Below are 111,360 nucleotides of genomic sequence, written 5' to 3'. Positions count from 1 at the left end.
AGGGATCACGGATGATCGGCGGATGTCCATCGCCCTCGCCCAGATCGCGGAGCAGGTGCGCGAGCGGGTGCGACGTGACGGCGTCGATCTCGGTACCGATGCGGATCTCGCGTCCCGCTACGTTCACGACGAGGTGCGGCGCTACAGCGAGCGGGCCCTCGGCGGTTCGGTTCCGCTGCTGGGCGACGAAGCGCAGGCTGCGAGGCTCCTCGTCGCCACGCTCACCGGCTTCGGCGCGCTGCAGCCCTTCTTCGATGACGCCGAGGTCGAGGAGATCTGGATCAATGCGCCTGACGCTATTTTCGTCGCGCGAAACGGAGTGCCGGAGCGCACGAGCATCGCCCTGACCGACAGCGAGGTGCGCGACCTCGTGGAGCGGATGCTGCAGAGCTCAGGTCGCCGAGTCGACCTGAGCTCGCCGTTCGTAGACGCCTCCCTTCCCGACGGATCGCGGCTGCACGTGGTGATCCCGGACATCACCCGCAAACACTGGGCAGTCAACGTGCGAAAGTTCAGCCAGCGCATCCGGGACCTGCACCGACTGGTGGCGCTCGGCAGCCTCACGACGCAGGCGGCCGAGTTCCTGCGGATGTGCGTGCTTTCGGGGCAGAACATCCTCGTCTCCGGTGCGACCCAGAGTGGCAAGACGACGATGCTCAACGCGCTGCTGTCGGCCACCCGCCCGGCCGAACGCATCATCACCGTCGAGGAGACCTTCGAACTGTCGATCATCGGGCGTGACTCGATCGCGATGCAGTGTCGCCAGCCCAGCCTCGAGGGCACGGGCGAGATCAGCCTGCGCCGGCTGATCAAGGAGTCGCTCAGGATGCGCCCGGACCGGCTCGTGGTCGGCGAGGTGCGCGAGGCGGAGTCGCTCGACCTCCTCATCGCGCTCAACAGTGGCTTGCCGGGCATGTCGAGCATCCACGCCAACAATGCGAGGGATGCCCTCATCAAGCTGTCGACGCTGCCGTTGCTGGCGGGGCGCAACATCGACTCATCGTTCGTCGTTCCGACCGTGGCATCCTGCATCGACGTCGTGGTGCACTGCGAGTTGGATCGTACAGGCCGACGACGGGTGGTGGAGATCGTTGCACCGAGCGGCCAGGTGACCTCTGGGGTCATCGAGGCGAGCCCGATCTTCGCGATGGGCTCCGGTGGGCTCGAAGCCACGGGCGGATACCCGGGTCGATCGGTCAAATTCTCGGCTGCGGGGTTCGATCCGGCGTCGGTACTCGCAGGGTCGAGATGAGTGCCGCGCTGGGACTCCTGCTCGGGGCTGGGATCCTCCTCACTCTCTCCCCGGTGCTGTGGCCGAAGGGTGCGACGGAAGCGACTCCGTCTGCCCTCATGCGGCGGCAGCGGGAGAGGCTCGTGCAGGCAGGGCTTTCTCGCATCAGCCCTGCCACGGTGATCGCGGTGGCCGCGTTGCTGGCCGTGGTGTCCGCATCCATCGTGTTCGCGTTGCTCTCGGTGGTGGTCCTGGCTGTTGCGACCGGGGTGGTCGCCTTTCTGGTCCCGTTCCTGCTGATCGGCTGGCGAGCTCGAGCCCAGCGAAAGCTCAACAGGGTCGTCTGGCCGGATGTCGTTGATCAACTCGTGTCTGCCGTGCGTTCGGGACTCGCGCTTCCCGACAGCGTCATGACGCTCGCGGCCACGGGTCCGGCTGCGACGCGCGCGCAGTTCGCGGTCTTTGCGGCCGAATACAGGGCCACCGGCAACTTCGCCTCCTGTCTCGACGGGTTGAAGGCGCGCTTGGCCGATCCTGTCGCGGATCGCATTCTCGAAACGCTGCGGATGTCACGTGAGGTGGGAGGCAGCGAGCTCACGACCGTTCTTCGGAATCTCAGCGCCTACCTGCGTCAGGAGAGCGCGATCCGCTCCGAGGTCGAGGCGAGGCAATCCTGGGTCATGAATGCCGCGAAGCTCGGCGTCGCATCGCCCTGGGTCGTCCTGCTTCTGCTGGCCACCAGGCCCGAGGCGGCGGCGGCTTACAACTCGCCGGGTGGCGCGACTCTCATCGTGGTGGGTCTCGTCGTCTCGTTCTTCGCCTATCGGCTCATGATCGGCATCGGCAGGATTCCGGATGAACGGCGGTGGTTCGCGTGACACAACTCGTCGCGTGGGCGGTCGTGGCCGGCATCGGGCTGGGGTTCGGGCTGTGGTGCCTGGCCAGCATGATGCCCAGGATGAGTCGCCCGAGGCTCGCGCGCCGGGTCGCCCCGTACCTCGTCGACATCTCACCTCAGGCTCGCGAGATGCTGGCTCCCGCAGCGCCGGGCCCGCTTCCCGTACTCGGCATGCTCCTGGAACCTGTCGCATCGCGGGCCAGGGCGGCACTGGAAAGCACGCTCGGAGGTTCGGAGATTATCGCGAGGCGACTCCGGCAGTCTGGATCTCCCACGACGGTGGAGGCCTTCCGTTCCCAACAACTGCTGTGGGGGCTTGGTGGGGCGGTGGTCGGCGTGACCGTGGCGGTTGCTGCGGCGCAGACCCAGCCCGTGGCTGTGCCCATCCAGGTGGTGCTTGTCGCCCTGTTTTCTGCTGCAGGAGTATTCGGTCGTGACCAGCTGCTCCAGAGGGCGGCGAAGAAGCGCCTCGAACGACTGTCGAGCGAGTTGCCGGTCGTGTTGGAGTTCCTCACGCTCAGCCTCTCCGCGGGTGAGGGGATCCTCGATGCCATGCGCCGCATCTCGAAGGTCAGTGCGGGGGAGTTGTCTCGCGAACTGGCGGGGGTCGTGGCATCCGTCAATACCGGTCTGCCGCTGGCCGACACTCTGACTTCGCTGGCTGTGGACCTCGAACTGCCGGCCTTCTCGCGTTGTGTCGAGCAGCTTGTGGGCGGCCTCGAGCGGGGAACGCCGCTCGCCGAGGTGCTGAGGGCGCAGGCCCAGGATTCGCGGGACGATGCCAAGCGCAACCTCCTCGAGTCGGCCGGCAGGAAGGAAATAGCGATGCTGTTTCCGCTGGTGTTCCTGATTCTCCCGGTGACGATCCTGTTCGCCGTCTACCCAGGGATCTTCGTGCTGCAGGTCGGGTTCTGATCTACGCTGTGGCCCTGAAGTTATCCAGATACAACGTCCATGACATTGGGCACGAGGAAAACCACTCCGATAGCGGCGATCGCGAAGCTCCAGTGACGCAGCCGCAAAAAGAACAGTGTTGAAGACTCGACCTTGGGAAACGCATCTGGGCGATCCAACTTTGGTTCCACGATCTTCACCGCGAAAAGCCAATTGGCGATGGCTCCCAGACCGAATCCGAACACGAGTGCGATCACATTCCACCATCCGTTAGTGGCCGTGATGTCGAGCAGGTTCCGAAGGAGCGCGCTCACCCCAACCCAAACAAGGAATCCGAGTACGAGGAAGACGAGTCCCAATGGTCCCCATCGGCGCCACAGGACGATGATCATGGCTCAAGTTATATGCCACGGTCTATAGGCGTCAACCTGTTCAGATCCCGCACGGGGAGCGGGGATCACGTCACCGATGCCCGGTTGTGCGATTGACGAAAACGGGGAGAGCCCTCAGGATCACGCGGGGCACTCAGAGCCATTCGCATCACGACCGAATTGTGCGCCGAAGGCATCACAATGCCTGTGGAAAACCTCAGCGAGCCCCCGCCGATCGGCGCATGATGTGCGGGTGATCATCACCAACCGGAGGCCGACATGACCCGACAGCGACGCCTTGCACGTGTGATTTACGGGGAACGCGGCGACGTCCCCGGCTGGGTGCTCATCACACTCATGACAGCCGGCCTGGTGATCATCATCTGGGGGCTCGCCGGCCCCGCCCTCAGCTCGGTCTTCCAGCAGGCGATCGACCGCGTCAGCGGATTCTGATCCGCGCCGATGAACCGCGGCAGGGGGTGGGCCGCCGATGACGGCTCGGCCGTGGCCGAGTTCGTCATGGTGAGCGGCCTGCTGGTCATCCTGACCCTGAGCGTCATCCAGCTCGGTCTCGTGCTCTTTATCCGCAATACGGTGGTGGATGCCGCGGCCGAGGGCGCTCGCTTCGGGGCGCTCGCCGACAACTCGGCCACGGACGGCATCGCGCGATCCGTCGACCTCATCGCCACCGCCCTCGGGCCGGGTTACGCGACCGATGTGACAGCGTCCACGGGAAGCTACCTCGGCCACCCGGCGCTGACCGTCACGGTGCGTGCGCCGCTTCCCCTCATCGGGCTTATCGGGCTCGAGCGCGGGCTGGAGGTGTCCGGTCATGCTGCCATCGAGTCGCTCGACTGACCGGTCCGTGCTGTGGGCCGATGACAGCGGCTCCGCCTCCCTCGAGTTCATCACCGCCGGACTCGTGCTTCTCGTTCCCCTCGTCTATCTCGTTCTCGCAATGTCATCGATCCAGGCGGGCTCGCTCGCGGTCGAGGGTGCCGCGCGCCAGGCGTCGAGGGTCTTCGTGCAGTCCGGCGATATCGCAACAGCGCAGTCGAGCGCCATCCGGGCTGTGGAGTTCGCACTCACCGATCACGGCATCGACCCGGATTCGGCCTCCATCGTGGTCGCGTGCGCGCCGGACCCGTCGAACTGCCTCACCCGTCGCGGTTTCGTCACGGTGACTGTCGAGTTGTCTGCACCGCTTCCGCTGGTGCCGCCCGTGCTCGTCGGGGACTTCCCGGTCGCGGTTCCGCTGTCAGCAAGTTCGACCCAGCAGGTCTCAAGGTTTTGGGGCGGCGGATGATCCGGCTCCGCTCGAAGCTGTCCGATGAGTCGGGCTCCACCCTGCCGCTGATCATCTTCTTCGGCTTTCTCTGCCTCGTCCTGATTCTGCTCGTGGTGTCAGCGACCTCGCTCTACCTGGAACGGAAGCGACTCTTCACTCTCGCCGACGGCGCAGCACTGGTCGGAGCGGAGGCGTTCAGCCTCGAGGATGTCGAACTCACCGGTGCCGGGGTGCGTCCACGACTGTCTGACGCCGAGGTCGCTGCCGCAGTGGAGTCCTATGTCGCGTCCACGCCGGCCGCCGGATTCGAGGGGCTGACGATCGAGCGCTCCGGGACCCTCGACGGCCGCAGCGCGACTGTCACACTGTCGTGCTGGTGGCATCCACCGGTCGTCTCGATTCTGGTGCCCGACGGACTGCGCCTCGAGGTGACCTCAGTGGGTAGATCCGTCTTCGACTGAACCTCGGTGCTTGAACGCGCGCTCGACTAGCTGTTGGCGTTCAGCTCGGTTTCGTACGCGGATGCCGCGGCCATGATCTCGTCCTCGGTGACGAAGTCGTCACCCTCAAGGAGGTAGGGCCGCTGAACATCGAGACCGTCCGCGCAGAGCACGTCATCGTGCCAGTCATCGTTATACGTCGGATCGTAATAGCAGGACCAGGCTGAGTCGACGAGCGTGTCCGAGAAGTCGCTGTCATCGGCCGGGAGGATCGGTGGCTCGACAGGATTCACCACCGGCGACTCCACGAGCTCATTCGGGATGTTTCCGAGCCCCAGGCTGCTGCACCCCGCCAAGGCGCAGGCGGCGGTCAAGGCAGCGGCAGTTATCAGAGTGATCCTCACCACTGAAACGATACCGGCCGGCCGAACAACCCGACAATTCCCCGAAAAAGGGGTGAATTGTGCGGCGCATGTGGATCAGATGCCGCAGGACCCCTTGGTGGTCTTCGATCGACCACTCTCACGGACAACCGCCCCGCGCCTCCGCGCAATTGTCAGATTGTCGTCCTCATGCCCGACGGACTGCGCCTCGAAGTGACCTCGGTGGGCGCATCCGTCTTCGACTGAGAGCCCCACGGCGACCGTGCGGATCAGCGCGCGGCGTCCGGCGACGATCCAGCCCAAGAACGCGCCGACCGGAACCGCCGGGTTGGGGTCGGTTTCCAGAGGCGGCAGCAGTTCGATAGTGCCGGCAAGACTAGGCTCCCGTACCCGCCGATCCGCGCTCGGGTCGGGGGGAGAAACGCGGCAGGTATCGGGCGATGACCCCGGCGCCCAGCAGCCCGAGCACACCCAGGGTCGCGACGGCGACCGAGAGGGAGGCCACAGCGGTGACCCCTGCGACGATGAGCGGTGCTCCGGCCCCGCCGAGGTTGCCGGTGAAGCGCCACGCTCCGAGGAACGGCGCAGGGTTCGACTTATCCGCGAGGTCTGCGCCGAGCGTCATCAGGATGCCGCTGCCGATGCCGTTCGCCAGGGAGAGGAACATCGCGACCCCAATGAACCACGTCACGTTCGAATTCAGGTCGTGCGTGAACGACAGCACGAGGTGCCCCACACCGAGCCCGATCATCGACGGGAGTGCGCTCCACAGCCGACCGAACCTGTCCATGATCTGCCCGCTCGCATAGAAGAGCGCGAAATCGACGGCTCCGGCGATGCCGATGATGACCGCGGTGTTCGGTTCGCTGATCCCGATACTCACCGCCCAGAGGGGCAACACAACCTGCCTGCTCGCCCGGAGTGCGCCGATCAGGGCGGCGCCGACGCCGAGCCTCGTGAGCACGTTGCGGCTGTTGTAGATCGTGCGGAAGAGCCCGGCGGACTCCTGCTCGACGAGTGCTTCGCCCTCACGCATGGTGCGACCGGCGAGCCTGACGGTCCGCACGGAGCCGAAGGTCGCGGTCGGGTCGGGGAGCGTGATCAGCATGATCGCGGCGGAGAGACACATGACGATGTGGATCCAGAACGCCGAACTCGCCGTTCCGGTCAGGTTGATGATGACGGCCGTAAGGAACGGGCCGATGAAGTACCCGAGCCTGAATGTCCCGCCCAGCGTGGAGAGCGCCCGAGCCCGGTAGGCGATGGGCACGAAACTCGTCATGAAGGCGTGCCGCGCGAGAGCGAAGACGGCGGTGGCCAGCCCGACCAACAGCACACCGAATCCGAGCGCCACCGGGTTCGGGGCGATGACGCAGATCACGAGTCCCACGATGGACAGGGCACTCGCGCCGATCATCGCCGGTCTCTCGCCGACCCTCGCGATGAGCCATCCACTGGGAATATTGCCGAACAGCTCGCCGATGGTCAGGATGCCGGCCACGAGCCCCGCGATGGCGAGTGTCGCCCCGAGGTTATTCGCGGCGATCGGGATGATCGGGATGATCGCGCCTTCACCGATCGAGAACAGGAGAGTCGGCGCGAGTGCGGGCAACGCGATGGAGCGCCAGCGGAACGGCGGCTCAGAGGTTGACATCGCTTCAACGTTATCGCGGGCAGGCAGACAGGAGTGCGCCGGTAGGCTTGAGTCGACATGGATGAACTGGATATCTCGGAAAACATCGCGGCGTTGCGCTCAACATTCGCCGACATCCGTTCGGTGGTCGGCGTCGACCGCCTCGAGGCGGAGATAGCCGACCTGAGCGGGCAGGCCGGCGTTCCCGACCTCTGGGACGACCCCGACAAGGCGCAGAAGGTCACCAGCGCACTGAGCCATCGCCAGGCCGAGCTCGCGAGGATCACCTCCATCGCCGGTCGACTCGACGACCTCGAGATCATGGTGGAGCTGGCGAACGAGGAGCAGGATGCCTCGGCAGCGGCCGACGCTCGCACCGAGCTCGCGGGCATCCAGAAGCTGCTCGGCGAGCTGGAAGTGCAAACGCTGCTCAACGGCGAATGGGATGCCCACCCCGCAGTGATCACGATCCGCGCCGGTGCCGGGGGAGTGGACGCCGCAGACTTCGCGGAGATGTTGCAGCGCATGTACCTCCGCTGGGCCGAGCAGCACAACTACCCGGTCACCATCATGGAGACGAGCTACGCGGAAGAGGCCGGGATCAAATCCACCTCCTTCGAGATCGATGCACCCTACGCTTTCGGCACCCTGAGCGTCGAGGCCGGTACGCACCGGCTCGTGCGCATGAGCCCCTTCAACTCCGCGGGAAAACGCCAGACCAGCTTCGCCGCGGTCGAGGTCATCCCGCTGATCGAGGAGGCCGGCGCAATCGAGGTTCCCGAGAGCGACATCCGGGTCGATGTGTTCCGGTCGAGCGGTCCCGGTGGCCAGTCGGTCAACACCACGGACTCTGCGGTGCGCCTCACCCATCTTCCGACCGGACTCGTCGTCTCGATGCAGAACGAGAAGAGCCAGATCCAGAACCGAGCGGCAGCGATGCGCGTGCTGCAGTCCAGGCTGCTCATCATGCAGCGGGAGCAGGAAGCCGCGGCCAAGAAGGAGCTCGCCGGCAACATCACGGCGAGCTGGGGTGACCAGATGCGGTCCTACGTGCTCGCGCCGTACCAGATGGTCAAAGACCTCCGCACCGACTTCGAGGTCAACAACCCCTCCAACGTCTTCGACGGCGACCTCGACGGCTTCATCAACGCCGGAATCAAGTGGCGCAAGCGGGACATCGAAGACTAGGCAGACGCGCGAGCACAGCTCGGGGGTGGGTAGCTGTGAAAACCGCCTCCGTGAGTGTCGCTGCGGTCGCAACGGTGGAGCCTACCTAGGCTGTCACCGAAATGATTCGATTCGACACAGTCTCCAAGGCCTATCCGGGCACCACCAGGCCTGCCCTCAACACGGTGAGTCTCGAAATCCTCAAGGGAGAGTTCGTCTTCCTCGTGGGGGCATCAGGGTCGGGTAAATCCAGTTTCCTTCGCCTCATCCTCAAAGAGGAGACCCCGACGAAGGGCGAGATCCACGTGCTCGGCCAGCACCTGAACTCGCTGACCAACCGCAAAGTGCCGTATTTCCGCCGCAACCTCGGTGTCGTCTTCCAGGATTTCCGACTGCTCCCCAATAAGACCGTCTTCGACAACGTCGCGTTCACCCTGCAGGTCATCGGCAAGAGCCGTGGCTTCATCCAGGAGGCTGTTCCGGATGCCCTGAAGATGGTGGGGCTCGCCGGAAAGTCCAACCGCTTCCCTCACGAACTCTCGGGTGGTGAGCAGCAGCGCGTCGCCATTGCACGTGCCGTCGTGAACAAGCCGGCGATCCTGCTGGCCGATGAGCCGACCGGAAACCTCGACCCCGCGACATCCGCTGGCATCATGACGTTGCTCGAGCGCATCAATCTCGGAGGCACCACTGTGCTGATGGCCACCCACGATGCCGGCATCGTCGACCAGATGCAGCGCCGGGTGATCGAGTTGATCAGCGGCCAGATCGTGCGTGACGAGCGGCAGGGCGGGTACCAGACGCAGGCCATCCCGGTGCAGAGCTTCGGCACATTCGCGTCGACGACCGATTCCCAGGGGATCTCGAAATGAGGCTCGGCCTGATCCTCGGCGAAGCGGGCAGTGGGCTCCGCCGGAACGTCTCGATGGTGATTTCCGTCATCCTGGTCACGTTCATCTCACTGACCTTTGTTGGAGCTGCGATCCTGCTGCAGATGCAGATCGGGCAGATGAAGGGCTACTGGTACGACCGCGCCCAGGTCGCCGTCTACATGTGTACCGATGTCGACAACACGGGCAACTGCACGCAGGCCGCGGCGACGCAGGCGCAGATCGACAACGTCGAGGCGCAGCTGGATTCGCCGACTCTCGGACCGTTCATCGAGAAGTACGAGTTCGAGACCCATGATCAGGCGTACGCCAACTTCCAGGACCAGTTCGCGGACAACCCCATCGCGGCCTTCGTCACGCCGGGTGACCTCAACGAGAGTTTCCGCGTCAATCTGGTGGACCCGACGAACGCCGACGTTCTGATCGAGAGCCTGTCTGGCTCGGCAGGAGTGCAGGCGGTCGAGGACCAACGAGGGCTGCTCGATCAGATCTTCTCCATCCTGAACGCTGCGTCCTACACGGCGATCGGTGTCGCGGCGCTCATGCTGGTGGCGGCAGTTCTGCTGATCGCGACGACCATCAGGCTGAGTGCGTTCTCGCGACGGCGAGAGCTGGGAATTATGCGCCTTGTCGGGGCATCGAACCGCTTCATCCAGACCCCGTTCATTCTCGAGGGAGTCTTCGCATCGTTGATCGGGTCGGTGATGGCGGGAGCCGCGATCCTGGCGATCGTGAAGTTCTTCGTGCAGGGTTACCTGTCGACGAGTCTCGGCGCGACGACGACGCTGGTGGGTGTGAGCGATGCGATCGTGGTGGTGCCGATCCTGATCGTCGTGGGTGCGGCTCTCGCCGCGGCATCCGCCGGTGTGGCCATCAGCCGTTACCTCAAGGTCTGATCGCGTCTCCAGCTGGCTTGGGCTAAGCTGATGGGCTGCCGAGCGACGACCCTGTTGACGATGTCACTCGGCGAAACTCAGACGACAACGGAGAAATCATGCCCAGGGATCGCGGCCAGAAGGTGGTTGCCACCAACCGCAAGGCGCGCCACGACTACACCATCGAAGACACCTATGAGGCTGGACTCGTGCTCACGGGCACCGAGGTGAAGTCGCTGCGGGCCGGTCGGGCGAGCCTTGTCGACGGCTATGGCTTCATCGATGGTGGCGAAGCCTGGCTCGATGCTGTGCACATTCCCGAGTTCAACCATGGCTCGTGGAACAACCACCCCGTGCGTCGCAAGCGCAAGATGCTGCTGCATAAGGAGCAGATCCTCAAGATCCACAACAAGGTCAAAGAGGGCGGATACACTCTCGTTCCACTGTCGATCTATTTCTCCGACGGCAACGCGAAGGTGGAGCTCGCTGTGGCCAAGGGGAAGCGCGAATACGATAAGCGCCAAACCCTTCGGGAGCGCACAGATAAGCGTGAAGCCGATCGTGCGATGTCGGCGCGCAAGAACCTCAACGAATAGCTGGCGGGTAACTAGCGGGCGATAAAGCGGGCATCGACAGCGGATGCGACCTCGATCTCCTCTGGTTTCAACTGGAGCTCACTGCCTCCGTGGCCGCCGACCATCATCGAATCCATCGATCCGCGGGCGAATTCTGAGTGCATACCGCCCCCACCACCGCCGGAAGGATCTCCGAGCATGCCGGGATCGGCGAGAGCTGTTGCTGTCACCGAACCGAGCCCGATGCTCTGGGCGAAGACTGTGGCTTTCGCAACGGCGTCTTTCACAGCGCGTGATCGCACCTCCACTGTCGCGGTGGTGCGCGTTGACTCCGTCAGGCTCCAGCCGATCGACGATATGGTCACCCCGTCGATTTCCACCGCCGATTCGACCCACCGGGTGAGGGCATCGAACTCGCTGAACTTCGCGCTGAGGTCGAGAGCCGCATGGTAGACCGGTCTCAACTGCGTTCCTTCGTTGTTCCAGGGCCTCTCGCTCCACACCCTGACGCTGTCAGACGACCACCAGGTGATCGGGCCGGCGGCCTTGTCGTGGATGCTCTCGATCAGGTTGCGCACCGCATCAGACGATTCGACTGCGCGTGTGAAAACCCTGTCCCGGTCGGCGCCGTCGATGTGGACCGACGCCCTCACGGTGGCTCGCTCTGCGGGGTACCACGCCGAATACTCACCCTGCACGGTAATGGTCGTCCCTGCCGCTGACTCAGCCACGATCGCTCCTTCGGTTAGTCACAGCGTAGACGGAGTTCTCTGCTTTCGACTGCGCCGGGACCGCGCCATCCCACGCCCTCTTTCGGTGCCGATTCTTCGCGTCCGGGCAGGGTCATCCGGTGTGTTGGAGTGGGCTTTTCGAGTGCAGTTCGATGGGTTCGCCGCACAGCCCGGGCAGCCCGGGCAGCCCGGGTGGTGGTGTGAGCCAGTAGCTGTTGTCGTCTCGCTTCTTGATCACCCACCCGTTGGCGTGCAGTTGCATGTGGTGGAACCGGCACAGGCTGATCCCGTTGGCAAGTGTGGTGTTGCTGCCGTTGTAGGCGTCGAGGTGGTGCACTTCGGCGAACTGGGGTGGCCGGTGGCAGTCGGTCCAGGCGCAGCCGTTCCACTGGGCGGCGATCGCCGCTCGTTGTCGGGGGCTGTGGAGTCTCTGGGTGCGTCCCGCGTCGATGGGGGTGTTTCCGTCGAACAGGATCGGCAGCATCCCGCTCACGCAGATGTGTCGTTCGGCGGTCTGGATACTGACCACCGCGGACTGCCCTTCGACGTGGGCAAACCCCCGGCCGCTCTCCAGCGCTTCGGCCTGCACGTGCACGCGCACGGCCGGGGACTTCTGGCCGAACACTGCGGTGGAGCCGGCCGCGCGGGTCGCGAGGTGCACGATCTCCACGAGGGTGTCGACGGCGAGTTGCTCGTTGCTGCGGGGGTCGTCGAGCATGTCCTGGGCGCGCTGCACCTCGGCCGGATCCACAAACCGCGGCCCACCACGACGGGGCGACAGGGCCGTCGTCAACGCGCCGACGATGATCGCGGCGGATTCCGGATCCAGCAGCGCCTGCAGCCGGGTCATCCCGTCCCCGGTCTCGAACCAGGCCAGCGTGCGGCGCGAGCGGCGGTGCTCCTCGAGGTCTGCCACCGAGTCGGTATCCAGGCGTGCGCGGGCGAGACGAGCAGCTTTGGCGATATCTTCCGGAGTCGCGCTGCCAGCGCGGGAGACCAGAACCGTCGCAACCTCGAGCAGGTCGCCGCTGGAAACCGCAGGAGATGGTTCCCCGAGACCGGTAGCGATCGCGGCCGCGCTGGCCACCGACAGCTCCCCGGAGGTCACCGCACCTGCGACAGTCGACAACCACGCCGACCCACCACCCGCAACAGAGTCGAGAGCTCGACCGGCGCCCGTCAGCGCACGCGCTTCAGAGGCGGTCGCGCCGGTGAGTTTCTGGATAAGTTTCTCTGCCGACGCTTCACCTGCACGCGCCGCGAGCCCCTGCTGGCCCAGGGCACGATCGGAGCGCCGGGCGATCTCAGCGGCCACGACGGCGGCTCTGGCATCCACCCGCCGACGCGCCACCCCGAGCTCGCCCTGCAACGCGAACAACTCTTCATCGCCACACGAACCCACCCCGACCACCGACGGCAACACGATCACCGCGTCGTCTAAAGCACGGTTCTGGGCCATGTCTGATGTTAGCGCCAATGGAACACAGATACGATGAAATGGTCAAACGGTGGATAACTTCCTAGAACACATCTTCTATCGGCGCGGGGTGGTGGCCCTGAGTGTGGCATTTTCCCGAGCGAGTGAATGCGTCGGCGGGGAACCAATCTAGCGCCGCACAGCTTTTCGACGTACACTTGAGGGCTATCCTCAGGGACGGTTTGGTAATTCAACAGCGCGATAGTGACTGCCTCGATTGTGCAAGCAATCGAGTAGAGCATGGGGATGATCGGTTTCGACATTGCCTGCAAAACCGCGAGAAGCGGGCCGAGGACGCACGGTTATCTCGTAAACGATCCGCGCAAAACACAAGTGCCAATTCCAATAGCACTGTTTCTGCCAAGGCAGACCTCGCCCTCGCGGCGTAGTCTCCTCCGCAACTAATGAAACCGTCAGGCCGGGAATGCTCTCTACCCGGATTCTGGCGTCATCTAGAGAGATTGCTGCGTTCCTGAGTCTCAGGGGCACGCGGGACTTAAACTGAGGCTGGGCCTGTTGACCTGGATGCTCGTAGCAAGGGTCAGGGCCGAGTAGAACGCTTATCGAGCTACACCCGTAGAAGGCGTGGAATTACAGCAGTGGACCGGGGTTCAATTCCCCGCATCTCCACCATGGGGTCGCTATCGCGCTGACGAAAAGGAAGGGCGCATCCGTGAGGATGCGCCCTTTCTTTTTCTCAGTGGACTATTTAGCGGCGCCTTCGAGCGAGCCGGTCGTCGTGCCGTTGGGGTCGTATGCGATACACAGGATCTCGCGGTCACCCGAAGACCAGCTGTCTTCCGTGGGGTAGTAGTAGGAGAAATCCAGAGTCGAGCTCTCATAATCGAGCCCGATGAAGTCGGAGAACGCGCTGGTGCAGTCGCTGACGGCCTGGTCGCTGACCACAGTTTCGCCGGGGAAGTCCCCGTCGGCCATCATGACGCTCTTGAACGCTTCACTGTCGTGCGCGGATGCGCAGTCGATGACCGCGACCTCAGAGACCTCCCCTTCGACGCCTCCGTCGTTCAGGCAATCTCCCACCGCGATCGTGAATACGTCAGTGGTGGTGCTGCCGTCCTCACTGGGAGCCGTCTCACCGGTGATGTTGCCGAGCAGGCTGCACCCGGTGAGGGCCACACTGGCGAACGCGATGGTGAGAACGGCGATGGTGCGGTTGGTGAGAACGCGAGGCATTTCGGATTCCTAGCTGTGGTGTGTCGACGTCAAGGGGTGTTCCTGAAGCCTAGCGAAACTACGGAGCCTTGCTCACCTGTGCCAGCACCAGCTCGTGCAATGGGCCGTTGGTGGCCAGGGCGCTGCCGTTCCAGGGACCGGCTGCGCCATCGACCGAGGTGAATCGGCCGCCGGCCTCGGTGATGATGGGAATGAGCGCGGCCATGTCATATGGCTTGAGATCGAACTCGGTCACGATGTCGATGGCACCCTCGGCGAGCAGCATGTACGACCACATCTCGCCGATCGCTCGCGATCGCCATACGGCCCTGGTGAGGTCGAGGATGAGATCCAGCCGGCCTTCGTCATCCCAGCCCGTGATGCTGTTGTAGCTGAGGGATGCGTCGGCCAGTTCTGCCACGGCGCTCACCCTGATCTGGCGGGCGTCGTCGCCGACGGCCTGGGTCCAGGCTCCGTGACCCGTGGCAGCCCACCACCTCTTGCCGAGCGCGGGGGAGCTGACGACTCCGACCACCGGTACGCCGTCAATGGCCAGGGAGATGAGCGTGCCCCAGATCGGTATTCCGCGCATGAAGTTAGCGGTACCGTCGATCGGGTCGATGATCCACTGGCGGCGGGAGTCGCCTTCTGTCCCATATTCCTCTCCCAGAATCGAGTCTGTGGGCCTCGCCGCTTCGATTCCGCTCCGGATGCTCCGCTCGACGGCCTGGTCGGCATCGGTCACCGGGGTTCTGTCCGGTTTCGTCGTCACGACGAGATCCACGGCGCTATAGCGGTCGAGCGAGATCAGGTCGGCATCTCCCGCGAGGGCGAGGGCGAGGGCGAGGTCGTCGCTCAGGGAGTATTCCGCGTCTGTAGTCACGGTCCCAGCGTATCTGCGGCCGATAGACGCGGCTGCCTAGTGTGCGGTGCTTCCGAGGGTGGTGATCAACCGCTGGAACGAGTCGAGTCTGAGTGTGCCGATCTCGCCGAGGTCGCCCGCTCTCACGCGCGCGACGATGGTGCAGTCCGGCGCATCCGGCAGATGCGTGCACCCACGGGGGCACTCCTCGGCGAGAAGGGCGAGGTCCGTGAACGACTTCAGGATGTTGGCGGGGTCGACGTGTCCGAGCCCGAACGATCGCACGCCGGGGGTGTCGACAATCCAGCCAGAGCCGATGCGATACGAGATGGTCGACGATGAGGTGTGTCGACCGCGACCCGTCACGTCGTTGACCCTGCCGACGGCGCGGTTGGCATCGGGAACCAGCGCGTTGACGAGGGTGGATTTCCCCACCCCTGAGTGCCCGACGGCGACTGTCGTGTGGCCCTCGAGAGCCGCACGGATGTCGTCGAGCGGAAAGTCGTCCGAGCGGCTCTCGAAGATCGTCAGGTCGAGCCCGGCGAAGTTGGCGAGGAACTCAGCAGGGTCGGCGAGGTCGGTCTTGGTGATGCAGAGGATCGGGGTGATGCCGGCATCGAAGGCGGCGACGAGGTAGCGGTCGACGAGTCGCGGTCTCGGCTCGGGATTGGCGGCGGCCACGACGATGAGCATCTGGTCGGCGTTGGCAACGATGATGCGTTCGACGGCATCGGTGTCGTCGGCACTGCGCCTGAGCAGGGTGCTGCGGGGCTGGATGCGGACGATGCGCGCGAGGCTCCCCTCATCGCCCGTGACATCACCGACGAGGTCGACCCAGTCTCCCGTGACGACGGAGACCTTGCCGTCCTGGTTCTTGCCGAGCTCTCTCGCTTTTGCAGCGACCAGCTGGCGCTCCTCCGGTGTGCCTTCGGCGACCCACACGCCATAGCGCCCACGATCGACGCTGAACACCCGGCCGCTGACGGCGTCGGCATGGTCAGGGCGGTTTTTACTCCGGGGCTTATTGGCCTTGGGGTTGGGCCTGACCTTCGCCGACGACTCGTCGTATTCGGAGTAGTCGCCGTCGTCGCCGTCATCGGTGAGCCAGCTCATGAGGCAACCCTCACAGGATCTCGATCGATTCGACGCGCTGGTGCGGTGTGCGCAGCACAGCCATCCACAACTCCGGAAACTGGGGGAGGGTCTTCGCGGTGGTGCCGATGTCATCGACCTCCACCCCGTCGATGGCGAGGCCGATGATCGCGCCGGCGGTGGCCATCCGGTGATCCTCGTAGCTGTGCCACGTGCCGCCGTGCAGGGAGGCAGGACGGATCACGAGCCCATCCTCGGTCTCGGTGACATCACCGCCGAGCGCGTTGATCTCCGTCGCGAGGGCCGCGAGCCGGTCGGTCTCGTGGCCGCGCAAGTGCGCGATCCCGGTCAGCACGGTCTCCGAATCGGCGAGGGCGGCCACGGCCGCAACGGTCGGCGCGAGTTCGCTCGACTCGTCCAGGGTGATGCCGTGGATGGCGCCGGTGCCGGTGACCGTCAGGGTGCCGAGGCCGGCTGCCGTGGGGGAGAAGGTAACATCGCCGCCCATCGACTCGAGGATGTCCGCCATCCTGGCCCCGACCTGCGTCGTCTGCTCCGGCCAACCGGTCACCGTCACGGAACCCCCGGCGACGAGCGCGGCAGCCAGGAACGGGCCGGCGTTGGAGAGGTCTGGCTCGATGTCGACATCGAGCGCCGAGATGGGAGACGGCTCCACAATCCACAGGCCGGGTGCGGGATTCTCGACTGTCACACCGCGGGCGGCAAGGGTGGCGATCGTCATATCGATGTGGGCAAGGCTCGGCAGGGTCTCGCCTCTGTGGCGCAGCGTCAGTCCGCGGGTGAACCGGGGGGCGGCGAGCAGCAGGCCGGAGACGAACTGGCTCGATGCCGAGGCGTCGATCTCGAGCTCTCCACCCTCCACCGATCCCGTTCCGAAAATCGTGAACGGCAGGCTTCCCCGGCCATCATCGCTGACCTCCACGCCGAGCGCGCGAAGAGCATCGATCGTGGTGCGCATGGGTCGGCGGTACGAGGCCGGATCGCCATCGAATGCCACCGGTCCGAGGGCAAGCGCTGCAACCGTGGGAATGAATCTCATGACCGTTCCGGCGAGGCCGCAGTCGACGAAACCACCACCCAGTTCGGTTGGGGTGACCAGAAGGTCCGGCCCGTAGTCGCTGTCTCCCGCGACCTCGACGATGCGGGTTCCGAGGGATTGCAGTGCGCCGATCATCAGGGCGCTGTCGCGGGAATGGAGCGGTGCGCGTAACAGAGAGGGTCCATCGGCGAGAGCAGCCAGCACCAGCTCGCGGTTGGTCAGGCTCTTCGACCCGGGCAGACGGAGCGTCCCCGACAGCGGCCCGGATGCCCGCGGTGCCCGCCACGCACCGCCGAGGTCTTCCGGCACGGGTGCGTCGTCGCCGTACGGGTTGAACTGGGGCTGGGAGAACTTCGAAATCGCCATCGACACCAGAGTATCGCCAACGGCTTTAGGCATTCCCGGAATAGCGGGACTCGAAGAGAGGTTGTGTCTCACAGTAAATGACGTCACATCCGGGAAGCAGGTGGTCATTCGTGAGAACCGCACTCGCCGAGAGGCCGGTCACGTCGGTGCTTGGCGATCTAGAATTAGCCCTGATGCCAAACGACGACGCAACAACCGACGAAGCGAAAGCCACAGAAGCGGCCGCCAAGCGCGACCTCTTCGAGGAGCAGGCGCTGCCCTTCATGAACCAGCTGTATGCGGCAGCGATGCGGATGACCCGCAATCCCTCCGACGCGGCCGACCTCGTTCAGGAAACCTTCGTGAAGGCGTTCCAGGCGTTCGGGCAGTTCCAGCAGGGAACGAACCTGAAGGCCTGGCTGTACCGCATCCAGACCAACACGTTCATCAACAGTTACCGCAAGAACCAGCGAAACCCGTACCAGGGCACCATCGATGACCTCGAGGACTGGCAGATGGGCGGCGCTGAATCCGTCACGCAGTCGACCTCGACGAGATCAGCCGAAGCCGAAGCCATCGACCACCTGCCGGACAGCGCGGTCAAAAACGCCCTTCAGGCGATTCCTGAGGATTTCAGGCTCGCCGTCTACTTCGCCGATGTCGAAGGGTTCTCTTATCAGGAGATCGCCGACATCATGAAGACCCCCGTCGGAACCGTGATGAGTCGCCTTCATCGCGGTCGACGGATGCTGCGCGAATCACTCGCAGATTACGCCCGCGACCGGGGCATCACCGCCGCTGAACCCGTCGCTACGACCACCAGGAGCACATCATGACCGATTGCGGTTGCGACAAAGCCAAAGCCGAACTCGAGGAATACCTTCACCGTGAGCTGAGCATCCAGGATGCCGCTGACGTCGCCGAGCACATCGAGAACTGTGACGACTGCTCGAGCGAGCACCTCGTCGGCCTCGCGCTCACCCTCAAGGTGCGCCAGGCCTGCCAGGAGACGGCCCCAGAGGAGCTGCTCGCGGCAGTGCGCTCGCGCCTGTCGAACGCCTGATCTTCATGAGCAGCCCGGGTGAGCGAGCCGCTCACATAGATAGGGCTGACCGTGGACGTGACACCGTTGCGCTGAGTGTTCCGCTTCTGCCACTCCGGCGTGAAGCCGAGCAGCAGAAGCGGAACACTCGAGGGCTGAGCCCTGGTACTTAGATCGCGAGGGCACGCTCGATGAGGTCGGCCTGTTCCTGGGCGCTGCGCTTCGACGATCCCGTCGCTGGCGACGCTGACGCCTTGCGGGAGGCGACCTTGATGGTGCGACCCTTCAGGTAGCGCGCGAGCTCGAGGCAGATGAACGGCCAGGCGCCCTGGTTCTCCGGTTCATCCTGGGTCCACACGATGTCGGCATTCGGGTACTGGCTGAGCGCCGCATTGATCTCCTGGATGGGCAGCGGGTAGAACTGCTCCATGCGCACGACGGCGATCGACGAGTCTTCGCGCTTGTCGAGTTCGGCGATGATGTCGTAGTAGATTTTGCCTGCGGTCAGCACGACCCGCTTCACGGCCGACTTGTCGGCGATCCTGTTGTCATCGAGCACCGGCTCGAAGCGGCCCTGTGTGAAGTCGCTGATCTCGCTGGTGGCGCCACGCAGTCGCAGCATGGCCTTCGGCGTGAAGACCACGAGCGGCCGGCGTGGGCGCATGTAGGCCTGGCGACGCAGAAGGTGGAAGTACGACGCCGGAGTCGACGGACGCGCCACTGTCATGTTGTTCTCGGCACACAGCTGGAGGTAGCGCTCGATGCGAGCCGACGAGTGGTCGGGTCCCTGGCCCTCATAGCCGTGCGGCAGCAGCATGACCACGCTCGAACGCTGGCCCCACTTCTGCTCGGCGCTCGCGATGAACTCGTCGATGACGGTTTGGGCTCCGTTGGCGAAGTCGCCGAACTGTGCTTCCCAGAGAACGAGTGCATCGGGGCGTTCGACCGAGTAGCCGTATTCGAAGCCGAGAGCCGCGTACTCGCTCAGCAGGGAGTCGTAGATCCACAGTCGCGCCTGCGAGTCGGCGAGGTTGCCGAGGGGTAGCCATTCCTGGCCGTTCTCGCGATCGTGCAGCACAGCGTGGCGCTGCACGAAGGTGCCGCGGCGGGTGTCCTGGCCGACCATGCGCACGGGCGTGCCCTCGAGCAGCACGGAGCCGAGAGCGAACAGCTCACCCATGGACCAGTCGACCGAGCCGTTGCGGCTCATGTCGAACCGCTTTTTCAGCAGGGCCTGCAGCTTGTTGTGGACCGTGTATCCGGCTGGCGGGTTCGCGTGGGCGTCACCGATCAGGCGGATGACCGACTCGTCAACACCGGTGGTCGCGGGCTCGCCTGCGGCCTCCTCGCGCTGCGACTCCGGCTTTTCGAGGTCGGCGACAGCCGTGCCATCAGCGCGGATGATCGGCATGGATCCGGTCTGGGCAGCGTGGGTCTCGGCGAATGCCCGCTCGAGCCGATCCTGGAAGTCGAGGTGGCTCGCTTCGTACTCTTCTTGCGTGATGTCGCCACGACCGACGAGTCCCTCGGTGTAGAGAGTTCGAACCGAACGCTTGGCTTCGATCAGGTTGTACATCAGCGGCTGGGTCATCGACGGGTCGTCGCCCTCGTTGTGCCCGCGCCTGCGGTAGCAGACCAGGTCGATCACGACATCGCGGTGGAACTGCTGGCGGTAGGCGAAAGCGAGCTCCGCCACGCGGACGACGGCTTCAGGGTCATCGCCGTTGACGTGGAAGATCGGAGTCTGGATGGTCTTCGCGACATCCGTGGAGTAGGTCGACGTGTGACCCTCGGCCGGCGGGGTGGTGAACCCGACCTGGTTGTTGATGTTCACGTGGATGGTGCCGCCGGTGCGGTACGCGCGAAGCTGCGACATCTGCAGGATCTCGACCACGATGCCCTGCCCTGACATGGCCGCGTCGCCGTGGACCATGATCGGGAGCACCGTGTACGAGGCGACGGGGCGGCGATCCTGCTTGGCCCTGACGATTCCCTCGAGCACGCCGTCCACGGCCTCGAGGTGGGAGGGATTGGCGGCGAGGTAGACAGGGATCTGCTTGCCTGATGCGCTCGTGAATGTCCCCTCGGTGCCGAGGTGGTACTTCACATCGCCGGATCCCTGAACGGTGCGGGGATCCTGGGTTCCCTCGAACTCGCGGAAGATCTGGCCGTAGGTCTTGCCGGCGATGTTCGTCAGCACGCTCAGTCGACCGCGGTGGGCCATGCCGATGGCGACCTCTTCGAGGTTCTCTTCCGCGGCCTTCTGGATGACGGCATCCAGCAGCGCGATGGTCGATTCGCCACCTTCGAGACTGAATCGCTTCTGGCCGACGTACTTGGTCTGCAGGAAGGTCTCGAAAGCCTCAGCCTCGTTGAGCTTGCCCAGGATGCGCATCTGGTCATCGTGGCTCGGCTTGGAGTACGGCTTCTCGATGTGCTCCTGGATCCAGCGGCGCTGCTCAGGATCCTGGATGTGCATGTATTCCACGCCGACGGTGCGGCAGTATGCGTCCCGCATCATGCCGAGGATGTCGCGCAGCAGGGCTGAACGCTTGCCGCCGAGACCGCCGGTCACGAACTCGCGGTCCAGGTCCCAGAAGGTGAGACCGTGGCTCGAGATGTCGAGGTCGGGGTGTGAACGCTGGCGATATTCGAGCGGATCCGTGTCTGCCATCAGGTGGCCGCGAACGCGGAACGAGTTGATGAGCTCCTGCACCCTGGCGACCTTGCCGACGCTGTCAGCGGTGTCGACGTTGATGTCGGCGGCCCAGTGGATCGGGTCGTACGGAATGCGCAGTGCCGCGAAGATGTCCTCATAGAAGGAGTGCTGGCCGATGAGGCGCTCGTGGATCTTCTTCAGGAACTCGCCCGATCCGGCACCCTGGATGACGCGGTGGTCATAGGTGCTGGTCAGGGTGATGGTCTTGCCGATGGCGAGCTCAGCGAGGGTCTTCGGGCTCGCACCCTGGAACTCTGCCGGGTATTCGAGCGCTCCGGCACCGACGATGGTTCCTGCGCCGCGCATGAGGCGGGGAACCGAGTGCTCGGTGCCGATTCCACCGGGGTTCGTGAGAGAGATCGTGTTTCCGGCGTAGTCGGCGCCGGTGAGCTTGTTCGCGCGACCGCGGGCGACGACATCCTCGTAGGCCACGAGGAAGTCACCGAAGCCCATGGTGTCGGCGCGCTTGATGCCGGGGACCACGAGGGAGCGGGTGCCATCCGGCTTCGGGATATCGATCGCGATGCCGAGGTTGATGTGGGCGGGCGTGACGACCGAGGGCTTGCCGTCGGGCTCGTCGTAGTAGACGTTCTGGCTCGGGAATTCCTTGATCGTCTGCACGATCGCCCAGGCGATCAGGTGTGTGAACGAGACCTTGCCGCCGCGGGTGCGCTTGAGATGGTTGTTGATGACGATGCGGTTGTCGATCATCAGCTTCGCGGGGATGGTGCGCACGCTCGTCGCCGTGGGAACGGTGAGGCTCGAATCCATGTTGGATGCGAGTGCTTTCGAGGCGCCCTTCAGCGTCGCGACGGTGTTTTCCGGCTCTGCTGCAGCCGCGGTTGCGGCGTCCGGAGCTGCTGGTGCCTGCGCGGGAATCGGTTGCGGCTTCGCCTGCACCGACGTGGTTTTGGCGACGGGCTGGCTGCCGGTAGGGGGAGTGGCGCCAGCGGGCGCGATGGGAGCCGTCGGTGCGGTGTCAGACGCTGGTCCAGCGGTGTCTGCCGGAGCTTCCTCGGCTACCTCCACGGGAATCTGGGGTTCGCCTCCCACCGCCGACGAATCCAGGGCGTCAGCCGTGGCTGGCGAGGTGACGGTGCTGTGGTAGTTCTCGAGCACGGGCCACCAGGTCTTGTCGACCAGGTTCTTGTCCTTCAGGTAAAGCTCGTACATCTCGTCAACGAGCCATTCGTTGGCTCCGAATTCGCTCGAGGAGTCACCCTCTGCTGCGATTCCGGTCACTTGGCTTGACACGGCTGACCGCCCACTTTCACTTCTACTTGAGGTCTTAATCCTGTGGTTGCCCGGCATGGAGCACACCGCTGCAAGCGTAATCGCTTTTGCCCCTCGCCCGCAGACCCGACTGAGTGGGGTCTAGCGTTAAGTTCATGCGATTTTATGAAACGACGCCGACCCATGACCTCACGTATTCCGACGTGTTCCTCGTGCCGTCGCGATCTGCGGTGGGTAGCCGGCTCGACGTCTCTCTCGCACCCCAGGACGGCACAGCCGCGAGCATTCCGATCGTCTCCGCGAACATGAATTCCGTGACAGGCCCGCGGCTGGCGGCCACTCTCGCGAGGCGTGGCGGGCTCGGTGTGCTGCCGCAGGACATGCATCACCAGGACAGGGATGCCGCCATCCGATGGGTGAAGAAGCAACCGATCGGCTTCGACGCCGCCGTCATCCTCGCGCCCAGCGACACCGTCGCCACGGCGCTCACGCTTCTGCCACCCGCCGCCGGTCACGGGATCGTCATCCACGATCAGCACGGCGAGTTTCTCGGCGTGATTCCGGCGGAGCGGCTCGCCCACGCGCTTCCGGATGCCCCGCTCGGTGATCTTCTGGGACAGCGGATGGCGTCGCTCGACCTCGACGAGCTCGACGGACCCCGCGCCGCCTTCGACCTGATGGTCAACGCCGACATCGAGTTCGCGCCGGTCATGCACGAGGGGAAGGTCGTCGGAACCCTCAGCCGCACGAATGCGCTGCGCTCGACGCTGTATTCGCCAGCGCTCGATTCGCAGGGCAGGCTGTCCGTCGCTGCCGCTGTCGGCATCAACGGGGATCCCGCGGGAACAGCGCGAGCGCTCGCCGAAGCCGGTGCCGATGTCATAGTCATCGATACCGCCCACGGGCACCAGGACGGCATGGTGCGTGCCATCGCCGCCGTTGCCGCGCTCGATCTCGGCCTGCCCATCGTCGCCGGCAACGTCGTCTCCGCGAGCGCGGTGCGCGACCTGGTGGGCGCGGGCGCGACGATCGTGAAGGTCGGAGTGGGACCGGGAGCGATGTGCACGACGCGGATGATGACGGCGGTGGGCCGACCACAGTTCTCCGCGGTGCTCGAGACCGCCACCGAGGCCACGCGCCTCGGCGCTCACGTCTGGGCCGATGGCGGCGTGCGGTATCCGCGGGACGTCGCCCTCGCGCTCGCTGCGGGGGCTGCATCCGTGATGATCGGCTCGTGGTTCGCGGGAACCATCGAAGCGCCGGGCACCCTCGCGCGGGATGAGCAGGGCCGCGCCTACAAGGAGAGCTGGGGTATGGCATCCACCAAGGCCGTCAGGGAGCGGTTCGACCGGCTCGACGCGTACGAACTCGCCCGCAAGACCCTCTTCGCCGAGGGCATCTCGAGTTCGAAGATCTACCTCGACCCGCTTCGCCCGTCCCTCGAAGACCTGCTGGACATGATCACGTCCGGAGTGCGGAGTTCGCTGAGCTACGCGGGAGCGACCGACCTCTCCGAGTTTCACGAACGAGCGCTGGTCGGGGTGCAGTCGGCCGCGGGGTACGAAGAAGGTAAGGCGCTGCCGGTCAGCTGGTAGCGCGCCGACAGGGCAAGCCATTCGGCCCGTCCACCGGTACACTTGATCAGATAATGGACGACCCTCCCAGTAGCCGCCCTCCCGTTGGTGCCCTCGCAGACCGCTCGCCCTGTTCGCATTCGATCGTCGAACTTTCATGAGTGATCTGCTTCTGCTCGGCATCGGCATCCTGCTGACCATCGGCACGGGCTTCTTCGTCGCCTCCGAGTTCGCCCTGGTCAATCTCGACAGGTCGGACCTCGAGCTGCGTGAGTCCCGTGGCGAACGGGGACTCGGCATAGTGATCTCGGCGCTCAAGAAGACGTCGACCCATCTCTCGAGCGCGCAACTCGGCATCACGCTGACGACGCTGCTCGCGGGCTACACGCTCGAGCCGGCGTTCAGTTCCTTCCTGACGCCGCCGCTGCTGACCTTCCTGCCCGAGGCGGTGGTGCCCGTCGTCTCGACCATCGTCGCGATCACCGTGGCCACCCTGTTGTCGATGATCATCGGCGAGCTCGTGCCCAAGAACTTCGCCCTCGCCCTGCCCCGGGCCACCGGCAAGATCGTGGTGCCATTCCAGGTCGTGTTCACAGCCGTGTTCAAGCCTGCCGTGAGCCTGCTGAACAACTCGGCCAACGGCATCCTGCGCGCCGTCGGTATCGAGCCGAAGGAAGAACTGTCCGGCGCACGCACGGCCGAGGAACTCACCTCCCTCGTACGCCGCTCAGCGAGCGAGGGAAGCCTCGATCGTGACACCGCGACCCTGCTCGCGCGAACCCTCGCGTTCGCCGATCACACGGCGCAGGATGTCATGACACCGCGACCGAGGCTCGCCAGCATCGATCGCACGGAGTCAGCTCAGGATGTCATCGACCTCGCGCGCCGCACCGGATTCTCCCGGTTTCCCGTGCTCGACGACAGCATCGATGACGTCGTCGGATTCGTGCACGTGAAGCAGGCCGTCGCGGTTCCCCGAAAGAAGCGGTCGAAGGTGCCGGTGTCTGCGCTGCAGTCCGATGCCCTGCGGGTTCCCGAGACGATGAAGCTGGATACCCTGCTCGCCGAGCTCAGGGGTCGCGGCTACCAGATGGCCGTCGTGCTGGACGAGTACGGCGGAACCGCGGGCGTTGCCACCCTCGAAGACCTCGTCGAGGAACTCGTGGGTGAGGTATCCGACGAGCACGACCGCACCAAGGCCGACGTCGTGCGATCGCGTGACTGGTTCACCTTCCCGGGAATTCTCCGCCCAGACGAACTGCTCGAACGGACCTCGGTACAGGTGCCGGAGGACGGACCGTACGAGACGGTCGCCGGCTGGTTGATGAGCGAACTCGGGCGATTGCCCACCGTGGGAGACACGATCGAAGTCGAGGCAGGCATTTTCAGGATCGAGAGGCTCGATGGCCGCAGGATCGACAGGGTTCGGTATACGCCGGCCCCGGTCCTCGATGCCGCAACGACCGATCGGGGTGACGCCTGATGGACGTCTGGGGAATCGTCTGGCTTTTCGTGCTGCTCGCCGTGAACGCCTTCTTCGTTGGCGCAGAATTCGCCGTCATCTCCGCCCGGCGCTCGCAGATCGAGCCCCTCGCGGACGCGGGATCCCGGCCGGCAAAGACCGCGCTCTGGGCGATGGAACATGCCACCCTCATGCTCGCGGCATGCCAGCTGGGAATCACTGTCTGTTCGCTGCTCATCCTGAACGTGTCCGAGCCCGCGATCCACCACCTGCTGGAGATCCCTCTCGCACTCACAGGACTTCCCGAAGAGGTGATCAGCACCATCGCGTTCATCGTCGCGCTGCTGATCGTGTCGTTCCTTCACGTGGTGCTCGGCGAGATGGTGCCGAAGAACCTGTCGTTCTCCATTCCGGATCGCGCCGTCCTGGTGCTGGCGACGCCGCTCGTCTTTGTCGCCACCGTCTTCCGCCCGATCATCGTCGCTCTCAACGCGACGGCGAACGGCATCCTGCGCCTGTTCGGGGTGGAACCCAAGAACGAGGCGAACAGCGTCTTCACTCTCGACGAGGTGGCCAACATCGCCGCCCAGTCGACGCGGGAGGGCGTGCTGAGCGACTCGGGCGGCACGCTCAACGCGGCGTTCGAGTTCACCTCGAAGAAGGTGCAGGATGTCGCGATCCCGATGGATTCCATCGTCACGCTCTCCGAGGCGGCCACCCCGGCCGACGTCGAGAAGTCGGTGTCGAAGCACGGATTCTCGCGCTACATCCTCGTCGACGACGATGGCGAGCCGACCGGCTACCTGCACCTCAAGGACGTCATCGACATCGACAGCGACGAGTTCGCCGAGCCCGTTCCGCCGAAACGGATCCGCCAGCTGATCTCTGTCTACCGCGGAACGGACCTCGAAGACGCCCTCGCCACGATGCGACGCTCCGGCGTGCACGTGGCTCGGGCATTCGACGAGAGTGGCGCGACCCAGGGGGTGCTGTTCCTCGAGGACATCATCGAAGAGCTGGTCGGCGAGGTCCAGGACGCGACGAGGCGCCGCTAGAGGGAGTAGCGCGCCCTTTCGTACTGCGGCGGGTAGTAGTCCAGCTCGACCCCGAGTTCGGCGGCCGCTCGCCACGCGAAGTGCGGATCGCGCATCATCCCGCGCCCCATCATCACCGCATCGGCCTTGCCCGACTCGATGATGTCGTTGGCCTGCCGGGCTTCGGTGATGAGTCCGACGGCGCTCACCGGTGCATCCACGTTGGTGTGAACGAACTCGGCGAACGGCACCTGGTAGCCGGGGCTCAGGGGAATCCGCACCCCACTGACGAGGCCGCCGGTCGAGATGTCGAAGAAGTCGGCTCCGGCATCCTGAGCCCAACCGGCGACGACCGATGTCTGTTCTTCATCCCAGCCGCCCTCGGCCCAGTCGGTAGCCGAAAATCTGACGAGGATCGGAACGTCGTCGCCCACGGCAGCACGGACCGCTGTCACGATCTCCACGAGGAGTCTGGCGCGGTTCTCGAGGCTTCCGCCGTACTCGTCGGTGCGCAGGTTCGACAGCGGCGACAGGAACTGGTGCACGAGGTAGCCGTGCGCGGCGTGGATCTCGAGCAACTGGAATCCGGCATCGATGGCGTTGACAGCAGCAGCTGCGAAGTCGGCGACGATTCCCGGGAGCTCAGCGGCGTCGAGCGCGCGCGGGGTGTCGTAGCCCTCGAAGGCGACAGCGGAGGGGGCGACGGTCGGCCATCCGCCGTCGTCGACCGACCAGGTGCCTCGGTGGTGGTCCCACTGGCGAGCGGTCGACGCCTTGCGGCCGGCGTGGGCGAGCTGCATACCGGCTACGGCACCCTGTGACCTGATGAAGCTCGTGACCGGCTTCCAGCCCTCACGCTGCTCGGCATTCCAGATGCCCGTGTCCTGCGGGGAGATGCGCCCCTCGGCGTTCACCGCCGTGGCTTCGGTCATCACAAGCCCGGCGCCGCCCAGTGCGAACGATCCGAGATGGACGAGATGCCAGTCGGTCGGCACGCCATCCCGCTTCTCGACCGAGTATTGGCACAGGGGCGCGACCCACAGCCGGTTGCGGAAGGTGGTGCCCCGAAGGGAGAGGGGGGAGAAGAGGGTGCTCATGCCTGGAGTGAACGCAGGAAGGCATCCAGGTGTTCCACACCGGTGAAATGATGTGTCGTCACCCCGAGTTCGGCCGCGGCATCGGTGTTGACGGACTTGTTGTCGATGAAGATCATCTCGCCGAGCTCGATTCCGAGCTCGCGCGCGACCTCGGAATAGATTGCGGGGTCTGGCTTGATCGCGTCCATCTCTGCGCTGACGAAGACGCGCTCGAAGAAGCTGCCCATCGGGGAGCGCCTGAATCCGCTGGAGAAGTCGAAGCCGGCGTTGGAGAGGATCGCGAGCCTCGTGCCGCCGTCGTGCAGCTCCTCGATCAGGTCGACGGTGCCCGGCTCTGCGCTCCACCAGCTGCGGAAGTCGGCGACCCAGAGTTCGTGCACGCGGGATGCGCGCCACGAGACACCGAGTTCCGCCGCGACCAGCGCCCAGTATTCGGGGATGCTGATGGTGCCCTGGTCGAGCCCGTCGCGGTTCGCCCAGTACGCGGCCCAAAACGGTTCGGCTTCGCACCCCGAGATCGCGAGCACGGCATCCGTGTCGTCCTTGCTGGGCGACCGGGAAATCACCTCGCCGTAATCGAAAACGACTGTGCGGTTCGGGATGCTGATGGCCATTGGTCCAAACTATCGCCATTCATTCGAACTAACGTGGGCCCATGAGCACCTACACCGTATGGACCGCCCGCGACTGCGCCGGACGGATCGCGGTGCCCCTGCAGCGCGACGACAAGTATTCGCGAGGCGTGCTGGGAATGATCACCGGCTCGAGCATGTACCCGGGAGCTGCCGTGATCGGGGTGGAATCCGCGCTCCGCACCGGCGTGGGGATGGTGCGCTATCTCGGACCGGAACGGGCGGCAGGGCTCGTATTGCAGCGCAGGCCTGAGGCCGTGACCAGCGATGGTCGCGTGCAGGCCTGGCTGATGGGCTCCGGCATGGACCACATCGAACGTGAGAGCCTCGCGCAGATGGTGGACGCACTCGCGCAACCGGTCCCGGTCGTGCTCGATGGGGGAGCCCTCGACCTCCACGACCGCGCCGCCGGTCCCGTCATCGTGACGCCGCACTTCCGCGAGCTGGCGAGGCTACTGGACGCCGACCGTGCTGACATCGCGGCCGACCCCGCCGGATGGGCGCGGCGCGCCGCCGACGACCTCGGGGTGACCGTGTTGCTCAAAGGCCACACCACCTACATCGCGGGGCCGGGCATCTCCCTGAGCGCTGCCTCAGCTCCGAGCTGGCTAGCGACGGCGGGTGCTGGGGATGCACTCGCGGGAATCCTCGGTGCGCTGGTCGCGACCCATTCCCGCCAGATTCAGGATGACCCCGCCGAACTCGCGCGGCTGGCAGCCAGCGCGGCGGTGGTGCACGGTCTCGCGGCGGAACGGGCATCCGGTGGCGGCCCGCTCACGATCCTGGATCTCGCCGCCGCCGTTCCCGCGACGATCGCCGCGCTGCTGCGGGACTGACCCTCTCAGTCGAGGAAGCGGGCGAGGAACTCGCGCGTGCGGGCCTCGCGGGGGCTGCCGAACACCTCGGCGGGGCTGCCACTCTCGGCGATCACCCCGTGGTCGAGGAAAACGATGGTGTCCGCGACATCCCGCGCGAAGGCCATCTCGTGGGTGGCCATGACGATCGTGGTGCCGTCGGCCGCCAACGATCGCACGAGATCGAGCACTTCGGTCACGAGTTCGGGGTCGAGCGCGCTCGTGATCTCGTCCAGCAGCAGCAGTTCGGGGTTGGTGGCGATGGCGCGCACGATCGCCACGCGCTGCTGCTGGCCGCCGGAGAGCCGGTCGGGGAAGGACGTCGCCTGCGCGGCCAGGCCGACGCGCTCGAGCAACTCCATTCCGCGCGCGTCGGCCTCGGCGGGGGGCATCCTGTGCACATGGCGGGACGAGAGCGTGACGTTGTCGAGCACGCTGAGGTGCGGGAACAGGTTGTAGCTCTGGAAGACGGCACCGATCCTCGCGCGAACGGCATCCGGTTTGACGGCGGGGTCGCTGATGTCGACGCCCCGCAGCCAGATCTGGCCGTCATCGACCTGTTCGAGCAGGTTGATGGTGCGAAGCAGGGTGGATTTGCCGGAGCCGCTGGCGCCGATGAGGGCGAGCACCTCGTGCGAGTCGATCGTGAGGTCGATTCCGCGGAGCACGTCGGTGTCTCCGAACGACTTGTGGATGTTCTCGAGCCGCAGCACGGTGTCGCTCATACGATGCCCCCGATCTGCTCGCGGCGTCGAAGCCGGGCCGAGACCCAGTCCGTGAGGCGGATAAGCGGCAGCGCGAGCAGCACGAAGAGCAGGCCGGCGACGACGTACGGGGTGAAGTTGAAGAACTGCGCGGTCTGGATCTGGGCGGCACGCACGGCGTCGATCGCTCCGAGCACCGAGATGAGCCCGACGTCTTTTTGCATGGCGACGAAGTCGTTCATCAGCGCCGGCGTCACTTTGCGCACGGCCTGGGGGAGCACGACGAGCCTCATCGTCTTGCCATGGCTGAGGCCGAGAGCGCGGGCGGCGAGCCGCTGGGATGGATGCACGGCCTCGATCCCCGCGCGGAACACTTCAGAAACGTAGGCCGAGTACGTGAGCACGAGCGCGACGGTCCCCAGCACCTCGGACGGGATGCGCGGACCGGTCGAGCCGAGCAGGCCCGGGATCCCGAAGCCGACGAGGTACAGGGTGATGATGAGCGGCATGCCGCGGAACAGGTCGGTGTATCCCGCCGCGATCGCGCGAAGCGGGAAGAACACGGGGCCTCGCAGGGTGCGGATCGCGGCGATGGCCATGCTCAGCACGAGCACCCCGACCGAGGCGAACAACAGCACCCTCAGGTTGAGCAGGAATCCATCCCACACGCGCGGTAACGACTCGAGCGCTACCACCGGATCGAAGAACGTCTGCTGCACGCGCGCCCAGCCGGGCGTGTTGACGATGGTGAGCCATGCGACCGTTGCCAGCACGATGGTGCTGAGGATGCTGATGCCGACCGATCGCAGCCCCTGGCGACGACGGAAGGCCCGGCGACCGAGTTCGATGGAACTCGGCTGCCGGGCCGGAGCGTTCGTGGTTGTCACGATCCCACGGTAGCCGAGCCGCGAGGGCTAGGAGAGCGGCGGGGCGTCAGCAGCGTCGGAGAGCCAGGTGTCGGCGAGCTCCTGCAGCTTTCCGCTCTCGCGCAGGGCGTCCACCGCAGCGGTGACCGATGCCGTGAGCGGGCTGTCCTTGGAAAGCACGAGGCCGAAAGCATCGCCATCACCCTCGGTCTGCGGCAGCTGGCCGACGATGAGTCCGTCGGTCAGCTCGACGCCCGTGAGGTAGAACGCGGTGGGAAGGTCGACGACAATCGCGTCGACTGTGCCGTTCTCCAGGGCGAGCTTCGCGTCGTCGTTGGTGTTGAACACCTGGGCTCCCGCGGTCGGCGCGATCTGCTGCTCCACGGCGTCGAAACTCGTGGTGCCGGTCTGGGCGCCGATCAGCAGTCCCTTGAGGTCGGCGATGGATGTGGCATCCGCTGCCTTCGATGCGGCCGTCGTGATGACCACCTGGGTGGTCTCGTAGTAGGGCGAGCTGAAGTCGACGTTGGCCTTGCGTTCTTCGGTTATCGAGAACTGCTGGATGTTGACGTCGAAGTCTTTGGCGCCGGGAGCGACGGCCTGCTCGAAGGTGGATCGCACCCAGACGACGTCGCTCTTATCGAAACCGAGTTCGTCGGCGACCGCATAGGCAACGGCCGCCTCGAATCCTTCACCGGACTCCGGGGCGTCATCGATGACCCAGGGGTAGTAGGCGGGCAGACCGGTGCCGATCGTGAGCTTTCCGTCGGTGACGTAGCCACTGTCGGAGGTGCCGGCCGAGTCGCCCGCTGGTGCGCAGGCTGCGAGGATCAGGGCGAGTGCCGCGGCACCGGCGGCGGCGACGATTCGTGGGGTAGTTCTGGGCATGGTGCTCCTTCGGGATGCTGTGTGCTCTCATCATCCCGCAGCCTCACCGGCCTTCGCGAACCCGAGTCGATTTGTTACCGGGATACGCTTGCGGGATGACGGATGCCACGCCTTCACCCCGCGTCGGCAACCGGATCCTCGCCAGCCGCACTGCCATCTGGCTGGCATTCGTGCTCGTGCACGGCTGGCTCGCGTGGTTGTGTCTCTACGGCCGCCATGACGGCATGAACGACGTTTCGGGGGTCTACCGCCAGTGGGTCGAGCAGGCGCTCGGGGGCGGCGTCGTCGTCGGTATCGACACGGCCTGGGTCTACCCGATCCTGGCGCTCGTTCCCATGCTCGCGGCGGCGGTGTTCGGCACGACCCAGTACGTCGCTGCGTGGGTCGGGCTCGTCGTCATCATCAATGCAGTGAGCTTCGCCTTCCTCGTCGCCGGCCCGCGGATTCGCGGGGCATGGTGGTGGCTCGCGTTCCTGCTGCTGCTCGGCCCGATCGCACTCGCCCGCATCGACGCCATCACCGTCTCCTTCGGCGTCATCGGTGTGTTGCTGCTTTCAACGCGTCCACGCGCGGCCGGCGCGGTGCTCGCGGTCGCGACGTGGGTGAAGGTGTGGCCCGCGGTGCTCATCGCGGCCGCGCTCGTCACCCTGCGCCACCGGAGCCGCATCCTCCTCTCCGGCGTAGTCGTCTCGGCGATCGTGGTCATCGTCGCCCTTGTTCTCGGCAGCGGGGCGAAGGTGTTCAGCTTCATCACCGAGCAGACCGGCAGGGGGTTGCAGATCGAGGCGCCCTTCACGACCTTCTGGCTGTGGGCGGCCTTCTCCGGCCAGCCCGGCGCCAGCGTGTACTTCGACCGCCAGATCATCACCTACCAGGTGACGGGCGTGGGAGTGGATGTCGCTTCAGCGGTGATGACTCCGCTGCTGGTGATCGTGGTCGCCGTTGTTCTCGTGCTCGGCATCAGGGCGGTGCGAGGTGGAGCGCTGGCGACCGACGTTCTGCCCGTGCTGTCGCTCGCCCTGGTGGTGGCGCTCATCGCGTTCAATAAGGTCGGATCACCCCAGTTCATCGGCTGGATCGCGGTGCCGATCGTGCTCGGACTGGTTACCGCCGGCGTCGCGTTCCGCACCCCCGCCGCGCTCGCGCTCGTGATCGCGGGCCTCACGCAGATCATCTACCCGTACCTCTACGGATACCTCATCGAGTTGCATCCCGCCATGCTGCTCGCTTTGACCGCACGCAACGTGCTCGAGTTCGTGCTGCTCGGCTGGGCCGTCACGGCACTGGTCTGGCTGCGGCATCCTACACAGCAGGACGCACGATCACGGCTTACTCCATCGACGGTCGACCAGTAAAGGAGTCATCATGCTCGTAGCTTTTTCGGTAGCGCCCAGCGGAGGATCGGGCGAGGGCGACTCGGTTCACGCGGCGGTCGCCGCCGCCGTGACGGTGGTGCGCGATTCCGGCCTGCCCAACAGCACGGACTCGATGTTCACGACGATCGAGGGGGAGTGGGATGAGGTGTTCGACGTGATCCGTCGTGCCACCGAGGCCGTCGGCGCATTCGGTACCAGGGTCTCGCTCGTGCTGAAGGCCGACATCCGCCCCGGGCACAGCGGAGAGATCACGGGCAAGGTCGAGAGGCTCGAGCGAGCCATCGCCGACGCCAATCTCGACTGAATCGAATCGTTTCGATTCTTCCGGATCGGTCGTATGATGAGGAGGGCTCGACGGAGAGCGCACCACAGGAACCTCGTCGATCGGCCTCTCTCGTGACTCTCTCACCCCCCACCGCCACGCCTCTCAGCGCGAACCGCACCCGGCTCGCCCTGCTTGCGCTGGCGCTCGGCGGATTCGGGATCGGGCTCACCGAGTTCGTAGCGATGGGCCTGCTCCCGAACCTGGCGGCAGACCTGCTTCCCGGGCTCTGGGCGCAATCACACGAGCTGGCCAACGCGAAGGCCGGCTGGCTGATCTCGGCTTATGCCCTCGGCGTCGTCGTCGGTGCACCGACCATAGCGGCGTTGGCGGCTCGGTTTCCGCGCAAGCAGTTGCTGCTCGCCTGCGTCGGAGTGTTCGTGCTCGGCACCATCGCCTCGGCCCTGCTTCCCACCTTCGAACTCGTGCTCGTCGCCCGTTTCGTCTCAGCTCTCCCGCACGGCGCGTACTTCGGGATCGCGGCCCTCGTCGCAGCGTCCCTCATGGGGCCGGGAAAGCGTGGCCGGGGGGTCGCACTCGTCCTCTCCGGTCTGACCATCGCGAACGTCATCGGCGTACCGGCCATCACTTACCTCGGCCAGCAGGCCGGCTGGCGCGTGGCGTACTTCGCGGTCGCCGCCGTCTTCGCGCTGACCTTCGTCGCCGTGGCGCTCGTCGTTCCCCTGCAGCAGGGTGACCCTCGAGCCACGATGAAACGCGAACTCACGGCCTTCGCACGACCCCAGGTATGGCTTGCGCTGCTCATCGGGTCGGTCGGTTTCGGCGGATTCTTCGCCGTGTACACCTATATCTCGCCCCTGGCCACGAACGTGACGGGGCTGGAGCCGGGCGTGGTGCCATTCGTCCTTGTGGCCGTCGGCATCGGCATGACCATCGGCAACCTGATCGGGGGTCGGGCGGCCGATCACAGTGTGATGGGCACGCTGTTCGTCTGCTTCGGTATCTTCGCCGTTGCTCTCACCGGTCTCGCCCTCACCGGCCAGCACCCCGTCGGTCTGTTCGTGTTCGTGTTCCTCGTGGGCGGCGGCGCTGCAGCCCTGTCCCCAGCCATCCAGACCAGGCTGATGGATGTCGCGGGCGACAGCCAGACGCTCGCCGCGGCGATCAACCATTCGGCTCTCAACCTCGGCAACAGTATTGGCGCGTGGCTGGGCGGCGTTACCATTGCGGCCGGCTTCGGCTACCTGTCACCGGCCTGGGTGGGACTGCTCCTGTGTGTTCCCGGAGTCGCACTGGCACTCATCAGCCTCGCGATGCAGCGGGGCGCTGATCGGCACGAATCCCACCCCGATGTGCAGTCGGCATCGCTCGAAGCAGAGCCCGTCGCGGACGACGTCCGGGTCTAGTTCTACCGGGTCAGAGCTGGCTCCACCCGGTTAGAACTGGCGGGGCAGGTCTGCCTCGACGAGGATCCCGTCTTCGATGGCGCGCTTACGCAGGGCGACCTTGGTGCCCACGTCGAAGCCGGCGACGCGATACTTCTCTCGGATGCGCTTGAGGTAGCTCTTGGCCGTCTCCTCCGAGATGCTCAACTGGAACGCGACGGCCTTGACCGGCTCGCCGCCGCCATACAGCGCCATGACCCTGCGCTCCTGTGCGCTGAGCTTGGGGGATCCACCGATCTCGCCAGCGTTGAGCGCGAGGTCGAGTTCGGCCGAGACGAACGACTCACCTTTGGACGCCGCGCGGATCGCCTCGACGATCATGCCGGCGTCCTCGCTCTTCACGAGGTAGCCGAGGGCGCCGGCGCCGAGCGCCTCACGCACGACGTTCGGCTCGGAGTACGTGCTCATCAGCACGACCTTCACGCCGGTGGTGCGCAGGGTGTTGATCTTCAGCGATACCGGGATGTTGTCTTTGAGGTCGAGGTCGAGCAGCACCACATCGACGGGAAATTCTGGATGGGTTATCAGCTCCGGCCACGTCGGAACGGCCACCACCATGTCGATGTCGTCGGCAGCGTTGGTGATCCATTCGGTCAGGGCGCCGAGCAGCATCCTGTGGTCGTCGACGAGTGCGACGCGAATTCGATCGGTCTGGTCAGTCACGATGGGTCCTCTTATTTCGATTACTGGTCTGCTGGGTTGTCGACGAGGCAGGCAATCTGTACCTGCAGGCTGGAATTCTGCGTGGAGTCACTGTACTGGCCGATCTTGCGCAGCGCTTCCCACGTGGCGGGGTCTACCTTGCTTCGGCCCATGCCCGTGATGGTGAGAACGATCGGAATCGTGATCTTGCGACCATAACCCGTGTCGACCGATTCGGTCACGGGCCCCACCGCGATCTGCACGGTACGCGGTGCGCTCTTGGCCGAGTCGTTGATGAGAAGCCAGACAGATGACAGGAGTCCATCCCGTTGCTGCGGGTCGAGCAGACCGGCGAGGCTCCCCTTGTCGATGAGGGTGACGGCCTTTCCGAGCAGGTCGGATTCCGTGATGGCGTGATACAGCCAGGTCTCCCGGCGGCCCTCGATGAGGTGCAGCCTGAGTTCGGTGGCGAGGGATGCCGCGACAGAGGCGGTCTTCGGATCGAGGGGCAGTTTCGTGCGGCCCGTCGACACGGCATCGAGCAGTTCTTCTGCGGCGAGGTCGAGTCGCGCGAGCTCCTCCGATGCCATCATGCCCACGGCGAACCGGGGTGCAGACACCGTGCTCTGCACGAGCACCCTGTCGAGTTCGACCTGGACGAGCCTGCGGAAACCGCGCACGAGCACCACTCCGATGACGGCGGGCACCACGGCGAGAGCGAGAGTGGTGATCTGCGGAGCGATCGTCTCCGCCGTGATCGTCGAATTCAGCACTATGCAGACCGCGAACACCAGGCCGATCGCGATGGCTGACAGGAGGATGTCTGTGGCTCGTCTCACCACGACCACCACCAGGAGGGCGGCACCGGCCGCGACCGAGGCCGTGGCGCTCTGGCCGATGTCGTTCAGCGGCCAGATGGCGTAGAAGTCGAGGGCGATAGTGATGGCGAGCCCGAGAAGGAAGAGTGCGAACATCCAGTGGGGAAGCTCGCCGACGATGGATCGCGACACGAGAACGGCGGTGACACCGACGACGACCAGCACGACCCACGCCGCGAGGGCGATGAGTGGGTCGGGATAGTTGTTCCACTGCGCCACCATCCACACGATCCCGTAGACGGCGAGCAGGCCAGCGACGATGACGGCCCCGACCCCGATGAATCCGATTCCCAGGCTGGATCTGAGGGGAGTGGCTGCCCGGATGACCCGGCGCGTGGCGTCTGCCTCACGGCGCCGTCCGCGGCCGAGGATGACGCCGAGAGTGTTCTCCTCTGGAGGCGAATAGGTCATCTGGGCACCTCCAGCACCACTGTGGTGCCCGAACCCGGGGACGAGAACAACCGAGCGCGGCCGCCGACCTCTTTGAGCCGACCGACGACCGACTCTTTGAAGCCCAGCCGTGCCGAGTCGACGTCGTCGAGCAGGAACCCGACGCCGGCATCCGTGATCATCGCGCGCACCGTGGTCTCATCGTCGGTGATCGTGACGTGGGCTTCGGTCACGCCGGAGTGTCTTCGCACGTTTTCGAGACACTCGGCGAGGGCGAGCAGGAACGCGTCGAGCACTTCGCTGGGGAGGAGAACCTGGCCCGTCCCGTGCCAGCTCACTTCGAGGCCCATGCGGCCGAACCGTTGCTTCACCGATTCGAGAGTCGTGCCGAGAACTGTCTCTTCGACCTTCTCGAGGTTGTAGTTGCCCGAGGACTGGGGGATCGGCGTAGCACCGAGGCGCAACTGGCGAAGAAGACGTGCGTCATCGGCGGACTGCTGGCGCATGGCGGCAGGCGCTACTCCGACTCCGGAGTGCGCGAGCAGGGTGAGGGTGGCAAGTACGGTGTCGTGGAGCAGGCGGGCGCCCTGGCGGCGCTGGGCCTCAGTCTCGCTGGCCTGTCGCTCGGCCCGGTGTGCGCGGCCGATGCTCGCGATCCTGCGCGCGACCTGCGGCACTCCGGCGCTGACCCAGAAACCCACGAGTGACGCGAGCGTCCACCCGAGCACGATCAGTCCGAGGGTGCGGGAGATGGGCTGCGAGGTCAGGGTCACGAGCGCGGTCGTGAGGCTGACCACGACGAACCCGGCGACGAGCGCAACCCGCCGGGCGGCATCCGTCGTCAGCACGATCGCTGTCGCCCCGAGGGATCCGCCGGCCAGCTGGGTGACGGCGGAGATCGCCGATGGGGTGGGACTGGTGACGGGAAGAGCCGTCGCGAGGATGATGATGAGAAATCCGGTGAGGAATGCGCCAGTCACCCAGCCCAGGGATCGGCTACGGCCGATCATGAACTGGAGAGCCCCGAGGATCAGGTAGAGCGGCACGCAGATAGCCAGCGTCGTGAGGTCCACGGAACCGGGCAGGCTCAGGCAGATCACGGAGACGATGGTGAAGCTCAGGCCGAACACCCGGGCTGTGCGATGGAGCAGGCGGTCGCGCTCCTTGGCTATGAGGTCCATATATCGCTCATAGTTCCATAGTGTGACCCTAAAAAGGGGGTGGCGCTCCGCGGTTCAATGCCGAATTCGTGGGTGTGCCGACCAGTATCGGCGCGCCCGGCACTCAGGTGCCGAGCAATCGCTCTATCTGGGGGCCCACGAGTGCGTTTTCGATGAGGAATCCGTCGTGGCCGAACTGCGATGAAATGAGGTGAGGGACGGCTCCATCGATGTTGCCAGGGGCATTCGCCGCGATCTGGTTCTGGTCCGCCACGGGAAAGAGCCTGTCGCTGTCGATGGCGAGGATGAGGGCGGGCATGGTCACTTTCGAGAGGGCCGCGACGATGCCGCCCCTCCCGCGACCCACGTCATGGGAATTCATGGCCGCGAGCAGCGTCAGGTAGCTGTTGGCATCGAAGCGGCGCGTGAACTTGTTTCCGTGGAAGTCGAGGTAGCTCTCGACGGCGTACCGGCCGCCGTCGCCGAGAGGGCTGACCTCGCTCTGGGCACTGCGTTCGAACCGGTCATTGAGTTCGCTCGATGACCGGTAATTGAGCAGCGCCATCCGTCGTGCGAGCGCGAGCCCGCGGTGCGGTCCATCACCGTCTGCCGCCTCGTAGTACTCGCCCTCGGCGAACGCCGGATCGATTCTCACAGCCTCGATCTGCACCGAGTTGAGGGCGATCTGGTCTGCGCTCGACAGCGGAGGTGCTGCCAGCACCGCAACCCGTTCGAGGCGTTCCGGATAACTCGCCGCCCACTCGAGCGACTGCATGCCGCCCATCGAGCCGCCGATGACCGCGGCCCAGCGGTCGATGCCCAGAGCGTTCGTGAGCGCGAGCTGGACATCCACCTGGTCGCGGATGGTGACGAAGGGGAATCGTGGCCCCCATTCCGCGCCGTCGGGGGAGTATGAGGCGGGGCCCGTGGTTCCCTGGCAGCCGCCGAGCATATTAGGGGCGACGACGAACCATCGATCGGTGTCGATCGCTTTGCCCGGCCCGACCAGGTCGTTCCACCATCCGCCGGTTGCATGGCCGGGGCCGGGGCGCCCCGCCACGTGGCTGTCGCCGGTGAGCGCGTGGCAGATCAGGATCGCGTTGCTCGAATCCGCGTTCAGCGTGCCGATGGTCTCGAAGGCGACGCGGACGGACGGCAGCTCGCCGCCACGTTCCAGTGCCACATGCCCGATCGACAGGAAGTGCCGGTCGCCGGACGGATCACCTTCTCGCCAGGCCCCGGACGCAGGCGGTTTACCCAGCACTGAGCGCGCATTGGCTTCGGTGATGAAGGCCGAAGGAACCGTGTCTTCTGAGGTTTGCCAGTCCATGTCTCTTCAAGTATCGCGAACAAAGCGGGGCGCCGTCGTTTGTTACAACGACGGCGCCCCGATCGTGCGCTGTCGCTAGGCGGAGGCGCTCGCGGCCCTGGCGATGCTGCGGGCCGCGTCGAACCCGAGTTGCAGGTCGGCCTTGAGGTCGTCGACGTTCTCGATTCCGACCGACAGCCTGATCAGGCCAGGGGTGACCCCGGTCGTGAGCTGCTGCTCGGGGGTGAGCTGCGAGTGGGTGGTCGACGCGGGGTGGATGATCAGGCTGCGCACATCACCGATGTTCGCGAGGTGGCTGAACAGCTCGACGTTCTCGACCACGGCACGGCCGGCATCGACCCCACCCTTGAGCTCGAATGAGACGACGGCGCCGACGCCGCGGGGGGCGTACTTGTTGGCCGCGGCGTACCACGGGCTCGAGGGAAGGCCCGAATAGTTCACCGAGGCGACGTCATCGTGGTTCTCCAGCCATTCCGCGACCTCCTGCGCGTTCTGGACGTGTCGTTCGATGCGCAGGCTAAGCGTCTCGATCCCCTGGATGATGGCGAACGAGCTGTCCGGTGAGAGTGCTGCCCCGGTGTCGCGGAGGATGGTGACCCGCGCCTTGATGACAAAGGCGATCGCATCGCCGAGCACTGTCGTGTAGCTCGCACCGTGGTAGCTCGGGTCGGGCTCGGTGAGCCCGGGGAACTTCTCAGCGTTGGCCGCCCAGGGGAACTTTCCGCCGTCGACGATGACGCCGGCGATGACGGTTCCGTGCCCGCCGAGGAACTTGGTCGCGGAGTGGATGACGATGTCCGCACCGAACTCGATCGGGCGGATGAGGTACGGCGTCGCGATCGTGTTGTCGACGATGAGAGGCAGGTCGTGCTCGTGGGCGACGGCGGCAACGCGCTCGATGTCGAGGATGTTGATCTTCGGATTCCCGATCGTCTCGGCGAAGAACAGCTTGGTGTTCGGGCGGACGGCCGCGGCCCATTCCGCAGCGTCATCCTGATCCTCGACGAAGGTGACCTCGATGCCGAGTTTGCTGAGCGTGTACTTGAAGAGGTTGTAGGTGCCGCCGTAGATCGACGACGACGAGACGATATGGTCGCCGGCGCCCGCGATGTTCAGCACGGCGTAGGTCACGGCGGAGGATCCGGATGCCACCGCGAGGGCCGCAGTTCCGCCCTCGAGCGCGGCGACCCGCTGCTCCAGCACGTCGGTGGTGGGGTTCATCAGGCGCGTGTAGATGTTGCCGAACTCGGCGAGGGCGAACAGGTTCTGGGCGTGTTCCGTGCTGTTGAAGACGTATGAGGTCGTCTTGTAGATCGGCGTCGCTCGAGCATTCGTGGTCGGGTCCGGCTGCGCCCCGGAATGAACCTGCTTGGTCTCGAATTTCCAGTCACTCATCGGGTATCTCCTTCACACTGCTCGGTCGGGCCACCGATGCGGATCTGGCCTCGACAGCGAGCATACGGTCGAGCCCCAGCGGCAGCAATGGAGTCGCGACACAACTCGTAACGCACGATTTCCTTTTCGCGAGTACTCCTGCGAGACTAGTTGCGTGTCATCCATTCGATTATTCATTCTCGGTTCCCTCGCGGAGCGCGGCGAGATGCACGGCCACGCCATCCGGCTGCTCGCCGAAGAAGAGCGCATCGACAACTGGACCGATTTCGGACCCGGGGCTATTTACGGGGCGATCAAGCGACTCGCAGCGGATGACCTCATCGTCGAACGTCGCACGGAACGCGAAGGCAACTATCCTGAGCGCCAGATCTATGGCATCACCGAGTCCGGAAGTGCGATGCTCGCCGAGCTCCGTCGCGACGGCATCGAGCACATCGTCTACCGCCACGATCCGGTCGACCTGGCCATTGCCCGGTACGACTCTGACGATATGGATGGGCTCGTGGCGGCGCTGCGGGAGCGGCTGGCCGAGCTGAAGGCTCGGCGGGAATACGCGGAGCAGCACGGTGCACAGATCCGCCAGTACCTGACCCTCATGGAGAGCCATGTCATGCGGCACCAGTACCACCGACTGACGGGCGAGATCGCCTGGCACGAAGAACTTCTCGCGGCCATGCCCGAGATCATCACCGATGAAAACGTGAGAAAGAGCGCAAAGTCATGACCGACAGCACCCGAACTGCTCCACCATCCGGTCGTCCCCAGTGGACACCACCCGAAGGCGTCAGCGAGAAGCGCGCCTGGGCTTCGCTCGCGGTACTCATGGTCGGGCTCTTCATGTCCCTGCTCGACACCACCATCGTGAACGTCGCGCTGCCGACCATCCGGGACAGCATCAATGCCGACGAGGCGACCCTGGCGTGGATCATCTCCGGCTATGCCCTCGCCTTCGGTCTCGTACTCATCCCGGCCGGTCGCATCGGCGACAGCATCGGTCATAAGTGGGTGTTCTTCGCCGGGCTCGCCCTGTTCACGGCAGCAAGCCTTTTCGCCGGAGTCGCCCAGGATTCGACGCAGTTGATCGTGGCGAGAGTGCTGCAGGGTCTCGGTGGCGGAATCTTCTTCCCACCGGTGACCGCCTTCATCCAGCTGCTGTTCCCGCCCATGAAGCGGGGCAAGGCGTTCGCGATCCTCGGCGCTGTTCTGGGAGTATCGTCGGCGCTCGGCCCGATCGTGGGCGGTCTTCTCATCCAGGCGTTCGGCGAACAGAGCGGCTGGCGCTACATCTTCTTCGTGAACCTCCCCATCGGCGTCGCCGGACTCGTAGCAGCAGTGATCGTCCTGCCGAAACTCTCACAGGGTGCGAAGTTGTCCCTGGACGGTGTCGGGCTGGTGCTGCTCGCGGGCTCGCTCGTCGCACTGCTTGTGCCGCTCATCCAGGGCCAGGAAGAGGGATGGCCGCTCTGGACGTATCTCTCGATCGCCGGCGGAATCGTGCTCCTGGTGCTCTTCGCGTTCTGGGAGCGTCGCCTCGCTGCGCGCGGCATCTCTCCGCTCGTGCCCCCACGGCTGTTCTCGCATGCGGCCTTCACGGGAGGGACCATCCTCGCGCTCGTGTACTTCGCGGCCTTCACCAGCATCTTCTTCACCATCGCTCTGCTGTGGCAGGCCGGACTCGGAAATTCGGCGCTCGAATCCGGGCTCGTCACGATCCCCTTCGCCATCGGCAACATCATCGCGGCGTCGCAGAGCGACAGAATCGCCCAACAGCTCGGCAGGGGTGTGCTCGTCCTCGGCGCCGGGCTAGTGTTCCTCGGCCTCATCTCGCTGTGGGTCATCCTGCTCACCATTCCCGGCACTGATCTCACCAACTGGATGCTGCTCGGTCCACTGGCCATCGCCGGTGTCGGAAACGGTTTCTTCATCGCTCCGAACAGCCGATTCATCGTGGCGACAGTCGACCAGTCCGAGGCGGGCGCCGCGAGTGGGGTCATCGGAACCATGCAGCGCATCGGCAGCGCGATCGGCATCGCGGTCGTCTCGAGTGTGCTGTTCGCGGTGGCGAACCTCGGCGGCGTCGCCGACGAGATCAAGCAGAAGGTAGGCGAAGCGCTCAAGGCGGGCACCTATGCGACCCCCGAACTCGCCGGAGAAGCCATCTCTAAGATCGTGCTGGCCGCGCACTTCACCGAGGCGGCGACCGTGGCGATGTTCGTCAGCGCGTGCTTCGCGCTCGTGGCTCTGGCGCTCGTCTTCACCCTCCCGAAGCGCGTCCAGCTGCACTGATCAGGGCTGGCGCGGGGCCTTCAGCCCATCCCGGTCGTTAAACAGCCACGATGCTCGGGGCTCGACGATGGGCCTGAAGACTTTGCGCACGATCGGCGTTCCGAGGACGACCGCGATACCGATTCCCATGAGGATCATGAGCGGAAGCAGCCAGACGGGCGGATTGTCGCCCGTGAGGAGGCTGGATTCCCGGATCGGGTAGAGCACGAACGTGTGCAGCAGGTAGATGTACATCGTTGCCTGCCCCCACGCGGTGAGCGGGGTGTTGTTGCGGGGCACGAGCACGATGAATGCGGCGATCAGGGTGGTGGCGAGCAGGATGAAGCCGAGGCGGGCTGCCCCCGCCCACCAGACGCCGGCCCCCAACTCCGAGTACGGGTCGTCGTAGAAGAACCAGCGTTGCAGCGAGATGGCGCGGAATTGGTCGACGTTCACGATGACGATGGCGATCCACACGAGAACGACGGCAACGGCTCCTGCGCGGATCCAGAGGCTCGCACGCGCGGGCGCCTCGTTCCACCGGTCGATGAGCCCCCACCGCTTCAGCTGCCACCCGAGCACGAAGAACGGGAGGATGCCGAACGCGCGAGACAGCGAGAACGTGTTATCCACGTTGCTCCAGTACCCGACCGCGATCGACAGCACGACGGAGAGTGCCAGCGGGAAGCGGATGAGCGCGAGATAGGGGAGCACGAGCCTGAAGATGGCCAGCGCCAACAGGAACCACAGCGTCCAGCTGGCTTTCGTGGGGTTGAAGTCCTGGCTGCCGGTCGCCAGGAACTGCACGACTGTCCAGATGGCTTCCATGATGAAATACGGCAGCAGGATGTCGGTGAGCACCCTCTTCATCTGCGCCGCGTCCGGCGGCCCCGGCTTGGAGAAATAGCCGCTGATTACAGCGAAGGCCGGCATGTGGAACGAGTAGATCAGCAGGTAGACGATGTAGGCGCTGTCTGAGGCGCCGGTCATCCGCTGGATGCTGTGGCCGACCACGACGAGAGTCACGGCGAGGAATCGTGCGTTGTCCCACAGGGGAACGCGCTTTTTCGTCCCCGCTGCGGGGATCGTGGGTGCTGAGATCGTCACCCGCCCCAGAATAGCCGCGCTATTTTTGTCCTATGACTCTTCAGCCCGAATCCGTCGCATCCGCCACCCCAGCAAGCGCCACCACAGCAAGCGCCGCCACAGCAACAGCCGCCACCAGGCGGGCCGTCGTCACCGGAGCGAGCTCGGGCATCGGTGCCGCCACCGTCAGGCTGTTGCGCCAGCACGGTTGGGGGGTCGTCGGTGTCGCGCGTCGCGCCGACCGGCTGCAGGCGCTCGCCGCCGAGACCGGAGCCGAGGTCTTCGTCGCCGACGTGACGGTGCAGTCCGACGTGGATGCCCTGCGCGACTATCTCGAGACGCTCGGCCCAATCCATGCCCTCGTCAACAACGCGGGCGGGGCACTGGGGCTCGACAGCGTCGAGTCGAGCGATCCCGAGGACTGGATCCGGATGTTCGATGTGAACGTCGTCGGAGTGAAGAGGGTGACGAGTGCGTTGCTGCCGCTGCTGAGGGCCGGCGTCACGCCCGGCACGAGCGCCGACATCCTCACCGTCACGTCCATCGCCGGTCATGTCGCCTACGAGGGCGGCGGCGGATACGTCGCGGCCAAGCACGCCCTCGCGTCGATGGTCGGCGTGCTGCGGCTGGAGCTCGCGGGGGAGCCGATCCGGGTCACCGAGATCGCCCCGGGGATGGTGCACACCGATGAATTCTCGCTGGTGAGGTTCGGCGGCGACCAGGCCAAAGCCGATGCCGTCTACGACAACGTGCCGAATCCGCTGTACGCGGAAGACATCGCCACGGCTATCGTGCACATGCTCGAACTGCCGTTCTACGTGAACCTCGACCTCGTGACGATCAAGCCCGTCGCCCAGGCCGCGCCGCACAAGGTCATCAGGGGAGAGTTGACGACTCGCTGACCCCGCCGGGTTCGAGCACATCGTCGACGTCGGCGAACGCGAGTTTCGGCACCAGGAACAGCAGCACCGCGGCAACGAGTGCACCGATTCCGCAGATCGACCACACGGTCATGTAGCCGGAGAGGCTCGACGCCGTGCTTCCCGCCAGGCTCACGACTCCCATCGCCAGCACGATTCCGAAGATCGCCGAGGCGAACGATCCGCCGATGGTCTTCGTCGTGTTCGTGAGCGCTGCGGCGACCCCGGTCTGGCCCCGCGGCGCCGCAGCGGCCGCCGCAGCCGGCATGGCGCCGACGAGAGCGCCCGACCCGATGCCGGCGATGAACATGTTCAGGAACACCTGCCACGTCTCGAGGTGGAACGGGATGAACAGCAGGTATCCGGCTGCGACAAAGAATGCGGCGATGATGAGGGCGATCCTTGGGGGAGAGCCTCCGCGAGACGATCGGGAACAGCAGCGCCCCGCCGATCATCGAGATCAGGTACACCCCGATGAGCGTCGACCGGTCGGTCGAGTCGAGGCCGAGCCCGTATCCATTGGCCGGATCGGTGCCGGCGTAGGCGCTGAGCGGAGCCTGGGCCCCGAGGAGGCTGATACCGATCAGGAACGCCGTCAGCTGCACGGGCCACATGTTCGGCTGGGCAAGTACCCTGAGGTCGATCGCCGGGTCTTTCTGCCTTAACTCGTAGCGTGTGAAGGGGATGAACGTGGCGATACCCGCCGCGATCAGCAGGTACACCCACCATGCCTCGAGTCCGTTGAGCCTCAGGAAGGTGAGCCCCGAGGTGATGAGGAGCAGACCTATGGTGAGGATGCTGAACCCCACGAAGTCGAGTGAACGCCCCGGCAGCGGGGTCGACTCCGGCACACCGAACAGGATCGCGAAGAACACGAGAGTCACGGCGATCGCGGGGATCATGAGCGTGACCGGCACGTTCTCGCCGGTCCAGCCGAAGACGCGGCCGCCGAGGAGCGCGCCGATGATGGCGCCGGCCTCGAGGGCGACCACGAGGAATCCGGCAGCCTTGCGGGTCTGCGATGCGCCGCGCCCTGTCCGACGACCGCGATCGAAGATCAGGGCGACTTCCAGCGGCAGCCACACGACGTAGAACCCCTGCAGGGCCCACGCGATCAGGAAGGTCACGAAGTTGTCGGCGAGCACCAGCCCCCAGCTCGCCAGGGCGGTGAGCACCGTCGAGATCAGCAGGATTTTCTTGTGACCGTACATGTCGCCGAGCTTCGCCAACACGGGCACGACGAGAGCAGACAGCAGCAACTGGGCGGCTTCGAACCAGTTGAAGTCCGCGTCCCTGATGCCGAGGTAGGTCACGAGGTCGGTGATCAGTGGAACGTAGTACCCCTGCAGGATGCCGCTGACGATCTCGACGAGGAACAGGTAGCCGATCAGCCCGAAGGTGATGGCTCCAGCCTTACCGCGCAGCGCCGATTTCCCGGGAAGAAGACTCATGACGGGAGCGTAGTGCCTCACCGTGCCACTACCGTTGTGACATGGCTGATGATGCGCGCGAGATCCTGACCTGGAACGACTTCGGAACCGCGTCCCGGGCGCTCGCCACGCAGGTTGTGCGCAGCGGATTCGAGACAGACATCGTCGTCGCGATCGCTCGGGGCGGGCTGTTGCTGGCCGGCAGCATCGCGTATGCCCTCGGAGCCAAGAGTTGCGGCGCCGTCAACGCGGAGTTCTACACGGGCGTCGGAACCCGGCTGGAGGCACCCGTGATGATGCCGCCACTGCTGGACGAGGCATCCATCGTCGGCAAGAAGGTGCTGCTGGTGGATGACGTCTCGGACTCGGGCCGCACTCTCGCCATGGTCGTGCAACTGCTCGAGCTGGGCGGCGCCGAGGTGCGCACGGTGTGCCTGTATTCGAAGCCGGGCACCGTGCTCGAGCCCACCTACTACTGGAAATCGACGGATCGGTGGATCGACTTCCCCTGGTCGGCACGTCCCCCGGTCACCCCGGAGGAAGCGGCCGCCTGATGCCGGGGCCGCTCGCCGGACTGATCGACCCCGGCTGGTCTGCCGCCCTCGAACCGGTGGGCCCCCAGATCGCCGCCATGGGTGACTTCCAAAGGGGTGAGACCGCCGCGGGCCGCACGTACCTGCCCGCCGGGAACAGGGTGTTCCGCGCGTTCGCCGCGCCGCTTTCCGGGGTGAGGGTGCTCATCGTGGGGCAGGATCCCTATCCCACCCCTGGCCACGCCGTCGGGCTGTCATTCTCGGTGGACCGCGACGTGCGTCCCGTTCCGCGGAGCCTGCAGAACATCTACCGGGAACTGCACGATGACCTCGGTATCGAGGCTCCGACGCACGGTGACCTCACGTCGTGGTCCGAAAACGGTGTGATGTTGCTCAACCGGGTGCTGACCGTGGAGGCAGGGGCGTCTGGATCTCACCGCCGCAAGGGCTGGGAGGCGGTGACGGATGCCGCGATCCGCGCGCTCGTCGACCGGGGTGGCCCGCTCGTCGCGATCCTGTGGGGGAAGGATGCCGCGAGCCTCGGCCCGCTGCTCGGAAGCACCCCCACCGTCGTGAGTGCGCATCCGAGTCCGCTCTCCGCTCGCAATGGCTTCTTCGGCTCCAGGCCCTTCAGCCGCGCGAATGCTCTGCTGCAGGAGCAGGGCGCGGGCCCCGTCGACTGGTCATTGCGGTAATGAACTGGTTGCGATGACTAGGCTCAATTCATGCTCGAAGAGGAATACCAGCCGCGTCGCCAGCTGCCCCCTCATCTTCGGCCCGCGCCGGTTCCCGAGGCACCGTTCTCGTTCGAACTGCGCACGGCAGAGCTCGGGGACCTGCCGAGCATCCGCGAGATCTATAACCACTACGTGCTGAACTCGTCGATCACCTTCGATGCTGCGCCGTGGACCTTCCCGGTGATCCGCAAGAAGTTCGACGACGTGACGCAGCGCGGCTTCCCGTTCATCGTCGCGGTCAGCCCGAGTGGGCAACTGCTCGGATTCGCCTACGTCTACCCCTGGAAGGCGAAGGCCGCATACCGCGTGAGCGTCGAGAATCACATCTACCTGGGTCCGGCATCCACGGGCAAAGGGCTCGGCAAGGCGATGATGGTCGAGCTCATCAGCCGGTCCCGTGCGGCGGGGGTCCGCGAGATCATCGCGGTCATCGCCGATAAGAACGCCGATGCGTCGATCCGGATGCACGAGAAGCTCGGCTTCAAGGATGTGGGTCACATGGGCGGGGTCGGCTTCAAGTTCGACCGCTGGCTCGGCACCGTGACGATGAGGCTGGCGCTGCGGAAATAGTCGCTAGTGCTTTCCGCCCGACTCCAGGAGCTGGACACCGACCCCCGCCCAGACCGCCCGCTCGCGCCGGTTATCAGGTGCGGGGCGTCGCCCTGCGCAGGATGAAGAAGCCAGTGATGCCGGCAGCCGCGGTGACCACCAGGCTCCAGGCGAAGGAGCCGAGCCAGCCGGCTCCGGCAAAGAAGTCGCCGACGACCGCCCAGCCCGAGGTGAAGGTCAGCACAGCGAACGCGACGATGACGATCAGGCCGAGGATGACGAAGAAGGCAGTCAGTCCCATCGCCTTCCAGCGCACCCAGATCGTGGCGATAGCCGCTCCGACGAACAGGAAGAACAAGAACGCGGTGAAGAAGACGAAGAGGCGCTCGGGCCATCCTCCGTCGCCGAAGTAGACCGCGGTGAACATCCGACCGCCGAGCCCCCATCCGCCTGTCGCCTCTTCGATCACCGAGAGGACCGTCATCCCGGCGCTGTACATCGCGGCGAGAACCACGAAGGTCAGAGCGGAGCCGAGGTAGTAGTCGCGACGAGTCACGCCGTAGCCCAGCGCGAAGGGAAACGTCACGCTGATGGCCTGCACTGCGACGACCGTCATGTAGAAGAAGATGAACATGCTCGCGCCGCTGTATTGCAGCCCGTCGGCAACGTCCGAACGATCCGCCGAGGAGTCGAGGTTGGTGAGGATCAGCCACCACAGGGCCACGTTGGCGGCGAAAATGACACCGAGGATCATCCACGGCAGGATGATCGTCGTCCACGGGTTGGCGAAGTGCAGCCTCATCACATTCACGACGCGCTGAAGGGCGGTCGCGGGGGCGTGGGCGGTGGTGGTGGTGCTCATGCGAACTCCCTGTCGGTGGTGTTGGTCGTATGGATGATCAGCTGCTGCAGGGAGACGGGTGCCAGCTCGAGGCCGGAGGCCGCGGCATCCACTCGCTCCTGTGCGGAGAGACCCGTGACGGTCACCGAGGCGAGACCGCCGATACCGTCGCGGTGCAGCACCGTGCGAGAGCCGACGAACGAGTCGACGGCGGCCCGGGTGCCGACCACCGTCGTGGCGCTGCCGCGGAGTGTCTCGGCCTCCTCGTCGATGATGATGCGACCGTCATCGATCACGAGCACGTGCTCGAGAAGATTCGCGACCTCGTCGATGAGATGGGTCGAGAGCACGATCGTGCGAGGGTGCTCGGAATAGTCTTCGAGCAGTCGGTCATAGAAGATCTGCCTGGCGACGGCATCGAGGCCGAGGTAAGGCTCGTCGAAGAACGTGAGGGGCGCGCGCGAGGCGAGCCCGACTATCACGCCGATCGACGAGAGCTGGCCGCGGGAGAGTTTCTTGATTTTGCGGTCCAGGGGGAGCCGGAAGTCATCGACCAGCCGCTCTGCGAGGTCTGAATCCCAGTTCCTGAAGAACCACGGTGCGCTCTTCATGACATGCCTGGCGCGGAAATCGTCGGGGTAGCGCTGGCTCTCCTTGATGAACGAGATGTTGTGAAGCACCGACGCGTTCTCCACGGGGGACATGCCAAACACCCTGAGGTCGCCGTGGGTCGCAAAGTCCTGTCCGGTGAGAAGCTGCATGAGGGTGGTCTTTCCGGCGCCGTTGCGACCGAGAAGGCCGCAGATCCTGTTCTCTTCGATGGAGAACGAGATGTCGTTGACGGCGGCGAGGCTGCCGAAGCGCTTGGTGAGGCCCGATACCTCGACGATGGCGGTCATTCTGTGCCTTCCTGGGTGAGCATCGCGGTGAGTTGTGTCGTGGTGATGCCGAGCTTGCCTGCCTCGGCGATGAGTGGACGGATGAACTCCGCGGAGAAGCTGAGTCGACGTTTTTCCACGAGCCTGTGCTGGGCTCCGGTTGCGACGAACATCCCGATTCCTCGTTTCTTGTACAGGGCGCCCTCGTCGACCAGCACATTCACGCCTTTGAGAGCGGTGGCGGGATTGATGCGATAGAAGACGGCGATCTCGTTGATGGATGGTGCCTGGCTTTCCTCGGCCATGACCCCGGTGATGATGTCGTTCTCGATCTGCTCGGCGATCTGCGTGAAGATCGGTCTCGATTCGTCCAACGAAACCCCCTTCGGTTGTGTGGTTAGTTGGTGTAGTAACTAACCAACCAGCTAACGCGAGCTCTGTCAAGACGTAGGCTCGAAAAGTGTTCGAACTCCATCACCTCACCGCCCAGGAACAACTCGACTGGCTCCGCCGCGGCGATGTCACGCCCACCGAGCTCTCCACTCACTACCTCGAGCGCATAGAGCGACTCGACGCTGGTCTCGGCGCTTTTACGACTGTGACGCCGGATGCCGCACTCGAGCGAGCGCGCCACGTAGAGCAGCACGTGCCGAAGTCGGCCGCGCTCTGGGGGCTGCCGCTCGCGGACAAGGATTTGTGGCAGCGTGCGGGGGTGCGCACGACGTTCGGCTCGAGGCTCATGGAGAACTTCGTCCCGGCGGAATCCGACGACATCGTGGCTGCGCTGGACGAAGCGGGAGGAGTCAGTCTCGGCAAGTCGAGTGCCCCCGAGTTCGGCCTGTCGGCATATACCGAATCCCTGGTCGGGTCGCCCGCGCGCACCCCGTGGGACACAGCGTTCGGCGCCGGCGGCAGCAGCGGGGGAGCGGCCGTGGCCGTCGCCGCCGGGCTGCTTCCCGTCGCCCAGGGTTCTGATGGGGGCGGCTCCATCCGTATCCCGGCTGCGGCCACCGGCCTCGTCGGGCTCAAGCCGTCACGCGGCCGGGTGCCCACCGGATCCGGATTCCTCTCGCTCGGCGGGCTCGTGGCAGCCGGCCCTCTCGCCCGCACTGTCGCGGATGCCGCCCTGCTGCTCGATGCCGTCTCCGGGCCATCGCCGTGGTCGGTGGGCCCGCCATCGTGGGACGGTGGGGCTCTGCTGAACGCCGCCGTGCGCGGCGAGGGCCGCTTCCAGCTCGGCGTGACGACCACCTCGCCGTGGGACGACTCCTACGACATCACCGTCTCGCCGGAGGCCTCGGCCGCGCTCGAACGCGCGGTAACGGAATTGGATGCGCTCGGTCACGGATTAGAGCCGCTCAGGCTCGAGAGCAGCCCGGAGTATGCTCCGGCATTCCGCACGATCTGGCAGGCAGGAGCGGCGGACATCCCGGCGGAGGGCGAACAGCTCGAGCTCCTCGAGCCGCTCACGCGCTGGCTGGTCGCCCGAGGTCGGGAGTTGGATGCCCGTGGCCTGGCGACAGCGTTGCAGCAGCTCGCGCTGTTCGAGCGCAGCGTCATCCGGCAATTCGCGTCGTTCGATGCGATTCTCACGCCGTCCCTCGCCCTGACCCCGAGGCCTGTCGGCTGGTACAGCCAGGACGATCCGGAGCTGAATTTCGCCCAGCAGGTGCAGTACACACCGTGGACGAGTTTCGTGAACGTCAGCGGGTTGCCGGCGATCACGCTTCCGCTGTCGATGACGGATGCCGGTCTCCCCATGGGCGTGCAGCTCATCGGACGCCCGGGTCGCGAAGACGTGCTGCTCGCGATCGGCGCACAGCTGGAGCGGCGCATCGCCTGGCAGAAACGACACCCGCCGCAGTGGTGACCGAGGGCTCCGCTGTGAATCGCCTTAGGGTGCCCAACGTTAGGTAAGGCATGCCTATACTGAAGGGACATGTTCACCTCAGAGACCTTCGCTGCCGGCATCGCCTGGAACCCGTGCGACGCCGACAGGCTGCTGCTCGCGGGGGACGAGAACGCGCTCGAGACGATCAGGCTGATCCTCGCGACCCTGCCGGCAAAATCGCGCGGACAGGTGTTCATCGAGGTGCAGTCCGAGAGCGACATCGAGTCGATCGATGCGCCGGGCAGGTTCGCCGTCTGCTGGCTGGTGCGCGACCGCGGCCAGGCCATGCGCCGCTCGGTCGACGCGTGGCTCACCGAGATGCTGCCGGTGAGCGCGTTCGGCGAGAGCACCGTCTACGCGTGGATCGCGGCCGACGGCCAGGCCCGGCTGCTCAGCTCGAACTGACAGCGGTTCTTTCTACGGCTTGAGCCCGACGAGCAGTGCGCTCGCCGTCCACAGCGCTTCGGCAATGCCGGGCGTATGAACGCTCTTGTGGGTCTTGCCGTCGGGCTTCAGTCCATCGAAGTAGGTGCCGTTTGCGGCATCCACAGTCTCGACCGTCGCGAGGTGCACGAGGGGTGTCGCGCCTTGTTCTGCCGAGATCCCCATGGTGCCGCCGGAGACGAACCGGCCGAATTTCATCAACCCGGAATCGGCACCGAAACCGGTCGCCACGAATCCGGGATGGAAGCTGTAGGCATCCAGCCTCCGGGCGGCGAGGGACTGCGTGAACAGGATGGTGGCGATCTTCGAGGTGCCGTAGGCCTGCCAGCCGCCCAGCCACGCGCGCTTCTTCCACTGCAGGTCGTCGATCCGGAGGTTGCCGAAGGTATTGGCGAGGCTCGCCGTGCCGATCACGCGCGCGTTGCTCGCCACGAGCTTCGGCATCAAGAGGTTGGTCAGCAGGAACGGGGCGAGGTGATTGTGCTGGATGGTGCGCTCGAAGCCGTCGGCGGACAGCCCACGCTTGTTGATCAGCCCTCCGGCATTGTTGGCGAGCACATCGATGCGTTCGTAGCGCTCGAGCAACCTCTGCGCCAGCGCACGCACGTCACTCAACCGATCGAAGTCCGCAAGGAACGGGGTGCCCCCGATGTCGGCAGCAACCTTGCGGGTGCGCTCGGGGTTTCGGCCCACGACGGCAACTTCCCAGCCCTCGGCAGCAAGCCGGCCGGCCGCGTTGGCCCCGATTCCCGAGCTCGCCCCGGTGATCACCACAGTCTTCGTCATCGGCCGTAGCCCCCCTTTGCCAGCCCCGCTTCGATCTCGAAACGGTTGTGCCTCGCATCCTGCCCCGCGTCGATGTAGAGCGGGATGAATGCGAGACCGTATTTCTTCCACTGGGCGGCGTGCACGGCCTCATGTTCCAGCACCGATGGGCTCGTGTTGTCTGTCGTCAGATACACGGCGCCGATCGTCGTCCCCCCTCGACCGTACGCCCATTTCGGCAGACCGGATGCCACCACCAGCGGCCCCGCGCGTCGCAGCCTGAATCGCCCCAGTGCAGCCCCCCAGACCCATCCGCTTGCCGTGGCGAACCAGTAGCCCGGCCGTGCGATCGCGGGATGCAGCACCACGACGCGCAGCCAGCGCAGCCGCCTGGCACGACTGACGATGCCTCCGGCGGTCCGGACTGGGCGATCAGCGGTGGGGGATCCCTCGGTCGGCATGGTTCGCAGAATACAGTGGCGACATGGTCGCAGGCATCCAACGCGTGGCGATGATCTCCATGCATACCTCCCCGGTCGCCCAGGCGGGCACGGGGGACGCCGGCGGGCTGAACATCGCGGTGCTGGGAATCGCGGCGGAGCTGGCGATCAGGGATGTCGAAGTCGATCTGCTGACCCGCGCTGTCGGTGCACCGGGATCGAGCAGGTTGTTGCCGGGCGTCACCCTCCACGAACTCGAGGCCGGACCGCAGGGGCCGCTGCCCAAGGAACGGCTGCCGCAGGTGGCCGACGAGTTCGGTGAGGCCGTGGCGCGGCTCGCGCGTGCGCGCGACGGCGGGTGGGACCTGATGCACGCGCACTACTGGCTGAGTGGGATCGCGGTGCTGCCCGTGTCGCTGGAGCTTCAACTGCCGCTGGTGCAGAGCTTCCACACCATCGGGGCGATGAAGAATGCGATGGCGGCGTCGGATGCTGCCCCAGAGCCGGAGCAGCGGCTCCGCAGCGAGAGGTTCATCGCCAACCAGGCCGACGCGATCATCGCGGCATCGTCGGCAGAAGCGACGGCGCTCATCGACCTCGCGGGAGCCCCTGCTGACCGTACCTGGATCGTTCCCCCCGGGGTCGACCTCGGCCTGTTCAGCCCGCGGACGGAATCCAGTTGCGAAGCCATCCGGCTGGCCCTGGGCCTCGACCCGGATAAGCCGATCGTGGTGATCGCCGGGCGTGTGCAGCCCCTGAAGGGTCATGAACTGGCCATCCGCGCCCTCTCCGAGTTACGGGCGATGCGCGGCTGGACGCCACTTCTCGTCGTCGCGGGCGAGGTCACCCCCGGTGACGATACTTTCCTGGATGAACTCGTGCAGCTCGCGATGGAGCTCGGCGTGGCATCCGATGTCAGGTTCGTCGGGGCCCTGCACCGCGACGCGCTCGCCGATCTGCTTTCGGCCGCGGCCGTCACGATCATGCCGTCGTTCTCTGAGACGTTCGGACTCGTGGCGCTCGAGTCTGCTGCGGCGGGAACACCCGTCATCGCCTTCCGCACGGGAGGGCTCACTGAAGCGGTCAGCGAGGGTGTCTCCGGGCTGCTGCTCGGCACGCGCGAGCCGCGCTACTGGGCGTCGGAGATCGCCATCATGATCGAGGATCACGACCGACGCGCGGCGATGTCGCTGACGGCGCGGGCCCACGCGGAGCGGTTCACGTGGGGGACGGCCGCGGCCAGCCTCCTCGGGATCTACTCTGATGTGGCGCGCTGACGTGGTGCGCTGACGTGGTGCGCTGACGGTCAGCTTCCCGGGCGACCGTAGGTCTCGAGAAGGCGCAGCCAGATCTCGTTCATCGTGGGGTAGGCCGGCACCGCGTGCCACAGCCTGTCGATCGGCACTTCTCCGACGATGGCGATGGTGGCGGCCTGGATCAGTTCGCTGACGTCCTGGCCGACGAAGGTGACGCCCAGGATCACCCTGCGCTTCTCGTCGACGACCATGCGTGCCTTGCCCTTGTAGCCGTCAGCCTGCAGGCTTGCGCCGGCAACATAGCCGAGGTTGTAATCGATCACACGGGTCCGGTAGCCGGCCTTCTCGGCGGCCTGCGAGGTGAGCCCGACCGAGGCGACCTCGGGCTCGCTGAAGGTGACCTGCGGCACGACCTCGTGGTCGGCCGTCGCTACGTGCGCTCCCCAGCGGGCATCGTCCACGGGGTTTCCGAGGGCCCGCGCGACGATCACATCGCCGACGGCGCGCGCCTGGTACTTGCCCTGGTGGGTCAGGAGGGCCCGGTGGTTGACGTCGCCGGCGGCGTAGAGCCAGTCGCTTCCGATGACCTTCAGGGTGTCATCCACCTCGATCCAGTCGCCGGGTGTGAGGCCGACGACCTCCAGTCCGATGTCGGATGACCGCGGAGCCCGGCCCGTCGCTACGAGCAGTTTCTCGACGAGCAGCACCTCGCCGTCAACCGTGATCGCGAAGCCCTCCGTGGTCGACTCCACCCTCGTGGGGGAGGCCCTGCGGATATCGACACCGAGCTCCCGCAGGCTCGCCGAGACCATGTCGCCCGCGAAGTCCTCCTGGCCCTGCAGCAGGCCGCTACGCGCGAGGATCGTCACCTCGGTGCCGAAGCTCGCGTAGGCGGTCGCCATCTCGACGGCGACGACTCCGCCGCCGATGATGCCGAGGCTCGCCGGTGCTGACTGGGCGCTCGTCGCGTCGCGCGGGGTCCACGGTTGCGTATCCTTCAGGCCGTCGATCCCGGGAAGCAGCGGGTCTGAGCCCGTGCACACCACGACGGCATGCTTGGCGGTGAGCACGGTCGTGGAGTCGTCGCTCGAGGTGACGGTGACCTCTTTCGTGCCGCTCAGCCGCCCGTGGCCGCGCACGAGCGCAATGCCGGCGCCATCGAGCCAGTCCACCTGGCTCTGGTCGTCCCAGTCGTGGGTGAAACTGTTGCGACGGGCCAGCACCGCCGCGACATCCAGCTCGCCGGTGATGGCCTCGGCCGCCCCGCCCAGTCGCTTGGCTGCCCTGAGGGCCATGCCGCTGCGGATGAGCGCCTTGGACGGCATGCATGCCCAGTATGAGCAGTCTCCGCCAACGAGTTCGCTTTCCACGACGACAGCGGTCAGCCCGCCCTGCACGATCCTGTCGGCGACGTTCTCGGCCACCGCCCCTGCTCCGATGACTATGACGTCGACATGGGTGTCTGATGCGGTGGTCACGATCGGCTCCTCGGTTCGATGGGGTACTCCACCATTCTGCGCGAATCTGCTGGAGTTGGTGGCTACCTGCCGACGAAGTTCGCGGGGGTGCGGGACAGGAACGATTCCATGCCGATGCGGGCATCCTCCGACTGCACGAGTCGCACGAGCTCGGGCTGGAGGGCGGCCTCTGCCGCGGCATCCCCGTATCGCACGGCCTGCCGGGCGTTCGCCAGTGCCGCCTGGACGGCGAGAGGTGCCTGCGCGGCAATGCGGTGCGCGAGTTCGAGCCCCCTGGCATACTGCTCACCGTGCGGCACGACCTCCTGCACGAGACCGATGCGGTGAGCTTCGGCGACGGGGAAGGTGTCAGCCGTGAGCATCCATCGCATGGCGTTGCCCCAGCCGACCGCGCGAGGCAGCCTGATGGTGGCGCCGCCGAAGGGCAGGATGCCACGGGCGACCTCGATCTGGCCGAATACCGTGCTGTCGGCCGCGACCACGACGTCGCTCGCGAGCATCAGCTCGATGCCGAAAGTCAGGCAGGTGCCCTGCACGGCGATGACGACGGGCTTGGAGATCTGCTCGCCGGAGACCTGCCACGGGTTGACGCCGCCCTCGGGTACAGTGTCGAGCCCGTCCGGGCCGATGCGCGGGGAGACATCAGCGAGATCGAGACCTCCGGTGAAGTGGTCGCCATGGGCAAAAACGAACCCAGCGCGCAGCTCGGGATCGCGATCGAGCATTCCGTAGGCGAGCGCGAGTTCCTGGAGCATGTGCACGTCGGCGGCATTGCGCTTCTCGGGGCGGTTCAGGCCGATAAGCAGGGTGTGGCCATCCCGCTCGACCGTGACTCTGGGGGCGGAGGACTCGGCGGAAGGGGCTGTTTCGACATCATGGGCGGTCATACCACCACCATACGGGCCGGTCTGCTGCCGGCGTCGGGAGGGCAGGTCAGGCGCGAGCGGCGGAACTGAGCGCGCCGATGATCCTCAGGATCGTCGGCATGTCATCTGCCGCGGCGGCCACAGAGGCAGGAGCGAATTCGGTGACCCCTGCACCGACGAGTGGAAAGCGGGCGAGCAGTCCTTTGAGGATCTCGACCAGAGCGGTCGCGGTCACCCCGAACGGCTCTGGGTAACCGAGGCCGGTGAAGTCGGCCGAATCGATGACGTCGAGATCGATGTGGATGTAGACGGATGTCGCGCCGGTGGCCTCCACGGCGGCAACGAGCGTCTCGGTGTCGAGGTCGCCCGACTCGATGCAGCGGATGCTCTGTTCCGCGATGTACGAGTCTTCGGCGGGATCGAACGACCGTGCTCCCGCGAGGATGACCCGGCGCGGATCGACTGCGTCGGCCGGCACCAGTTGGTCCACGCCATCGCCGAGGAGAGTGCGCAGCACCATGCCGGTGAAAGCTCCGGACGGGCTCGACTCCGGTGTGTTGAGGTCGGGATGCGCGTCGAACCAGACGACCGCGACATCCGGGGACTCCATGGCATGGCTGATCGCGGCGAGCTCGACTCCGCAATCGCCTCCGATCACGATCGGAGTGCCCGTCGCTTCACGCAGCGCCTGGGCGAGCCGGTCGCGTACGAGCATGATCGAACTGAGCCGGTGAACACCCGTGCCCTGGGTGTCACCGGCCTCGAGAGGAATGTCGACCGCCACGGTCGACGACGATGGCAGGTCTCCCCGGATCGCCTCCGCTCCATCGACGAGGCGCATGGCGCGGGACGATCCGGAACCCTGCCACTGGGGCACGACGACGAAGGTGGCAGGCATGGGAGAACTTTAGCGCGTCGCCTTCGCGAGGTTCTCTTTCAGTTCGGCCTTTGTCTGGCGCTGTCCATATGCCGGACGGTCCCGCTCGACGCGCCATCTCTCCTCGAGCGAGCCGACGTCGACGGTGTCGAAACCGAACGCGTCATAGAGCTCGGTCACCGTGGCCTTCGCGGCGTCGTCGTCCCCGGCGATGGCCAGCGCCCGACGGTCGGGGTCGTCGGCGGGGGAGCCATCCGTGGTGATGTCGTCGGACGTGATGTGGTTGAACCCCTTCACGACGTAGCTCTGCGGGAGGTGCTCCTGAAGCAGGCCGGAGACTGTCGCCTCGCTGTTGTCGAGTGATGCGATGTGGCCATCGCGTTCGAAGTAGTAGTTGTTCGTGTCGATCACGATCTTCCCGGCGAGCTCGTCGACCGGGACGTCCCTGTAGTTCTTCAGCGGCACGGTGACCACGGCGATGTCTGCGGCCTCAGCGGCCTGCACGGCGGTGGCGGCACGAGCCTGCGGCCCGAGCTCCTGGATGAGGTCTGCGAGAGTCTCGGGCCCGCGCGAGTTGCTGAGAACCACGTCGTATCCGCTCTCGATCGCCTTGCGGGCGACCTGGCTGCCGATGTTGCCCGCTCCGATGAATCCGATAGTTGTCATGCGGGTTGAAAGGCCCGGAGCCTCCCGGGCATTCCCGGAGTCGAGGGCATTCTGAAAATCGATGGGGCGGCCGACCGAAGTCGACCGCCCTGTTCTTGTCGGGTTACTGCGTGATCGCCTGAGGCGCGGCGCCGCCGGCCTTGAGTGCGGCCAAACGGGCATCCACTTCGGCCTGCTCGCTGAGGTCTTCGAGGCCTTCGAACTGGGCATCGAGGCTGGATGCCGCGAGCTCCTGCTGCCCGGCGACCTTCGCCTCTTCGCGGCGGATCTTGTCTTCGAATCGACCCAGTTCGCTTGTGGGATCCATGAGGTCGATCGACTTGATCGCGTCGAGCACCTGGCCCTGCGCATCGGCCGTCTTCGACCGGGCGACGAGCTCATCACGCTTCGCGATGAGCTGCGACAGCTTGACGTGCATGCCGTCGAGGCCCTTCTTCAGGGCGTCGACTGTCGTGGTCTGTGAGGCGATGGTCGGCTCTGCCTGCTTCGCCTCGGTTTCTGAGGAGACCTGGCGCTGCAGGGCGATCCTCGCGAGGTTGTCGAACTTGTCCGCATCACCCGCGTTGCCTGCCGAGCGCAGCTCGTCTGCCTTGTTGCTGGCGGCGAGAGCCTTGCGGCCCCAGTCGGCGGCGGCAGCGACATCCTCGGCATGATCCTGCTCCATGAGGCGCAGGTTGCCGATGGTCTGGGCGACCGCACCCTCGGCTTCGGAGATGCTGTTCGTGAAGTCGCGCACGAGCTGGTCGAGCATCAGCTGCGGGTCTTCGGCCTGGTCGATCAGGTTGTTGACGTTGGCTCGAAGGAGCTGGGAGATGCGACCGAGGATTGTTTGCTTAGCCATTCAGGGTGCCTTTCGTGAGGGTGGAGTGGTCATGCGAAAGCCTGTCTAGAATCTACCGCCGCGGCTGCTGCGGCCACCACTGCTGCGGCCGCTGCTGCGACTCGAGCTGCGCGAACTGCCGCCGAACGATCCGGAGCGGGAACTGCGTGAACTGCCGGACCGGTAACTGCTGCTCGAGCCCCCACCGCCCCAACTGCCGCCTCCTCCGCCGCCGCCGCCGAGCAACCAACCGGTGAGGATGCCGCCGAGGTCGGCGCCGCCCGACCCGCGGTATCCGGAGTCGGCGTACGAACCGCCTCCGGCCTGGGACTGCGACTCGAATGACGAGACGTCGGCCCGTGCATAGTCGAGTGCCGCCGCCGCCAACTGGCTGGCCTGCTGCGCCTCGGCCAGGGCTGCGACGGGGTCCGTCGCCACGAGGGCCGTCGCCTGGGCGAGGTGGCGATCGGCCTCGCTCGCCCGGGTGCGAGCGGCGCTGCCGACGCCACCACGGCGGGTGGTGATGAACTCGTTCGCGCTCAGGGCCTGGGCGCGCGCACTGGCGAGCGTGGCATCCAGCTGGCTGCGCGCCCGGATGACCTGCTGCTGGGTGTCGCGAGCGCCGATGAACACCCCCTCCAGCGCCGCGTTCGCCTTCTCCAGCTCGGCGAGGCTGGCGATCGGGTCTGCCGTGGATGTGGCGGACAGCGCCGACTCGGCCGCGGCGATCTCGGGGGCGATCGCGGCACTCACCGTGTCGGCGGGGAGGGCCTTCGCTGCGGCTACGTCCTGGGTGGTGTCGGCGATGGCGGCGTCCAGGGCCGCCCCGGCCTCGGCCAGATTCACGCCCATGGTGTCGATGGCGGCGACCAGCTGGTTGGCCTGGCCGAGCGATGCCTGCGCCGATCGCACCGCGACCGCTGCCTCTCCGGGGCGTCCGGCGCCGAGCGCCTGCCGCGCCTGCGCCGCCGTGGTGTCGACGAATTCGAGCAGTGTTTCGGCCTGCTCCACGTTGCCGTTGACCGCGACTATGGCCGCCGGGGAGTACCTCTCGCCGAGCGCCGAGAGTGCTGCGCGTGCGGAGTCGACGCTGCCCGCGGTTGCCGAGCGATCCGCAGTGACTGAATCAAGGGCATGCGGGGCATTCTTCTCGAGTTCCCGCAGGGCGTCGAAGGCATCGGCCTGGGCGTCGAGCTCGGCATCGGCGGCCTCACACAACCGGATGATCGTGGTCGTCCATTCGCGCTTCTCGGCATCTGATTCGGGCTCGGAATCGTCGAGCTTCTGTCTGAGGGTGAACGCTTCGGCGACCTTGCCGCGCGCGCTGTCGAGGGCTGTGGTGAACTCGGCCGTCGCCGCGTCGCCGAACTGGGCGACGGCGAATCCGAGCTCCTGTTCGCTGGTCTTGAGTGAATCGTCGAGCTGCACGAGCAGGCTGCCCGCCCGGCTGTCGAGCTCCTTCTGGGTCACTCGGCCGGCGCCGCTGCCGTTGGTCGAGCCGTCGGCTGTCGAGCCGCGCTTGCGGAGGCGGGAGACCACGAACACGCCGACGCCGATGACCGCGATTCCGCCCACGATGGGCAGGGCGGGACTGATGGTCGCGCCGGTGTTGTCGTCCGTATTCTCGTCCACCGGAGCGCCGGGGGAGATCGGGCCGACCACCCCCGTCGCTTCCGCGGCGTAACCGTCCGCAGCCGCGATGGCGGCCTCGGCCCAGTTGTCGTCCCTGAGCTGTGGGATCAGGAACTCGGTCTCCACGGTCGCCAGCTGGCTGTCGTCGAGCACGAAGTCGTCGGCGACAGAGATTTCGAAGTTGCGGTCCTCGGTGGCGACGGCCAGCAGCACATCGCTGGAGCCGAGTCCGTTCTGCACTGCCGTCTCGTTCGCCCAGTCGCCGTCGGATGCACCGGTGAAGCTGTCCACGTAGACGACGAAGAGTTGGATGCGCGCACGCTCGTAGAGCGAGTCGATGGCAGCCTGCACCCTGGACTCGTCGCCCGGGATCGCGCCGACGGTGTCGAGCACGTACGCGCCATTCAGGTCGACCGGGTCTTCGGCATGGGCCGCGGGGCTCGCCAGCACGACGATCCCGACCGCAATCGCCAGAGAGGCACCCCATCGTCGCCACATCGCAGACTCCTCACCGTCGGTCACGCGCGCTGGACTTTCAGCCTAGCGAGACCCCGATCGAGACCGCGCCGTGACCCCCGTCATGGTGACACGGCGACCCGGTTTTCGGCTATAGTCGGGTCCCGAATGGATCGCCGACACAATGGAGTGCCGACGGTCCTTCTTCGTTTCCGTGGCAGGTCAGCCGATGGTGACCTGCGACAGCGGACCGCTCACGAGGTCGATCTCGGGGATGTCGGGTTGCGCCATCGACGCGTCGGCCGTGAAGTCGATAGCGGCCGAGAGGTCGTACACCCCGGCGGGAACGGCCGGCAATCCATCCCGGAATGACGATCCGAGGTCATCCTCGACCTCACATCGCACGGGGGTGAATGACGCCTGGTACTCCATGGATGCCCCTGGCTCGAGGTCCACGATCGCGAGAGACATGATCGTGGGACCGTTGCTGTGCCACAGCACGACGCCGTCCTGCGACAGGGTGATGGCGGGGGTGGCTCCCGTGGACCCGGTAACCCGGGTGCCGCTCGTGTTCGTGAGCCGCACGGTGCCGCTCACCGGATCGGTGCCGGCCGGCGCCTGGGCGGCGAACGCGACATCCAGCTGCAGCCCGTAGAAGCTGGGCGCGACCTCCGTGAGAGTGCCGGTGCAGAGATTGAGGCGATCCGCCGGCGCGCGCTTGAGCGTCGACTCGAACGTTTCGGTCAACGGCGCCTGCTCGGCTGTCGAGCCGCTGTCGGAGGCTTCCTGTGACGTCATCGTCGCCGGCGACGTGAATTGTGAGGTCTGCACGGCAACGGCGACGATCCCGACGACGGCAAGGGTGCTGACGGCGCCGGCTGCGATCTGCAGGGGGCGGCGGCGTCCGCGACTCCTGGAGATGACGCGGTCGGGGTCGATCGAGTTGCGCGGTCCGTCGTTCGCCGCGAACATCTCGCGCAGGTCCTGTTCACTGGGCATGGTGAGCCCCCGTCGTCGTTGTCGGTGATTCGTCCCGAAGCGATCTTTCGGTTTCGCTGGTCAGGGAGATGGCCATCTTCGCCAGCCCGTCGCTCAGGTATCGCTTGACTGCTCCCTGGCTGATGCGCAGTTCGTCGGCGATGGAAGCGACGGTGAGATCGTCGTAGTACCGCAGCACGACGCAGGCCCGTTCGCGAGGAGTGAGTCGCCTGAGTTGGTGCTGGAGGTCGACCGCGGTGTCGGTCGCGGCATCGGTGGCTTCCGCGACCTCCGGTGTGACCTGGAGGTGGGCCGTCCTCCGCCAGAGGCTTCGCCTGCGCCCTCCGTCGAGATAGGTGTTCAGGATGGCACGGCGCACGTACGCCTCGGCGCTCGCGATCGTGAAACCGTTGCGGAGCCGACCGAACGTCTTGACAAGCGCATCCTGCACGAGGTCAGACGCGTCATCCTGGTTGCCGGAGACGAGGTACGCATACCGGGTCAGGGCATCGCCACGCTCGGACACGAGCCTGCTGACGACCCCTTCCCACCCTGAGGCATCCACGGATTGAGCTGCCACATCCCGCCTCTCCGGTAAAGCCACCCCGAGAGGAGCGGTCGACTCGAATGTAGTGGTGGTCACACCTACTAAGACGACCGACCGGCGGAAAACGTTGTGGTCAGCCGAGCTTTTCGCGCAGGATCGCGAGTTGTTTCTGCACGGCGGCAGGGACGCGGCCGTCGAATGTCGCAAAGAATTCCTCGGTCGAATCCGCCTCGACGTTCCAGAGATCGCGATCGATGGCGAAGAGTTCCGCCATGTCGCTGTCGCTCACTTCGAGTCCATCGACGTTGAGCGCACCCTCGGTGGGAAGCAGGCCGATCGGGCTGTCTTTCGCCGCAACGCGGCCATCCACGCGATCGAGGATCCACTCGAGCACCCGTGAATTCTCACCGAAGCCTGGCCAGAGGAACGAGCCGTCTGCGCCCTTGCGGAACCAGTTCACCTGGAAGATCCGCGGCACGCTTCCGGTGCTGCGGAGCCCGGCACCGATCGTCAGCCAGTGAGCCCAGTGATCGGCCATGTTGTATCCGACGAAAGGCATCATCGCGAACGGGTCACGCCGTAGTTCGCCGATGGTGCCTTCGGCGGCCGCCGTCCGCTCGGATGAGATCGTGGCACCCAGGTAGACGCCATGCTCCCAATCCCGTGCCTCCACCACTAGCGGCACGTTGGTCGCGCGGCGACCGCCGAAGATTATCGCGTCGATGACGACGCCCTGGGGGTCTTCCCAGTCATCCGAGATGCTGGGGCACTGCCGCGCAGCAACGGTGAACCTCGAGTTGGGGTGTGCGGCAGGTCGACCCGAATCGGGGGTCCAGTCCTTGCCTTCCCAGTCCGTGAGATGGGCGGGAGCGGTGTCGCTCATTCCTTCCCACCACACGTCACCGTCGTCGCGCAGTGCGACATTTGTGAAGATGGTGTTGCCCCAGATGGTCTCCATCGCGGTGGGGTTGCTCTTCCACCCCGTGCCGGGAGCGACACCGAAGAACCCGGCTTCCGGGTTGATCGCGCGAAGTCGGCCATCGGCGCCTCGACCGAGCCAGGCGATGTCATCACCGATCGTTTCGACCGTCCACCCGGGAACGGTCGACTGGAGCATCGCCAGGTTCGTCTTGCCACAGGCGCTGGGGAATGCAGCGGCAACGTGGAACACCCGACCGCGGGGGTTGGTGACCTTGATGATGAGCATGTGCTCGGCGAGCCAGCCCTCGTCCCTGGCCATGACCGAGGCGATCCTGAGCGCGAATGACTTCTTCGCAAGCAGGGCATTTCCGCCGTAGGCCGAACCGAACGACCAGATCTCGCGGGTTTCGGGGAAGTGGGTGATGTACTTCACGTCGTTCGACGGCCACGGCACGTCGGTCTGGCCCGGTGCCAGCGGCGCTCCGACACTGTGGACGGCCCGCACCCACTCCGTGTCGTTTCCGATGAGCGAGAGCGCCTCTGCACCCATCCGGGTCATAATTCCCATGCTCGCGGCGACGTAGGGGGAGTCGGTGACCTGCACCCCCATGCGCGACAGCGGCGAACCGATGGGGCCCATCGAGAACGGAAGGATGTACATGGTGCGGCCGCGCATGCTGCCACGGAAGAGAGGCGTGAGAGTGGCGCGCATCTCGGTCGGGTCGCACCAGTTGTTCGTCGGGCCGGTGTCTGCGGGGTCTTCCGAGCAGATGAAGGTGCGTGACTCGACCCGAGCCACGTCCTGCGGGTCGCTGCGGGCGAGGAAGCTGTAGGGCCGGTGTTCGGCGTTGAGCTTCGTCAGGGTGCCTGTGGCGACCATGGCGCGGGTGAGGGAGTCGAACTCGGCTTTGGATCCGTCGCACCACACGATGTGGTCCGGCGTAGTGATTGCAGCGATGCCAGCGACCCAGTCGACGACAGACTCAGGGGCACCAACGGGGGCGGTGGATTCGATGGTGACCATTTCGGCGATGCTCATGGTGTGCCTTTCCGCTCAATAATGTGGTGTTCTTCAACTATGCGCCAACTCTTTGTGCCTTGGTCCCGATTATTTCTGGAAAGATCGCTAAATCTTTCGCTATTATGACTGTGTGAACGATCTTGTGACGCTCGGGCAGCGCATCCGCCATTTCCGGACGAACTCCGGAATGACCCTCGACCAGCTGGGGGAGAAGGTCGGCATCGCCGGCAGCCAGCTGTCGCTCATGGAGAATGGTCGTCGCGAGCCGCGGCTGTCACTGCTCTCCACCATTGCCTCGGTCGTCGGGGTGGAGCTCGCCGACCTGCTGGACGAGGCTCCGCCGAGCAAACGCGCGGCCCTCGAGATCGAGCTCGAACGTGCGCAGCACAGCAGCGTGTATGCGTCGCTCGGACTGCCGGGCATCCGTCCGTCCAAGGGCACGAGCGATGAAACTCTCGAGGCACTCGTGGGGCTTCACCGAGAACTCGCGCGTCGTGCGCGGGAAGCCATTGCGACCCCGGAGGAAGCCCGGCGCGCCAACACCGAGCTCCGGCAGTACATGCGCACCGTCGACAACTACCTGCCGGCGATCGAGGATGTCAGCGAAAAGCTACTCTCCGAGGTCGGGCACACCACAGGCGCCCTGACTCATCGATCGGTCAGCAGGATCGCCGAGATGCTCGGTTTCGAGCTCGTGCACGTGCACGACCTTCCGCACTCGGCGCGATCGGTCACCGATCTCGCGAACGGTCGCATCTACCTGCCGCCGGCCTCGATCCCCGGCGGGCACGGCCTGCGTGGCATGGCTCTGCAGGCGATGGGGCACAGGGTGCTCGGGCACGAGACGCCCAATACCTACGCCGACTTCCTGCTGCAGCGACTCGAGATCAACTACTTCGCTGCTGCGGTTCTGATGCCGCGACGCCAGTCTGTCGAGTTCCTCAGCCAAGCCAAGGCCGACCGCAACATCGCGGTCGAGGACTTCCGCGATGCCTTCGGCGTCACCCACGAGGCAGCCGCGCTGCGCTTCACCAACCTGGCAACCCGGCATCTCGACCTCGAAGTGCACTTTCTTCGCGTCAGCGACGATGGTGCGGTTGCGAAGGCTTATGAGAACGATTCACTGCGATTGCCGGTGGATGTCACGGGCTCGACCGAGGGTCAGTTCGTGTGCCGCAACTGGAGTGCCCGCACCGCGTTCACACGCACGAACCGCACGACCGAGTTCTACCAGTACACCGACACGCCGGAGGGCACGTTCTTCGAGTCGACCCAGACCGGGACCACCGATTCCGGGGAGTTCTCCATCTCCATCGGGGTGCCGTTCGCCCACTCGAAGTGGTTCCGAGGGCGCGAAACCACCAACCGGATGACCTCCACCTGCCCCGACGAGAACTGCTGCCGACGCCCCGATGCCAAACTCACCAGTCGCTGGTCCGGTAAGGCATGGTCGAGCGCCAAACTTCATGCGCACGTGTTGTCGCCGCTGCCCGCTGGGACATTTCCCGGAGTGGACGACCGCGAACTCTACGAGTTCCTCGAGTCACACGCCGACTAGGTCGCGGGCGGCCTGGGCTCCCGCGAGTCGCAGCCAGCGTCCGGGTTCCGTCATGGCAGCGTGAGACGAGCCCGCCAGGTCGGTGAGCGACACCGTCCAGACGTCGCTGGCGATGTCGACCTGGCCCGCGATGACTCCCACCCGCACGCCGGACGTCGCGGCCCTGCGGATCAACTGACCGACGACTTTGCCCCGAAGCGACTGGGCATCGAAGCGCCCTTCCCCAGTGAGCAGCAGGTCTGCTGTGGGGATGACCGCGCCCACTCCGCTGAGCTCGGCCACGTGGTCGGCCCCCGGCACGATCACCGCTCCCCACGCCGTCGCGAAGCCCCACGCCGAACCGCCGGCGGCTCCGGCGCCGGGAGCATCCGGATCGCCACCGAAGGCGGTGGCGAAGTGGGAGAGTGCGGCATCCAGCTCGACGACCTGCGCGGGAGTCGCGCCCTTCTGCGGGCCGAAGACCGCCGCCGCGCCACGCGGTCCGAGCAGTGGGGCGTCCACGTCGGTGAGCAGTGTGACGGCGCCCGGACTGAGCAGCGCCGAACGGTCGATACTGGCGATCGTGGCGAGTGCGCTGCCGCCATCCGCAATAGCTTCGCCGCGCTCGTCGAGCAGTCGCAGGCCCAGGGCCGTGAGGGCGCCGGATGCCGCATCCGTCGATGCCGAGCCGCCGAGGCCGATCACCACCGAGGTAGCGCCCGCGTCGAGCGCTGCCCGGATCACCTCGCCGAGCCCGCGGGTCGTCGCGCCCGCGGCATCCGGAACCGCCATGAGCGGCAGCCCACTGCACTGGGCCAGTTCGACGACGGCTACCCCGCCGGGGAGTTCGAGCCACTGGCCCGGTGTCGGCCTGCCGTCGGGACCCGTCACGTCGCCGACCGCATGCCGCACAGAGAGCGGGTTGCTCGCGGCGATGGCATCGAGCGTCCCTTCGCCGCCATCGGCCTGGGGGAGCAGCACGAGAGTGTCGTGGGATCGTTCCGTGCGCCATCCCGCGGCGATCGCCTCGGCCGCGTCGCGAGCGGGCAGCGATCCTTTGAAGGAGTCGGGGGCGATGACGACGGTCAGACTCACTTTTCGCTCGTGACCGGTGCCTCGCTCATGGCCCTGGCCGAGATGGTCTTGCCTTCCGCGATCTTCTCGTCGTCACCCTGCAGCACGCCAGCGGTTTCGACCAGCCTGCCGCGGAGCGCCTCGGCGACGCCGGGGATCGACACCTCTCGCGCTTCATCGGTCGAATCGCCGCCGGTCGCGAACCGCAGGGTGTCATCGTCGTCCTCGGTGCTCGCCGACTGGCGGGCATGCGCGACGCAGAGGTCGGCGACCTCTTCAGCGTGGGCGTACATGACAGAGTGGGCGGCTCCGGTGATCTCCCACAGCCGAGATGATGGCAGCAGGTCGCCGACGGTGCGCACCCACTCCCGGGGAGCGACGGCATCGTGTTCGCCCCTGATCACCAGAGTGTGAGCCCTGATCTCGGGCAAGGCGTCTTCGATGGGAAATGTCATCATTTTCGGCAGCACTCTCGCGAACCACCTGAACCCGCAGAAGAGGTAAGCGCTCACGGCCAGGACCTTCACCGTTCCTGGCTCGTGCCAGCTCGCCTTCAGGAACCGCACCGCCTGAGTGAACACCCGTCGCTGGGTCGGCTGGATGATCGGGCCGATGAGCACGAGCGTGGACAGTTCGGGCCGCCGCGCCGCGAGGTCGCTCACGATCTGGCTGCCCATCGAGTGACCGACGATGATCGGATCATCCAGTCCCATCTCATCGATGACGAGCCCGACGAGGTCGGCGTACTGCCGGATCGAGAGAGTGGAATCGGGGTGCGGAACGCCCGCGAACCCAGGAAGGTCGACGGCGTGCACGGGCCCGAATTCGTTGAGATGGGGCGCGAGCTTCTCGAAGTAGGTCGACGACACCCCGATGCCGGGAACCAGGATGAACGGGCGGGAGTCCCCGGCGCCGATCGAGTTGACCCGCACGTACATGTCGTCCGAGTAGACCCGAGAGACCTCGACGTCGGTCGAAACCCGACGGCGCTTCTCACGTCTGTCTCGCGGAGCCCTGACCATCGGAAAACTTTACCAGCGTGGCCGGGAGGGTTATCGGGCCCGCAGCAGTTCGAGGAATTCGTCGGCCATGGCCAGCTGCGTCCGCAGCGCTTCCCGGCGGGTGATGGTCTCCTCGATGAACGACGAGAGTCGGCCGCGGATCAGCTCGGAGTCGCCGCTGTCTGCCTCGGGGAGCGCATCGATGATCGTCAGAAGTTCTGCCATCTGCTCGAGACTGAATCCGAGGGGTTTCATGCGCCGGATCAGGATGAGGCGGTCGAAGTCGCTGTCCGTATACAGGCGAAAGCCGCCGTCGGTTCGTCCGGACGCCGACACGAGCCCGATGTCGTCGTAGTGCCGGAGGGTGCGCAGCGACAGCCCGCTCCGCTCGGCGAGTTCGCCGATGTGCATGGTCCCGTTGGATTCCGTCATGTCGTGCTCCGCTCGACTCAACCCTTACGTTAGGGTAGAGTTCAGGAGTTGCCTAATCAGGCGCTCCACCATTCTTCCCCACTCGAACACCGACCCCCTGCGTGCGGTCGTCCGGGTGCATGCGCGACGCTGCGCCGGATCGACACCACTCAACCGGTCCTCGCGCTGAGGGCCTCGACCTCCCAGGAGGCTTGTCATGGCTAGTGCCGGCACTTCGACCAGGAACGACCGTTACACCGCGGATCCGTCGGTGCTGACCGCGCTGCGCTCGCCCCGCATTCTGACCAGGGAAGTGCTCGCGGGCCTCGTCGTCGCCATGGCTCTGATTCCCGAGGCGATCTCCTTCTCCATCATTGCCGGCGTCGACCCCCGCGTCGGGCTCTTCTCGTCATTCGTGATGGCGGTGTCGATCGCGTTCCTCGGCGGCAGACCCGCCATGATCACGGCGGCGACCGGAGCTGTCGCCCTGGTGATAGCGCCGGTGATGCGCGACTACGGCATGGACTACTTCATTGCCACGGTGATCCTCGCGGGGATCTTCCAGGTCGCACTCGGTGTGCTGGGGGTGGCGAAACTCATGCGATTCATCCCTCGAAGTGTGATGGTCGGCTTCGTCAACTCCCTCGCCATCCTCATCTTCGTCGCACAGGTGCCGAATCTGCTCGGGGTGCCGTGGCTCGTCTACCCACTCGTCGCCGTCGGGATCATCATCATGGTCGTCATGCCACGCATGACGAAGGTCATTCCAGCCCCGCTGGTGGCCATCGTGCTCATCACCGTGGCAGTGGTCGTGATGGGGCTCAGCGTGCCCAACGTCGGTGGGCAGGGCGAGCTCCCCAGGAGCCTGCCCGAGCTGTTCGTGCCCAATGTTCCCCTGACCTGGGAGACGTTCGCGATCATCGCCCCCTTCTCCATCGCGATGGCGCTGGTCGGCCTGCTGGAATCGTTGATGACGGCAAAGCTCGTGGACGACATCACCGACACTCACTCGCATAAGACTCGCGAGTCGATCGGCCAGGGCATCTCGAACGTTCTGTCTGGGATCTTCGGCGGCATGGGCGGTTGCGCGATGATCGGACAAACCATGATCAACGTGAAGGCTTCGGGTGCGCGCACGCGCATCTCCACATTCCTCGCCGGGGTATTCCTGCTGATTCTCGTTCTCGTTCTCGGCGACATCGTGGCGATCATCCCGATGGCAGCTCTTGTCGCGGTGATGATCATGGTGTCGGTCGCGACATTCGACTGGCACAGCATCCGGCCATCGACCCTGAAGCGGATGCCGGTGGGCGAGACCATCGTCATGGTGGCCACCGTGGTCGTCGTGGTGCTCACCCATAACCTCGCGATCGGTGTTCTTGTGGGAGTGATTGCGGCGATGATCATCTTTGCGCGCCGCGTCGCCCACTTCGCGACAGTGACGAGAGCGATTGACCCCGAGGCGAATGTGCCCACCGTGAACTACACGGTGTCAGGCGAATTGTTCTTCGCCTCGAGCAACGACCTGACCACCCAGTTCGAGTACGCGGATGATCCTGACCGGGTCGTCATCGATATGTCTGATTCCCATATCTGGGATGCTTCCACGGTGGCCGCTCTCGACGCGATTGCCACCAAGTATGAGCGACATGGCAAGAGGGTCGTCATCGAGAGGATGAACGAAGCCAGCTCGAGAATGCACTCGCGCCTCGCCGGCAAGCTCGGGGGAGAGAGCAGCGGAGCGAGTCATTGAGCGCACACGGTCAGATAGCGGGCCCGAGCACTCCGGGTTCTGCGGACACTGCGCTGTTCTTCAGTTCGATCAGGATCGTGTGGGTCGGCGTGGTGCCGGTGTTCCTGCCGCTGTGGGTCTGGGTGGGCAGCCAGACGGCGGCGCCCGCAGGCAGGGTCACGTCGCGAGTGGTTCCGCCGATCGACAGCCGCCGGTCGAATCCGGTGAGCGTGACCATCACCGAGTTCGGATGGCCGTGGGCCGTGGTCTCGTCACCGGGGGTATCGACATACTCGAGCACGCGAACGTCGTCGTTCTCCCAGAGGGTCTTGTAGAACTCGGGGTTGGAGATAGTGGGATCTGTGTCATCCATAGGCGGATGCTACTCCCGGCTCCCTTCGTTGGATAGACCGTCAGGCGGCCATCGCGTCCCGGAAACCGGGGGTCGCCAGCATCGCACCGGAGCGGTCGATGGCGAGCACGTCGACCGGCCAGTGGTCCGTCACGTGGTCGAGGGCATCCTGGCCGCCAGCGACGATCGCCGTCGCGAGCACATCGGCCGTCACGATGTCGCCGGCGATCACGCTCACCTGCACGAACTGGGTGGGGGCGAGCTCTCCTCCGCGCCAGATGTGGTCGCCTCGCTGTGCCGACCCCGAGGTGGCGACGGCTCGCCGGGATCCGACCAGCGAGACCGAGCAGATCAGCGCCTGGTCGTCGGCAGGGTCGGCGATTCCGGTACGCCACGGCGCGTCGGGCGTGCGGACGAGGATGTCGCCGCCGACGTTGATCGTCCAGCGTGGGCATCCTGCGCCGTCGAGAAGAGCGCCCGCCCGTTCGATGGCCTCGGCTTTCACGATCCCGTTGAGGTCGATGACGCCATCCGGCCGGTTCGGAGAGAACAGGCCGGCGGTCTGGATGCGCCACTGGATGCTCCGCTCGTAGCTCTCCCGCACCGCGCTGCTCGACTGCGCGAGCGTGAGGGCGCCGCTCGCGATGCGGCTGAGTTCGGATTCCGGCTTGTAGAGGCTGAATCGCTGGTCTGCGGCAGTGAAGATCTCCCGCACCCCGTCGACGTCGGCGCTGAAGCCGTCTGGCACGTCGACCGAAGCGACGGTTCCCATCGTCTCGAACACCAGTCGCATCAGAATCCGGCCTGGTCGAGGGCGGACTGGACCGAAGCCAGGTAGGCCTGGGTCGTGTACGTGGCTCCGCCCACATTCGACACGTTCGCCGACTGCGAGGCGATCACCTCGTCGCGCAGGACTGGTGCGGCACGGTTGCTGATCTGCACGGACCGACCGTCGGCGTCCGTCAGTTGAAGGGGCGTGACCTCGGTGATCTGGCCGCCCGCGAGCGTCACCGAGACCTGCACACTCCCGAAGCGGGTGCTCACGCTCGAGCCCGTGTACGTGCCGTCGGCGGGGCCGGTCGGTACCGGCGCCGCGGCAGCGGGGGCTGCGGGCGCGGATGGCTGTGTCGTCGTGCCCGTCGACTGATCGGTCGTTGATGCCGGGGTGCTGGCCTGCGGCTGCGAGGTGGTCACCGCGGGCTGCGAGGTGAGCACGGCGCCGCCGGCTTGCCAGCCGACGACGAGCACGGCGATGGAAGCGAAGATGCTTCCGAGAGTGGAGCGAGTGTTCACCAGTCGAACCTTTCTGCGTGGATCTGATGGGATGGGATTCCGGTGGCTCGAGCTTCGGCTTCGACGGAGTCGAGCCAGGCGGTGGGCCCGCACAGGTAGAGGTCCGACTGAGCGAGATCGGGGAAGATGGTCTGCAGGGTGACGCCGCGTCGAACGTCGGAGTCCGACATCCAGCTCGGGCCGGTCAAGGACCGGTGGCCGACCATGACGTAGCAGTTCGCACCCTTGGCTTGCGCCAGGTCGCGGATCTCGTCCCAGAGGTAGGTCTCGTCCTGGCTGCCGGCACGCAGCAGTATGGTGGCATCCCCGGGAGCGAACTGCGCGTGTTCCAGCAGGGCGCGGATCGGCGTGACACCGATGCCGGCGGCGATGATGGCCAGTTTCGGTGACGTGCGCGCCGAATCCGAGAAGAGTCCGTATGGCCCCTCGATCGAGACCTTCGTACCCGGCCGCACCGCGCTGATGCGGGCGCTGCCGGCCCCCAGGTCGCGCACGGTGATGCGCGCCCTCGATCCGGTGGGCATCGCCGACAGCGAGATCGGGTGGGAGTGCCACCAGGTCTTGCCCGTCCAGAAACGCCAGATGAAAAACTGCCCGCCTTCGGCTCCCAGGTCGCGGAGGTTGCGACCGGCGAGGTGGATGGATGTCACACCCGGCGCAATCGTCGTCACCCCGGCGACCGTGATCCGGTGCCGGATGCTCGACACGACGGGTTCGATGAACCTGAAGGTCAGGATGGCGCCGAACGCCACCACATAGAGGGCGATCCAGTAGACGCGCTGGGCCGTGCCGTCGGCGAGCACGCCGCCGACGCTCAGCTGGTGGGGGAGCGCGAACGCGACCGAGAAGTAGCTCAGCAGGTGCACGATGTGCCAGCCCTCGTAGCTGAACCTGCGCCTGACCGCGACGAGGGAGGTCACGACGACGGCGATCATCAGACCCATGCCTATGAAGGCGAGAGGCATGTCCGGCAGGGCGAGCATCGGGCCGATCTCGGCGATCGGGTTGATTCCCTGGCTCATCCCGTATCCCGTGAGAAGCAGCAGGCCATGGCCGAGGAGCAGGTAGAGGGCGGGCTTGCCGAGCGATCGATGCACGGCGATGGCCCTGTCGTGACCGATGGTCCGGTCGATCAGGGGGATGCGGGCGGCGAGCACCAGCATCACGAGGATGAAATCGGTGCCGATCAGGCCGGCGACGATCCCGAGGCTCGTGACGATCGCGGCCGGGGAGGTGAACTGGCCGGCGCCGCCGGACGCAAGGAAGAGCGCTGCGGCCGCTGCGCCCGATGCCCACAGTGCGATGACGAGAAGGTCGGCGCGACGGGCACGTCGCTTGTAGTCGCGACCGGGATCGCGACGGGGCACCGTCGGAAGGTTCCGGGGCCTCACGGGTCGAGCCTGGGCTTGAGTGGTCATATGTTCACTGTGGTCGCGCAAGCTATGCGCAGCCTATGAACGCCCGGGTGTTCCGGTGTGAGTCCTCACATCTTCGGCAGCGACACCGTCATTCGGAGTCCGGGGTGCGTGTTCTCGGCCATCGCCTCGCCGCCGGCCTCGCGGGCAAGCGCGCGGACGAGGGCGAGCCCGAGTCCACTGCCGCCCGTGCTGGTCGCCCGCGAGGCGTCTGGTCGCGTGAAGCGTTCGAACGCGACGGGGACGAAATCGTCGGGCATTCCCGGGCCGTCATCCGACACCGCCAGACGCAGCCGGCCATCGGCCTGGCCGAGTGTCGCGTTCACTGTCCCAGCATTGGGCACAGCGTTGATCGCATTCGTGAGGAGGTTGTCGACGAGGCGGCCGAAGGCCTGAGCACCGATGCGGTATTCGGCGTCATCGTCGACGGGGGAGAGCGAGAACTCGACGGAGACGGATTTCGGCAGCGCAAGCATCCGCGCACGGTCCACGCTGCCCATGAACTCGTCGGTGAGCGCCGTCGCCGTCGCCGTCGACACTGCGGCTTCATGGGATTCGATGCGGCTCAGTTCGAGCAGGTTCGACGCGAGGGACGCGAGCCGGTCGACCGAGACTTCGGCGGCTCTCACCTGGCGCGCGAGAGCATCAGCATCGCCGAAGTCGTTGTGGGCGAGTTCGAGCTGGGTCCTGAGCACGGCCAGGGGTGTTCTCAACTCGTGTGCTGCATCGGAGACCATCTGCTTTTCGCGTGCGCTCGCGGCCTGAACTCTCGACAGGAAACTATTGAGTGTGGTGGCCAGCTCGGAGAGCTCGTCCTGGGTGCGTCCCACTGGGAGCTGGGTGTCGGTCGCTCCTTCGCCGAGTTGTTCGGCCCGTCGACGCATGGCGCTCACCGGTCGCAACGCTGCCGTCGCGAGCAGCCATGACGCCGCGCCGAAGCCCAGCAGCAGCACGAGGCCGCCCACGACCAGCACTCCGTCGAGACCGCGGAGGGCGACCTCGTTGGACGACGTGCTTCTCGCCGACCACATCGCCCAGGTGCCGGCCGAGGTCTGCACAGCGCGGCCAACGACCACGAAGGTCCGTTCCTCGTCATCGGTGGTCATGTACTGCTCGTCGGTCGCGTCCCGGCCCAGGATCTGCTCGAGGATGTCGCGTGGAAGGGTGTTCGCCTGCACGGTGCCGTCGGGTGACCGCACGTAGACGAGGATTCCCGAGCCCGGTTCATCCACGGTTTCGTCCGGATTGGCCGTCACGTCTTTCTCGAACGATTCGAGGTCGCTCTGCGCAAGGCTCGCGTCGGCGCTCGCGAGCACGGTCGAGACCTGCGCGCGCACCACGAGAAGCGCGGCCAGCAGCAGCACGACGGCGACCGCGAGACTGCCGAGGGTGATCCGCGACCGGATCGAGAGCCTGGACAGCATCAGGATGCCACGACCAGCCGGTACCCGACTCCGCGCACTGTCGCGATCGAGACCCCGGCGCCGAGCGGCTCGAGCTTGCGGCGGACGTAGCTCACGTACTGGTCGACGATCGTCGGATCGATGTGCTGAGTGGTGCCCCACACCTCCTGCAGGATCTCCTGGCGGCTCAGTGCCTCACCGGTGCGAGCGCCGAGGGTCCACAGCATGGCGAACTCTTTCGAGCTCAGTGGCAGGGCGGAGCCGTTGACGGTCGCCCTGACGGTCGCGGCATCCAGTGAGATGCCGCCCATTCTCAGGGTCGACTTGGGGGCTGCGGAATCGCGCCTGACCAGGGCCCTGATACGGGCGCTGAACTCGGCGAAGGAGAAGGGCTTGGTCAGGTAATCGTCCGCTCCGGAGTCGAGCCCGAGCACGCGGTCTTCGACGGCATCCCGTGCCGTGAGCAGCATCACCGGAAGGGTGTTTCCCTGGTTTCTCAGGTGCCGGCAGATCTCGAATCCCGACATCTCGGGGAGCATCACGTCGATGGCGGCGGCAGAGAAGTCGTCGTGCGCAACGGCGATCAGCGCATCGACTCCGGTCGTCACGAGGGTGACCTCGTAGCCGCCCTCTTCGAGCCCGTGCTTGACGAGCGCCCCCATGGCGACGTCATCCTCCACCACGAGGATCTTCACCATGGGCGTCAGACTACGCCGGTGGTGCCGAGAAGTGTCCCGATGAGGAATGTGGCAGCCAGCGCGATGGCTCCACCGATCACGACGCGGAGGGTGGGGCGCACCCAGTTACTGCCGCCAATGCGGGCGCTGGTGGCGCCGGTGACGGCGAGGGCCACGAGCACCGCGGCGAAGGTCACGGGCACCCTGATCGATTCCGGCGGCAGCAGAATGGCGAGAAGAGGCAGCACCGCTCCGATGAAGAAGGCGAGAGCCGAGGCGCCGGCGGCCTGCCACGGGCTCACCACGTCGGCCTCGTTGATCCCGAGCTCGGCTTCGAGGTGCGCGGTCAGTGCATCGTGGGCCGTGAGTTCTCTAGCCACCGTCATGGCGGTGCCCGACGACAGGCCCTTGGATTCGTAGATCGCCGCGAGTTCCCTGAGCTCCTCCTCCGGCATCTCCGCGAGCTCCCGGCGTTCCTTGGCGATGAGGGCGTGCTGGCTGTCCCGCTGGCTGCTGACCGAGACGTACTCGCCCAGCGCCATCGAGATGGCGCCACCGACCAGCCCGGCGATTCCGGCGGTCAGGATGGGGGCGACAGCGGAGGTCGCGCCCGCGACACCGACGACGATCGCGGCGACAGACACGATGCCATCGTTCGCCCCGAGCACACCGGCCCTCAGCCAGTTCAGCTTGCTGGCCATGCCCGCCCCGTGCGGCTCATTCGGGTGTGTGACGGCACTCTGGTCAGGGCTCATGCGCTCAGCAAAGCACTGCGGGGCCGCTAGAGCAATTCGTCGGCGGGCCGTGACCGCCTGGCGACGATGATCCTGACGGCGCGGTAGAGCAGTCCCAGCGCGAGCACGATGACCCCGCCCACGATGGAGCCCGGCGGCAGCGTGGCCGCCAGCACGAGGCATCCTGCAGCGCCGAGCACGAACAGCACGCGCGGAAAACGGCGCTGCGCAGAGACCTGGGTGAGGGCCGAAACGTTGGCGATCAGGTAGTAGAGCAGCACTCCGAACGATGAGAACCCGATGGCTCCGCGAAGGTCGACAGTGAGCACGAGGGCGCAGATGGCTATCGCGACGACCACCTCGGCGCGATGCGGCACCTGGAATCGTGGATGCACCGCCGAAAGCCAGCGCGGAAGATCCGCTTCGCGGGCCATCGCCAGGCTCGTGCGGCCGACGCCCGCGATGAGCGCGAGCAGCGCGCCCAGGGCGGCCAGCGCCGCGCCGATGGTGACGACGGGCCCGGCCCACGTCCACCCTCCGGCAACTGCAGCGTCGCGGAGAGGTGCAGTCGATTCGGCCAGCGCTGCCGGGCCGAGAGTCGCGAGCAGTGTCACGCCGACGACCGCGTAGACGGCGATCGCTATGGCGAGAGCGATGACGATGGCGCGCGGGATCGTGCGCGCGGGGTCGTGCACCTCTTCTCCCATGGTCGCGATGCGTGCGTACCCCGCGAACGCGAAGAACAGTAGCCCGGCGGATTGCAGGATTCCGTACGGCCCTGACGCGAAGATCGGCGTACTGACGGGGTTCTGAAGTCCCGAGGCCGCCGACGCGGCGACGGCGATGGCGAGCGCGACGAGCACCAGCACGACGATGATACGGGCCAACTTCGCCGTCCGCGTGACGCCGCGATAGTTGACCGCGGCGAGACCGATGACGGCGGCAACGGCGACAGGCTTCTGCCAACCCTCGGGTGCGGCGTAGGCCGCGAACGTGAGCGCCATCGCCGCGCAGCTCGCGGTCTTTCCCACGACGAAACTCCAGCCGGCGATGAATCCCCACCAGTGGCCGAGCTGCTCGCGACCATAGACGTAGGTGCCGCCAGACACCGGATGTGCTGCGGCCAGTTGCGCGGACGCCAGCGCGTTGCATCCTGCGACCAGTGCCGCCACCAGGAGTCCGACGAGCAGGCCGGCGCCCGCTGCCTGCGCTGCGGGGGAGAAGGCCGCGAACACCCCGGCGCCGATCATCGATCCGAGCCCGATGAATACGGCGTCGGCGGTGCCGAGGCTTCGGCGCAGGGGGATGGTGGGCGTCATAGGCGCAGGATAAACGGTCGGTGTGACCGGCAGGTGTCCGCCCATTGTCGCCGCCCCGTCATATTGCGATATGATGAAGTTATGAAATCACTAAGCGACGGAAGACTCTCGTGAGAACCACCGGTCGCCTGATGTGGGTTTTGGGTGGGTCGTTCCTGACGGTCGACCTTGCCTATTTCATCTGGAGCCAGCTCGCGGGCAACTTCGAGCTCGTCGGCCTCATGACCATCGGACTCTCGGGTGCGCTGTGCCTGCTCCTGGCCTTCTACTTCGGTCGGGTGGTTGCCGCCAACGGCGAATTCGAGTGGGCCGAAGACCGGCTTGACGCCAATATCGATGACGGCGACCCCGAGGTCGGTTTTTACAGCCCATGGAGCTGGTGGCCGATCCTGCTGGCCGCAGCAACTGCGCTGATCTTTACGGGCGTCGCCATCAGCCCCTGGATCGCACTCGTCGCCGCACCCTTTCTTGTCGTCTGCATCACGGGGTGGGTGTTCCAGTACTACCGCGGGTATTTCGCACGATGAGCACCGTCTCTGCCGTCCGCGAGTCGGTTGATGGCAATGTCAAACCATGGAATCGTGAACTCATGGATCAGTTCAGCGACGCCCAGCGCCCTCTTTACGAAGTCAAAGCCAACCTCTTCAAGGGGCTCGCCCACCCCGTGCGCGTGCGGGTGCTCGAGGTGCTGTCGGTGCATCCGGATATCTCGGTCGCCGAGTTACTCGCCGACACCGGGATGGAGCCGTCCCATCTCTCCCAGCACCTGGCCGTGCTGCGCCGCCATCACCTCGTCGTGGGGGAGCGACGCGGAAGCCAGGTCTTCTACAGCCTCGCCTACCCGCAGGTGGCAGACCTCCTCGCCGTGTCGCGTTCGCTGCTCATCGACATCCTTCAGACCACTCGACAACAACTCGAATCGACAGTGACCTCGTGAAAACAGTGACCTCGTGAAAACCGTGACCTCGTGAAAGCCCTCCGCTACGTCACGTCTCTGCTCCCCAGCTGGGCCGACTATCGCTCGGTGAAACGGACGTGGCGGGGAGACCTCCTGGCGGGGGTCACCGTCGGGATTGTCGCGCTCCCGCTGGCGCTCGCGTTCGGGGTTAGTTCAGGTGCGGGGGCGGAGGCCGGCCTGATCACGGCGATTGTGGCTGGGGTCGTCGCTGCGGTCTTCGGCGGTTCCAACATCCAGGTCTCAGGGCCGACGGGCGCAATGGTCGTGGTGCTCGGGCCGATCGTGGCGGCCCACGGAGTCGGGGCCGTTGCCGTGGTCAGCATCATGGCGGGAGTGGTGGTGCTCGTGGCCGGGGCGGCGAAGCTCGGTCGGGTCGTGTCGTACATTCCGTGGCCGGTGATCGAGGGGTTCACGCTCGGCATCGCTGTCATCATCTTCCTGCAGCAGGTTCCCGCGGCCATCGGATCGCGGCCCGGGCCCAGCAGCAATGCCTTCGTGGCGGCTGTGCAGTCGTTCGGGCAGGTTTCGTGGACGACCGTCGTCTGGCCACTCGCCGTCGTTGCGCTCGTCGCCGCGATTATGGTTGTCGCGCCGCGCATCCACAAGCAATTGCCGGGATCGATTATCGCGATCGTGCTCGTCTCCGTGGCGGCTTCGCTGCTGGGTCTTCCCCTCGCGGAGATCGGCGCACTGCCTGCGTCCCTGCCGGTTCCGGGCCTTCCGGATTTCGACCCCGCGCTGCTCCAGCAGCTCGTCGGTCCGGCGTTGACTGTGGCGGCTCTTGCCGCGATCGAGTCGCTGCTTTCGGCCCGGGTTGCGGCATCCATTTCAGACACCGGGCCGTACGACGCCGACCGTGAGCTCGTCGGCCAGGGGCTCGCGTCTGTGGCGTCAGGTTTCTTCGGCGGGATGCCCGCCACCGGCGCCATCGCGAGAACCGCCGTCAACCTCCGCTCGGGTGGGCGCACACGACTCGCCGCGATCACCCACTCCCTCGTGCTGCTGGCCCTCGTCTACCTCGCGACAGGGGTAATTTCGCAGGTGCCGCTCGCGGCACTCTCCGGAGTGCTCATGGTGACGGCGGTTCGCATGATCTCGCTGTCGACGGTGCGAGCGGTCGTCGGTTCGACGAGGTCAGACGCCGTGGTGTTCGTGGTCACCGCGATTGTCACGGTCTCGGTCGACCTCATCGTGGCCGTCGGCATCGGAATCGCCGTCGCCGCGTTCTTCGCCCTGCGCGCCCTGGCGAGGTCCGGGGGAGTGCACCGCGAAGAGCTGCCGTCGCCAGCGCAACCCGGAGACGAACACGTCGCGCTGTTCCGCCTCGATGGCGCCCTCTTTTTCGGTGCGGCCGACCGGGTGCTCGAGAGGGTCACGAGCGTCGACGACGTTCGGGTCGTCATCCTGCGCATGTCGCAACTGCAGGTGCTGGATGCCACGGGCGCACGTGTCATCACCGAGATGGTGCACGCGCTCGAGCGCCGTGGCGTGACGGTGTTGATCAAGGGAATCCAGCCCGGCCACCTGACGGTCGCGACGAAGGTCGGAGTCATCGCCTCCCTGCGCCACCAGAAGCACCTGTTCACGGAGCTGCCCGCCGCGGTCGAGCACGCCCGCAGCCACGACGGGCGGGATGCCGCGCCGCAGGTCTCGCACGACTGACCGGAGGTCACCTATGAAACTGCAAAGACTCATCGACAGGATGATCGACCAGGCCCAGGAATCGGATCCGGATGGGGCGTATGTGCTCATGCTCGGCAGGCGCCCGGCCACGGAGAAAGACTGGCCGAGCGGCAAGAAGATTTACCGCTGGTGTCCGGTGGCGCAGAGCAAGCTCGTGCCCAACTACCTCGTCGTGCTCGCGCCCTCGCCCGACAACCTCAGAGCCGCCGACCTCTTTGAGTACCACGGTCGCGTTCTCAGCGGTGCGGTGACCCGCCACACCGTGCGGCGGCAGTCGCCGGTGCGGGCGGTGCCAAACCCTCGGGATGCCGCGATCTGAGGTAGTTCGGGGTGGCGAGTGGCCCATGGCTCGGTTCCTTGGGCCCATCGTTCATCGTGCCGAGATCCCCAGGATGAACGCCTGCGCGCACGAGTTTGGAAAGTCGGCACGAATCCCGGAGGAGTCGTCGAACCGCATCGGCAAGATCACGTTTCGCGTCCAGCCTCCGCCGGGATCCCACTGGCTCAGGAACGGCTGTGCGCTCCACCATTCGAGCTGGTCGGCGGCGGCGACCTTTCGTTCGTCGGCGCCAGCGTCTTCCGCATCGACGTACTCGTCTTCCCAGGCGCAGAGCCAGGTGAAGCGAGCGACGTTTGTGCCCGCTCCGCTTTCGAGCATGCCTTCCGGCTGCGATCCAGCGTCTAGGCCGGCCGGTACGCCAATCGGCCATTCAGCGCCCTCGGGTAGTGGCTCCAGAGCATCAATCTCCGCGAGGTACTCCGCATACGCCTGGCCGTCGGACACGCGCTCTGGGCCGAGTGGCGTTTCCGAAACCACCGAGGTGACTTCGACCTCTGGTGACTCTTCACGGGTGGCCGAGGATGGACGCGACAGCATCGTGCCAGCGACGAGGGCGCTCACCACTAAGGCTGCGGCAACGCTGAGAACTATCGCTATCACGCCACGTCGATCACCACGTCTTTGTGGGCGAACGATCGATTGCTCCTGCTCCACGATCTCCCGAGGAGTGCCGAACTCGAGTATCGCCAACGACGCCTCCGCGTCGGTTGACGACGGAGGCGCGACCTCTGAAAGGTGCACCTCGATCTCATTTCTGAGTGTTTGGCGACGATGACTGGGTAGTGCGGACGAAAGTCGGTCGTACTCGGCCAAATACTGCTCGACCGCGGCATGCGTGCGGGTCATATCCCGGCACGCTCCCGTTGAGGTCTCAATAGGTCGTCCACCGACGTGGAGAACCGTGCCCAATCTTCACTGAATTGTTCCAATTCCGCCCGTCCGGACGTCGTGATTTCGTAATACCGTCGAGGACGCTCGCCGTCCTGAAGTTGCCAGTTCGACGACACAAGGCCAGCCTCACTGAGACGGTTCAACAGGGGATACACGGTGCCCTGGCTCGACAGCAACTGACCTGCCGCGTCAAGCTCCCTGACGAGCTCCAGGCCATAGCGAGGCTGGATCGCGAGAAGGGCCAGGATGCACGGGCCGATCACTCCACGTCGAAGTTGGGTCGAGGTAGTTGAGTCCATGCCGGAAACTATACCTTGCGAGACAAGATAAGCGAACAGAAATAGATCGCGAAGCTTTACAGGGTTCTTGATGATTCTTTGGCGCCCGTTGGTTCAATCTGCGGTCCCTGCGCCCGGAAAGAAAGGGGTCGTGGCGGGGGAGTTAGGTGCGCAAACTCGGCGTGCTCGCGGTGCTCGTTGTTGACTTCCGATCGGAACCGCGTTGGCTGCGCCTCGCCGACGTCTACCCCCAGCCAACCGCATTTCGAATTTCTATTGCCAGATCAACCGGGGTTCGGGCGGACGAGTCAAGCACAACGTCATCAAGCGCTTGCTCGCTCAGGATGCGTGCGAGTTGTGGCGCGCGAGCCAAATGCCAGGCGAGGTCGTCCGGCTCGGCCTGATGACGCCCTGCGAGCCGAGCACTGAGCACGTTCTCATTCGTTGTAAGGCGGCACACGAATAAGCCGCGAGAACCAAGCGCCGAGACGTATCGAGGGATCTCACTGGCCTGTTCGATCACGCCTGCGAGGACGAATCTCGCCGCGCCGGCTTTACGATAGTTTTCGGAAAGGCTCTTGAGGTTGGTGAGTTCCAATTCGTGGTTGAAAGGGTCTTCCGGCGACGAAGGTCCGAATGCGCGGATGGCGTCGAGGTCGACAACGGCGTGAGGACCGATCTCCATGGCGCCGATTGCACGCGCGACAGTGGTCTTGCCCGTGCCTACAGTCCCGTTGAGAAAGATCGCGTCGATTAGGCGGGCCATGCTGGAAGGGTACGCAAAAACACTGCGGACTTCAGACCAGTGTCAATCCGCGCACGTCTTGCTGGGCGCCGAGGATCTGTAGAGGCTGGACCCGCAGTCTCCGATCGTTGATGAGAGAATCTTGGGTATGAGAGAGGCGCTAGACGAGGAACTCCGTATCCTGCGTGCGCGAGCCTATGGACCTGGTGCCGATATCCACGCCGATCCTCTGGCGCTTGATCGACTTCAGCAGTTAGAGGGCGCGGGCCGCGAGTCGACCTCTGTGCTCGATGCAGATAAGCCGGAACTGGGGTTGGACCCTCTCCCCGTCGAATCACCAGAAGTGATCCAGCCGGACGTCGACCACCGCGAGCTCCAACGCGCAAGACTTGCAAGCTTAATGGGGTCCGTAGTTGCCTACCTCGGCTCGGTCCGACGCTCAACGTGGTTGATAGTCGCGGGAATTCTGGTAGTCGCGAGCATCCTCGCCACCGCCCTCACCATTGTCCAGCGAGTGCAGACCGACCCGCTCCAGACGGGCGCAACGCAGGTTGCGAGACTGTCGGTCGATCCGGGATTCGAGATTCCCGACGTCTTCGGTGTCCCTGCTGGCAGTGAGCAACTAGGGCAAGCGTTCCAGGATCTCCATGGGCTTCGGACGGTGGTCAACCCAACTGGTTTCTCAGGGTTCGAGTCAACGGACGATTGCATCGTCATTTACGCGCCTCTGGAGAGAGGCGGATTCTCAGGCCTATTTTTCAGCGGATGCGCGGCAGAGGAGTTTCCCGCCATGGCTCAGTTCCGTTCTAATGTTGACGGCTTCCCGGCAGAGCTGCGTGAGGCCTTTCCCGATTCGACTGGGCTCCAGTTCGTCTATGACCGCGAGAACAACGAGGTGGTCGTGTTTGCCTCCCGTGGGAAGTGAGTGTGCGAGGCGAACTGTCGACAACAACCTTCCAGCCGCAATCGTAAGTGCCTTGGCCGACGCGGCGAGCCAAAACCGAACACTGCAATCCTCGACGCGCGGGTAGCTGCGTACCGATAGTGGGTAACGCGTCGAAGTGACACTTGACTCACTTCGTGCGCGGACACCTCGCCGGTATTCGCGGCGGCACTAGGCAGTTGGGTGCCGGGGAGGGTATTCCGTGGCGCGTAGCTAGATGCAGCCGCGGCGATAATCGGTCAGGAGGGGCTCACGCAGTACGAGATGCTGCCTTACATGACGGCAATCATTTGTGAGCTGCCCAGACCCTCGTCGTGATGGCGAATTTACGGTAGAAGCTCGGCGAGCCAACGAAAACGGCCTCATTGCCGCGGCCAGTCTCGCGCAAACCGATACGCTCGAGAATTGATATCGAGCGTCTATTGGCGTCGGGCGCCTCGGCCCAAATTTCCTCAAGCTCAAGCGTCTCAAACCCGTAGTCGAGTGCTGCGGATGCAACTGCTGTCCCAATGCCTTTGCCCCATCGGGATATATCGCCAACTACAAATCCAAGCTCGCGTCTCACGGGGCCATCACCGTGCAAATCTGCATACCCAACCACCTCTGAGTTTTGAATAGCTGCCAGTCGGAGGAGCTCCTTCGGCGGCGAGATCAAGAGATCGCGGATGTGCTTTGCGCGCTCATTCACCGGCACGTTTGGCGTCCAATCGGCTTGCGCACAAAAAGTCGCATCTGTGCCCCACAGAGCGATGGTGAGAGCGTCTCCGGGTCGGAGGGGCCGAAGTTCAACCGCTAACGACGCCCATTCAGCCATTCCGCCACGATACGGCGTTTACGACTATAGGTTCGCGCGCGATGAAAGCAATTTAAGGTTTCGGTGGCCGCGATTCGAATCGCGGCCATTAGTACCAGCCAAGCGGAATTAACCGGGTCTTCTAGGTTGGACACCAGCACTCGCAGGCACCCCAGGTCGCTGGCGTTGAGGTTCAGGTCGAGGTTGCCGACCGAATCGACCGTTGCGAACAAGACCGCCGCCTCTTCCAAATGTCGTCCTCGATCCCGCTAGTTGACCAAGAATGCGGGCCCCTTCCCGATTAGCGCACCAAGCGCGTCCGGGGCCGCGATCGTGACCGCCCCGGTGGTTGAGTTGATGACGAAGGTGTCTAGACGGTTGAGCGCTTGCGCGCCGCCCTCGACCGCGAAGGCCGGGCGCTGTCTCAAGCGGGGTTTCAATCCCGACGGCAAATGGTCTGCAACCATGATGTCGACCTGCTCCACGCCTCGCGTGAAGCGGTAGATAGGCAAGGTCCGCGCTTCTGGCACCGTCACCTCGAAGCCAAGCTCAACAAGTGCGGATCCGATCGCGCCGAAGCATGAACTGTTGCTCTGAACGTCCGCAATCAGATCGACTTCTTTCGTTGCCCGGGCAGGGGAATGGATGCTCGACGCGCGTGGAGCTGAGCCATGAGCCCACCCACCAGAACCCAGTCCGAGACGCCGATCGCTCGCGCGACTTCGAAGACCGTTGTCCACGGCGGGAGGAGGTCGTCGTCGCCAATGTCTACCGCGTGTGTCTGACCAGCCATGCCTGCCGCATGTCCTCTAGCGCGGTGAGCCCGGCCGAGCGTTCGCGTGTTCTCACGCTGCGAGCGAGGTCCGCGGCGATGACTGCGCTCGATGCGTGCCGGCCTTTCCATAGTTGTGACTCGGGTGCCTCATAAACTGTCAGGTCACCCTCGTCGTCCAGCGTCAGCAAGTGGCGTCGCGCAAACTCTTCGACGTGGCCCTCGCGGACGTAACCCTCGATTCTTCGAGTCTCAGGTGTCAGTTTCCGATCGATGACCTCAGCGGCACTGGCCCCGGTCAAAATCAGATCCGTCGCGGTTCTTGCAAGCGAGTCCGCGGTGTAGCGCCGGGCTTTCGTGCGGGTGGCCACCTTGCGGGCGATCTCCTCTGCTGACGTCGTTCGGATGCGGCGCTTCATCCTGTCGTACGTGCTCTGCGATAGCCCCTCGGCGGCGCGACCCGATAGCTCATCTAAAAGTGCCCAGGATGACGACGCTGACCATGCACGTCCAGCGCCGGTGTGGAGTGCTCTGCGCTCGCCGATCGATCGGCGCGACACTAACCAGGTCCCGTCCTGGAGCTGCTCTCCGCCGAGTTTGCCAGCGCGCAACAGGTCTGTGACTTGACGTTGCGAGATACCTAGTGCCAATGCGGCATCTTTCGTCATTAAATCTCGCATGTCATATCAGCTCCTGACTCAGAGCAATTATGACACAAATCACGTATTTTGAGCAGAACAAATACCGGGTAGTTGGCAGTCTGGGTGGTCGTTTGGGTAGACATCCCACGCGACCACCCAAACGAACGATTTTGGTCCGTTTTGCCCTGTCCTACCGCCCCTGCCTGACAGAGCCAGCTTCCCAACCTCCCACACCCAACAAGTTGTGCGTGGGAGGTTGGGAAGTAAAGCAGGGGCGGTAGGACAGGGCAAGAAATAGTGAATGATTAGGTGCGTGCAGATGAGAAGAAGAGCTCGTATAGGCGCGTGCGTCGTTGCGTTTGGCTTGGTTCTTTCGATGACGGGGTGTGTGCACAAAGAAATGAAATCCGAAGTGCTGGCGGACGCTGCTGCAGCGAAGACGCTAGACGTTGCTGCGAAGCAATTTTGCAATGACCACATCCACGGCCCCGATCTCATTGCAGCGCTAGATTCAACGGCCGGGGAGATCCGGCAGATAGCTTCCGAGGTTGAGGTTCGCGGGCCTTGGCAGGACGGACTCCCGTCTGGTGATGACGAACCGGTATGGATCTGCGTATTTGATGTCGCGGGACTACCCGGTCTCGAAGACGGTCTGACGTACATGGCATATTGGGGCGTCATCAGCGCCTCGCAAAACCTCACCGCTTGGTAGACGAGTGCCACGTCAGAGGGTGGTCGTAGCGTCAACCTATGGGGAGCATTAGCGCATACACGACTGCGAGCGGCAAACGCTATCGAGTGATCTACCGTCGACCGGATCGTTTACAGACGCAGAAGCGCGGCTTCAAGACAAAGCGGGATGCTGAGCTCTTTCTGGCAAAGGCAGCCGATCCGGCTGGCGTCCGACCTCACGAGAACGGGCTCGCGGCATCGTAGAACTGCGCATCCAGCCGCAGGTCCCCACTGAACGGTCCACCTAGACGGAGCTGTTCGACGTGCCAAGCGATTCTGGGATCACTGACGCCTTTGCCAACGGTCGCGGGTAGTGCCCCGGGTTAAAGGGTAGCTGTGTCGAGATTAGTTCCCTGGGTAGCCACGGCGCGCGGGCTCTCCTCAGGAAGCCGACTGTCGGCAGCATCGCTCCAAGCGCATCTCTATCCATGGGTGCATCCGACCATGCATTGAAAAGCGCTTGGCCAGATTGCGCCTCGTTCTCCGACGCGACGTGCGGCAGGACCAAAGGTACATACTCTCGGCCGAATAATGCCCACCAGACAGGATAGGGAGGCAGGCCCATCCAGCCTGCACGGCCAGTCAGCGAATAGCGATACTCCTCCTTGCCGTCGTACCACACCGAGCGACCACTCCAGAGGACATTTCGGGTTACCTCGGCCGATGCAAAGAACGCATGGCCCTTGCGCCCGAACTCGACGAACAGCGACCGCAGCGCGTTGCGCCACTTTTCCTCCTCGAACGCCGACCGTTCCAAGGAGAGGCTGAAAGTAGGCAGCGCGCGAGGCGAACCGTCCCAATGTCGTGTTGCGAGGTTTCCGTCGGTAACGGGAAAGGATCCCTTCCAATTGAGCAGCCCCGTGGACTTATCGGCCGCGTCCGCGAAGCCAGAGTCGCCCAGTGTCTCAAGCTTGTGTTGCAGGGGCTCGAACTCCCCGAAGCGACGAGGTAGTGCTTCGGGCAGGTACTTTCGCGCGGTCCTCATATAGAGCGACGCGAGATCGCGGGCATCGTGCGGAAAGTGCCAGGTGATCTCGATGAGATCGATACGCTCGTTGACCTTGGGTCGTGTAACCGTCCGATTTGTCTTCCCCGACCACATCGCGCCAGTTTGTTGATCGATCATCGCGCCGTTAACACTCGCGGCGAGCCGCTTGGAGAAGCGGAGAGCGTGGGGGATTGATAGGTCTGCGCTGCCTTCAACAAGAACCTGATACATGACTGTCACCCCGATTGCGACGGTCGCGAGTTCCTCGGGCACATCCTCCGGCTCAACGTCGAACGGCCCGTCGACGGTGAAGCAATAGCTGGCTCGCTTACCCCGAGTGACGGCGATGTGCTGTTCGGCTTCCTCGGCGACATCCATATCCGGGGCCGCCTTGACGATGTCAGTCAGGTCGCCCCGAGACAAGGACCGATCGCCGTACACGGTCAGGTCATAGGACATACCGAGAAGTCTTCCACCTGTTGCTAAGGCTCTGGTTCGCCGGTGAGGTGCAGACCGGCTCGCCTCGCGTGGCCAGTTGTCTTACGAAGTGCCCCCACGCAGATTCGAACTGCGGCCCCTGCCTCCGGAGGGCAGTGCTCTATCCCCTGAGCTATGGGGGCCAGGAGTTCGAGGTCAAGGCTACCAGCGGTATTGCACCCCAGCGTTCCGCGAACCGGCATGGCAGTATCGAGGGATGCTGAGAACCGTCACCTCCCACCTCGAACTCGACATCCAAGGCAGCACCAACATGGTGTTCAGCATTGCCGCTGCCCAGGGTTCGGCCGTGAAATCCGGCCTGCTCAGTTTCATGCTCGATGGTGAGCCACAGCGCCCCACGGAACTCACCGACCGCCACGGAACCCGACTGCATACCTTTGTCGCGGGTCCGGGAAAGATGATCGTCGACTATTCGGCCGACATCGCGGGCCGCGCAGACCCTGCTGCACCGGTCGACCTCGACCTCGTCACCTACCTGCGCCCCAGCCGCTACTGCGAATCAGACAGTCTCACCCCCACGGCGCGATCCGAATTTGCCGGCATCAAGGGCTACGACCTCCTGCACGCCGTCACGCTCTGGGTCTGGAACAAGCTTCGCTACGTCCCCGGTTCCAGCCTTCCGACCGACGGCGCAGAGCAGACGCTGCTCGCGCGCCGCGGGGTGTGTCGCGACTACGCCCACCTCGTAATCGCGCTGCTGCGCGCCCTCGACGTGCCGGCGAGGATGGTCGCCGTCTACGCGCCAGGCCTCTCACCCATGGACTTCCACGCCGTCGCCGAGGCCTACGTCGACGGCGCATGGTGGGTCGTGGATGCCACGCGCCTGGCCCCACGCCAGAGCATGGTCCGCATCTCGACCGGCCGCGACGCCGCCGATACCGCGTTCCTCACCAACCACTGGGCCGACCTCATGCTCACCAACATGAGCGTGCTGGCGATCGTGGACGAACTGCCGGCAGACGACGGCACCGAGCTGGTGCAGCTCGGCTGAGCCCGGGCGAGGCTAGCCGACGGCTGCGGTCGCGTTCCCCATGATCGCGGCAGCATCCTCCGCGGTGAAAAAGGCGACGGATGCCGCGGTCACCCAGAATTCGCCGGGGAACGCCTGCGCTGCAGAACCCACGTCACCCTGGTCGAAGTATCCGTTCGGTCCAAAGTCAGACACCGACGTGCTGTTCGACGCCAGGAACTCTTTGCGGATCTCGTCCGAGCGCGCATCCAGATGTGCCACTGACACGTCGATGGTGGCACCGCTGGTCTGGTTCATCCACCGGCATGCCAGCCCATTCGCGGCGACGGCCTGGCCGGCGAGCGAACCACTCTCCGGCACGAAACCGTCGACGAGACCGAAGTTGGGGTTGTAGTCGTAGATCTGCTGCGGAGTCACCACGTCGTTGCACGAGAGTCCCACTGGCTCACCGGTCTCGACCTCGGGCTCAGCCGGGGTTTCGGGTGTCGCAGACGCGGTCGCCGTCCCGGTGGGGGTCGCACTGACGGTGGGCCGGGGTGACGCCGACGACGTCGGCTCTGAATCACCAGCAGGCACGCAGGCTGAGAGCAGCAGCACGGTGGCCATGAGAGGAGCGGAGATCAGAAGCGTGCGGCGAGCGGACATGGCCCCATTGTGCCCCAGCTAAACTTGATCCTCGTGAACCCCGCCGATCTCTCCTCAGCCTTGTTGACCGTCGTGACGGCAATCTCGGCCTCCCGCGGGGGCACCCGCGTGCTCACGGTCGACGACCTGCTGCTGGAACGCCCGCGCAACCGGGATCATGGCGACTGGGCATCCAACATCGCCATGAAACTGGCGAAGCCCCTCGGTGCGAATCCACGGGAACTCGCGGTTGAGATCGCGGACGAAGCAGCAAAGTTGCCGGGCGTAGCGTCGGTCGACGTCGCCGGCCCCGGCTTCATCAACATCACCCTGGATGCCGCCGCCGCCGGAGCCCTCGCGAAGACCATCGTGGAACAGGCCGATGCCTACGGTCGCGGCGACCTCTACAGCGGCGTCACCATCAACCTCGAATTCGTGTCCGCGAACCCGACAGGGCCGATCCACATCGGCGGCGTGCGCTGGGCCGCGGTCGGTGACAGCCTCGCGCGCATCTTCCAGTCTCAGGGTGGCCTCGTCACCCGCGAGTATTACTTCAACGACCACGGCGCCCAGATCGACAGGTTTGCGCGCAGCCTGCTCGCCTCATTCCTGGGGGAGCCAGCGCCGGAAGACGGCTACGGCGGCGCCTACATCTCCGACATCGCGGCCCGCGTCATCGCGCTGTACCCCGGCCCCCTCGAGGCGATCTCCCGGGATGAGCAGCAGGAGGTGTTCCGGTCCGTTGGCGTCGAGCTCATGTTCGGCGACATCAAGGCATCGCTGCACGAGTTCGGCGTGAAGTTCGACGTGTACTTCCACGAGAACGAGCTGCACGAATCGGGGGACGTCGAAAAGGCGATCGCGCGACTGAGCGACCTCGGCGCGATCTATGAGTCGGACGGCGCAACCTGGTTCCGCTCCACCGACTACGACGACGATAAAGACCGCGTCGTCATCAAGAGCGATGGTGAAGCGGGCTACATCTCGGGCGACCTCGCCTACTACCTCAATAAGCGCGAGCGTGGGTTCGAGCGCAACATCATCATGCTGGGCGCCGACCATCACGGGTACGTCAAGCGGCTGATGGCCATGACGAAGGCGTTCGGCGACGAGCCGTTCGTGAACCTCGAGATCCTCATCGGCCAGATGGTCAACCTGGTGCGTGACGGCGAGCCCATGCGCATGTCCAAGCGCGCCGGAACCGTCGTGACCCTCGAAGACCTCGTCGAAGCGGTGGGAGTGGATGCCGGTCGTTACGCCCTCGTACGCAGCTCCATCGACTCCCAGGTCGATATTGACCTCGATCTCTGGGGTCGCAAGACCAACGACAACCCCGTCTTCTACGTGCAGTACGCGCACGCGCGCACCAACTCCGTGGCCCGCAACGCCGCGGCATCCGGAGTCGACCGCAGCGCCTTCGACGCGAGCCTGCTGTCGCACGAAACCGAGAGCATCCTGCTGGGTGTGCTCGCCGAGTTCCCGCGGGTCGTGCGCCAGGCCGCCGAGTTGCGCGAGCCGCACCGCATCGCGCGGTACTGCGAAGAACTGGCCGGTGCGTATCACCGCTGGTACGACGCCTGCCGGGTGACCCCACTCTCTGATGACGAGGTCACCGACCTGCATCGCACCAGGCTGTGGCTCAACGATGCCGTCGGACAGGTGCTGCGCAACGGCCTCGGTCTGCTCGGTGTCAGCGCTCCGGAACGGATGTAGCCGATGGCCGAGCCGATCGTCCCGAAGAACGAACAGCCCACCGAGCAGTTCGAGCCGTCGCAGACCCTCGTGATCGAGGTTCCCCCGGAAAAGCCGGCCAAACGCCGACGACGATGGATGGGCCCGCTCATCGCCCTCGTGATCGTCATCATCCTGCTGCTCGTCGCGTTCTTCGTGGGTGATGCCCTCGCCCGGCAATACGCAACCGGGCTCGTCAAGGAGAAGATCGTCGCGGCACTCAAGCTCGACCCCGACTCCGAGATCGATGTCAACCTCGGCGACGGCTCCATCCTGCTGCAGGCTGCGACCGGCAGCCTTGATGACCTCCGCGTGCACATCCCGGAGTTCACCCTCGGCGAGGTGACGGGCGAGGCGGAGATCACGGCCTTGGGTGTTCCGATCGACACCGCGAAGCCGCTCGAGAAGATGAACATCGAGGTGACAGTCGATGAAGCGAACGTGCAGAAGCTGTCCGGGTACCTCAGCGGTCTCGACCTGACCTCGATCGCTCTTCAGGACCAGCTCATCAGGATCAGCACCGACATCGACGTTCTCTTCAGCACCATCCCCGTCTCAGTCGACCTGGAACCGTCGGCGACCGAGGGTGGCATCAGCTTCGAGCCCGTGACCGTGCTGCTGGGAGACCAGCAACTGTCGGTGGACGACCTGCGTGCGATCCCGGGAATCTCGGGCATCGTCGGAAACCTGCTCGGTTCGCGCACGGTGTGCGTCGCCAGCTACCTGCCGCAGGGGCTCGTGGTCGACGACGTCACGGTGGTCGGAAGCGACCTCGTCGTCTCGATCAACGGTGACGGAGTCGCTCTCGACGGCGTCGGTCTCTCGCAGCAGGGCACCTGCCCTCCGGCCTGAGCGACGTCATAAGCAGCCGCACTCAGGCCCGTCCCGATAAGCTCAGTGGGCCCCGCGGACACCCCGTGGCCGCGCCCGATCGCTCCCAGATTCCTCGTGAGGTTCAGTGACCAGCAATCCGCTCGCCCCCTCGTGGCTCGCCGTGCCCGCCGACGCGAACGAACTCGCCGCGTCGGTCTGGTCGAAGAACAGCGCGCGCGACGCATCGGGTGAACTCGTCATCGCGGGAGTGCCAGCCTCTGCCATCGCCGCCGAATTCGGAACCCCCGTCTACGTCGTCGATGAGGCTGACGCGCGTGGTCGCGCACTCGAGATCCGCCGGTGCTTCGACGATGAGTTCGCCAGCGTGGGCGGCTCCGTCAAGGTCTACTACGCCGGCAAGGCGTTCCTGTCGATCGAGGTGGCGAGGTGGATGAACGACGCCGGGCTCAATATCGACGTCGCCAGCGGGGGAGAGCTCGCCGTTGCCCTCGCCGCCGGTGTCGCGCCGGCCAGGCTCGGGTTACACGGCAACAACAAGTCCCTCGCCGAGATCGACCGCGCGGTCAGCATCGGCATCGGTGCCATCGTCATCGACAGCGAGGTGGAGATCTCGCGTATTGCGGAAGCGGCCACCCGCCACGGGGTGGTGCAGCCCGTGCGCCTGCGCATCAACAGCGGGGTGCATGCCTCCACCCATGAATATCTCGCCACTGCGCGCGAAGACCAGAAGTTCGGAATTCCGCTGGTGGATGCCGCGGCGCACGTCGCACTCATCCGCGCAGAGCCCTCCCTCAGCTTCCTCGGCCTGCACTCGCACATCGGCTCGCAGATCTTCGAGTCGAGCGGATTCGCCGAGGCCGCGCGCCGACTGTTCGCGCTGCATGCCGAGCTTCTCGCGGGTGGTCCGGTTCCGGAACTCAACCTCGGCGGAGGCTTCGGAATCGCCTACACGAGCGTCGACGAGCCACTGCCCATCGCCGAGATTGCCGCCAGGTTCGCGCAGATCGTGTCGGAGGGAGCCGCGGCGCTCGGCATCCCGATTCCGGTGGTCGCGATCGAGCCGGGTCGCTCCATCATCGGTCCGTCGACGACCACGCTCTACACGGTCGGGACGATCAAGGACGTGCTGGTGGACGGCACGGATGTCCGTAAGTACGTCAGCGTCGACGGGGGCATGAGCGACAACATCCGGCCGTCCCTCTATCGCGCCGATTATTCGGTGCGGCTCGCCAACCGGTCGTCGACGGCAGAACCGAGCCTCGTGCGCATCGCGGGCAAGCACTGCGAATCGGGAGACATCGTCGTGCACGCCGACTACCTGCCGGGTGATGTGACCCCGGGTGACCTGGTGGGGGTGCCGGCGACCGGAGCCTACGGCTGGGCGATGGCGAGCAACTACAACTACCTCGGTCGGCCTCCCGTCGTCGCCGTCCTGGATGGAGTCGCGCGGGTCATCGTGCGCGGCGAGACCGAGGAAGATCTTCTCAGCAGGGACGCAGGCGTCCGTGCCGAAGCAGCTACAGAAACACAGCCAGCCAAGGGAGCACAGTCGTGATCGAACAACGTAAGCTGCGGGTCGCCGTCCTCGGAGGTGGCAGCGTGGGTTCACAGGTCGCGAGCCTGCTGATCGCCCACGGCGACGAACTCGCCGCACGCGCGGGAGCTGTGCTCGAGGTCGTCGGTGTCGCCGTGCGCAACCTCGACGCTCCCCGCGATGGCGACATCCCGAAGGAATTGCTCACGACCGACGCCTCGGCACTGATCCTCCAGGCCGATATCGTCGTCGAGCTCATCGGCGGCCTGGAGCCCGCGCGCACCCTGATCCTCGAGGCCCTCAACTCGGGCGCCGACGTGATCACCGCCAATAAGGCGCTGCTCGCGACGCACGGCCCCGAACTCTTCGAGGCAGCAGAGCAGGTGGGCGCCCAGCTTCACTACGAGGCAGCCGTCGGCGGTGCGATTCCGATCATCCGGCCGTTGCGTGACAGCCTCGCAGGCGACCGCGTGAGCCGCATCCTCGGGATCGTGAATGGCACGACCAACTACATCCTCGATCGCATGGATGTCGAGGGCGACACTCTCGAGAACGCCCTCGCTGAAGCGACGAGGCTCGGCTACGCGGAAGCAGACCCGACGGCCGACATCGAAGGATTCGATGCCGCGCAGAAGGCCGCGATTCTCGCGAGCCTCGCTTTCCACACCACAGTGCCGCTCGAAGCCGTGCATCGCGAGGGGATGACCTCGGTCACGCTCGAGCAGGTCGTCTCAGCGCGCAAGGCCGGCTACGCCGTCAAGCTGCTGGCCATCTGCGAGCGGATCACGGATGCCTCCACCGGAGTCGAGGGAGTGACCGCCCGAGTGCATCCCGCCCTTGTGCCGCTCAGCCACCCGCTCGCGTCGGTGCACGGCGCCAACAACGCCGTGTTCGTCGAAGCCGAAGCAGCGGGCAGCCTCATGTTCTACGGGGCAGGGGCCGGAGGCATCCAGACCGCGTCTGCCGTCCTAGGGGATATCGTCTCCGCCGCCAGGCGTCATGTCGCCGGTGGGCCGGGAGTCGCAGAATCGACCCAGGCCAACCTGCCGGTGCTGCCGATGTCGAGCGTGACCACGAAATACCAGATTACGCTGACCGTCGTCGACGAGCCCGGAGTGCTCGCAGCCATCGCCACGCAGTTCAGCGACAGGGGAGTTTCCGTCGAAGCCGTGTCGCAGTCGGTGCGTGACGGCGGGGATGAGGCCCGTCCCACCGCTACCCTTGTCATAGTCACGCATCGCGCCGAAGAGTCATCTCTCGCCGCGACGGTGACCGCGCTCGCCGCGAGCCCCGTGGTGTCGAGTGTTGTCTCAGTTCTACGAGTTGAAGGACAGTAATCAGTGGCCCACCAGTGGCGCGGAGTTCTCCGCGAGTATGCCGACCGCCTCGACATCTCTGATGCGACCCCGATCATCACGCTCGGTGAGGGCGGAACTCCGCTGATTCCGGCCGACGCACTCTCGCACCGCACCGGTGCGAAGGTATGGGTCAAGTACGAGGGAATGAACCCGACAGGGTCGTTCAAAGACCGCGGCATGACGATGGCGGTCTCCAAGGCAGCAGAGCACGGCGCGAAGGCCGTCATCTGTGCCTCGACCGGAAACACCTCGGCCAGCGCCGCAGCCTATGCGACCCACGCCGGACTCACCGCAGCCGTGCTCGTGCCCGAGGGCAAGATCGCACTCGGCAAGCTCGCGCAGGCCATCGCCCATGGCGCAGAGCTCATCCAGGTGCAGGGCAACTTCGACGACTGCCTCGAGATGGCTCGCGAACTGGCGACCAACTACCCGGTCCATCTGGTCAACTCGGTGAACCCCGACCGCATCGAGGGCCAGAAGACCGCGGCCTTCGAGGTCATCGAGGTTCTGGGCGACGCTCCGGATTTCCACATCGTCCCCGTCGGCAACGCGGGCAACTACACCGCCTACCACCGCGGCTACACCGAAGACCTGGCCCGCAACGCGAGCACGAAGCTGCCGCGCATGTTCGGATTCCAGGCCGCCGGCAGCGCGCCGCTCGTGCTCGGTCACGTCGTCAAGAACCCCGAGACCCTCGCCAGTGCGATCCGCATCGGCAACCCCGCCTCGTGGGAGCTGGCCCTCGCCGCCCGTGAGAACAGCGACGGATACTTCGGCTCCATCACCGACGAGAAGATCCTCGAGGCGTACCGCATCCTGTCGGCAGAGGTCGGCATCTTCGTCGAGCCGGCATCGGCCATCAGCGTTGCGGGTCTGCTCGAACGCTCAGAGGCCGGGATGATCCCGAAGGGATCCACCGTCGTGCTGACCGTCACAGGGCACGGCCTGAAAGATCCACAGTGGGCACTGCGCACGGCCGAGGGTGACGAGATCACCCCGACCGTCGTCCCGGTCGATGTCGACGAGATCGCGAGCGTGCTCGGACTGGTGAAGGCACGCGCTTGACCCTCGGCTCAGCGGTTGCCGGGCGATCGGTGATCGTCCGCGTTCCTGCGACGTCAGCCAACCTCGGGCCCGGCTTCGACACCCTCGGTCTCGCTCTCGCGATCTACGACGAACTCGTGGTCACAGCGACTGACGAGAGAGGCGTCGTCGTAGACGTGACCGGAGTGGGCAAAGGCGAGGTCCCTACCGACGAGTCCAACCTCGTTGCCAGCTCCATCGCCTACACCTTCGCCCGCGTCGGCCAGCCCATCCCCGGCCTGCGCCTCAGCGCGAACAACGTCATCCCGCACGGGGGCGGCCTCGGATCATCCGCCGCTGCCATCGTCTCCGGCGTCATGGCCGCGAAAGGGTTGCTCGACGGCATCGTCGAGCTCGACATCGACCTGATGCTCGAGATCGCGACAGAGCTCGAAGGTCATCCAGACAACGTCGCCCCGGCGCTCTTCGGTGGGCTGACGATTGCGTGGACGGCGGATTCCGGGCCGCGCGCCAGAAAGCTCCTCGTGCACCGGGCAGTATCTCCGCTCGTCTTCGTGCCGGGTCATTCCGTGTCGACGGCCGTCGCGCGCAGCCTGCAGCCGGCGACCGTGCCGTTCGAGGATGCCGTCTTCAACCTGTCGCGGTCTGCACTGCTGATCGCCGCCCTTACCCAAAGCCCCGAGCTGCTGTTCGAGGCGACCGAAGACCGCCTCCACCAGGATTATCGTGCCAGTGCCATGCCGGAGACCAACGCGCTCGTGCACGTGCTGCGCGACCACGGCTTTGCTGCAGTGGTGTCCGGTGCAGGGCCGTCGATCCTCGTGCTCGCCGGCCAGCCCTCCGATCGTGCCGCGGCCGCCGCGCTCGTCACAGAACACGCCGAGAGCCCGTGGCGCGCCACGATGGCTGCCGTGGATTTCAAAGGTGCTACAGTGAAAGCGCACCAGGTAGAAGTGAAGCCCCAGCAGTAGCTTCCCGGTTGCACTTTCACCCTCATCTCGTGGCATCCGATTCCTGCGCACCCGCGCAGACAGCCCGGGGTGATCAGCTCTCCTGCGATCAGCAACTTTTCGGCAGGGGAAAGGACATCACCAGTGACGAACGTCAACTCAAGCTCGAACCTGAGCGCACTCAAACTTCCCGAGCTGCAGGCACTCGCCAGTTCGCTCGGCATCAGTGGCGCATCCAAACTTCGTAAGGGAGACCTTGTGGCCGCGATCAGCGATAAGCAGGGCGGCGACGCAGCCGTTCCGACAGCGTTGGTCGAGACTGCTGTAGCCGAGGCTGCTGCCGTCGAGGCGACCGCGGTCGAGGCATCCACCATCGACGACGCCCCTCAGGCGGCCCCTGCCGCCCGCAAACGCACCTCACGCCGCGTGACGAGCGCCGACACCGAGGCCATCGCCGCGGCGCCGACCCTCGCCGGCGCTCCCGTCGTCGACGAGTCGACCAGTGCGGCTCCCGACAGCGAGCCGAACGAGGCTCCCGCCGTCGCGGAGGAGCCGTCCACCCGGCCCGCCCGCCGCCCGTCACGTCGCGCCAGCTCGCACGTTGCAGGGGCAGAGTCCGGTCTCGACGACCCGACTCCGGCCGACGTCGCCGTCGAGGCGACCCGCGACGAGTCGACAGACTCCGCCGACAACGCCAACGACAACGCTTCGGACAATGACGGTTCGGACAATGACGGTTCGAACAATGACGGTTCGAACAATGACGGCGAGCAGGAGGGCGGCTCGAGCCGTTCCTCGCGCAACCGCAACCGGAACCGCAACTCCGACCGCAAGCAGGGCGGTGAGTCCGAAAGCCAGCAGAACAGCGGCCAGCAGAACAACGGCCAGCAGGGCGGTCGCCAGCAGAACGGTCGCCAGCAAGCTCAGCAGGGCGGGAACCAGCAGGGCAACGGCCAGCAGAACAATGGCCAGCAGAACGGTGGCCAGCAGAACAACGGCCAGAACCGTGACAACCAGCAGGCCGACCAGAACCGCAACAACCAGAACCGCGACAACCAGCGGGTTCAGGATGGCGACCTCGAGGGTGGAAACGGTCGCAGCCGCTACCGTGACCGCAAGCGTGGCCGCGGACCCGTCGGTGATGACTTCGAGCCCGAGATCACCGAGGATGACGTGCTCATCCCGGTCGCCGGCATCCTCGACGTGCTCGACAACTACGCATTCGTGCGCACCTCCGGCTACCTGCCGGGAAACAACGACGTGTACGTCTCGCTCGGCCAGGTCAAGAAGTACAACCTGCGCAAGGGAGACGCCGTCGTCGGCGCCATCCGCCAGCCGCGCGAGGGTGACAACAACCAGGGTCGCCAGAAGTACAACGCGATCGTGCGCATCGACTCGATCAACGGCCTGCCCGTCGACGAAGCCGCCGATCGCGTCGAATTCGGCAAGCTCACGCCGCTGTACCCGCAGGAGCGCCTCCGACTGGAGACCGAGCCCGGAAAGCTCTCGACCCGCATCATCGACCTCGTGTCGCCGATCGGCAAGGGCCAGCGCGGCCTGATCGTCTCGCCGCCCAAGGCGGGCAAGACCCTCGTGCTGCAGGCGATCGCCAACTCCATCGCGAAGAACAACCCAGAGGTTCACCTCATGGTCGTGCTCGTCGACGAGCGCCCCGAAGAAGTCACCGACATGCAGCGCACGGTCAAGGGTGAGGTCATCGCATCCACCTTCGATCGTCCGGCAGAAGACCACACCACGGTTGCCGAGCTCGCCATCGAGCGCGCGAAGCGACTCGTCGAACTCGGTCACGACGTCGTCGTGTTGCTCGACTCGATCACGCGCCTCGGACGGGCCTACAACCTGACTGCCCCGGCCTCGGGCCGCATCCTCTCCGGAGGCGTCGACTCGTCAGCGCTGTACCCGCCGAAGCGTTTCTTCGGTGCCGCCCGCAACATCGAAGAGGGCGGATCTCTCACCATCATTGCGACCGCGCTCGTCGAGACCGGCTCCAAGATGGATGAGGTCATCTTCGAGGAGTTCAAGGGCACCGGCAACATGGAACTGCGCCTGTCGCGCCACCTCGCCGACAAGCGGATCTTCCCTGCCGTCGATGTCAACGCATCCGGAACCCGCCGCGAAGAGATGCTGATGGGCACCGATGAGGTCAAGGTCTCCTGGAAGCTGCGTCGTGCCCTCGCCGGCCTCGACCAGCAGCAGGCCCTCGAGATCGTGCTGGGTCGCCTCAAAGAAACCCAGACCAACGTCGAGTTCCTGATGCAGGTGCAGAAGTCGATGCCGGGCGCCAACGGATCCACAGAGGACTAGTCATGTTCGAGTCAGTGCAGACGTTGCTGGCCGAACATGATGAGCTTCAGAATCAGCTTGCTGACCCTGAACTGCACTCAGATCCGGCCAGGAGCAAGAAGGTCAATCGACGCTACGCGGAACTCGCGCGCATCATTGCGGCCTATCACGAGTGGCGACAGCTGACGGATGATGTTGCTGCTGCGACCGAGATGGCGGCGGAGGACGAGTCGTTCGCGGCCGAGCTTCCCGGTCTCACCGAGTCGCTCGAGGCCGCCCAGGAGAAGCTGCGACGTCTGCTGATCCCGCGCGACCCCAACGATGCCCGCGATGTCATCATGGAGATCAAGATGGGTGAGGGTGGCGCGGAATCCGCCCTCTTCGCCGGGGATCTGCTGCGCATGTACCTGCACTACGCAGAGTCGAAGAAGTGGAAGACCGAGATCATCGAGCAGACCTCGAGCGACCTCGGCGGCATCAAGGATGTGCAGGTCGCATTCAAAGGCAACTCGAGCGATCCGGCCGAGGGCATCTGGGCACACTTCAAATACGAGGGCGGCGTGCACCGCGTGCAGCGCGTTCCCGCGACCGAGTCGCAGGGACGCATCCACACGTCGGCGGCCGGAGTGCTGGTCTTCCCCGAGGTCGATGAGCCTGAAGAGGTCGAGATCAGCCAGAACGACCTCAAGATCGACGTCTACCGCTCCAGTGGTCCTGGTGGCCAGTCCGTCAACACGACAGACTCCGCTGTGCGCATCACCCATCTTCCGACCGGAATCGTCGTAGCGATGCAGAACGAGAAATCGCAGCTGCAGAACCGCGAGGCCGGAATGCGCGTGCTTCGCGCCCGCATCCTTGCTCATAACCAGGAGATTGCGGATGCCGAGGCCTCCGTGTACCGCAAGAGCCAGATCCGCACCATGGACCGGTCCGAGCGCATCCGCACGTACAACTTCCCCGAGAACCGCATCGCCGACCATCGCACGGGCTACAAGGCGTACAACCTCGATGCCGTGATGAACGGTGCACTCGAGCCGGTCATCCAGTCGTGCATCATCGCTGACGAGGAATCCCGGCTCGATGCTCTCGGCGCCGACGACTGATCCATTCAGGGCCGCACCGCCCATCGACTCCATGATCTCCATCACAGAACTGCTCTCTCGGGCCATCGACACCCTGTCGAATGCCGGAATCTCGAATCCGACGGTCGACGCGGAGCTGCTCATCGGCCACGTTCTGGGGCTCAGTCGTGGGGGAGTGCAGGCCAGGGCCGTCACCGGGACGACCGTGCCCACCGATGATTCGGCGACGATCGAGCAACTGGTCGAACGTCGCGCCGCAAGGGAGCCGCTCCAGCACATCACGGGCAGGGCAGCGTTCCGCCAGCTCGAACTCGCCGTCGGGCCCGGGGTCTTCGTACCGCGACCGGAGACGGAGTTCGTGGCCCAGTTCGCCATCGATGCGCTTCGAGCCACGGCGTCACCCGAACCCGTCGGTGTGGATCTCGGCATGGGAAGCGGAGCAATCGCGCTCGCCATGGCAACCGAGGTCGCCCACGCGCGCATCTACGGTGTCGAGGTGTCGCCTCGAGCCTTCGTCTGGGCGCGCCAGAACTTCACGGCGGTGGACGCGCCCAACGCCACAGCGGTGTTCATCGACCTCGCGCATGCCCTCCCTGCCCTCGACGGCAGCGTCGATGTCGTCATCTCCAACCCGCCGTACATCCCGCTCGGTGCCATCCCGCGCGATCCCGAGGTGCGACTGTTCGACCCCGAGATCGCGCTGTATGGAGGCGACGATGGGCTGGATGTCGTGCGCCAGGTGTCGGCGACGGCACTGCGTCTGCTGCGCCAGGGTGGCTCGCTCATCCTCGAGCACGGCGAATTGCAGGCCGCGGAGATAGCCGCGCTTCTCAGCAACGACGGATGGACAGCAGTGGCCCACCACCGCGACCTCCTCGGTCGCGATCGCGCGACGACAGCGCTGCGCTAGCCGCCCGCGCCCGCGCCGCCCGACCCTACTGCCGCGAACTGCGCCAAATGTGCGGTCAGGGCGACGACACCCACGATGAGCCGCAGTTCGTGCTCGCGGCAAGCGCGGAGCGTCCTCTGGTCCATAGGTGGTTCACGCTGGCGATTTCCACGGGCTCGAGTTGCGCAGCCCATCGCTGGGGCCTCGGTGCCATCGTGAGCTGTGACGTCGCGGCCCGACCTGCCAGTCGAGCTCCGCGGCGTGCCCTTCACCCGCACGCTGGGCATGCTCCATGGCGTCTCACCGGGTCGGTTGCGCGCGAGTGACATCGACCACCCTTTCCACGGCGTGCATCGGGAGCGACAGTCTCCGGATTCCCTCGCCTGGGCCTGTCGCGCCTATCTGCTGCGCATGCCACGCGAGGCTGCCTTCAGCCACTCGACCGCAGCGGGCCTCTACAACCTGCCGCTCCCGGCGTACGCGAAATCCGCTCGCGTCCATGTGACCCGTCCTGCGGGCGGTCGCCCACCCGAGGGCCGAGGGGTAGCTGGCCACGAACTGTCGAGGGACCTGTGGATGACGCGACAGTTCGTCCAAGTCGATCATCAGAGTTTCGATCTCTTCGAACTGCCGGTGTTGGCTCCGTCGCTGGTGTGGGCGCAGTTGGCGACGGTCCTGGATGAGGATGACCTCGTGGCAGTCGCCGATGCGATGGTGACAGGCCCCGATCCGCTGTGCACGATCCCGATGCTGAGGGCGCAGGTTGCGGCGTGGAGAGACCGTCGAGGTGCCAAGAAACTGGCGCGGGCGATCGACCAGGTGCGAGTGGGATCCCTCAGTCGTCCTGAATCACTTCAGCGCCTTCAGCTGGTGAAGGCCGGAATTCCGGAACCCGAGCTCAACGTCACCGTCACCGATCGGAGTGGCAACGACATCGCGATGGCCGACGAGGTATGGGTCGAGTTCCGCACCATCGTCGAGTACGAGGGCGACTACCATCGAACATCCCGGGGCAAATTTCGGCGTGACATCACTCGTGTCGAGAGATTTGCTGATGGCGACTGGTTTGCCCTGAGGTCGCACGCCGACGACGTGTTCCGGGATCCGAACCCCTTCGTGGGTCGGCTGTGGCGGCGTCTCGTAGCGCGCGGATGGAGTCCCAGCCGCCGCGAACCGCGTCATGTTGTGGCTGCGAGACGCTGATCCTCGCCTTTGCCGCAGTTCGCGCTGCGCAGGCCGCCCGAGCGCTGCGCAGGCCGCCCGAGAGCGCTGCGCAGGCCGCCCGACAGCGCTGCGCTAGCCGCCCGCGCGAGCTTCCGCGAAGTCCTCGATCGCAGCGAGCATCCCGGATGCCGAGCCGTAGTGGTACGCGGTGATGCCGACCGAGCGCGCGCCATCGACGTTCTCCCGCATGTCGTCCGCGAAGAACGCGTCGGTCGCAGGGGTCTCGTAGGCCTCCAGCACCCGCTCGAAGACCAGCGGCTCGGGTTTGCGCGCCCGGTAGTGGCTCGAGGTCAGCAGGTGCTCGCCGAAGATCGGGACGAGTTCCGGCGCGAGTGTGTGCAGGTGTTTCGCGGTGAGGGCATTGTTGTTTGTCAGCAGGGTGATGGTTCCCAGCTCGGATGCCCGGCGAACCGCCGCGAGGGCATCGGGTCTTACGGTCATCGCCGAACCGCGCACACGCACCCATTCGTTTTCGTCGACGTCGACGCCGATCGACTCCGTGAAGGCGTTGAGGTAGGCCTCCGGGGTCTCGAACACTCCTGCCTCACCCGCCCATTCGCCGTCGTCGTGCCACCAGCGCTCGCGCAACTCGGAGAGGGAGAGGCCGGTGAGCTCCGTCATTCCGGCCATCCTGACGCGCCAGTCGTAGTCGTAGAGCACGTCGTCCATGTCGAAGATGAAGAGCAGGCTCATCGGGTGCGCCTCACGAGGGCCTGGTTGCCAGGCAACGGGCCAGCAGGTTGATCAAGAAAAGTATTCACGGCGCCGACCAGTCTTTCACGCCGCGATGGCGCCGTCGTACGGGAGTCGCAGGGCTTCCCCGGGTAGCATAGACGCGACATGGGACCCATCTACGATTGCTCCGTTGAGGCCGAACTGCTCACCGGCATGCGTCTCGCCCGGGTCGCGATCGGGCGCGGGGATCTCGTCGTGATGCCGACCGACACCGTCTACGGGCTCGCCGCCGATGCGTTCAACCCCGCCGCCGTGCAGAAGCTCATCGACGCGAAGGGCCGCACCCGGCAGTCGCCCCCGCCCGTGCTGATCCCGGGAATCCCCACCCTCGACGCCCTCGCCGAGAGCGTCCCCGACGAGGTGCGCCGGTTGGTTCAGGAGTTCTGGCCTGGCGCGCTGACGATCATCCTCGCCGCACAATCTTCTCTCCAGTGGGATCTCGGCGAAACGAGGGGAACCGTCGCCCTGCGCATGCCCTCCAACCGCATAGCGCTCGAACTCCTGTCGGAAACGGGCCCGCTGGCAGTGTCGAGCGCCAACCTCACGGGTGAGCCCGCAGCGACGACGGCGGCCGGTGCCGAAGCCATGCTGGGGGAGTCGGTCAGCATCTTCCTCGACGATGGCGAAGGAGGAACCGTGTCATCGACGATCGTGGATGCCACGTCCCTCTCACTCCCGGACGGCAAGCTGCGCATCGTGCGCGAGGGAGCCATCTCGACCGAGCGGATCCGCGCTGTCGTGGGGGCCGATCGATGCGAATAGTCTTCTACCTCCTCATCACCGGGGTCGCGGCCGCCGTGACCTACGCACTGGCGATCGTCATCTGGAAGCTCAGCACGAAGTATCGGCTGTACCCGAAGATCCGCGACCGTGACGTCCACACGAGTCCAACGCCTCGGCTGGGCGGCGTCGCGATGTTCTTTGGGATGGTCGTCGCTTTCGGCGTGGCATCCCAGATCGACAGTTTCAGCATCGTCTTCACCGAACCTGGGAAGGTCCTCGGGCTGCTCGGAGCGGCATCCATCATCGTCCTCATCGGAGTCGCGGACGATATCTGGGATCTGGACTGGGTCACGAAGCTGGCCGGGCAGTTCATCGCGGCTGGCCTGCTCGCCTGGCAGGGGGTGCAAATCATCACCGTCCCGATCTTCGGCCGCACGATCCTGTCGCCGTACGTCCTCCTGATCATCACCGTCTTCGCCATCGTGCTCGTCATGAACGCGATCAATTTCATCGACGGGCTGGACGGGCTGGTCACGGGCGTCGCCCTGATCGCCAACGGCGTCTTCTTCGTGTACACCTATGTGCTGCAGTCGAGCGCCCAGACCGAGTACTTCAACCTCGCCTCGCTCATCTCGGCCGTGCTGATCGGCGCGTGTATCGGGTTCCTTCCGCTGAACTTCCATCCGGCGAAACTGTTCATGGGTGACGCCGGGGCACTCCTCGTCGGCCTGTTGATGGCCGCATCGGCCATCTCGGTGACGGGACAGGTCGATCCGGATGCCCTCAACCAGCCCGACCAGTTCACCGCGTCGCTGCTACCGGCGTTCATCCCGATCCTGCTGCCGTTCGCAGTTCTGGTCATCCCGCTGCTCGACTTCGGTCTCGCGATCGTGAGACGGCTGCGGGCCGGCAAGTCGCCGTTCTCGGCCGACCGCAAGCACCTGCATCACCGCCTGCTCGACATGGGGCACTCGCACCTGCACGCCGTGCTGATCTTCTACGCGTGGACGTTCGTCGTCTCGGTCGGCGTGCTCGCCTACCGATTCGTGCCCTGGTACGTCGCGACACTGCTGATCGTCGTCGGTCTCATCATCTGCACCGTCGTCACCCTCTCACCGCTCAGCAAGCGCAAAGCACTCGAGGTGCGTGCCCAGTCCGCCGGCGATGACGTCGCAGACCCCCGCTTCGACGGCCTCGATGAAGCCGCAGACGAAGACCTTCTCAACGCCGCAGCATCGACCCCCGACCCGAAAGAATCGCCAGCATGAAGACAGCAACCATCCTCGCCAGGGCGATCGTCTACGGAGCGATCCTCACCGCAATCATCGCGATCGTGGGTTCGGTGATCGGATACCTCGTCGCCGGCAATCCCGGACTCATCAGCGCACTCGTGGGAGCCGGACTGACGGCGCTCTTCATGGGGTTCACGGCACTGAGCATCGTGCTCGCCGCGAAGGTGACCCATAACGAGCCGTCGAGCACCCTGTTCTTCGGCATCGTGCTCGGTGTCTGGCTGCTGAAGTTCGTCGTCTTCATCGCGATCCTGGTGATTCTGCGCAACCAGCCCTTCATCGAGCCGCTGGTGATGTTCTTCTCCATCCTCGCCGCCGTTATCGGCAGTCTCGCGGTGGACGTCGTTGCTTTCGTAGGTGCGCGAGTGCCCTATGTCGGCGATGTTTCGCTGAACGATAGTGCCGATGAGACGGCAAAAGGCTAGTTCGTGTTCTACACGGTGTCGAAGTCTTGGTAGAGTCTTAGAGATCGCCCCCCACCTTTCGTCGCCGCGTGTTCTCACGCCCCGATTCTGGAGCCAGCGCTGTTACACCACGCTCTCACCCTTCTCCCCTTCGTCACCGCTGCCGGTCCGGACGACGGTGAGTTCAAGGGACCCACGCTGGAAGACTTCTTCCCGCCTGTCCTGTTCTTCGAGGGCACGCCGTTTGAAATCAACCGCGTCATCCTGATCCGCTTCTTCGTCGTCGCGGTCATCCTCCTGGTCTTCTGGCTCGGAACCCGACGCATGAAGATGATTCCCGGCCGCGGCCAGTCGATCATCGAGTTCATCCTCGGCTTCGTGCAGTCGAACATCGTCGAGGGAAACCTCGGCAAGAAGGAAGGCGCTCGCTTCCTCCCGATCATCACGGCGATCTTCATCACCGTGCTCGGGATGAACATCACGGGAATCATCCCGGGCATCAACCTCACCGGTACGTCGGTGATCGGGCTCCCGCTCGTACTCGCGCTCGTGGCCTACGTCACCTTCATCTATGCGGGTGTGAAGAAGTCGGGCGGCGGATTCTTCAAGTCGGCGCTGTTCCCGTCAGGTGTTCCCGCAGCCCTTTATGTGATCGTGACTCCGATCGAGTTCCTCTCGACCTTCATCCTGCGACCGATCACACTCGCCCTTCGACTTCTGATGAACATGATCGCCGGGCACATGCTGCTGGTGCTCTGCTTCTCGGCCACCCAGTTCTTCTTCTTCAGTGCCGGCGGATTCTTCGCCCTCTTCGGCGCAGGAACTCTGGCCTTCGGTTTCATCTTCACCATCTTCGAGATCCTCGTCGCCGTGCTGCAGGCATACGTCTTCGCTTTTCTCACCGCCGCCTACATCCAGCTCGCGCTGGCTGAAGATCACTAAACGAGCCTGGCACTCGCCAGTTCGCCCCCCTGAAAGGAAACACACGTGGACCCCATCACGACCGTCGCCGAGATCAACGGCCACCTCGCGCCGATCGCCTTCGGCATCGCGACCATCGGCCCCGCCATCGGCGTGGGTATCGTCGTCGGAAAAACCGTCGAGTCGGTTGCGCGCCAGCCTGAACTGCAGGGACGCCTCACCGGCCTCATGTTCCTCGGTATCGCGTTCACCGAGGCCCTCGCGTTCGTCGCGATCGCCGTCGCGTTCATCCCGTTCCCGTAATAATCACCAGTCATAGAGGAGGCAGGAATGCTTAGCGCAATCCTGACTGCGGTAGCGGAAACCGAGGCAGCGCCTAACCCGCTTCTGCCCGAGCCGTACGACATCATCTGGTCGGCCGTCTGTTTCGCGATCATCCTGTTCGTCTTCTGGAGGAAGTTCCTTCCTTCGGTCAAGAAAACACTTGATGCGCGCTCCGAGGCCATCGAGGGCGGCATCAAGAAGGCCGAGATCGCCCAGGCTGAGGCCGCTGCCGCGCTGTCCCAGTACAAGGACCAGCTCGCTGAGGGTCGTGCCGAGGCCGCCAAGATCCGTGACCAGGCTCGCGCCGACGGTACGAAGATCATCGCGGAGCTCAGGGAGCAGGCTGCCGTGGAGGCTGCGCGCATCACCACGAACGCCCAGGCGACGATCGAGGCTGAGCGCCAGGGCGCACTCATCTCGCTGCGTGCCGAAGTCGGATCGCTCGCGATTGACCTCGCATCGGGTGTCATCGGCCAGAGCCTCAGCGACGACAAGCGAGCGTCGACCCTCGTCGACCAGTTCCTCGCCGAGCTCGAAACTGACGACAAGGCCAAGGCAGGCAAGTAATGGGATCGGCAACCAGGGTAGCGCTGGCGGAAGCCCGCACAGCGCTCGGCTCGCTCGACACAGGTAACGCACTCGAGGCAGGGCAGCAGCTCTTCAGCGCGGGTCGTGTCATCGGTGATTCGGCGCAGCTGCGTTCAATGCTCGCCGACCCGTCGGTTGCCGCCACCGAGAAGGGCGCGGTCATCGACAGCCTCTTCTCTTCGTTCGGTTCATCGGCGCGCGCGCTGCTCTCCGGCCTCGTCGCCTCTCGGTGGTCGACGCAGGACCAGCTGCTCGCCGGAATCGAGGAGATCGGCATTCGTGCGGTCGCCCGTTCCGCGCCGGGCGGCCTCTCGATCGAGAGCGAGCTTTTCGCCTTCGGTGCCGCCGTATCGTCCGATGCCGAGCTCGAGTTGGCCGTGGGCAGCAAGCTCGGATCGAACGCGGCGAAGTCCGCTCTCGTGGGTGCGCTGCTGAAGGGCAAGTCGAGCGAGCAGTCGCTGGCCATCCTGAACCACCTGGTGCAGCAGCCTCGCGGTCGTCGCATCGGTGGTCTCATCCGCACCGCGGCATCGATCGTGGCCGACGAGGCTGGCTTGGCCGTCGCCACCATCACCTCTGCGGCGCCGATCAGCGCAGCTCAGGTCGATCGACTCCGCGTCGGGCTCTCGAAGAGCTACGGTCGCGACCTCGAGGTCAACCTGGTGGTCGACCCGAGCATCGTCGGTGGAATCCGCGTGCAGGTCGGCGACGACGTCATCGACGGCAGCGTGTCCACTCGCATCAACGAACTCAGACTCAAACTCGCGTCCTAGTCCCTCAGGGCGCACCACCCCAGCACTACCCGTGTCGTGTCGGCGGCAGCAGCACAGCCGGCACAGGCACCAAACTTTTCCACTGAACAGGAAGACACAATGGCAGAACTCACGATCAGCCCGGACGAGATCCGTGACGCACTCAAGGATTTCGTCAAGGCGTATGAGCCCGGCAAGGCATCCAAGGCCGAGATCGGTCACGTCATCGACGCGGCCGACGGTATCGCTCACGTAGAGGGACTGCCGGGCGTGATGGCCAACGAGCTCATCACCTTCGCCGATGGCACGCTGGGCCTGGCCCAGAACCTCGACGAAGACGAGATCGGTGTCGTCGTGCTCGGTGAGTTCACTGGAATCGTCGAGGGCATGGAGGTCAGCCGTACCGGAGAGGTGCTGTCCGTCCCCGTCGGCGACGCGTTCCTCGGTCGCGTCGTCGACCCGCTCGGCGCCCCGATCGACGGCCTCGGAGAGATCGCGTCAGACACCCGTCGTGCGCTCGAGCTCCAGGCTCCCGGCGTCATGCAGCGCAAGAGCGTCCACGAGCCCATGCAGACCGGCATCAAGGCGATCGACGCCATGATCCCGATCGGCCGTGGACAGCGCCAGCTGATTATCGGTGACCGCCAGACCGGTAAGACCGCCATCGCGATCGACACGATCATCAACCAGAAGGCGAACTGGGAGTCGGGCGACACCAACAAGCAGGTCCGCTGCATCTACGTCGCCATCGGCCAGAAGGGCTCGACGATCGCTGCGGTCAAGGGCGCTCTCGAAGATGCCGGAGCGATGGAGTACACGACCATCGTCGCGGCACCCGCGTCCGACCCCGCCGGGTTCAAGTACCTCGCTCCGTACACCGGCTCGGCCATCGGCCAGCAGTGGATGTACGACGGCAAGCACGTCCTGATCATCTTCGACGACCTGTCCAAGCAGGCCGAGGCGTACCGCGCCGTATCCCTGCTGCTGCGTCGCCCGCCGGGACGTGAGGCGTACCCCGGTGACGTGTTCTACCTGCACTCCCGTCTGCTCGAGCGTTGTGCCAAGCTCTCCGACGAGCTCGGCGCTGGCTCGATGACCGGCCTGCCGATCATCGAGACCAAGGCGAACGACGTTTCCGCCTACATCCCGACCAACGTGATCTCGATCACCGACGGCCAGATCTTCCTGCAGTCCGACCTCTTCAACGCCAATCAGCGCCCCGCGGTCGACGTAGGCATCTCGGTGTCGCGAGTCGGTGGTGACGCCCAGGTCAAGTCGATCAAGAAGGTGTCGGGAACGCTCAAGCTCGAGCTTGCCCAGTACCGCTCGCTCGAGGCCTTCGCCATGTTCGCGTCTGACCTGGATGCCGCCAGCCGTCGCCAGCTTGCTCGCGGTGCCCGACTGACCGAGCTGCTCCGCCAGCCGCAGTATTCGCCCATGCCCGTCGAGAAGCAGGTCGTGTCGATCTGGGCCGGAACCAACGGCAAGCTCGACGAGGTGCCCGTCGAGGACGTGCTGCGTTTCGAGAGTGAACTCCACGACTACCTCGCCCGAAACACGAAGGTGCTCGACTCACTCCGCGAGACCAACGTGCTCTCCGACGAGACGGTCAGCGCCCTCGATGAGGCCGTCGATAGGTTCAAGCTCGAATTCCAGACCGGTGATGGCAAGTCGCTCTCCGGCCCGGGATCTGAGCAGTTCGTCGAGACGCCTGACGAAGACATCAACCAGGAAAAAATCGTCAAGGGCAAGCGCTAGCTCCGGGCGATAGTCACCCAGCCACTCTTCACACACGAAACCAGGGACACACCACATGGGAGCGCAACTTCGGGTCTACCGGCAGAAGATCAAGTCTGCCCAGACGACCAAGAAGATCACTCGGGCCATGGAGCTCATCTCCGCTTCGCGCATTCAGAAGGCGCAGCAGCGGGTTGCAGCATCCGGGCCGTATTCACGCGCAGTCACGCGCGCCGTGTCGGCGGTCGCCACGTTCTCGAACGTCGACCACATCCTCACGACCGAAGCGGAAAACCCCACCCGGGCCGCGGTGGTGCTGTTCACGTCCGACCGCGGACTGGCCGGGGCGTTCAGTTCGCAGATCATCCGTGAGATGGGCGAACTGCGCACGCGCCTCGAGGGCGAAGGCAAAGAGGTCGTCTACTATCTGGTCGGCCGCAAGGCCGTGGCGAACTTCGCCTTCCGCAAGCGTGAATCCGAAGCCCAGTGGATCGGTGGCACGGACCAGCCCGTGTTCGAAACCGCTCAGGAAATAGGCGAGGCTCTCGTCTCGAAGTTCGTGCAGCCGACGGCTGAGGGGGGAGTGGACGAGATCCACATCCTGTTCAACCGCTTCGTCAGCATGGTCACGCAGGTCCCCGAGGTCGTTCGCCTGTTGCCTCTGGAAGTGGTCGAGGGTGTCGAGAGCGCGGACAACTCCGAGTTGTTGCCGCTGTACGAGTTCGAACCCGAGGTCGACGACGTACTCGATGCGCTGCTTCCTGTCTACATCGAGAGCCGCATCTTCAACGCGATGCTGCAGTCCGCGGCGTCGGAGCATGCTGCGCGCCAGAAGGCCATGAAGTCGGCCAGCGACAACGCAGACAAGCTCATCAAAGACTTCACCCGGTTGGCGAACAACGCTCGCCAGTCTGAGATCACACAGCAGATTTCCGAGATCGTGGGCGGCGCAGACGCCCTGAGCTCGGCCAAGTAGTGAAAGACCATTTCGTGACTAGAGAAGAGAAGCCATGACAATTACAGCTCCTGACACGACGTCAGACGCTCAGAAGCCGGCCGGCGTCGGCCGCATCGCCCGGGTCACCGGTCCGGTCGTCGACATCGAGTTTCCGCATGACTCGATCCCGGGCATCTACAACGCCCTGAAGACCACGATCACCATCGGCGACGACTCGACCGTCATCACACTCGAGGTCGCACAGCACCTCGGTGACGACCTCGTTCGCGCCATCGCCCTGAACCCGACCGACGGACTCGTCCGCGGCCAGGAGGTGCGTGACACCGGCGAGCCGATCACGGTCCCCGTCGGAGACATCACCAAGGGCAAGGTCTTCAACGTCATCGGTGAGGTTCTCAACGCAGACGCCGACGGCACGATCGGTGGCGAGAAATTCGAGATCACCGAGCGCTGGCCGATCCACCGCAAGCCACCGCCCTTCGACCA

The 111,360-nt window shown here is 65.4% G+C and carries 116 protein-coding genes, 1 tRNA gene, 1 other RNA gene and 1 pseudogene (1 of these 119 running past the window's edge); 60 read left to right on the top strand and 59 right to left on the bottom strand.

The features are described 5' to 3' along the window. The first annotated feature begins 22 nt into the window (after window positions 1-22). Genes IWX81_RS05370 through IWX81_RS05360 form a run of 3 tightly spaced genes read left to right on the top strand, consistent with a single transcriptional unit; the run spans window position 23 to window position 3,044 of the window. Window positions 23-1,252: a CpaF family protein gene (locus IWX81_RS05370; protein ID WP_199280176.1), complete on the top strand. Its 1,230-nt coding sequence runs from the start codon at window positions 23-25 to the stop codon at window positions 1,250-1,252. Continuing rightward, on the top strand, window positions 1,249-2,109 hold the full coding sequence (locus IWX81_RS05365; RefSeq protein WP_199280175.1) for a type II secretion system F family protein: 861 nt from the start codon (window positions 1,249-1,251) through the stop codon (window positions 2,107-2,109). The genes IWX81_RS05370 and IWX81_RS05365 overlap by 4 nt, the downstream gene beginning before the upstream one ends. Continuing rightward, window positions 2,106-3,044: a type II secretion system F family protein gene (locus IWX81_RS05360; protein WP_199280174.1), complete on the top strand. Its 939-nt coding sequence runs from the start codon at window positions 2,106-2,108 to the stop codon at window positions 3,042-3,044. The genes IWX81_RS05365 and IWX81_RS05360 overlap by 4 nt, the downstream gene beginning before the upstream one ends. Before the next feature lie 20 nt (window positions 3,045-3,064). Here IWX81_RS05360 and IWX81_RS05355 read toward each other — a convergent pair whose 3' ends face one another. After that, window positions 3,065-3,415 carry a hypothetical protein gene (locus tag IWX81_RS05355; protein ID WP_199280173.1) on the bottom strand — a complete coding sequence of 117 codons (351 nt, stop codon included), beginning with the start codon at window positions 3,413-3,415 and terminating at the stop codon, window positions 3,065-3,067. A gap of 258 nt (window positions 3,416-3,673) precedes the next feature. Here IWX81_RS05355 and IWX81_RS05350 point away from each other — a divergent pair, with 258 nt between their 5' ends. The 4 genes from IWX81_RS05350 to IWX81_RS05335 are packed head-to-tail and all read left to right on the top strand — an operon-like array spanning window position 3,674 to window position 5,143. Further along, window positions 3,674-3,847, top strand: a complete 174-nt coding sequence (locus IWX81_RS05350; RefSeq protein ID WP_199280172.1) for a hypothetical protein — start codon at window positions 3,674-3,676, stop codon at window positions 3,845-3,847. A gap of 9 nt (window positions 3,848-3,856) precedes the next feature. Beyond that, window positions 3,857-4,252 (top strand): TadE family protein, encoded by a 396-nt coding sequence (locus IWX81_RS05345; RefSeq protein ID WP_199280171.1) that lies wholly within the window; start codon window positions 3,857-3,859, stop codon window positions 4,250-4,252. Further along, a complete protein-coding gene (locus IWX81_RS05340; protein ID WP_199280170.1) occupies window positions 4,227-4,700 on the top strand; it encodes a hypothetical protein in 474 nt (157 codons plus the stop codon). The genes IWX81_RS05345 and IWX81_RS05340 overlap by 26 nt, the downstream gene beginning before the upstream one ends. Continuing rightward, window positions 4,697-5,143 carry a pilus assembly protein TadG-related protein gene (locus IWX81_RS05335; RefSeq protein WP_199280169.1) on the top strand — a complete coding sequence of 149 codons (447 nt, stop codon included), beginning with the start codon at window positions 4,697-4,699 and terminating at the stop codon, window positions 5,141-5,143. The genes IWX81_RS05340 and IWX81_RS05335 overlap by 4 nt, the downstream gene beginning before the upstream one ends. Window positions 5,144-5,169: 26 nt before the next feature. Here the strand turns inward: IWX81_RS05335 and IWX81_RS05330 are convergent, their stop codons facing one another. Beyond that, a complete protein-coding gene (locus IWX81_RS05330) occupies window positions 5,170-5,526 on the bottom strand; it encodes a hypothetical protein (protein ID WP_199280168.1) in 357 nt (118 codons plus the stop codon). A 355-nt stretch (window positions 5,527-5,881) separates the two neighbouring features. Then, a complete protein-coding gene (locus tag IWX81_RS05325; RefSeq protein WP_199280167.1) occupies window positions 5,882-7,159 on the bottom strand; it encodes an MFS transporter in 1,278 nt (425 codons plus the stop codon). A 57-nt stretch (window positions 7,160-7,216) separates the two neighbouring features. Between IWX81_RS05325 and prfB the strand changes: the two genes are divergently transcribed. The 4 genes from prfB to smpB all read left to right on the top strand — a co-directional run bounded on the left by prfB (window position 7,217) and on the right by smpB (window position 10,666). Continuing rightward, on the top strand, window positions 7,217-8,326 hold the full coding sequence (gene prfB / locus IWX81_RS05320; protein ID WP_199280166.1) for a peptide chain release factor 2: 1,110 nt from the start codon (window positions 7,217-7,219) through the stop codon (window positions 8,324-8,326). Between the two features lie 101 nt (window positions 8,327-8,427). Continuing rightward, a complete protein-coding gene (gene ftsE / locus IWX81_RS05315; RefSeq protein WP_199280165.1) occupies window positions 8,428-9,177 on the top strand; it encodes a cell division ATP-binding protein FtsE in 750 nt (249 codons plus the stop codon). Further along, window positions 9,174-10,091, top strand: coding sequence for a permease-like cell division protein FtsX (gene ftsX / locus IWX81_RS05310; RefSeq protein WP_199280164.1), 918 nt, complete (start codon window positions 9,174-9,176; stop codon window positions 10,089-10,091). The genes ftsE and ftsX overlap by 4 nt, the downstream gene beginning before the upstream one ends. A gap of 98 nt (window positions 10,092-10,189) precedes the next feature. Continuing rightward, complete coding sequence (smpB, locus tag IWX81_RS05305) at window positions 10,190-10,666, top strand: SsrA-binding protein SmpB (RefSeq protein ID WP_199280163.1); 477 nt, start codon at window positions 10,190-10,192, stop codon at window positions 10,664-10,666. A gap of 11 nt (window positions 10,667-10,677) precedes the next feature. On the opposite strand, the gene IWX81_RS05300 is transcribed toward smpB, so the two are convergent. Both IWX81_RS05300 and IWX81_RS05295 read right to left on the bottom strand, forming a co-directional pair. Further along, the gene (locus tag IWX81_RS05300) at window positions 10,678-11,376 is read right to left on the bottom strand and encodes an SIMPL domain-containing protein (RefSeq protein WP_199280162.1); all 699 of its coding nucleotides are present in this window, start codon (window positions 11,374-11,376) and stop codon (window positions 10,678-10,680) included. Window positions 11,377-11,488: 112 nt separating this feature from the next. Beyond that, window positions 11,489-12,835, bottom strand: a complete 1,347-nt coding sequence (locus IWX81_RS05295; RefSeq protein ID WP_199280161.1) for an HNH endonuclease signature motif containing protein — start codon at window positions 12,833-12,835, stop codon at window positions 11,489-11,491. Window positions 12,836-13,095: 260 nt separating this feature from the next. Here IWX81_RS05295 and ssrA point away from each other — a divergent pair. Further along, window positions 13,096-13,486, top strand: a transfer-messenger RNA (tmRNA) gene (gene ssrA / locus IWX81_RS05290). Between the two features lie 72 nt (window positions 13,487-13,558). On the opposite strand, the gene IWX81_RS05285 is transcribed toward ssrA, so the two are convergent. From IWX81_RS05285 to aroA, 4 genes are read right to left on the bottom strand one after another with little or no spacing between them, the layout of a single operon-like run. After that, window positions 13,559-14,047 carry a septum formation family protein gene (locus tag IWX81_RS05285; protein ID WP_199280160.1) on the bottom strand — a complete coding sequence of 163 codons (489 nt, stop codon included), beginning with the start codon at window positions 14,045-14,047 and terminating at the stop codon, window positions 13,559-13,561. A gap of 58 nt (window positions 14,048-14,105) precedes the next feature. Next, window positions 14,106-14,909: an inositol monophosphatase family protein gene (locus IWX81_RS05280; RefSeq protein WP_199280159.1), complete on the bottom strand. Its 804-nt coding sequence runs from the start codon at window positions 14,907-14,909 to the stop codon at window positions 14,106-14,108. A 36-nt stretch (window positions 14,910-14,945) separates the two neighbouring features. Continuing rightward, window positions 14,946-16,001: a ribosome small subunit-dependent GTPase A gene (gene rsgA / locus IWX81_RS05275; protein WP_199280158.1), complete on the bottom strand. Its 1,056-nt coding sequence runs from the start codon at window positions 15,999-16,001 to the stop codon at window positions 14,946-14,948. A 10-nt stretch (window positions 16,002-16,011) separates the two neighbouring features. Next, the gene (gene aroA, locus IWX81_RS05270) at window positions 16,012-17,406 is read right to left on the bottom strand and encodes a 3-phosphoshikimate 1-carboxyvinyltransferase (RefSeq protein ID WP_199280157.1); all 1,395 of its coding nucleotides are present in this window, start codon (window positions 17,404-17,406) and stop codon (window positions 16,012-16,014) included. 173 nt (window positions 17,407-17,579) lie between these two features. Between aroA and IWX81_RS05265 the strand changes: the two genes are divergently transcribed. Both IWX81_RS05265 and IWX81_RS05260 read left to right on the top strand, forming a co-directional pair. Continuing rightward, window positions 17,580-18,221, top strand: a complete 642-nt coding sequence (locus IWX81_RS05265) for a sigma-70 family RNA polymerase sigma factor (protein ID WP_199280156.1) — start codon at window positions 17,580-17,582, stop codon at window positions 18,219-18,221. Then, window positions 18,218-18,448, top strand: a complete 231-nt coding sequence (locus IWX81_RS05260; RefSeq protein ID WP_199280155.1) for a zf-HC2 domain-containing protein — start codon at window positions 18,218-18,220, stop codon at window positions 18,446-18,448. The genes IWX81_RS05265 and IWX81_RS05260 overlap by 4 nt, the downstream gene beginning before the upstream one ends. Window positions 18,449-18,596: 148 nt before the next feature. Here the strand turns inward: IWX81_RS05260 and IWX81_RS05255 are convergent, their stop codons facing one another. Further along, window positions 18,597-22,400: a multifunctional oxoglutarate decarboxylase/oxoglutarate dehydrogenase thiamine pyrophosphate-binding subunit/dihydrolipoyllysine-residue succinyltransferase subunit gene (locus tag IWX81_RS05255; protein ID WP_199280154.1), complete on the bottom strand. Its 3,804-nt coding sequence runs from the start codon at window positions 22,398-22,400 to the stop codon at window positions 18,597-18,599. 134 nt (window positions 22,401-22,534) lie between these two features. Here IWX81_RS05255 and IWX81_RS05250 point away from each other — a divergent pair, with 134 nt between their 5' ends. From IWX81_RS05250 to IWX81_RS05240, 3 genes are all read left to right on the top strand, one after another. Next, complete coding sequence (locus tag IWX81_RS05250) at window positions 22,535-23,974, top strand: GuaB1 family IMP dehydrogenase-related protein (protein WP_199280153.1); 1,440 nt, start codon at window positions 22,535-22,537, stop codon at window positions 23,972-23,974. A gap of 136 nt (window positions 23,975-24,110) precedes the next feature. After that, a complete protein-coding gene (locus tag IWX81_RS05245; RefSeq protein WP_199280152.1) occupies window positions 24,111-25,436 on the top strand; it encodes a hemolysin family protein in 1,326 nt (441 codons plus the stop codon). Further along, window positions 25,436-26,470, top strand: coding sequence for a hemolysin family protein (locus IWX81_RS05240; RefSeq protein WP_199280151.1), 1,035 nt, complete (start codon window positions 25,436-25,438; stop codon window positions 26,468-26,470). The genes IWX81_RS05245 and IWX81_RS05240 overlap by 1 nt, the downstream gene beginning before the upstream one ends. Here IWX81_RS05240 and IWX81_RS05235 read toward each other — a convergent pair. Together IWX81_RS05235 and IWX81_RS05230 are read right to left on the bottom strand one after the other, a co-directional pair. After that, on the bottom strand, window positions 26,467-27,546 hold the full coding sequence (locus IWX81_RS05235) for an NADH:flavin oxidoreductase/NADH oxidase (RefSeq protein ID WP_199280150.1): 1,080 nt from the start codon (window positions 27,544-27,546) through the stop codon (window positions 26,467-26,469). The genes IWX81_RS05240 and IWX81_RS05235 overlap by 4 nt on opposite strands. Continuing rightward, on the bottom strand, window positions 27,543-28,160 hold the full coding sequence (locus IWX81_RS05230) for an HAD-IA family hydrolase (RefSeq protein WP_199280149.1): 618 nt from the start codon (window positions 28,158-28,160) through the stop codon (window positions 27,543-27,545). Before IWX81_RS05230 ends, IWX81_RS05235 begins: the two co-directional genes overlap by 4 nt. Window positions 28,161-28,201: 41 nt before the next feature. Between IWX81_RS05230 and IWX81_RS05225 the strand changes: the two genes are divergently transcribed. Beyond that, complete coding sequence (locus tag IWX81_RS05225) at window positions 28,202-29,014, top strand: ADP-dependent NAD(P)H-hydrate dehydratase (RefSeq protein ID WP_199280148.1); 813 nt, start codon at window positions 28,202-28,204, stop codon at window positions 29,012-29,014. Between the two features lie 5 nt (window positions 29,015-29,019). On the opposite strand, the gene IWX81_RS05220 is transcribed toward IWX81_RS05225, so the two are convergent. The 3 genes from IWX81_RS05220 to IWX81_RS05210 are packed head-to-tail and all read right to left on the bottom strand — an operon-like array spanning window position 29,020 to window position 31,490. Further along, complete coding sequence (locus tag IWX81_RS05220) at window positions 29,020-29,757, bottom strand: amino acid ABC transporter ATP-binding protein (protein WP_199280147.1); 738 nt, start codon at window positions 29,755-29,757, stop codon at window positions 29,020-29,022. Then, entirely contained in the window at window positions 29,754-30,623 is an 870-nt protein-coding gene (locus tag IWX81_RS05215; protein ID WP_199280146.1) for an amino acid ABC transporter permease, read from the bottom strand. The genes IWX81_RS05220 and IWX81_RS05215 overlap by 4 nt, the downstream gene beginning before the upstream one ends. A 27-nt stretch (window positions 30,624-30,650) precedes the next feature. Then, window positions 30,651-31,490, bottom strand: coding sequence for an ABC transporter substrate-binding protein (locus IWX81_RS05210; protein WP_199280145.1), 840 nt, complete (start codon window positions 31,488-31,490; stop codon window positions 30,651-30,653). A gap of 95 nt (window positions 31,491-31,585) precedes the next feature. Between IWX81_RS05210 and IWX81_RS05205 the strand changes: the two genes are divergently transcribed. The 3 genes from IWX81_RS05205 to IWX81_RS05195 all read left to right on the top strand — a co-directional run bounded on the left by IWX81_RS05205 (window position 31,586) and on the right by IWX81_RS05195 (window position 34,555). Continuing rightward, window positions 31,586-32,845 (top strand): glycosyltransferase 87 family protein, encoded by a 1,260-nt coding sequence (locus IWX81_RS05205; protein WP_199280144.1) that lies wholly within the window; start codon window positions 31,586-31,588, stop codon window positions 32,843-32,845. 10 nt (window positions 32,846-32,855) lie between these two features. Beyond that, window positions 32,856-33,170 carry a thiamine-binding protein gene (locus IWX81_RS05200; RefSeq protein WP_199280143.1) on the top strand — a complete coding sequence of 105 codons (315 nt, stop codon included), beginning with the start codon at window positions 32,856-32,858 and terminating at the stop codon, window positions 33,168-33,170. A 92-nt stretch (window positions 33,171-33,262) separates the two neighbouring features. Further along, window positions 33,263-34,555 (top strand): MFS transporter, encoded by a 1,293-nt coding sequence (locus IWX81_RS05195; protein WP_199280142.1) that lies wholly within the window; start codon window positions 33,263-33,265, stop codon window positions 34,553-34,555. A 30-nt stretch (window positions 34,556-34,585) separates the two neighbouring features. Here the strand turns inward: IWX81_RS05195 and IWX81_RS05190 are convergent, their stop codons facing one another. The 5 genes from IWX81_RS05190 to IWX81_RS05170 all read right to left on the bottom strand — a co-directional run bounded on the left by IWX81_RS05190 (window position 34,586) and on the right by IWX81_RS05170 (window position 40,389). Continuing rightward, the gene (locus IWX81_RS05190; RefSeq protein ID WP_199280141.1) at window positions 34,586-35,257 is read right to left on the bottom strand and encodes a response regulator; all 672 of its coding nucleotides are present in this window, start codon (window positions 35,255-35,257) and stop codon (window positions 34,586-34,588) included. Window positions 35,258-35,277: 20 nt separating this feature from the next. Next, entirely contained in the window at window positions 35,278-36,525 is a 1,248-nt protein-coding gene (locus IWX81_RS05185) for a hypothetical protein (RefSeq protein WP_199280140.1), read from the bottom strand. Next, window positions 36,522-37,685: a sensor histidine kinase gene (locus IWX81_RS05180; RefSeq protein ID WP_199280139.1), complete on the bottom strand. Its 1,164-nt coding sequence runs from the start codon at window positions 37,683-37,685 to the stop codon at window positions 36,522-36,524. The genes IWX81_RS05185 and IWX81_RS05180 overlap by 4 nt, the downstream gene beginning before the upstream one ends. Before the next feature lie 103 nt (window positions 37,686-37,788). After that, window positions 37,789-38,994 carry a homoserine O-acetyltransferase MetX gene (gene metX, locus IWX81_RS05175; RefSeq protein WP_199280138.1) on the bottom strand — a complete coding sequence of 402 codons (1,206 nt, stop codon included), beginning with the start codon at window positions 38,992-38,994 and terminating at the stop codon, window positions 37,789-37,791. Between the two features lie 75 nt (window positions 38,995-39,069). Continuing rightward, window positions 39,070-40,389 carry a bifunctional o-acetylhomoserine/o-acetylserine sulfhydrylase gene (locus IWX81_RS05170; protein ID WP_199280137.1) on the bottom strand — a complete coding sequence of 440 codons (1,320 nt, stop codon included), beginning with the start codon at window positions 40,387-40,389 and terminating at the stop codon, window positions 39,070-39,072. A 154-nt stretch (window positions 40,390-40,543) separates the two neighbouring features. Here IWX81_RS05170 and IWX81_RS05165 point away from each other — a divergent pair, with 154 nt between their 5' ends. After that, window positions 40,544-41,113, top strand: coding sequence for a PadR family transcriptional regulator (locus IWX81_RS05165; RefSeq protein WP_199280136.1), 570 nt, complete (start codon window positions 40,544-40,546; stop codon window positions 41,111-41,113). Then, entirely contained in the window at window positions 41,110-42,675 is a 1,566-nt protein-coding gene (locus IWX81_RS05160; protein WP_199280135.1) for an MFS transporter, read from the top strand. The genes IWX81_RS05165 and IWX81_RS05160 overlap by 4 nt, the downstream gene beginning before the upstream one ends. Here the strand turns inward: IWX81_RS05160 and IWX81_RS05155 are convergent, their stop codons facing one another. Then, window positions 42,676-43,761 (bottom strand): acyltransferase family protein, encoded by a 1,086-nt coding sequence (locus IWX81_RS05155; protein ID WP_199280134.1) that lies wholly within the window; start codon window positions 43,759-43,761, stop codon window positions 42,676-42,678. A 32-nt stretch (window positions 43,762-43,793) separates the two neighbouring features. On the opposite strand from IWX81_RS05155, the gene IWX81_RS05150 reads away from it, so the two are divergent. Then, window positions 43,794-44,642, top strand: coding sequence for an SDR family NAD(P)-dependent oxidoreductase (locus IWX81_RS05150; RefSeq protein ID WP_199280133.1), 849 nt, complete (start codon window positions 43,794-43,796; stop codon window positions 44,640-44,642). Here the strand turns inward: IWX81_RS05150 and IWX81_RS05145 are convergent. Further along, window positions 44,617-46,111 (bottom strand): annotated as a pseudogene (locus IWX81_RS05145) (MFS transporter). The gene IWX81_RS05150 and the pseudogene IWX81_RS05145 overlap by 26 nt on opposite strands. 41 nt (window positions 46,112-46,152) lie before the next feature. Between IWX81_RS05145 and IWX81_RS05140 the strand changes: the two are divergent. The 3 genes from IWX81_RS05140 to IWX81_RS05130 are packed head-to-tail and all read left to right on the top strand — an operon-like array spanning window position 46,153 to window position 47,930. Continuing rightward, window positions 46,153-46,644 carry a phosphoribosyltransferase gene (locus IWX81_RS05140; protein ID WP_199280132.1) on the top strand — a complete coding sequence of 164 codons (492 nt, stop codon included), beginning with the start codon at window positions 46,153-46,155 and terminating at the stop codon, window positions 46,642-46,644. Then, complete coding sequence (locus IWX81_RS05135; protein WP_199280467.1) at window positions 46,644-47,318, top strand: uracil-DNA glycosylase; 675 nt, start codon at window positions 46,644-46,646, stop codon at window positions 47,316-47,318. The genes IWX81_RS05140 and IWX81_RS05135 overlap by 1 nt, the downstream gene beginning before the upstream one ends. Window positions 47,319-47,348: 30 nt before the next feature. Continuing rightward, window positions 47,349-47,930: a GNAT family N-acetyltransferase gene (locus IWX81_RS05130; protein ID WP_199280131.1), complete on the top strand. Its 582-nt coding sequence runs from the start codon at window positions 47,349-47,351 to the stop codon at window positions 47,928-47,930. Between the two features lie 73 nt (window positions 47,931-48,003). Here the strand turns inward: IWX81_RS05130 and IWX81_RS05125 are convergent, their stop codons facing one another. The 3 genes from IWX81_RS05125 to IWX81_RS05115 are packed head-to-tail and all read right to left on the bottom strand — an operon-like array spanning window position 48,004 to window position 50,002. After that, entirely contained in the window at window positions 48,004-48,771 is a 768-nt protein-coding gene (locus IWX81_RS05125; protein ID WP_199280130.1) for an ABC transporter permease, read from the bottom strand. Next, window positions 48,768-49,649 (bottom strand): ABC transporter ATP-binding protein, encoded by an 882-nt coding sequence (locus IWX81_RS05120; protein ID WP_199280129.1) that lies wholly within the window; start codon window positions 49,647-49,649, stop codon window positions 48,768-48,770. The genes IWX81_RS05125 and IWX81_RS05120 overlap by 4 nt, the downstream gene beginning before the upstream one ends. Beyond that, window positions 49,646-50,002, bottom strand: coding sequence for a GntR family transcriptional regulator (locus IWX81_RS05115; protein ID WP_199280128.1), 357 nt, complete (start codon window positions 50,000-50,002; stop codon window positions 49,646-49,648). The genes IWX81_RS05120 and IWX81_RS05115 overlap by 4 nt, the downstream gene beginning before the upstream one ends. A gap of 86 nt (window positions 50,003-50,088) precedes the next feature. Here IWX81_RS05115 and IWX81_RS05110 point away from each other — a divergent pair, with 86 nt between their 5' ends. After that, window positions 50,089-51,498 (top strand): amidase, encoded by a 1,410-nt coding sequence (locus IWX81_RS05110; protein WP_199280127.1) that lies wholly within the window; start codon window positions 50,089-50,091, stop codon window positions 51,496-51,498. 69 nt (window positions 51,499-51,567) lie between these two features. Then, window positions 51,568-51,924 (top strand): siderophore-interacting protein, encoded by a 357-nt coding sequence (locus tag IWX81_RS05105; RefSeq protein ID WP_199280126.1) that lies wholly within the window; start codon window positions 51,568-51,570, stop codon window positions 51,922-51,924. 12 nt (window positions 51,925-51,936) lie between these two features. Here the strand turns inward: IWX81_RS05105 and IWX81_RS05100 are convergent, their stop codons facing one another. Together IWX81_RS05100 and IWX81_RS05095 are read right to left on the bottom strand one after the other, a co-directional pair. Continuing rightward, a complete protein-coding gene (locus tag IWX81_RS05100; RefSeq protein WP_199280125.1) occupies window positions 51,937-52,749 on the bottom strand; it encodes an SDR family NAD(P)-dependent oxidoreductase in 813 nt (270 codons plus the stop codon). Continuing rightward, window positions 52,746-53,189 (bottom strand): hypothetical protein, encoded by a 444-nt coding sequence (locus tag IWX81_RS05095; RefSeq protein ID WP_334593111.1) that lies wholly within the window; start codon window positions 53,187-53,189, stop codon window positions 52,746-52,748. Before IWX81_RS05095 ends, IWX81_RS05100 begins: the two co-directional genes overlap by 4 nt. A gap of 23 nt (window positions 53,190-53,212) precedes the next feature. On the opposite strand from IWX81_RS05095, the gene IWX81_RS05090 reads away from it, so the two are divergent. Further along, complete coding sequence (locus IWX81_RS05090) at window positions 53,213-54,445, top strand: glycosyltransferase (RefSeq protein ID WP_199280124.1); 1,233 nt, start codon at window positions 53,213-53,215, stop codon at window positions 54,443-54,445. A gap of 29 nt (window positions 54,446-54,474) precedes the next feature. On the opposite strand, the gene IWX81_RS05085 is transcribed toward IWX81_RS05090, so the two are convergent. The 9 genes from IWX81_RS05085 to IWX81_RS05045 all read right to left on the bottom strand — a co-directional run bounded on the left by IWX81_RS05085 (window position 54,475) and on the right by IWX81_RS05045 (window position 64,704). Beyond that, the gene (locus IWX81_RS05085; protein WP_199280123.1) at window positions 54,475-55,902 is read right to left on the bottom strand and encodes a dihydrolipoyl dehydrogenase family protein; all 1,428 of its coding nucleotides are present in this window, start codon (window positions 55,900-55,902) and stop codon (window positions 54,475-54,477) included. Window positions 55,903-55,964: 62 nt separating this feature from the next. After that, window positions 55,965-56,789: a crotonase/enoyl-CoA hydratase family protein gene (locus IWX81_RS05080; protein ID WP_199280122.1), complete on the bottom strand. Its 825-nt coding sequence runs from the start codon at window positions 56,787-56,789 to the stop codon at window positions 55,965-55,967. A 46-nt stretch (window positions 56,790-56,835) separates the two neighbouring features. After that, the gene (locus tag IWX81_RS05075; RefSeq protein ID WP_199280121.1) at window positions 56,836-57,666 is read right to left on the bottom strand and encodes an arginase family protein; all 831 of its coding nucleotides are present in this window, start codon (window positions 57,664-57,666) and stop codon (window positions 56,836-56,838) included. A 9-nt stretch (window positions 57,667-57,675) separates the two neighbouring features. Continuing rightward, window positions 57,676-58,473 (bottom strand): NADPH-dependent F420 reductase, encoded by a 798-nt coding sequence (locus IWX81_RS05070; RefSeq protein WP_199280120.1) that lies wholly within the window; start codon window positions 58,471-58,473, stop codon window positions 57,676-57,678. After that, entirely contained in the window at window positions 58,415-59,152 is a 738-nt protein-coding gene (locus IWX81_RS05065; RefSeq protein ID WP_199280119.1) for a PspA/IM30 family protein, read from the bottom strand. Before IWX81_RS05065 ends, IWX81_RS05070 begins: the two co-directional genes overlap by 59 nt. Before the next feature lie 45 nt (window positions 59,153-59,197). Continuing rightward, window positions 59,198-61,285 (bottom strand): TPM domain-containing protein, encoded by a 2,088-nt coding sequence (locus tag IWX81_RS05060; RefSeq protein ID WP_334593105.1) that lies wholly within the window; start codon window positions 61,283-61,285, stop codon window positions 59,198-59,200. Window positions 61,286-61,441: 156 nt separating this feature from the next. Then, a complete protein-coding gene (locus IWX81_RS05055) occupies window positions 61,442-62,218 on the bottom strand; it encodes a hypothetical protein (RefSeq protein ID WP_199280118.1) in 777 nt (258 codons plus the stop codon). After that, the gene (locus IWX81_RS05050; RefSeq protein WP_334593102.1) at window positions 62,208-62,840 is read right to left on the bottom strand and encodes a sigma-70 family RNA polymerase sigma factor; all 633 of its coding nucleotides are present in this window, start codon (window positions 62,838-62,840) and stop codon (window positions 62,208-62,210) included. Before IWX81_RS05050 ends, IWX81_RS05055 begins: the two co-directional genes overlap by 11 nt. 37 nt (window positions 62,841-62,877) lie before the next feature. Further along, window positions 62,878-64,704, bottom strand: coding sequence for a phosphoenolpyruvate carboxykinase (GTP) (locus IWX81_RS05045; RefSeq protein WP_199280117.1), 1,827 nt, complete (start codon window positions 64,702-64,704; stop codon window positions 62,878-62,880). Window positions 64,705-64,816: 112 nt separating this feature from the next. Between IWX81_RS05045 and IWX81_RS05040 the strand changes: the two genes are divergently transcribed. Continuing rightward, window positions 64,817-66,244 (top strand): helix-turn-helix domain-containing protein, encoded by a 1,428-nt coding sequence (locus IWX81_RS05040; RefSeq protein ID WP_199280116.1) that lies wholly within the window; start codon window positions 64,817-64,819, stop codon window positions 66,242-66,244. On the opposite strand, the gene IWX81_RS05035 is transcribed toward IWX81_RS05040, so the two are convergent. Genes IWX81_RS05035 through IWX81_RS05025 form a run of 3 tightly spaced genes read right to left on the bottom strand, consistent with a single transcriptional unit; the run spans window position 66,230 to window position 68,730 of the window. Continuing rightward, the gene (locus IWX81_RS05035; RefSeq protein WP_334593099.1) at window positions 66,230-67,318 is read right to left on the bottom strand and encodes a glycerate kinase; all 1,089 of its coding nucleotides are present in this window, start codon (window positions 67,316-67,318) and stop codon (window positions 66,230-66,232) included. The two genes, IWX81_RS05040 and IWX81_RS05035, sit on opposite strands and share 15 nt — an antisense overlap. Next, window positions 67,315-68,319: an alpha/beta fold hydrolase gene (locus IWX81_RS05030; protein WP_199280115.1), complete on the bottom strand. Its 1,005-nt coding sequence runs from the start codon at window positions 68,317-68,319 to the stop codon at window positions 67,315-67,317. Before IWX81_RS05030 ends, IWX81_RS05035 begins: the two co-directional genes overlap by 4 nt. A 30-nt stretch (window positions 68,320-68,349) precedes the next feature. Next, complete coding sequence (locus IWX81_RS05025; RefSeq protein WP_199280114.1) at window positions 68,350-68,730, bottom strand: MerR family transcriptional regulator; 381 nt, start codon at window positions 68,728-68,730, stop codon at window positions 68,350-68,352. A 196-nt stretch (window positions 68,731-68,926) separates the two neighbouring features. Between IWX81_RS05025 and IWX81_RS05020 the strand changes: the two genes are divergently transcribed. Further along, window positions 68,927-70,462, top strand: coding sequence for a SulP family inorganic anion transporter (locus IWX81_RS05020; RefSeq protein ID WP_199280113.1), 1,536 nt, complete (start codon window positions 68,927-68,929; stop codon window positions 70,460-70,462). Between the two features lie 10 nt (window positions 70,463-70,472). On the opposite strand, the gene IWX81_RS05015 is transcribed toward IWX81_RS05020, so the two are convergent. The 8 genes from IWX81_RS05015 to IWX81_RS04980 form a co-directional block, all read right to left on the bottom strand. Continuing rightward, window positions 70,473-70,814, bottom strand: a complete 342-nt coding sequence (locus IWX81_RS05015) for a cupin domain-containing protein (protein WP_199280112.1) — start codon at window positions 70,812-70,814, stop codon at window positions 70,473-70,475. A 40-nt stretch (window positions 70,815-70,854) separates the two neighbouring features. Then, complete coding sequence (locus tag IWX81_RS05010) at window positions 70,855-71,586, bottom strand: FAD:protein FMN transferase (RefSeq protein ID WP_334593096.1); 732 nt, start codon at window positions 71,584-71,586, stop codon at window positions 70,855-70,857. Further along, entirely contained in the window at window positions 71,586-72,086 is a 501-nt protein-coding gene (locus IWX81_RS05005) for an FMN-binding protein (RefSeq protein ID WP_199280111.1), read from the bottom strand. Before IWX81_RS05005 ends, IWX81_RS05010 begins: the two co-directional genes overlap by 1 nt. Then, on the bottom strand, window positions 72,083-73,504 hold the full coding sequence (locus tag IWX81_RS05000; protein WP_199280110.1) for a ferredoxin reductase family protein: 1,422 nt from the start codon (window positions 73,502-73,504) through the stop codon (window positions 72,083-72,085). Before IWX81_RS05000 ends, IWX81_RS05005 begins: the two co-directional genes overlap by 4 nt. Before the next feature lie 65 nt (window positions 73,505-73,569). Further along, window positions 73,570-74,925 carry a sensor histidine kinase gene (locus IWX81_RS04995; RefSeq protein ID WP_199280109.1) on the bottom strand — a complete coding sequence of 452 codons (1,356 nt, stop codon included), beginning with the start codon at window positions 74,923-74,925 and terminating at the stop codon, window positions 73,570-73,572. Next, the gene (locus IWX81_RS04990) at window positions 74,925-75,602 is read right to left on the bottom strand and encodes a response regulator transcription factor (RefSeq protein WP_199280108.1); all 678 of its coding nucleotides are present in this window, start codon (window positions 75,600-75,602) and stop codon (window positions 74,925-74,927) included. The genes IWX81_RS04995 and IWX81_RS04990 overlap by 1 nt, the downstream gene beginning before the upstream one ends. A gap of 5 nt (window positions 75,603-75,607) precedes the next feature. Next, on the bottom strand, window positions 75,608-76,336 hold the full coding sequence (locus IWX81_RS04985) for a VIT1/CCC1 transporter family protein (RefSeq protein WP_199280107.1): 729 nt from the start codon (window positions 76,334-76,336) through the stop codon (window positions 75,608-75,610). Window positions 76,337-76,362: 26 nt separating this feature from the next. Further along, window positions 76,363-77,634, bottom strand: coding sequence for an APC family permease (locus tag IWX81_RS04980; protein WP_199280106.1), 1,272 nt, complete (start codon window positions 77,632-77,634; stop codon window positions 76,363-76,365). Between the two features lie 110 nt (window positions 77,635-77,744). Here IWX81_RS04980 and ctaF point away from each other — a divergent pair, with 110 nt between their 5' ends. The 4 genes from ctaF (at window position 77,745) to IWX81_RS04960 (ending at window position 80,594) form a co-directional block, all read left to right on the top strand. Next, a complete protein-coding gene (gene ctaF / locus IWX81_RS04975) occupies window positions 77,745-78,161 on the top strand; it encodes an aa3-type cytochrome oxidase subunit IV (RefSeq protein WP_334593090.1) in 417 nt (138 codons plus the stop codon). 62 nt (window positions 78,162-78,223) lie between these two features. After that, window positions 78,224-78,571, top strand: a complete 348-nt coding sequence (locus IWX81_RS04970) for an ArsR/SmtB family transcription factor (RefSeq protein WP_199280105.1) — start codon at window positions 78,224-78,226, stop codon at window positions 78,569-78,571. A 30-nt stretch (window positions 78,572-78,601) separates the two neighbouring features. After that, window positions 78,602-80,254, top strand: coding sequence for a SulP family inorganic anion transporter (locus tag IWX81_RS04965; protein WP_199280104.1), 1,653 nt, complete (start codon window positions 78,602-78,604; stop codon window positions 80,252-80,254). Window positions 80,255-80,267: 13 nt separating this feature from the next. Then, window positions 80,268-80,594, top strand: a complete 327-nt coding sequence (locus tag IWX81_RS04960) for a hypothetical protein (protein ID WP_199280103.1) — start codon at window positions 80,268-80,270, stop codon at window positions 80,592-80,594. A 51-nt stretch (window positions 80,595-80,645) separates the two neighbouring features. On the opposite strand, the gene IWX81_RS04955 is transcribed toward IWX81_RS04960, so the two are convergent. From IWX81_RS04955 to IWX81_RS04945, 3 genes are all read right to left on the bottom strand, one after another. Then, entirely contained in the window at window positions 80,646-81,356 is a 711-nt protein-coding gene (locus IWX81_RS04955; protein WP_199280102.1) for a hypothetical protein, read from the bottom strand. 101 nt (window positions 81,357-81,457) lie between these two features. Further along, window positions 81,458-81,805 carry a PadR family transcriptional regulator gene (locus tag IWX81_RS04950; RefSeq protein ID WP_199280101.1) on the bottom strand — a complete coding sequence of 116 codons (348 nt, stop codon included), beginning with the start codon at window positions 81,803-81,805 and terminating at the stop codon, window positions 81,458-81,460. A 223-nt stretch (window positions 81,806-82,028) separates the two neighbouring features. Then, window positions 82,029-82,550, bottom strand: coding sequence for an AAA family ATPase (locus tag IWX81_RS04945; RefSeq protein ID WP_199280100.1), 522 nt, complete (start codon window positions 82,548-82,550; stop codon window positions 82,029-82,031). 127 nt (window positions 82,551-82,677) lie between these two features. Between IWX81_RS04945 and IWX81_RS04940 the strand changes: the two genes are divergently transcribed. Further along, the gene (locus IWX81_RS04940; RefSeq protein WP_199280099.1) at window positions 82,678-83,454 is read left to right on the top strand and encodes a hypothetical protein; all 777 of its coding nucleotides are present in this window, start codon (window positions 82,678-82,680) and stop codon (window positions 83,452-83,454) included. A gap of 304 nt (window positions 83,455-83,758) precedes the next feature. On the opposite strand, the gene IWX81_RS04935 is transcribed toward IWX81_RS04940, so the two are convergent. The 5 genes from IWX81_RS04935 to IWX81_RS04915 all read right to left on the bottom strand — a co-directional run bounded on the left by IWX81_RS04935 (window position 83,759) and on the right by IWX81_RS04915 (window position 85,705). After that, window positions 83,759-84,286 carry a GNAT family N-acetyltransferase gene (locus tag IWX81_RS04935; protein ID WP_199280098.1) on the bottom strand — a complete coding sequence of 176 codons (528 nt, stop codon included), beginning with the start codon at window positions 84,284-84,286 and terminating at the stop codon, window positions 83,759-83,761. After that, window positions 84,265-84,516, bottom strand: coding sequence for a hypothetical protein (locus IWX81_RS04930; protein WP_199280097.1), 252 nt, complete (start codon window positions 84,514-84,516; stop codon window positions 84,265-84,267). Before IWX81_RS04930 ends, IWX81_RS04935 begins: the two co-directional genes overlap by 22 nt. An 18-nt stretch (window positions 84,517-84,534) precedes the next feature. Next, a complete protein-coding gene (locus tag IWX81_RS04925) occupies window positions 84,535-84,801 on the bottom strand; it encodes a hypothetical protein (RefSeq protein WP_199280096.1) in 267 nt (88 codons plus the stop codon). A gap of 71 nt (window positions 84,802-84,872) precedes the next feature. Then, complete coding sequence (locus IWX81_RS04920; RefSeq protein ID WP_199280095.1) at window positions 84,873-85,058, bottom strand: hypothetical protein; 186 nt, start codon at window positions 85,056-85,058, stop codon at window positions 84,873-84,875. Continuing rightward, window positions 85,034-85,705 (bottom strand): hypothetical protein, encoded by a 672-nt coding sequence (locus tag IWX81_RS04915; protein WP_199280094.1) that lies wholly within the window; start codon window positions 85,703-85,705, stop codon window positions 85,034-85,036. The genes IWX81_RS04920 and IWX81_RS04915 overlap by 25 nt, the downstream gene beginning before the upstream one ends. A 373-nt stretch (window positions 85,706-86,078) precedes the next feature. On the opposite strand from IWX81_RS04915, the gene IWX81_RS04910 reads away from it, so the two are divergent. After that, on the top strand, window positions 86,079-86,390 hold the full coding sequence (locus tag IWX81_RS04910) for a hypothetical protein (RefSeq protein ID WP_199280093.1): 312 nt from the start codon (window positions 86,079-86,081) through the stop codon (window positions 86,388-86,390). A 38-nt stretch (window positions 86,391-86,428) separates the two neighbouring features. Further along, window positions 86,429-86,614, top strand: a complete 186-nt coding sequence (locus tag IWX81_RS15050; protein ID WP_199280092.1) for an Arm DNA-binding domain-containing protein — start codon at window positions 86,429-86,431, stop codon at window positions 86,612-86,614. A 40-nt stretch (window positions 86,615-86,654) separates the two neighbouring features. On the opposite strand, the gene IWX81_RS04900 is transcribed toward IWX81_RS15050, so the two are convergent. Together IWX81_RS04900 and IWX81_RS04895 are read right to left on the bottom strand one after the other, a co-directional pair. Beyond that, window positions 86,655-87,857, bottom strand: coding sequence for a hypothetical protein (locus IWX81_RS04900; RefSeq protein WP_199280091.1), 1,203 nt, complete (start codon window positions 87,855-87,857; stop codon window positions 86,655-86,657). An 89-nt stretch (window positions 87,858-87,946) separates the two neighbouring features. Next, window positions 87,947-88,018, bottom strand: a tRNA-Arg gene (locus IWX81_RS04895). A 74-nt stretch (window positions 88,019-88,092) separates the two neighbouring features. On the opposite strand from IWX81_RS04895, the gene IWX81_RS04890 reads away from it, so the two are divergent. After that, entirely contained in the window at window positions 88,093-88,887 is a 795-nt protein-coding gene (locus tag IWX81_RS04890; RefSeq protein WP_199280090.1) for a transglutaminase-like domain-containing protein, read from the top strand. 12 nt (window positions 88,888-88,899) lie between these two features. On the opposite strand, the gene IWX81_RS04885 is transcribed toward IWX81_RS04890, so the two are convergent. Further along, window positions 88,900-89,511 carry an arginyl-tRNA synthetase gene (locus tag IWX81_RS04885; protein WP_199280089.1) on the bottom strand — a complete coding sequence of 204 codons (612 nt, stop codon included), beginning with the start codon at window positions 89,509-89,511 and terminating at the stop codon, window positions 88,900-88,902. A 33-nt stretch (window positions 89,512-89,544) separates the two neighbouring features. Here IWX81_RS04885 and argS point away from each other — a divergent pair, with 33 nt between their 5' ends. The 10 genes from argS (at window position 89,545) to IWX81_RS04835 (ending at window position 102,419) form a co-directional block, all read left to right on the top strand. Next, window positions 89,545-91,203, top strand: coding sequence for an arginine--tRNA ligase (argS, locus tag IWX81_RS04880; protein WP_199280088.1), 1,659 nt, complete (start codon window positions 89,545-89,547; stop codon window positions 91,201-91,203). Window positions 91,204-91,206: 3 nt separating this feature from the next. Beyond that, on the top strand, window positions 91,207-92,073 hold the full coding sequence (locus IWX81_RS04875; protein ID WP_199280087.1) for an LmeA family phospholipid-binding protein: 867 nt from the start codon (window positions 91,207-91,209) through the stop codon (window positions 92,071-92,073). A gap of 106 nt (window positions 92,074-92,179) precedes the next feature. After that, on the top strand, window positions 92,180-93,610 hold the full coding sequence (gene lysA / locus IWX81_RS04870) for a diaminopimelate decarboxylase (protein WP_199280086.1): 1,431 nt from the start codon (window positions 92,180-92,182) through the stop codon (window positions 93,608-93,610). Further along, a complete protein-coding gene (locus IWX81_RS04865) occupies window positions 93,607-94,926 on the top strand; it encodes a homoserine dehydrogenase (RefSeq protein WP_199280085.1) in 1,320 nt (439 codons plus the stop codon). The genes lysA and IWX81_RS04865 overlap by 4 nt, the downstream gene beginning before the upstream one ends. A gap of 3 nt (window positions 94,927-94,929) precedes the next feature. Further along, window positions 94,930-96,012 (top strand): threonine synthase, encoded by a 1,083-nt coding sequence (thrC, locus tag IWX81_RS04860; protein ID WP_199280084.1) that lies wholly within the window; start codon window positions 94,930-94,932, stop codon window positions 96,010-96,012. After that, a complete protein-coding gene (gene thrB / locus IWX81_RS04855) occupies window positions 96,009-96,962 on the top strand; it encodes a homoserine kinase (RefSeq protein WP_199280083.1) in 954 nt (317 codons plus the stop codon). The genes thrC and thrB overlap by 4 nt, the downstream gene beginning before the upstream one ends. A gap of 123 nt (window positions 96,963-97,085) precedes the next feature. Beyond that, on the top strand, window positions 97,086-99,266 hold the full coding sequence (gene rho, locus IWX81_RS04850; RefSeq protein WP_199280082.1) for a transcription termination factor Rho: 2,181 nt from the start codon (window positions 97,086-97,088) through the stop codon (window positions 99,264-99,266). A 2-nt stretch (window positions 99,267-99,268) separates the two neighbouring features. Continuing rightward, complete coding sequence (prfA, locus tag IWX81_RS04845) at window positions 99,269-100,348, top strand: peptide chain release factor 1 (protein ID WP_199280081.1); 1,080 nt, start codon at window positions 99,269-99,271, stop codon at window positions 100,346-100,348. A 31-nt stretch (window positions 100,349-100,379) separates the two neighbouring features. Further along, window positions 100,380-101,237 carry a peptide chain release factor N(5)-glutamine methyltransferase gene (prmC, locus tag IWX81_RS04840; RefSeq protein ID WP_199280080.1) on the top strand — a complete coding sequence of 286 codons (858 nt, stop codon included), beginning with the start codon at window positions 100,380-100,382 and terminating at the stop codon, window positions 101,235-101,237. Window positions 101,238-101,438: 201 nt separating this feature from the next. Then, a complete protein-coding gene (locus IWX81_RS04835) occupies window positions 101,439-102,419 on the top strand; it encodes a hypothetical protein (protein ID WP_199280079.1) in 981 nt (326 codons plus the stop codon). 93 nt (window positions 102,420-102,512) lie between these two features. Here IWX81_RS04835 and IWX81_RS04830 read toward each other — a convergent pair whose 3' ends face one another. After that, the gene (locus IWX81_RS04830) at window positions 102,513-103,133 is read right to left on the bottom strand and encodes an HAD family hydrolase (protein ID WP_199280078.1); all 621 of its coding nucleotides are present in this window, start codon (window positions 103,131-103,133) and stop codon (window positions 102,513-102,515) included. A gap of 147 nt (window positions 103,134-103,280) precedes the next feature. On the opposite strand from IWX81_RS04830, the gene IWX81_RS04825 reads away from it, so the two are divergent. The 10 genes from IWX81_RS04825 to atpD form a co-directional block, all read left to right on the top strand. Beyond that, a complete protein-coding gene (locus IWX81_RS04825; protein WP_199280077.1) occupies window positions 103,281-103,937 on the top strand; it encodes an L-threonylcarbamoyladenylate synthase in 657 nt (218 codons plus the stop codon). Further along, a complete protein-coding gene (locus IWX81_RS04820; RefSeq protein ID WP_442977630.1) occupies window positions 103,934-105,166 on the top strand; it encodes an MraY family glycosyltransferase in 1,233 nt (410 codons plus the stop codon). The genes IWX81_RS04825 and IWX81_RS04820 overlap by 4 nt, the downstream gene beginning before the upstream one ends. Beyond that, window positions 105,163-105,615, top strand: coding sequence for a hypothetical protein (locus IWX81_RS04815; RefSeq protein WP_199280075.1), 453 nt, complete (start codon window positions 105,163-105,165; stop codon window positions 105,613-105,615). The genes IWX81_RS04820 and IWX81_RS04815 overlap by 4 nt, the downstream gene beginning before the upstream one ends. 99 nt (window positions 105,616-105,714) lie before the next feature. Beyond that, the gene (gene atpB, locus IWX81_RS04810) at window positions 105,715-106,536 is read left to right on the top strand and encodes a F0F1 ATP synthase subunit A (protein WP_442977629.1); all 822 of its coding nucleotides are present in this window, start codon (window positions 105,715-105,717) and stop codon (window positions 106,534-106,536) included. A gap of 45 nt (window positions 106,537-106,581) precedes the next feature. Then, complete coding sequence (gene atpE, locus IWX81_RS04805; RefSeq protein ID WP_097060645.1) at window positions 106,582-106,818, top strand: ATP synthase F0 subunit C; 237 nt, start codon at window positions 106,582-106,584, stop codon at window positions 106,816-106,818. 27 nt (window positions 106,819-106,845) lie between these two features. Then, the gene (locus IWX81_RS04800; RefSeq protein WP_199280074.1) at window positions 106,846-107,406 is read left to right on the top strand and encodes a F0F1 ATP synthase subunit B; all 561 of its coding nucleotides are present in this window, start codon (window positions 106,846-106,848) and stop codon (window positions 107,404-107,406) included. Beyond that, window positions 107,406-108,200: a F0F1 ATP synthase subunit delta gene (locus tag IWX81_RS04795; protein WP_199280073.1), complete on the top strand. Its 795-nt coding sequence runs from the start codon at window positions 107,406-107,408 to the stop codon at window positions 108,198-108,200. The genes IWX81_RS04800 and IWX81_RS04795 overlap by 1 nt, the downstream gene beginning before the upstream one ends. Window positions 108,201-108,299: 99 nt before the next feature. After that, entirely contained in the window at window positions 108,300-109,937 is a 1,638-nt protein-coding gene (atpA, locus tag IWX81_RS04790) for a F0F1 ATP synthase subunit alpha (protein ID WP_199280072.1), read from the top strand. 55 nt (window positions 109,938-109,992) lie between these two features. Beyond that, window positions 109,993-110,892, top strand: coding sequence for a F0F1 ATP synthase subunit gamma (locus IWX81_RS04785; protein ID WP_199280071.1), 900 nt, complete (start codon window positions 109,993-109,995; stop codon window positions 110,890-110,892). Window positions 110,893-110,926: 34 nt separating this feature from the next. Next, window positions 110,927-111,360 carry the 5' end (the start) of a F0F1 ATP synthase subunit beta gene (atpD, locus tag IWX81_RS04780; RefSeq protein ID WP_199280070.1) on the top strand. The gene runs 1,045 nt beyond the window's last position, so only the first 434 of its 1,479 coding nucleotides appear in the window; its start codon is at window positions 110,927-110,929; its stop codon lies off the right edge, out of view.

It is taken from the genome of Salinibacterium sp. CAN_S4 (assembly GCF_015752305.1).
Classification (GTDB): domain Bacteria; phylum Actinomycetota; class Actinomycetes; order Actinomycetales; family Microbacteriaceae; genus Rhodoglobus.
The sequence above is the reverse complement of the archived record's forward strand: the minus strand, read 5'-3'. Positions and strand labels throughout refer to the sequence as shown.

Bases quoted from the DNA above. Each gene is read 5' to 3' on its own strand.
- IWX81_RS05370 (WP_199280176.1), top strand. From the start codon at position 23: ATGTCCATCGCCCTCGCCCAGATCGCGGAGCAGGTGCGCGAGCGGGTG.
- IWX81_RS05365 (WP_199280175.1), top strand. From the start codon at position 1,249: ATGAGTGCCGCGCTGGGACTCCTGCTCGGGGCTGGGATCCTCCTCACT.
- IWX81_RS05355 (WP_199280173.1), bottom strand. From the start codon at position 3,415: ATGATCATCGTCCTGTGGCGCCGATGGGGACCATTGGGACTCGTCTTC.
- IWX81_RS05350 (WP_199280172.1), top strand. From the start codon at position 3,674: ATGACCCGACAGCGACGCCTTGCACGTGTGATTTACGGGGAACGCGGC.
- IWX81_RS05345 (WP_199280171.1), top strand. From the start codon at position 3,857: ATGAACCGCGGCAGGGGGTGGGCCGCCGATGACGGCTCGGCCGTGGCC.
- IWX81_RS05340 (WP_199280170.1), top strand. From the start codon at position 4,227: ATGCTGCCATCGAGTCGCTCGACTGACCGGTCCGTGCTGTGGGCCGAT.
- IWX81_RS05335 (WP_199280169.1), top strand. From the start codon at position 4,697: ATGATCCGGCTCCGCTCGAAGCTGTCCGATGAGTCGGGCTCCACCCTG.
- IWX81_RS05325 (WP_199280167.1), bottom strand. From the start codon at position 7,159: ATGTCAACCTCTGAGCCGCCGTTCCGCTGGCGCTCCATCGCGTTGCCC.
- prfB (WP_199280166.1), top strand. From the start codon at position 7,217: ATGGATGAACTGGATATCTCGGAAAACATCGCGGCGTTGCGCTCAACA.
- ftsE (WP_199280165.1), top strand. From the start codon at position 8,428: ATGATTCGATTCGACACAGTCTCCAAGGCCTATCCGGGCACCACCAGG.
- ftsX (WP_199280164.1), top strand. From the start codon at position 9,174: ATGAGGCTCGGCCTGATCCTCGGCGAAGCGGGCAGTGGGCTCCGCCGG.
- smpB (WP_199280163.1), top strand. From the start codon at position 10,190: ATGCCCAGGGATCGCGGCCAGAAGGTGGTTGCCACCAACCGCAAGGCG.
- IWX81_RS05295 (WP_199280161.1), bottom strand. From the start codon at position 12,835: ATGGCCCAGAACCGTGCTTTAGACGACGCGGTGATCGTGTTGCCGTCG.
- IWX81_RS05285 (WP_199280160.1), bottom strand. From the start codon at position 14,047: ATGCCTCGCGTTCTCACCAACCGCACCATCGCCGTTCTCACCATCGCG.
- rsgA (WP_199280158.1), bottom strand. From the start codon at position 16,001: ATGAGCTGGCTCACCGATGACGGCGACGACGGCGACTACTCCGAATAC.
- aroA (WP_199280157.1), bottom strand. From the start codon at position 17,406: ATGGCGATTTCGAAGTTCTCCCAGCCCCAGTTCAACCCGTACGGCGAC.
- IWX81_RS05265 (WP_199280156.1), top strand. From the start codon at position 17,580: ATGCCAAACGACGACGCAACAACCGACGAAGCGAAAGCCACAGAAGCG.
- IWX81_RS05260 (WP_199280155.1), top strand. From the start codon at position 18,218: ATGACCGATTGCGGTTGCGACAAAGCCAAAGCCGAACTCGAGGAATAC.
- IWX81_RS05250 (WP_199280153.1), top strand. From the start codon at position 22,535: ATGCGATTTTATGAAACGACGCCGACCCATGACCTCACGTATTCCGAC.
- IWX81_RS05245 (WP_199280152.1), top strand. From the start codon at position 24,111: ATGAGTGATCTGCTTCTGCTCGGCATCGGCATCCTGCTGACCATCGGC.
- IWX81_RS05240 (WP_199280151.1), top strand. From the start codon at position 25,436: ATGGACGTCTGGGGAATCGTCTGGCTTTTCGTGCTGCTCGCCGTGAAC.
- IWX81_RS05235 (WP_199280150.1), bottom strand. From the start codon at position 27,546: ATGAGCACCCTCTTCTCCCCCCTCTCCCTTCGGGGCACCACCTTCCGC.
- IWX81_RS05230 (WP_199280149.1), bottom strand. From the start codon at position 28,160: ATGGCCATCAGCATCCCGAACCGCACAGTCGTTTTCGATTACGGCGAG.
- IWX81_RS05225 (WP_199280148.1), top strand. From the start codon at position 28,202: ATGAGCACCTACACCGTATGGACCGCCCGCGACTGCGCCGGACGGATC.
- IWX81_RS05220 (WP_199280147.1), bottom strand. From the start codon at position 29,757: ATGAGCGACACCGTGCTGCGGCTCGAGAACATCCACAAGTCGTTCGGA.
- IWX81_RS05210 (WP_199280145.1), bottom strand. From the start codon at position 31,490: ATGCCCAGAACTACCCCACGAATCGTCGCCGCCGCCGGTGCCGCGGCA.
- IWX81_RS05205 (WP_199280144.1), top strand. From the start codon at position 31,586: ATGACGGATGCCACGCCTTCACCCCGCGTCGGCAACCGGATCCTCGCC.
- IWX81_RS05200 (WP_199280143.1), top strand. From the start codon at position 32,856: ATGCTCGTAGCTTTTTCGGTAGCGCCCAGCGGAGGATCGGGCGAGGGC.
- IWX81_RS05185 (WP_199280140.1), bottom strand. From the start codon at position 36,525: ATGACCTATTCGCCTCCAGAGGAGAACACTCTCGGCGTCATCCTCGGC.
- IWX81_RS05180 (WP_199280139.1), bottom strand. From the start codon at position 37,685: ATGGACCTCATAGCCAAGGAGCGCGACCGCCTGCTCCATCGCACAGCC.
- metX (WP_199280138.1), bottom strand. From the start codon at position 38,994: ATGGACTGGCAAACCTCAGAAGACACGGTTCCTTCGGCCTTCATCACC.
- IWX81_RS05170 (WP_199280137.1), bottom strand. From the start codon at position 40,389: ATGAGTGACTGGAAATTCGAGACCAAGCAGGTTCATTCCGGGGCGCAG.
- IWX81_RS05160 (WP_199280135.1), top strand. From the start codon at position 41,110: ATGACCGACAGCACCCGAACTGCTCCACCATCCGGTCGTCCCCAGTGG.
- IWX81_RS05150 (WP_199280133.1), top strand. From the start codon at position 43,794: ATGACTCTTCAGCCCGAATCCGTCGCATCCGCCACCCCAGCAAGCGCC.
- IWX81_RS05140 (WP_199280132.1), top strand. From the start codon at position 46,153: ATGGCTGATGATGCGCGCGAGATCCTGACCTGGAACGACTTCGGAACC.
- IWX81_RS05135 (WP_199280467.1), top strand. From the start codon at position 46,644: ATGCCGGGGCCGCTCGCCGGACTGATCGACCCCGGCTGGTCTGCCGCC.
- IWX81_RS05130 (WP_199280131.1), top strand. From the start codon at position 47,349: ATGCTCGAAGAGGAATACCAGCCGCGTCGCCAGCTGCCCCCTCATCTT.
- IWX81_RS05125 (WP_199280130.1), bottom strand. From the start codon at position 48,771: ATGAGCACCACCACCACCGCCCACGCCCCCGCGACCGCCCTTCAGCGC.
- IWX81_RS05120 (WP_199280129.1), bottom strand. From the start codon at position 49,649: ATGACCGCCATCGTCGAGGTATCGGGCCTCACCAAGCGCTTCGGCAGC.
- IWX81_RS05105 (WP_199280126.1), top strand. From the start codon at position 51,568: ATGTTCACCTCAGAGACCTTCGCTGCCGGCATCGCCTGGAACCCGTGC.
- IWX81_RS05100 (WP_199280125.1), bottom strand. From the start codon at position 52,749: ATGACGAAGACTGTGGTGATCACCGGGGCGAGCTCGGGAATCGGGGCC.
- IWX81_RS05095 (WP_334593111.1), bottom strand. From the start codon at position 53,189: ATGCCGACCGAGGGATCCCCCACCGCTGATCGCCCAGTCCGGACCGCC.
- IWX81_RS05090 (WP_199280124.1), top strand. From the start codon at position 53,213: ATGGTCGCAGGCATCCAACGCGTGGCGATGATCTCCATGCATACCTCC.
- IWX81_RS05080 (WP_199280122.1), bottom strand. From the start codon at position 56,789: ATGACCGCCCATGATGTCGAAACAGCCCCTTCCGCCGAGTCCTCCGCC.
- IWX81_RS05075 (WP_199280121.1), bottom strand. From the start codon at position 57,666: ATGCCTGCCACCTTCGTCGTCGTGCCCCAGTGGCAGGGTTCCGGATCG.
- IWX81_RS05070 (WP_199280120.1), bottom strand. From the start codon at position 58,473: ATGCCCGTTTGGCCGCACTCAAGGCCGGCGGCGCCGCGCCTCAGGCGA.
- IWX81_RS05065 (WP_199280119.1), bottom strand. From the start codon at position 59,152: ATGGCTAAGCAAACAATCCTCGGTCGCATCTCCCAGCTCCTTCGAGCC.
- IWX81_RS05055 (WP_199280118.1), bottom strand. From the start codon at position 62,218: ATGCCCAGTGAACAGGACCTGCGCGAGATGTTCGCGGCGAACGACGGA.
- IWX81_RS05045 (WP_199280117.1), bottom strand. From the start codon at position 64,704: ATGAGCATCGCCGAAATGGTCACCATCGAATCCACCGCCCCCGTTGGT.
- IWX81_RS05030 (WP_199280115.1), bottom strand. From the start codon at position 68,319: ATGGTCAGGGCTCCGCGAGACAGACGTGAGAAGCGCCGTCGGGTTTCG.
- IWX81_RS05025 (WP_199280114.1), bottom strand. From the start codon at position 68,730: ATGACGGAATCCAACGGGACCATGCACATCGGCGAACTCGCCGAGCGG.
- IWX81_RS05020 (WP_199280113.1), top strand. From the start codon at position 68,927: ATGGCTAGTGCCGGCACTTCGACCAGGAACGACCGTTACACCGCGGAT.
- IWX81_RS05015 (WP_199280112.1), bottom strand. From the start codon at position 70,814: ATGGATGACACAGATCCCACTATCTCCAACCCCGAGTTCTACAAGACC.
- IWX81_RS05010 (WP_334593096.1), bottom strand. From the start codon at position 71,586: ATGCGACTGGTGTTCGAGACGATGGGAACCGTCGCTTCGGTCGACGTG.
- IWX81_RS05000 (WP_199280110.1), bottom strand. From the start codon at position 73,504: ATGACCACTCAAGCCCAGGCTCGACCCGTGAGGCCCCGGAACCTTCCG.
- IWX81_RS04995 (WP_199280109.1), bottom strand. From the start codon at position 74,925: ATGCTGTCCAGGCTCTCGATCCGGTCGCGGATCACCCTCGGCAGTCTC.
- IWX81_RS04990 (WP_199280108.1), bottom strand. From the start codon at position 75,602: ATGGTGAAGATCCTCGTGGTGGAGGATGACGTCGCCATGGGGGCGCTC.
- IWX81_RS04985 (WP_199280107.1), bottom strand. From the start codon at position 76,336: ATGAGCCCTGACCAGAGTGCCGTCACACACCCGAATGAGCCGCACGGG.
- IWX81_RS04980 (WP_199280106.1), bottom strand. From the start codon at position 77,634: ATGACGCCCACCATCCCCCTGCGCCGAAGCCTCGGCACCGCCGACGCC.
- IWX81_RS04970 (WP_199280105.1), top strand. From the start codon at position 78,224: ATGGATCAGTTCAGCGACGCCCAGCGCCCTCTTTACGAAGTCAAAGCC.
- IWX81_RS04960 (WP_199280103.1), top strand. From the start codon at position 80,268: ATGAAACTGCAAAGACTCATCGACAGGATGATCGACCAGGCCCAGGAA.
- IWX81_RS04950 (WP_199280101.1), bottom strand. From the start codon at position 81,805: ATGGACTCAACTACCTCGACCCAACTTCGACGTGGAGTGATCGGCCCG.
- IWX81_RS04945 (WP_199280100.1), bottom strand. From the start codon at position 82,550: ATGGCCCGCCTAATCGACGCGATCTTTCTCAACGGGACTGTAGGCACG.
- IWX81_RS04940 (WP_199280099.1), top strand. From the start codon at position 82,678: ATGAGAGAGGCGCTAGACGAGGAACTCCGTATCCTGCGTGCGCGAGCC.
- IWX81_RS04935 (WP_199280098.1), bottom strand. From the start codon at position 84,286: ATGGCTGAATGGGCGTCGTTAGCGGTTGAACTTCGGCCCCTCCGACCC.
- IWX81_RS04920 (WP_199280095.1), bottom strand. From the start codon at position 85,058: ATGGCTGGTCAGACACACGCGGTAGACATTGGCGACGACGACCTCCTC.
- IWX81_RS04915 (WP_199280094.1), bottom strand. From the start codon at position 85,705: ATGACGAAAGATGCCGCATTGGCACTAGGTATCTCGCAACGTCAAGTC.
- IWX81_RS04910 (WP_199280093.1), top strand. From the start codon at position 86,079: ATGAAATCCGAAGTGCTGGCGGACGCTGCTGCAGCGAAGACGCTAGAC.
- IWX81_RS15050 (WP_199280092.1), top strand. From the start codon at position 86,429: ATGGGGAGCATTAGCGCATACACGACTGCGAGCGGCAAACGCTATCGA.
- IWX81_RS04900 (WP_199280091.1), bottom strand. From the start codon at position 87,857: ATGTCCTATGACCTGACCGTGTACGGCGATCGGTCCTTGTCTCGGGGC.
- IWX81_RS04890 (WP_199280090.1), top strand. From the start codon at position 88,093: ATGCTGAGAACCGTCACCTCCCACCTCGAACTCGACATCCAAGGCAGC.
- IWX81_RS04885 (WP_199280089.1), bottom strand. From the start codon at position 89,511: ATGTCCGCTCGCCGCACGCTTCTGATCTCCGCTCCTCTCATGGCCACC.
- IWX81_RS04875 (WP_199280087.1), top strand. From the start codon at position 91,207: ATGGCCGAGCCGATCGTCCCGAAGAACGAACAGCCCACCGAGCAGTTC.
- prfA (WP_199280081.1), top strand. From the start codon at position 99,269: ATGTTCGAGTCAGTGCAGACGTTGCTGGCCGAACATGATGAGCTTCAG.
- prmC (WP_199280080.1), top strand. From the start codon at position 100,380: ATGATCTCCATCACAGAACTGCTCTCTCGGGCCATCGACACCCTGTCG.
- IWX81_RS04830 (WP_199280078.1), bottom strand. From the start codon at position 103,133: ATGAGCCTGCTCTTCATCTTCGACATGGACGACGTGCTCTACGACTAC.
- IWX81_RS04825 (WP_199280077.1), top strand. From the start codon at position 103,281: ATGGGACCCATCTACGATTGCTCCGTTGAGGCCGAACTGCTCACCGGC.
- IWX81_RS04815 (WP_199280075.1), top strand. From the start codon at position 105,163: ATGAAGACAGCAACCATCCTCGCCAGGGCGATCGTCTACGGAGCGATC.
- IWX81_RS04800 (WP_199280074.1), top strand. From the start codon at position 106,846: ATGCTTAGCGCAATCCTGACTGCGGTAGCGGAAACCGAGGCAGCGCCT.
- IWX81_RS04795 (WP_199280073.1), top strand. From the start codon at position 107,406: ATGGGATCGGCAACCAGGGTAGCGCTGGCGGAAGCCCGCACAGCGCTC.
- atpA (WP_199280072.1), top strand. From the start codon at position 108,300: ATGGCAGAACTCACGATCAGCCCGGACGAGATCCGTGACGCACTCAAG.
- IWX81_RS04785 (WP_199280071.1), top strand. From the start codon at position 109,993: ATGGGAGCGCAACTTCGGGTCTACCGGCAGAAGATCAAGTCTGCCCAG.